Genomic DNA, 113437 nt, shown 5'->3' with positions numbered 1-113437 from the left:
TCCGCCTCGATGACCACGAGGGTGTCCTCGGGCGGCTCGGAGAGGGGCCGCCCCCGCTCGGCGTGCTCGTTCTCCCACCGGAACGCCGACCAGTAGTGCGCGCGATCCGGATGCTGCGGGTCGAGCACCCTGGCGGTCCCGAAGAGTTGAGCCCCACGGCTGCTGGCCAGCCCGACCAGCGGCGCGAAGATGCCGACGGAGACGCGCGGATCGGCGGCGATGTTGCGCATCTTCGGCGACCGCGGCGCGGCGGTGAAGAGCACCGCGAAGCCCAGCGGGTAGTACCGCACCGGGGTCGCCAGCGGCCCGTCCTGACCGGTGGTCGCCAGCACGCACATGTTCTGCGACGACAGCAGCTGGAGAATGCGCTCCTCGAGCCGTTCACGATCGAGCCGCTTCTCCGGCGTGGGCCCGGTCAGCCACGGGTTCGTCAACGGCATGCAGCGTCCTCGATCATCGCGGCATCCTATCGGCCGGGCACGAGCGACAGCGGCCTCAGGCCGCCCGGTCGGAACGCGACCCGGCGGAGGTCACCTCCAGCACCTCCACGTCGAGGCCGGCGCGGGCGAAGACCTCGATCGCCCGCTGCTCGGCGACGCCGAGCGCGCCGGCGGGGGTGCCGGCGTCGAGCAGCACGGTCACCGGGCAGCCGGGGCAGCCCGCGCCCCGGATACCGCACCTGTCACAGTCGATCAGCATCGTTCCTCCTGAGCCGCTGCGTCGGCGGTCGGGCGGGGCGCGGCGCGGCGGCGGCGACCGGCACGGCCACGGACCACCCGTCGCCGGACCACCCGTCGCCGGACCACCCGTCGCCGGACCACCCGTCGCCGAGCCGCCGTCGGCGACGCCCGGCCACCGTCGGTCATCCCGAAGCTACGGCAGGGGTACGACAGAATCGGACAAGCGGGCGCGCTCCGCCCCAGAAGCGATCAAGCGCCCCGGATCAGGAGCGGGCCAGCCGGCGCAGCAGCGAGTCGGCACCCAGCGGGTACGCCCCGTGCCGGCGCACCCCGTCGGCGACCTCCCGGTCGGAGGAGACCACGACCACCGGGCGGCCGGACGGCTCGGCCCGGACCAGCCGCCGGATCAGCTCGTCGGCGGTCTCGCCCTTGCGGGAGAAGAGCACCCGTACGCCGCGCGGGGCGGGCGGCAGCCCGTGCATCCGCTCCGCACCGTCGAAGACCACGGTGACCTCGTCCCCGGTCTGGGCCGCGATCCCGCCCAGTCCGGTGATCAATCGCTTGCGCTGCTGCTCCAGCGACATCTCGCCGAAGCCGCGCTTGGTGACGTTGTAGCCGTCCACCACCAGGTGCGCCTTGGGCAGCGCCAGGAGCTGGTCGAGGCGGGCCGGGTCGTCGGTGTCCCGGGCCCGGGTGGCCGCGCCGGCCGGGGTGACCGTCGGCTGGTCGGCGAAGGCGTCGGCGACGAAGTCGGCGGGCAACCGGTCGGTCGGGTCGAGCGCCAGCTCACGGCGCAGCCCGACGGCGGCCTGCCCGATGGTCTCCAACAGCAGCCAGAGCTTCGCGTCGTCGACCGAGCGGGCCTCCTTGGCGCTGGCCTTGGCCACCCCGGCCGCCGCCTCGGCCTCGGCCAGCCGGGCCCGGACGCGGCGCAGCTCGGCGTCGGCGTCGGCCGTCGCGCGGGTGGCCCGGCCGCGCTCGGTGGCCAGCAGCTCGCCGGCCTTGCGCTCCCGCGTCTGGGACTCCCGCAGCGCCCGGGCGAGCTGGCGGCTCTCCTCGCGGAGCTGGCCGAGCTCCTCGCGGACCCGAGCCAGCTCGTCGCGGAGCTTGTCGGCCTCCACCCGGGCCACGGTCCGGTCGTGCTCGGCCCGGCTGACCCGCTGCTCGGCCTCGCGGACCAACTCCTCGACGACGGCCTTGTCCGCCTCGGCGCGCACCGCCGCGCCGCTGGCCGCGACCAGCCCGCGCCAGCCACGGGGGCGGGCGAGGTACGCCAGGGCGGCCACCTCCACCGGGTCGGCCACGGCCGGAGCGGTGCCGGCGAGCACGGCGGAGCCGAGGTCACCGGCGTCGGCCAGCACCCGGGCGGTGATCCGCTGGCGGAACAACGGGTCGACGGCGAGCTGGGCGGCGATCGCCGGGGCGCCGAGCCGGGCCCGCCGGTTCGGGGCGAACTTCGCCACCCGGCGCAGCGGCACCGGCACCTCCTCGCCGGGCAGCACGGGCAGGACGGCGGCGGTGAGCGCGACGATCCGCTGGCGCACCGGCTCGGGCAGCGGCGGCTCCGCCTCGGACTCCGTGGCCTCCGGCTCTGCAACCTCCGGCCCCGTGATCTCCGGCCCCGTGACCTCCGGCTCCGTGGCCTCGGGCTGGTCGACGTCCGCCGCCGGGTCCACGTTCGCCGGGTCGACGTTCGTTGGATTCACGTTGGCCGGGTCGACGTCCGCCGCCGCATCGGCCTCGGGGCCCGCCTCACCGGTCTGGCGCGCGGCGCCGGTCGACACCTCCCCGTGGAGGTTGTCGTCGTGCGACTCGGTGAGGGGCATGTGGCAAGTCTCCCACCGCGAACGGGCCCACCGCCCGGTGAGTGAGCCGATCTCTCATCCTAGACCCATGGCGTCGCCGGGGACCGCAGCTGCGGGAGTGTCGCACCAACGGACTAGCGTCCCCCGGGTGGCCCGAACGGAGTACGTCCAGCAGTCCCTGGCCGGCCTGGCCCAGGCCGCCGGTGACGGGGTGGACCCGGCCCTGCCCCTGCACGCGGCCACCTTCGTGGTGGTCGACCTGGAGACCACCGGCGGCACGCCGGACGGCGGCGGGATCACCGAGATCGGCGCGGTCAAGGTGCGCGGCGGCGAGGAGCTGGGGGTGCTGGCCACCCTGGTCAACCCCGGCGTGCCGATCCCACCGTTCATCACCGTGCTGACCGGGATCACCCAGGCCATGCTGCTCCCCGCCCCGCCGATCGAGCAGGTGCTGCCGAGCTTCCTGGAGTTCGTCGGCGACGCGGTGCTGGTCGCCCACAACGCCCCCTACGACGTGGGTTTCCTGAAGGCGGCCTGCGCGCGGCACGGCTACCGCTGGCCCAATCCCCGGGTGCTGGACACCGCGGCCCTGGCCCGGCGGGTGCTGACCCGCGACGAGGTGCCCAACCGCAAGCTCGGCACCCTGGCGGCCTACTTCCGCACCGCCGTCCGACCCACCCACCGGGCGCTCGACGACGCCAAGGCCACCGTCGACGTGCTGCACGGGCTGATCGCGAGGCTGGGCGGGCACCGGGTCGACACCGTCGGCGAGGCGATCGACTTCGTCCGGGCGGTCACCCCGACGCAGCGGCGCAAGCGGCACCTGGCCGACGGGCTGCCCAAGGTCCCCGGGGTCTACCTCTTCCGGGCCGCCGACGACCGGCCGCTCTACGTCGGCACCTCCGGCGACATCGCCACCCGGGTGCGCAGCTACTTCACCGCCGCCGAGAAGCGGGCCCGGATGTCGGAGATGCTCGCCGCCGCCGAGCGGGTGGAGGCGATCGAGTGTGCCCACTCGCTGGAGGCGGAGGTGCGCGAGCTGCGGCTGATCGCCGCGCACGCGCCGCCGTACAACCGGCGGTCGAAGTTTCCCGAGCGGATGGTCTGGCTCAAGCTCACCGACGGGCCGTACCCTCGGCTCTCGGTGGTGCGCTCCCTGGCCCCCGACGACGCGGCCTACCTGGGGCCGTTCGGGTCCCGGCGGGCCGCCGAGCTGGCCGCCGCCGGCTTCCACGACGCCGTCCCGCTGCGCCAGTGCACCCACCGGCTGTCGCTGCGCACGATCACCCCGGCGTGCGCGCTGGCCGAGCTGGGTCGCTGCCCGGCGCCCTGCGAGCACCGCATCACCCCCGAGGAGTACGACGACCGCGCGGTCGCCCCGTTCCGCACCGCGACCGGCGGTGACCCCGGGCCGGTGGTGGAGGCGCTGCTGGCCCGCATCGAGGCGCTGTCGGCCGGCCAACGGTACGAGGAGGCGGCCGTGGTGCGGTCCCGGCTCGTCGCGCTGCTGCGGGCGACCGTACGGATGCAGCGGCTGGCCGCCCTGGCCGGGATCGCCGAGCTGGCCGCCGCCCGCCCGGCGGCCCGGGGCGGCTGGGAGCTGGCCCTGGTCCGACACGGCCGGCTGGCCGGTGCGGGGGTCTCCCCGCCGGGGGTCCACCCGCGACCGACGCTGGCGATGATCCGGGCGACCGCCGAGACGGTCCCGCCGGGACACGGCCCGGTGCCCCGGGCGTCGGCCGAGGAGTCGGAGCGGATCCTGTCGTGGTTGGAACGACCCGAGACCCGGCTGGTGGAGATGTCGTCCGGCTGGTCCTCCCCGGCGGCCGGCGCGGGTCGCTTCCGTGACCTGCTCAGCAAGGCCGAGGGCGCTTCGTCCCATCAACTCTCGACCGAACGCTCATGACCAAGTAGCCGATCGGCCGACCAAGACTCGCTTAGGCTGTTAAGGAAGTGCAGTACTGCCCGTTTCGTGGGCCTGCTCCCGGTTGCCGTGCCCCGGCGACCGCGGGGCGGGGTGAGGAGGTGTCCCTCGTGGACGTCGACGCCGGACACGGCGCCGCCCTGGGGGGCGCGCTACCGACCCAGCCGGGCGATCTGCCCCTGGCCCGCCGGTTACGGTCGTTGCTGAGCTGGCCGAGCACCGAGTCCGACCCGGTCACCGAGCTGGTGCGCACCCACCGGGCGATTCATCCCGGCACCGAGCCGTCGGTGCTGCGCCGGGCGTACGCGATCGCGGAGAACATGCACCGCGGCCAGTACCGCAAGAGCGGCGAGCCCTACATCACCCACCCGCTGGCCGTCGCCCAGATCTGCGCCGAGCTGGGGATGGACGCCACCACCCTGGTCGCCGCGCTGCTGCACGACACGGTGGAGGACACCAGCTACACCCTGCAGGCCCTGGCCGGGGACTTCGGCCGGGAGGTCGCCCACCTGGTCGACGGGGTGACGAAGTTCGACAAGGCGTTCTACGGCAAGGCCGCCGAGGCCGAGACCACCCGAAAGATGATCATTGCGGCCGGCAAGGACGTCCGGGTCCTGATCATCAAGCTGGCCGACCGGCTGCACAACATGCGTACCCTCGGGGTCCGCTCGGCGGCGTCGCGGGAACGCATCGCGCGCAAGACGCTGGAGGTGCTGGTCCCGCTCTGCGACCGGCTGGGCATCCAGACCCTCAAGCGGGACCTCGACGACGCGGTGCTGCTGCACCTGCAGCCCGAGGAGCACGCCCGGCTCGCCCGGCACGTGCACGACCGCCCCGGCTGGGACGCGTACCTCGAGGAGGTGGTGGCCAAGTCGAAGGTGGCGCTGCGGCGCAGCCGGGTCGACGCCGAGGTCTCCCCCCGCCCCCGGCACCTCTACTCGATCTGGAAGGACACCGTCGCGGGCGGCCACACCGCGCCGTTCGACCTGCCCCGGATCGTCATCGTGGTGGACGGCCCGGCCACCGACTGTTACGCGGCGCTCGGCGCGGTGCACGGCCTTTGGCGGCCGGTCCCCGGCCGGTTCAAGGACTTCATCGCCTCCCCCAAGAACAACCTGTACCGCTCCCTGCACACGACCGTCTGCGGCCCGAAGGACCGCACGGTCGAGGTGCTGATCCGCACCGAGGAGATGCACCGCTCCGCCGAGTACGGCATCGCCGCCGACTTCCGCTTCCCCCGCGCCGCCGGGGCCGCCGCCGCCCGCGCCCAGCAGCTCGACTGGCTGCGCCGGGTGCTCGACTGGGAGCAGGAGGCCCCCGACCCGGCGCAGTTCCTGCACTCGCTGCGCTGCGACCTGGCCGAGGCCCAGATCCAGGTGCTGGCCGAGGGGCGGCAGATCGTCCTCCCCGCCGGGGCCACCCCCGTCGACGTCGCCTACGAGCTGGGCCCCCACCGGGGCGACCACTGCCTGGCGGCCCGGATCAACGGCCGGCTCGCCCCGCTGGCCTCCGAGCTGGAGGAGGGCGACGTGGTGGAGATCTTCACCGAGTCGGCCGCCGAGACCGGCCTGGAGGCCGACGTCGCCCCGCGCGGCCCCCGCCGGGAGTGGCTCGGGTTCGTGAAGTCCCCGCACGCCCAGATGCAGATCAGCCGCTGGTTCGCCGAGCACACCGAGCCGGGCATCTCCATCACCGACAAGGTCCGCCTCGGCCGGGCCACCATCGGGCTGGCGCTGCGCAAGCACGACCGGGGGCTCGCCAACGACCTGCCGCTGCTGCGACTGTCGGAGGAGCTCGGCTACCCCGACCTGGAGACCCTGCTGGTGGCGGTCTTCGACCGGGTCCACGAGCCGGACACGGTGGTCCGCCAGCTCATCGACCTGGTCGACCAGCGGCAGTGACGGGTTCGCCCCCGGTGGCCGGCCCGGAGCGCGCCGGCAACTAGCCTGAACCCATGATCCCCCGCTCCCGCGCCACCGGACGGGCCTTCGCCTATCAGGCCTTCTACCGGCTGCCCGTGTCGATGCGACGACGGCTGGTCCGCCTCGCCACCCCGAAGTACATCGTCGGGGCGGTCACCCTGGTCCGCGACGCCGACGACCCCGGCCGCCTGCTGCTGCTGCGCCAGCCCCCGGGGCACAGCTGGACGCTCCCGGCCGGGCTGCTCAAACGCGGCGAGGACCCGCGCGTCGGCGCGGCGCGCGAACTCTTCGAGGAGTCCGGGGTGCGCCTCCCCCCGGACCAGCTCCGCCCGGCGACGCCGAACGCGGTCGTACACGCCAAGGGCTGGGTGGACGTGGTCTTCGAGGCGGAGGTGCCGGCGTCGACCACCGAGCTGAAGGTCGACGGCGCGGAGGTCTTCGAGGCCGCCTGGCACCCGCTGGACGACCTGCCCCGGCTGAGCCGGGCGACGGCGAACCTGCTCGGCTACTACGGCATCGGGCCCCGGGTCGGCGAGGTGCCGCCCCGTCCGACGGCATGACCACCCCCGTGGGCGGCTCGCCCACCGGCGCGGGGTCGCCCACCGGCGTCGGCTCGGCCGGCGGCGCGGAACTGCCGGCCGGCGGCGGCGCGGAACTGCCGGCCGGCGGCGGCGCGGGATCGTCCGGGGCCCGGCGGGGGCCGGAGGTCTGCGCGGTGGTCCTCGCCGCCGGCGAGGGGACCCGGCTGCGCCCGCTCACCGCGCAGGTGCCCAAGGCGCTCTGCCCGGTCGGCAACGTCCCGCTGCTCGACCGGGCGCTGGCCCGGCTCGCCGGCCTCGGCTTCGCCGGCCCGGAGCGGGTCGCGGTGAACGCCTGCTACCTCGGCGAGCAGGTCGTCGCGCACGTCGGCGGCCGGGCCCACCTGTCGGTCGAGCCCGGCGACCCGCTCGGCACCGCCGGCGGCGTGGCCAACCTGCGGGACTGGATCGCCGGCCGGGGCGTGCTCGTCGGCAACGCCGACGCCTACCTGGCGGACCCCGCCGCCGCGCCCGGCCCGGACATCGCCGCGCTGCTGGCCGGCTGGGACGGGCAGACCGTACGCCTGCTCGGCCAGCCCGCCGGCGACCCCGCCGCCGTCGGCACCTTCGACGGGCACCACTTCACCGGCTTCTCGCTGCTGCCCTGGCGGCTGGTGCGGGACCTGCCGGTCGAACCGAGTGACCTGGTCCGGGCGGTGTGGCGACCCGCGGAGGCGGCCGGGGCGCTGACCGTGGTGCCGTATCGGGGCACCTTCTACGACACCGGCACCCCCGCCGACTACCTCGCCGCCAACCTGCACGCCGCGGGCGGCGGCAACCTGGTCGACCCGAGCGCGACGGTCACCGGGCGGTGCCGGGAGGCGGTGGTGGGCGCGGGCGCGACCGTTCGGGGCGAGGTGACCCGGTCGGTGGTCTGGCCCGGTGCCGAGGTGGCCGCCGGGGAGCACCTGGTCGACACGGTCCGGGCCGGCGCCCGGCTGACGGTGCCGGCGGGAGCCTGAGCTGACGGCAGGGTGGCCCGGCGGCAGGGTGGCCCGGCCGCAGGGTGGCCCGCGCGGGCTCGCCGGATCGCCGGCCGGTACCGGCTACCGCGCCGCCCCCGCCGGGGCGGGCCTCTAGCATGGTCAACGACGCCAACCGGGCGTCGCGAGGAAGAGCACGGACGAAGGGCGGGACCAGTGATCACCGCGATCGTACTGATCGACTGCGCCACCGACTCGATCCCGGAGGTGGCCGAGAACCTGGCCAACCTGCCCGGGGTCAGCGAGGTCTACTCAGTGGCGGGGCACGTCGACCTGATCGCCGTCGTCCGGGTCCGGGTCTTCGACGAGATCGCCCAGGTCATCGCCGGCAGCATCTCCAAGGTGCCGGGCGTGCTGAACACGGAGTCGCACATCGCCTTCCGCGCGTACTCCCGGCACGATCTCGAAGAGGCCTTCGCGATCGGCCTCTCCAGCGCCGACTGAATCGGCCCCTTGATCGACTTCGTGTGCGGTAGGCACGCAGGCAGCCAGCCCGTCGGGTGACGGACTGGCTGCCTGCTGCGGTGCTGCCGGTCAGCTCAGGCTGGGGACCGGCGTCTCGGTGTTCTCCGGGGTCGGTGCCTCGGTGCCGGTGCCACCCGGGGCCGGCGACTCGGTGGTGCCACCCGGAGCCGGCGTCGTGGCGGTGCCGCCCGGGGCGGGCGTGCCGCTGGCGCTGGTCTGCGGGACCGGGACGCCCAGGGTCTGCGCCAGGGCCACCAGCGCGTCGTAGTGCGCCTGGAGCACCGGCAGGGCGTTCTGGGCCAGCTGGACCACCGACTGCTCGGTGCCCTGCGAGATCTCGGTCTGGGTGGCCTGGATGGCCTGGACGTGGCCGGCCAGCTCGGCGGTCACCCACGCCTTGTCGAACTCGGCGCCGCTGAGGTTGGTCAGCCTGTCGATCACCGCCTGCTGGTCGGTGCTCGGCGCGTCCGGCAACGTCACGTTGAGCTGTTGCGCGGTGCTCTGCACCGTCTGGTCCAGCTGCTCATGGTCCGTGGCCAGCTGCGCGCCCAAGTCCTTGACCTGCTGGTTCTGGCCCTTGTCCTGCGCCAGGTTCCCCAGCTCGACCTCCGTGAGGTTCACCTGGTGCACCGCCTGCAGGTACTGGCTGTCCTGCGTCGACGGCTGTGCCGCGGCCTGCGCCGCCGCAGCGGGCATCAGCCCTGCCACCACCAGGGCGGCGAGCAGCCCGAGGCGTTTGAGACCCAACATCGTTCCCCCCCTTTGTCGTTGGACCGCTCGGATACCCGGCTGAGCCGGATTAACCCTGCGAACCGGCGGCCCGGCCGCGTCGGAGGCCATGCCTGCCGGGGCAAGACGGCGGGGTCGCCCGGAACGGCGGGGCCTTCCGGAGGCGTCCGGGACGACGGGCCGTCCGGAGGGGGAAACGGACGTGGCGCCCACCGGAGCGAATCCGGCGGGCGCCACGTACGGGTGTTCCAGGTGTTTCCGGTGGGTCAGCGGCGGGAGTCCCCGCTGCCGATCTCCTCCCGCTCCGGTCGGGCCTCGACCGGCGGGTGCCCCGGCGAGACCGGCGCCTCGGCCGGCTTCTCAATCGGGTAGAAGAAGCCCCGGATGGCCGGGCCGAGGGCACCGAGCCGGTTCATCTTCTTGGGCACCACCCAGCCGACGTACTCCAGCTCGCCGTGGCCGTCGTGGTCGCCCTGGGTGAGCGGCTGGTGGATCTCCTCGAAGCGACCGTCCGGCAGCCGCCGGATGATGCCGGTCTCCACGCCGTGCGCCAGCACCTCCCGGTCGTGCTGCTGCAGGCCCAGGCAGAGGCGGTACGTCACGTAGTACGCGATCGGCGGGACGACGAGCAGACCGATCCGGCCCGCCCAGGTCATCGCGTTCAGGCTGATCTGGAACTTGTCCGCGATCACGTCGTTGGCACCCGACAGGGTCAGCACGATGAAGAACGCCACCGCCATCGCGCCGATCGCGGTCCGCTCCGGCGCGTCGCGGGGACGCTGGAGCAGGTTGTGGGTGCGGGTGTCCTTGAGCCGGCGGGCCTCCACGAACGGGTAGAGCGTGGAGAGGCCGACCAGGATGCCCGGCAGCACGACCGTGGGCCAGAACAGCGGCGGGATGACGTACCCGTCGCCGAGCGGAATGTTGATCTCCCACGCGGGCATCAGTCGGGTGGAGCCGTCGAGGAACATGACGTACCAGTCGGGCTGGCTGGCCGCCGAGACGACCCACGCCTCGTACGGGCCGAAGTACCAGATCGGGTTGATCTGGAACAGGCCACCCATCAGGGCGATCACGCCGAAGACGACCATGAAGAAGCCGCCCTGCTTCAGCGCGTACCGCGGGAACATCCGCTCGCCGACCACGTTGCTGTTGGTCCGGCCGGGGCCCGGCCACTGGGTGTGCTTCTGCTTGAAGACCAGGCCCAGGTGGGCGCTGATCAGCGCCACCAGCAGGCCCGGCACGAGCAGCACGTGGGCGATGAAGAACCGGCTGATGATGATATCGCCCGGGAACTCCCCGCCGAAGATCGACGAGGTGACCCAGGAGCCGATCACCGGGATCGACAACATGATGGCGGAGGCGATCCGCAGACCGGTGCCGGAGAGGCCGTCGTCCGGCAGCGAGTAGCCGGTGAAGCCGGCCAGGAAGCCGACCCAGAACAGCAGCGAGCCGATGACCCAGTTGGTCTCGCGCGGCTTGCGGAACGCGCCGGTGAAGAAGACCCGCAGCATGTGCACGACGATCGCGGCCATGAAGAGCAGCGCCGACCAGTGGTGCATCTGCCGCATGATCAGGCCGCCGCGGACGTCGAACGAGATGTCCAGGCTGGAGGCGTAGGCGGCCGACATCGGCGTGCCCCGCAGCGGGGCGTAGCTGCCGTTGTAGATGACCTCGGTCATCGCCGGCTCGTAGAAGAAGGTCAGGAAGACACCGGTCAGCAGCAGCACGACGAACGAGAAGAGCGCGATCTCGCCGAGCAGGAACGACCAGTGGTCGGGGAAGACCTTGTTCAGCAGCTTGCGCAGCGGGGTGGAGACCTGAAGCCGCTCGTCCACCCCCACCGCGGCCTTGCCCGGCGCGGAGGCCATGTCCAACTTACGACGCTTCACGGCCGCTCCCAGAAGTCAGGCCCAACGGTCTCGGTGTAGTCCGACCGCGCCACGAAGAAGCCCTCGTCGTCGACCTCGATCGGCAACTGCGGCAGCCGGCGGCTCGCCGGGCCGAAGATCGGCCGCGCGTTGTCGGTGATCAGGAACTGCGACTGGTGGCACGGGCAGAGCAGACGGTTGGTCTGCTGTTCGTACAGGCTCGCCGGGCAGCCCGCGTGCGTGCAGATCTTGGAGAACGCCGCGAAGTTGCCCCACATGTAGTTCGCGTGGCCGACCCGCTGGTTGGCCTCGCGGGACTCCTTGGCGTCGGACTCCCGCAGGTGGATCAGCAGCGTCGGCGAGTCGGCGTGCCGGTTGCTCACCCCGTGCTCGATGCCGGGGAAGACGGTCAGCTGACCGCCGGAGCTGATGTCCGCCGGGCGGATCGGCCGGCCGTCCTCGCGGACCAGCCGGATGCGCTGCCCGCCGTCGGCCTGGGCGAAGCCCGTGGTGAACATCTGGTTGTTCTTGTGCGGCTGGGAGATCAGCCCGCCGACCAGCGGCGCGGCGGCGACCGCGCCGACCGGCGCGAGGCCGGCCAGCAGCGAGATGCCCAGCAGCGGCCGGCGCTTCACGCCCAGCTCGTCGGCCATGTGCAGCATGGTCGCGCCGGTGATCTTGCGGCTCTCCGGCGCGTTCGGGTCGTTCTCGTGCCGGTCCTGGATCGAGACCTCCTTGGGCAGCAACTTCTTGCCCCAGGTCAGGATGCCGAAGCCGACCGCCAGCAGCGCCACGCCGAGGGTGAGGCCGAGCAGCGGGGTGTAGAGCTTGTCCCCGCCGGAGCCCATCTCGTACTTCCACGGCCACCAGATGTAGATGACCAGGAAGGCGGTCGCGGCCAGCCCGGTCAGCAGGAAGAACCCGGCGATCGTACGGGTCAGCCGGCGCTCGGCCCGGCTGCCCGGGGCGACCTGCTCCTCGTAGTGGACGATCTCGATGTCGTCCCGGCGCGCACCCTCCTGGACGATCTCGAACCGGCTGAGCCGGGGGTCGTTGACGTCGAGCGGCTCCCGATCGTGCGGGGGCTGGTGCCCGGTCTGCGTGCTCATGCCGTCACCTCGCTACGGGCGGTGCCGGACTGCGGCACCACAGCGCTGAATCGAAGGATCCGCTCGGTCACGACTTACCCGCAATCCACAGGCTGGCGAAGACGAGCGCGACGATGCCGACCAGGAAGATCGCCAGGCCCTCGGTGGACGGCCCGTACCGACCGAGGTTGAAGCCGCCCTGGTCCTGGTCGCCCTTCAGACCCTCCTGGATGTAGGCGATGATGTCCGCCTTCTGCTCCGGGGTGATCTGGTTGTCGCCGAAGACGGGCATGTTCTGCGGGCCGCTGAGCATGGCCGCGTAGATCTGCCGGTCGGTGGCGGGGCGCAGGCTCGGCGCGTACTTGCCGGAGGAGAGGGCCCCGCCGCCGCCGCCGAAGGCGTGGCACTGCGAGCAGTTGATCCGGAACAGCTCCCCGCCGGTCGCCAGGTTGGCGCCCTCGCGGAGGTCGCCCTCGGGGACCTCCGGGCCACCGCCGAGCTCCTGGACGTACTGGCCGAGCTGCCGGACCTGCTCGTCGCTGAAGACCGGCGGCTTGCGCATGGCCTGGGCCTCCTGCCGGGCCATCGGCATGCGGCCGGTGTCGACCTGGAACTCGACCGAGGCCGCGCCCACCCCGACCAGGCTCGGGCCACGGCCCTCGATGCCCTGGGCGTTGCGACCGTGGCAGGTCACGCAACTCACGTCGAACAGCGCCTTGCCCTCGGCGGCGGCGCCGGTGAGCGGCGGGTTTTCCTGCGCCTGCACTCCGGGGGCGAAGACGGTGTAGGCGCCGCCGGCCAGCGTCAGCGCGGCGATCAGCCGGACCGCGGCGCCCAGCCGGCGGCGGCCCCTGCTGCGCGCTGCGGACCGCTCGCCGCGCAGCCGCGCGAGCAGACCGCGTCGGCGGTCGTTGTCAGAAGTCATGACCTGTGTCCTTAACCGGTGGGACCTTGTCTCAGGGGACGGGGCAGCGGCGCGGCTCGTGACGCGCCAAGATCACTGGAGCCAGTAGATCATGGCGTAGAGGCCGATCCACACGACGTCGACGAAGTGCCAGTAGTACGAGACCACGATCGCCGACGTGGCCTGGGCCGGGGTGAACCGGCCCATGGTCGTGCGGACCATGAAGATGATGAAGGCGATCAGACCGCCGGTCACGTGCAGACCGTGGAAGCCGGTGGTCAGGTAGAACATCGACCCGTACCCGTCTGCGTTGATCTTCACGCCCTCGTGCACCAGGGTCACGTACTCGTTCAACTGCCCGAGCACGAAGATCAGACCCATCACGAAGGTGAGCGTGAACCACCGCCGCAGGGCGTGGACGTCCCCCTTCTCCGCCGCGAAGACGCCGAGCTGGCACGTCACCGAGGACGCCACCAGGATCAGCGTGAAGGTCGTCGCGTACGGGATGTTGAGGTGCTCGGTGTGCATCTCCCACTGCTCCGGCGCTGCCGCACGGATCGAGAAATACATCGCGAAGAGCGCCGCGAAGAACATGAGTTCGCTGGAGAGCCACACGATCGTCCCGACGCTGACCATGTTCGGACGCGTCAGAGAGTGGATCCGGCTCTTGTCAATGGCTGGGGCCGCAGTCACGCGGTCATTATTGCCCCTGACCACGGCCGGCGATCAGCGGGGGGTGAAACCCGTGGCGTCCGTGGCCCGAACGTGTCAGTCCGGTTCGCCTGGCCTAGCCTGAAAAGCGTGCTGCACGCCGATTCGATCTTAGCCGCGTCCTCGGCGGCCACCGCGCCGCCGGTCCTCGCGGCCACCGCACCGCCGGTCCTCGCGGCCACCGCACCGTCGGTCCTCGCGGCCGGCTCGGAGCCGGTGCCGCCGCCCTTCACCGTCTCCCGGGTCTTCACCGAGACCCAGCTGGACAGCTGGCTGGCGCTGGGGCTGGTGCTCGCCGCCGGCCTCTACCTCTACGGGGTGTACCGGCTGCGGTTGCGCGGCGACCGGTGGCCGATCTCCCGTACCGTCTTCTTCCTGGGCCCCGGCCTCGGCGGCATCGCCGCGGTCACGGTCAGCGGCCTGCACGCCTACGACACGGCGCTGCTGTCGGTGCACATGATCCAGCACATGGTGCTGTCGATGATCGCGCCGATCTTCCTGGCCCTCGGCGCCCCGGTCACCCTGGCGCTGCGCACCCTGCCGCTGCGGCCGCGCAAGCGCCTGCTGGCGGTCGTGCACAGCCGGATCGTCCGGATCTACAGCTTCCCGCTGGTGGCGTTCGCCATCTTCGTGGCGAACCCGTTCGTGCTCTACTTCACCGACCTGTACCGCTTCACCCTCGAGCACGTCTGGGCGCACGAGCTGGTGCACGCGCACTTCATCATGACCGGCTGCGTGTTCTTCTGGCCGCTGCTCGGGCTCGACCCGCTGCCCGGCCGCTGGCCGTACCCGGCGCGGGCGCTGCTCATGCTGCTCTCGGTGCCGTTCCACACCGTGCTCGGGCTCACCATCATGCAGAGCACCACCCTCTTCGGGGGCGACTGGTACCCGTCGCTCGGCCTGACCTGGTCGGACCCCTGGGACGACCAGGTGGTCGCCGGCGGTGTGCTCTGGGCCGGCGGCGAGTTCGTCAGTGTGACGATGCTCGCGGTCCTGGTCGTGCAGTGGATGCGCCAGTCGGCGCGGGAGGCCCGCCGGCTCGATCGCGAGCTGGACCGCCAGGAGGCCCGCGAACGCGCCGCCGAGGTCGCCGAGACAACCCCCTGACCAACACTTTCGAGTACGCCGACCGGGCCGGGCGGGCGGGCGGCCGACGTCCCGGCGACGGCGGGTACGATGCTCGGGCAGCTACGAGGTGGGAGCCAGCCAGCGATGAGCGATCGTCTTTGCACCGTCCTGCTCTACAGCGACGACCCGCAGGTCCGTGACCGGATGCGGCTGGCCGTCGGCACCCGGCCCGCACCCGGGCTGCGGGTCGAGTTCGTCGACGCCTCCGTCTACGCCGAGTGCATCCGGCTGGTCGACGAGTACGAGATCGACCTGATGCTGCTCGACGGCGAGGCGAGCCCCGGTGGCGGCATCGGCATCGCCCGGCAGATCAAGGACGACCGGGACGACGCGCCCCCCACCTGCGTGGTCATCGCCCGCGCGGCCGACCGCTGGCTGGCCGCGTACGCCGAGGTCGACGCGACCCTGGTGCACCCGCTCGACCCGGTGATCGCCGGGGCCACCGTCGCCGAGCTGCTGCGCGCCCACGCCCCCGCCTGAGCCGCCCGCCCGCCTCGGGGCAGCGGCAACCCCGCCGAGCCGATGCGCTCCGGTGCCGACCTTCGCCACCGGTCACATCCCCCGTCCCCGCACCTCACGCCGCTCGGGAGGCCCGTCATGGGCGAACGGACCTGGCCGCACCTGATCTCCGCGCTGCTGCGCGGCGAGGAACTCTCCGCCGCGGAGACCGGCTGGGCGATGGGCGAGATCATGGCCGGCTCGGCCGCCCCGGCGCAGATCGCCGGCTTCGCCGTCGCGCTGCGGGCCAAGGGCGAGACCCCGGCCGAGGTGGCCGGGCTGGTGGAGGCGATGCTCGGCGAGGCGGTCGCCGTGGAGCTGCCCGAGGAGCTGCGGGCGTCCGCGCTCGACGTGGTCGGCACCGGCGGTGACCTCGCCCACACGGTGAACATCTCGACGATGGCGGCCCTCGTGGTGGCCGGCGCCGGGGTGCGGGTGGTCAAGCACGGCAACCGTGCCGCCTCGTCGCTCTGCGGCACCGCCGACCTGCTGGAGTTCCTGGGCATCCCGCTGGACCTGGCCCCCGAGGCGGTGGCCAGGTGCGTCACCGAGGCCGGCATCGGGTTCTGCTTCGCCGGCCGGTTCCACCCGGGGATGCGGCACACCGGCCCCACCCGCCGCGCCCTGGGCGTGCCCACGTTCTTCAACTTCCTCGGCCCACTGACCAACCCGGCCCGCCCCCGGGCCGGCGCCGTCGGCTGCTTCGACCTGCGGATGGCCCCGGTGATGGCGGCCGTGTTCGCCGCCCGGGGCGACTCGGTGCTGGTGCTGCGCGGCGAGGACGGCCTGGACGAGTTCACCACCGCCGCCCCCACCCGGGTCTGGGCGGCGCAGGGCGGCACCGTCCGGGAGGCCCTGCTCGACTCCACCGACCTGGGGGTGCCCCGCTCCACCCTCAGTGACCTGCGCGGCGGTGACGCCCCGTTCAACGCCGACGTGGCCCGGCGGCTGCTGGCCGGCGAGACCGGCCCGGTGCGCGACGCCGTGCTCGTCAACGCCGCCGCCGCGCTGGCCACCCAGGGCCCGCTCGACGGGGACCTCGTCGAGGCCCTGCGCGGCGGGATGACCCGGGCCGCCGAATCGATCGACTCCGGTGCCGCGGCTGCCGCCCTCGACCGCTGGGTCGAGGTCGCCCAGTCCGCCTGACCACCCTCCCCGCTCCCCCGCTCCCGCTTGTGCAATGCCGGGGTGGGCGGCCGGCGTGAGCGGTCCCGTCCTGGCCGGGCCGGTCGTAGCTGCGGGTCTGCCGGCGGAGCGGGGAGCGCGGCCTGCGGCGAACGTGTCGGAGCTCCGTGGGAAACTACACGGGAGTGATTTTCCGACGTCCGCAGCGGCCGAGCCTCTCCCCGTTCCGGGGCTGCTCCGCCCGCTGGCGGGCCGCCGGCCCGCCCGCCGGCAGACGTCCCGTGGGGCGCGGTGCTCCGCTCCGGCGGCACTGCGCGACCACGACGGCGTCCGGCAACGAGAGGAGACGACCGTGTCGGACCGCGAGATCTACTGCGACACCTGCGAGAGCGTGCAACTGTTCGAGGCTCCGCCCTGTGTCGACGGCCACGACGCCGACTGCCCTGAGCTGGTCTGCATCGGCTGCGGCACGGCCATGCTGATCGCCACGTTCAGCTTTCCCGCCACCCGGCTCGCCGGTCGCACCCACCGCGCACCCCGCCGCCAGGCCGCCTGACCGTGAGGATGTAGGGGTGGGATCACCGGGACTGGTCTGACTCACCCCTGACGGTGGGGTGCGCGGCGGTGCAGCTACGACCCGGGGCTGCCGGCGGCACCACGACCGCGCCGGGGCCGACGCGACGCAAGCCCGCGCCCCGGTGAGGGGGCACGGGCTTGCGGGTCGTCCGGTCAACCGGGGCGGGGCCCGGTGAAGCGTCGGTGCGTCAGTGCTCGGCGGTGCGCCGGGTGCCGGTGTAGTACTCGAAGAGCAGGCCGCAGGCGGCGAAGACGACCGAGACCAGTCCCAGACCCACCAGCCAGAACTGCCAGAACACCAGGCCCAGGCCGGCGATCGCGGCTGCCAGCGCCAGCCCGAACGGCCAGTAGCTGCCCGGGCTGAAGAAGCCGATCTCGCCCGCGCCGTCGGCGATCTCGCCGTCCGGCCGGTCCTCCGGGCGCAGGTCGATGCGGCGGGAGACGAACCAGAAGAAGCCGCCGCACATCGAGCAGAGCAGGAACGACAGCAGGAGCGCCACGGTGCCGACCCACTCGACCCGGCCGCCCTCACCGTACGTCCAGCCGCCGTAGAGGGCCGTCGCGCCGAAGAGGAACCCGGCGATGACAAGGAAGATGCGCCACTCGGTCTTCATGCCCGCTCCCTCAGTTGCCCACGACGGGGACGTCGTCGGGGTTGAAGTTCGCCGTGTTGCGCCGCGTCTTGAACGGCATGGTGGTCGTGGCGTACGGGTCCTCGCCGATCGCGGTGAGCGCCTCCTGCGTCGACCTGCCGTCCCGCTTGGCCGCCAGGAACTGGTCGTACTGCTCCGGCGAGACGACCCGCAGCTCGAAGTTCATGAAGGCGTGGTAGCTGCCGCAGAGCTCGGCGCAGCGGCCGACGTACGCGCCTTCGGCGTCGAGGCTGGAGACCTCGAAGACGTTGCGGATGTTGCCCGGCATGACGTCCCGCTTGAACAGCAGCTCCGGCACCCAGAAGGAGTGGATGACATCCCGGCTGGTCTCCTCGAACCGCACGGACCTGCCGGTGGGCAGGACCAGGATCGGGATGACCTCGCTGGTGCCGAGCACCGACGCCACGGTGTTGGCCTCGGTGCCCTGGCCGTCGCGGTAGTTGAACTGCCAGTTCCACTTGAAGGCGACGACCTCGACGGTGATGTCCGGGTTCTTCGTCGTCTTGTCCACGCCGGTCTGCACGATCGCCGTGTAGTAGAAGAGCACCGACACGATCAGGATCGGGGCGATCGTGTAGAGGAACTCCATCGGCATGTTGTAGCGGGTCTGCACCGGCAGCTCGTTGCCGCGCTTCCGGTAGCGCACCACGCACCAGAAGATCAGGCCCCAGACGAAGACGCCGACCGCGAGCGCCGCGATGCACGAGGCGATCCACAGGTCGTACATCCGGTGCGCCTCGGGCGTGATGCCGCCCTGCGGCCACCCGAACCCGCCGAACGTCTTGCCGACGTCGCATCCCGTGAGCGTGACCAGCAGCGCCACGCCGCCGAGGCCGAGCCCGGCCAGCCGACCAGCGCCACGCCGTCGGCTCCGGCCGACTTCCGGAGAAGCGCCGTGCCGTACGGCCGTCGGCCGTACTTCCGAACTCCTTGCGACCACCTGGTCCTGCCTCCCTAGCGCGCCGCGGTGGTTGTTGTCTGCGTACCAGCGGCAAAGGCGTCACCGACGGTCGCAGATTACTTGACCGCGACGGACCTGGCCGGGGTGGGGTCGCTTCCCGCCCCCTTCGGGGGGATCTTGGGCATACCGGCGCGATAGCGTCGGGGCCGTGAGCGCATCCCCGGTCTACCTGGACGCGGCGACGGCCGCGCCGCTGCACCCGGTCGCCCGACAGGCCCTGCTGGCGGCCCTCGACGACGGCTGGGCGGACCCCGCCCGGCTCTACACCCAGGCCCGCCGCGCCCGGCAACTGCTCGACGCCGCCCGCGAGGCCGCCGCGGCCACCCTCGGCGTCCGCGCCGACGAGCTCTCCTTCACCCCCAGCGGTACGACGGCAGCGCACTCGGCCGTCCTCGGCGGCCTGGTCGGGCGGCGGCGGGTGGGCGCGACGCTGGTGCACTCGGCGATCGAGCACTCGGCGGTGCTGCACGCCGCGGAGCGGCACGTCGCGGCGGGCGGGACGGCGACGGCGGTGCCGGTGGACCGGGTCGGCCGGCTCGACCCGGCAGCCTGGGCGGCGGCGGTGCGGGCGCCCGGGGTGGCGCTGGCCGCCCTGATCGGGGCCAGTCACGAGGTGGGCACCGTGCAGCCGGTGGCCGTGGCCGCCGCCGCGTGCGCCGCCGCCGGGGTGCCGCTGTACGTCGACGCGGCGCAGCTCGTCGGCCGGGTCCCGGTGCCGGGCGGCTGGGCGGTGCTCAGCGCCAGCGCACACAAGTGGGGCGGGCCGCCCGGCGTCGGGCTGCTGGTGGTGCGCAAGGGCACCCGGTGGGAGTCGCCGTGGCCGGCCGACGAGCGGGAGTCGGGGCGTACGCCGGGGGTGGTGAACCTGCCGGCGGTGGTGGCGGCGGCGGCGAGCCTGCGCGCGGCGGCGGCCGACGCGGCGGCCGAGGCGGCCCGGCTGACGCCGCTGGTGGCGCGGATCCGGGCCCGGGTGGCGGCCGAGGTGCCGGACGTGGAGGTCGTCGGCGACCCGGTCGACCGGCTCCCCCACCTGGTCACCTTCTCCTGCCTGTACGTGGACGGGGAGGCGCTGCTGCACGCGCTGGACCGCCGGGGGTTCGCGGTCTCCTCGGGCTCGTCGTGCACGTCGTCGACGTTGCGCCCGTCGCACGTGCTGGAGGCGATGGGGGTGCTCTCGCACGGCAACGTGCGGGTGTCGCTGCACCGGGAGAGCACCGAGGCGGACGTGGAGCGGTTCCTCGCCGAGCTGCCCGGGATCGTCGCGGGGCTGCGCGCCGAGGCGGGGGTGGTGGGGCTGTGACCGACCCGACGGAGGCCAGCGGGCCGGACGAGGTGCTGGACTGTCGGGGGCAGCGCTGCCCGCTGCCGGTGATCGGGCTGGCCCGCCGGCTGCCGGCGCTGCCGGTCGGCGCGGTGCTGCGGGTGCTCGCCGACGACCCGGCGGCGGCGGTCGACATCCCGGCCTGGTGCCGGATGCGCGGCCAGGAGTTCGTCGCCGCCCACCCCGAGGGCCCCGCCTACGACGTGCGCCGCACCCACTAACCAACCCCACCCCACCCCACCCCACCGCCACCCCGGTGATCATGAAGTTGTTGTTGATTCATGCCCGAATTGTCGGCAATAACTTCATGATCAACGCAGCGCAGCTGAGGGCTGCTCGTCGACCCAGATTAGGCGCAGGCGCCGGCCCCTGCGGGCGAAGAGGCTCAGCGCGCTCCCGGCGTCGGGGAAGCGACGACCTCACCATGGTCCTGCGCGACTGCGGCGAGACGGCCGAGTTGATCGCCACGTATACGCAGGCACGCTACGACCGAGCCGGAATCGAGCAGTTGACCAGGCACATCGCGGCCGTGCTGGCTCAGCTGCCGCAGGCGGCGGGCACCGTAGGTGAACTCGACATGGTCTCCGCGGCTGAGCGCGAGCAGCTCCTCGCCGCCGGACGTGGCCCGGCGCTGGCCACGGGCCTGCGGCCGGTGCACGAGATCGTCGCCGCGCTGGCCACCGAGGAGCCGGGCCGTCCCGCGCTCACCTACGCGGGCATGACGCTCAGCTACGGCGAGCTGAACCAGCGTGCTGACACGTTCGCCGCGACGCTGGTCGCGGCAGGGGTGGGCCGGGGCACGGTGGCGGCGATCCTGATGGAGCCGTGCGCGGACATGATCGTCGCGGCGCTCGCGGTGCTGAAGACCGGCGCCGGCTACGTGCCGCTCAACCCCCACTATCCGGTAGCCAGGCTGTCATCGATGATCGCCGACGCCCGCCCTCAGGTCGTCATCGGCGACGCCGCCTGGGCCGATCAACTGGAGGTGACGGTGCTGGCCGTCGGGGACGCGCCCGGTGGCCCGCCGGCACCGCCTGCGGAGCCGGCAGACCTGGACGGGACCGCGTACGTCATTTACACCTCAGGGACGTCCGGCGAGCCGAAGGGAGTCGTCGTTCCGCACGCCGCGCTGGCGGCATCCACCGCCGCGCGCCACCAGGTGTACGGCTTCTACGAGACGTTTCTGCTTCTGTCGCCGCTGTCGTTCGACTCCTCGGTCGCCGGGGTGTGGGGCACGCTGACCGGCGGCGGCCGGCTGGTGATCGCCAGTACCGAACAGATCCGCGACCCCGACCGCGCGCTCGATGTGATCGCGTCGGAGAAGGCGACCACGACACTGGCCGTCCCCTCTCTCTATGCCGGGCTGCTGACCTCGGCGCAGCGCCGGGACGCCGACCGGCTGCGCCCGCTGCGCCTGGTGATCCTGGCAGGCGAGGTGTTGCCCGACGCTCTCCTGAGCCGGCATTTCGAGGTCAGCCCAGCCGTCGGCGTCGTCAACGAGTACGGGCCCACCGAGGCGACCGTGTGGAGCACCTTTCGGCGTTTCGAGCGGCCGGAGGTGGTCGACATCGGTCGACCGGTCGCCGCCCACCCACAGATCACCGGCGGCTCCGGGCGGCACGGGACGGAGCTGCTCGTCCAGCACGTACGCGCGGGTGCTTGCGACCGAGTACGTCTCCGACCCGGTGCTGACCGCGCACCGCTGGGCAGCAGCATCCGAGGTGCCGGCCCGACGCTGCATCGTGAATTGGGTGCGCTGCTTCACCTGGCGTGATCGCTTGTCGTCAACCGGTGCGCACGAAGTCGGCGACGGCGTCCTGCGCGGCGCGGCGGCTGAAGCCCGCCAGCACCGGGTTGATGTCGTGGTAGTACGCGGCGCCGATCACTCCGATGCACAGCGCCCAGCCCCGCCCCCGCGCCCAGGTGTCGTCATCGACCGGCAGTGACTTGCGGAAGGTCTCACGGCCGGCGGATGACAACACCATCCACGCGCCCGACAGGTCGAGCGCGGGATCGCCGACGCTGAGCATCTCCCAGTCGATGACTGCGCTCAGTGCGCCGTCGTGCACCAGGAGATTCCCCGGGTTCAGGTCACCGTGTATCCATACCGGCGACTCCCGCCACGCGGGCACCCTGATGGCAGCCTCCCAGGCGGCGGTGGCAGCTGTGGTGTCGAACCCCGTGATTTTCTTCAGAGCTTGCCGGACCACCGGGTCCTGGCCCGACAGCGGCAGGCCCCGCTCTCCGCTGTGCGACCCGGACCGAGGCCCGTCGGCCGTTGGGATCTGCTGCAACCGGTGGATGAACTCCGCCAGGCCGCGCGCGGTGGCGTGCTCGTCGGACGCCGGGTTGCGGACGGCCTCGGTGCCGTCCAACCAGCCGTAGACCGACCAGTGCCAGGGAAAGTCGTCACCGGGCCGGCCGATGCCGGCCAGAGTCGGGATGCGCAACGGCAGGTGCCCCACGAATTCCGGCAGCCATCGGTGCTCCTTGCGGATGTTGTCGGCAGACCACTTCATCTGGGGCAACCTGACGCTGAACTGCTCGCCTAGCCGGTAGATGGTGTTGTTGACGCCTGCCGACCTTACCCGGGTGAGCGGCAGTTCCGCCCACTGAGGCAGCTGCGCGTGCAGCAGGCGGCGTACCAGATCGACGTTCGCGTCGATTACCAAATCATCGAACATGTGTGGGATGTCCCTTTCTTGGGAATTCCTGAGGCGGCACGAGGTGTGACAGTGTGCGGGAGGCCGTCAAGAGGCGTCGCCCCGAGAGCTGGGCCGCAGGCAGCGTGGTCGGTCGTGCTTCGGTACCCGGCGAGAGGACGTTGCAGATTCCAGGCATCCTCGTGGCACGGCCATGGGTGGTAGAGAGAACCTTCGCCTGGATCAGCAAGCATCGCCGCTGCGTACGCGACTACGAGACCAACCCGACCACCACGAAGCCATGATCCACATCGCCATGATCATGGCCATGTCACGCCGACTCGCCCGCACCGGCAACTGGTAACCGAAGTTCCCGGACGCTCACTCGGGCCGGGTCGGGCTCGCCCCGCCGGGCGGAGCCGGCGGCGGGGCGAGCGTCGGCGCGGATCAGGGCAGCAGGTGCGGGCGGACGTCGGCGGCGGCGGCGTCGCCGTACGACTCGGCGAGGCGCTTGACGAAGAGGTCCGGACGCACGTCGTACTCCTGGGTGCCGACGGTCTCCAGGACCAGGGTGGCCAGCAGGGAGCCGATTTGGGCGGCCCGCTCCAGGCCCAGCCCCCAGGAGAGCGCGGCGAAGAAGCCGGCCCGGAAGCCGTCCCCGACGCCGGTCGGGTCGACCGCCTGGGTCTCCCGGGCGATCGGCACGTGCAGGGTGTCGAAGTCCCGGCCGGCGATCTCCACCCCGTTGCTGCCCAGCGTGGTCACCCGCACCTTGACCCGGTCCAGCAACTGGGCGTCGGTGAGGCCGGCCTTGCTCTGCAGCAGCGACTTCTCGTACTCGTTGGTCATCAGGTAGTCGGCGCCGTCGATCAGCCCCACCACGTCCCCGCCGTCCATCCGGGCGAGCTGCTGGGAGGGGTCGGCGACGAAGGCGTACCCCCGGTCGCGGCACTCGGCGGAGTGGCGCAGCATCGCCGCCGGGTCGTTGGCGCCGACCAGGACCAGGTCCAGGCCGCCGAGCCGCTGCGCGACGGGGGCCAGCTCGATGTTGCGGGCCTCGCTCATCGCCCCGGCGTAGAAGGAGGCGATCTGGCACATGTCGGTGTCGGTGGTGCAGACGAAGCGGGCGGTGTGCGCCACCTCGCTGACGTGCACCGACTCGCAGTCGACGCCGTGGCGCTCCAGCCAGGAGCGGTAGTCGGCGAAGTCCGCGCCGACCGCGCCGAGCAGGATCGGGCGCAGGCCGAGCTGCCCCATCCCGAAGGCGATGTTGGCGGCCACCCCGCCCCGGCGCAGCACCAGGTCGTCGACGAGGAAGGACAACGACACCTTGTCGAGCTGGTCGGCGATGAGCTGGTCGGCGAACCGGCCGGGGAAGCTCATCAGGTGGTCGGTCGCGATCGAGCCGGTAACGGCGATCTTCATGTCAACCCTCGCGGTCGGAAGCACGGCGCGGGTCAGCCTACCGGGCCGCCCGAGACGCGATCACGGTCGGACGAAGATCGAGGGGTCCCCCCAGTCCTCACGACGACGGCGGGGCCGCCCCCGGGTTGGGGGCGGCCCCGCCGCATCGGCCGAACGGGCGTCGCTTCCGCGCGCAGCGGGCGTCGACTCAGCTGAACGAGTCGCCGCAGGCGCAGGAGCTGCCCGCGTTCGGGTTGTCGATGGTGAAGCCCTGGGCGTCGATCCGGTCGGCGAAGTCGATCGTGGCGCCGGTGAGGTAGGGGGCGCTCATCCGGTCGACGACGACCTCGACGCCGTCGTAGTCGGTGACGACGTCACCGTCGAGGGAACGCTCGTCGAAGAAGAGCTGGTATCGCAGGCCGGAGCAGCCGCCGGGCTGCACCGCCACCCTGAGCCGCAGGTCGTCGCGGCCCTCCTGCTCGATCAGGGCCTTGACCTTCTGCGCCGCGACGTCGGTGAGGACGACGGAAGTAGGGGCCTGAGCCTCGGCGGGGGCCTGAGCCTCGGTCGACTCGGTCTGCGCTGGCGTGGTCACGTGGAAATCTCCCTGCGCGGTTGGGTCTGGACGCACTGGCCAACGTTGTCCGTCGTCCAGTGATTCCCGATGTGGTCGCGGTTCCGATGCTACGCCGTCCCGGCGCAACCCACCCGTCCGACGTGATCCGCGCCCCAGCTCCCGCGCTCAGCGACCGCTCAGCGGCTCCACTGCCGGGCCAGCCGGGCGCCGAGTTGCCGCAGGCCCTCCGCCGGCCGGGTCAGCGCCGCGTCGAGCCCGCCGCGCTCCTCGCCGCCGAAGTGCTCCACCAGGCTGTACGCGTCGGTCACCCCGGCCGAGGCGGCCTCGCGCCGGCCGGTGCTCACCTGCCCCGCCAGCACCACGCAGGGCACCCCCCGGTCCCGGGCGGCCCCGGCCACCCCGGCGACCACCTTGCCGCGCAGCGACTGGTGGTCGAAGGAGCCCTCGCCGGTGATCACCAGGTCGGCGGCGTCCAGCGCGGCGGGCAGCCCGATGGCCTCGGTGACCAGGCCGATGCCGGAGGCGCAGCGCCCGCCGAGGGCGAGGATCGCCGCGCCGAGGCCGCCGGCCGCGCCGCCGCCGGGCAGCGCGCCCAGGCCGGCCGGGCAGCCGGGCAGGTCCCGTTCGAGTACGCCCGCGAAGCGCTCCAGCGCGGCGTCGAGCAGCAGCACGTCGGCCCGGTCGGCGCCCTTCTGCGGGCCGTAGACGTTGCTGGCCCCGCGCAGCCCCAGCAGCGGGCTGTCCACGTCGGTGGCGGCGACGAGGGTGACGTCGCGCAGCCGGGGCGCCCCGTCCAGCCCGGCGATCCCGGCCAGCGCCGCCCCGCCGTACGGCAGGGCCCGGCCGGCCTCGTCGAGCGCGGTGACGCCGAGCGCGGCGAGCAGCCCCGCGCCGCCGTCGTTGGTGGCGGAGCCGCCGAGCCCGATCACCACCGTCCGGGCGCCGTGCTCCACGGCGGCGGTGACCAGCGCGCCGAGCCCGTACGAGGTGGTCGCCCTGGGGTCACGCTCGGCGGCGGTGAGCAGGTGCAGGCCGCAGGCCTGGGCGCTCTCCAGGTAGGCCGTGCCGTCGTCGGTGAGCAGGATCTCACCGGTGGTCGGCCGGCCGAGCGGGTCGACGGTGGGCACCGGCACCCGCCGCCCGCCCAGCGCCCCGGCGAGGACGGCGACGAAGCCGGGACCGCCGTCGGCGAGCGGGCGGATCAGCAGGTCGTCGCCCTCGGCCACCTCCCGCCACCCCTGGGCCACCGCGGCGGCGACCTCCTGGGCCGGCAGGGTGCCGGCGAACTTGTCGGGACAGAGCAGCACGCGCATCCGAGCAGTGTGGCAGGCGCATCGACGCGAGGGAGTGTGGCAGGCCACACCGGCTCCGGCCGGTCCTTGCGGAGGCTGTGCGACCATCAGGGGCGTGACTTCGACCTGGGCTGAACCCTCCAGCACCGCGACGGCCCTGCTGCTGCTGGGCCGGGGCAGTGATCCCGCCACCGAGCCGGGGGTGGAGTGTCCCGGCGACCTGCCGGCCCCCAGCGATCCCGACCTGGTGGCGCGGGCCGCAGCGGCGAAGGCCGCGCTGGGCGACCGGGTCTTCGTGCTGGGTCACCACTACCAGCGCGACGAGGTGATCCAGTTCGCCGACGTGACCGGCGACTCGTTCAAGCTGGCCCGCGAGGCGGCGGCCCGGCCCGACGCGGAGTACATCGTCTTCTGCGGCGTGCACTTCATGGCCGAGAGCGCCGACATCCTCACCACCGCCGACCAGAAGGTGGTCCTGCCCGACCTGGCCGCCGGCTGCTCAATGGCCGACATGGCGGTGCTGTCGCAGGTCGAGACCGCCTGGGACGTGCTGACCGAGCTGGGCGTCGCCGCGCAGACCGTCCCGGTGACATACATGAACTCCTCGGCGGACATCAAGGGTTTCGTCGGCCGCAACGGCGGGGTGGTCTGCACCTCGTCCAACGCCAAGCAGGCGCTGGACTGGGCGTTCCAGCAGGGGTCGAAGGTGTTCTTCCTGCCCGACCAGCACCTGGGGCGCAACACCGCCGTGCTGGAGATGGGCTTCTCGCTCGACGACTGCGTGCTCTACGACCCGCACAAGCCGGGCGGCGGGCTCACCGCCGAGCAGCTCCGCGACGCGAAGATGATCCTGTGGCGCGGGCACTGCTCCGTACACGGCCGGTTCACCCTCGACAGCGTCGACGACGTGCGGGCGCGGGTGCCGGGGGTCAACGTGCTGGTGCACCCGGAGTGCCGGCACGAGGTCGTCACCGCGGCCGACTTCGTGGGCTCCACCGAATACATCATCAAGGCGATCGAGGCGGCCCCGGCCGGCTCGGCGTGGGCGGTCGGCACCGAGCTGAACCTGGTGCGCCGGCTGGCGCTGGCCCACCCGGACAAGCAGGTCATGTTCCTGGACCGGGCGGTCTGCTACTGCTCGACGATGAACCGCATCGACCTGCCGCACCTGGTCTGGGCGCTGGAGGAGCTGGTGGCCGGTCGGGTGGTCAACCAGATCACCGTGGACCCGGACACCGCGCACCACGCCCGGGTGGCCCTGGACCAGATGCTGGCCCTGCCCGGCGTCGGCGCCACGGCACCCACGACCTGATCACCCTGGGTCACCGACTCGGTGCAATTGCGTACGTCCCGCACCGATTCATGCCCTCCGGGGTGATGTGACCGCATCCATTGTCGTCACCGAGGGCTATGCTGCCGAGGCGACGACGCCCGTGGGGCCGTTTGTTACCGGTCGCACCGCGGGTATCACCCATACCGCTTTCCTGAAGCATCAACATTGCAGCACCGACGCGCTGGAGGTTGCGTTGACCGACGACGTCCTGGTCGTACACGGAGGCACTCCGCTGGAAGGGCGGATCCGCGTGCGCGGCGCGAAGAACCTGGTGTCCAAGGCGATGGTCGCCGCCCTGCTGGGCGACAGCCCCAGCCGGCTGTTCGACGTGCCGCGGATCCGCGACGTCGAGGTCGTCCGGGGCCTGCTCGACCTGCACGGGGTCAAGGTCACCGACGGCGCGGAGGCCGGTGAGCTGGTCTTCGACCCGGCGAACGTCGAGAGCGCCAGCACCGACCAGATCAACGTGCACGCCGGCTCCAGCCGCATCCCGATCCTGTTCTGTGGGCCGCTGCTGCACCGGTTGGGGCACGCCTTCATCCCCGACCTGGGCGGCTGCCACATCGGGCCGCGCCCGATCGACTTCCACCTGCAGGCGCTGCGCGAGTTCGGCGCGACGGTCGACAAGACCCCGGAGGGGCTGCACCTGTCCGCCCCGAACGGGCTGCACGGCACGAAGTTCGCCCTGCCGTATCCGAGCGTCGGGGCCACCGAGCAGGTGCTGCTGACCGCGGTGATGGCCGAGGGCGTCACCGAGCTGCGCAACGCGGCGGTGGAGCCGGAGATCATCGACCTGATCTGCATCCTGCAGAAGATGGGCGCGATCATCAAGGTGCACACCGACCGGGTGATCGAGATCCAGGGCGTGCCGAAGCTGCACGGCTACACCCACCGGCCGATCCCGGACCGCATCGAGGCGGCGAGCTGGGCGGCGGCGGCGCTGGCCACCCGGGGGCACGTCGAGGTGCTCGGCGCGCAGCAGGCCGACATGATGACCTTCCTGAACATCTTCCGCTCGGTCGGCGGCGAGTACGAGGTGACCGACGCCCGGCCGCCGAAGCTGGGCGACGCGGGCCAGGAGGGCGGCATCCGGTTCTGGCACCCGGGCGGCGAGCTGAACGCGGTGGCGTTGGAGACCGACGTGCACCCCGGCTTCATGACCGACTGGCAGCAGCCGCTGGTCGTGGCGCTGACCCAGGCCCGGGGCCTGTCGATCGTCCACGAGACGGTCTACGAGCAGCGGCTGGGCTACACCCAGGCCCTCAACACGATGGGCGCCAACATCCAGGTCTACCGGGACTGCCTCGGCGGGACCCCGTGCCGCTTCGGCCGGCGCAACTTCAAGCACTCCGCGGTGATCGCCGGCCCGAGCAAGCTGCATGCGGCCGACCTGGTCATCCCGGACCTGCGGGCCGGGTTCAGCCACCTGATCGCCGCGCTCGCCGCCGAGGGCACCTCCCGGGTGTACGGCGTCGACCTGATCAACCGGGGCTACGAGGACTTCGAGGCCAAGCTGGCCGACCTCGGCGCCCACGCCGAGCGGCCGTAACGCGCCCACGCCGAGCGGCCGTGACCGGCCCACGGCCGGGCCCGTCCGTCGGGTTCGTCACTGTCGTTGCGCGCCCGGTGCACCGCGATGTGCACCGGGCGCTCGCCTTTGGCTACCCTTTCCGCGTGCCGTCGCTGTTTCGCCGCAAGTCCACCGACCTCGTCGACAAGGCCGTCACCTCGGTGACGCCCGACGAGGCGTCCGCCGCCGCTGCCCGCCGGGGTTACACCCCGAGCAAGAAGGAGCTGGGGGTCCAGACGCCGAAACGGCCCGTCGCCGCTCGCCGGCCGGCCGGCCCGACCAAGCCGCTGAGCAAGGAAGAGGCGCGCGAGCGGCGGCGGCAGCTGCGCGCCGAGTCGTCGGCCGAGTTCCGCCGCGAGGGCGGCCCCCGCGACCGTGGCCCGGAGCGGCTGCTGGCCCGCAACGTGGTCGACTCCCGCCGCACCGTGGGCACCTGGTTCTTCGGCGGGGCGTTGATCGTGCTGCTCGGCTCCAACCAGGCGATGCCGCCGATCGTCCGGTTGATCTCCAACATCCTCTGGGGCGCGCTCGCCCTCGGCGTGGTGATCGACTCCATCCTGATCAGCCGCAAGATCAAGAAGCTGATCCGGGAGCGCTTCCCGAAGACCGACCAGAAGCTCGGCTCGCTCTACCTCTACGCGATCATGCGGGCCATCACCTTCCGCCGAATGCGCGCCCCGGCCCCCCGCGTCAACCTCGGCGACCCAATCTGACCCACCCCACCCCACCTGACACCCCACCCCACCCCACCTCCCTCCCCCCCTCCCGCCCGCCCCGCTTCGTCGATCTTGGACTTGTGGTGCCCCGCAAAAGCCCCGTAACGAACAAAGCCGGCACCACGACTCCATGATCGACGAAGTGGGGTGGGGCGGGGCAGGGTGGGGGGCAGGGCGGGGTGGGGTGGGGTGGGGTGTCAGGTGGGGGTGGCGAGCGGGGGTTCTTCGCGGTCTGCGTAGAGGCGGGCGACGACCTCCTCGATGTCCGGTTCGACGATCGAGACGTCCCGCAGCACGGCCAGCCCCGCCAGGGCCGTCACCACCTCGCCGACGCCGGCCGACTCCAACGCGAAGACCAGCCGGTGCCCGTCGGCCTCCACCCGGCGCAGCGGGGCACCCGGCAACCGCGGCGGGTGCGGCAGGGCGGTGTCCAGGTCGGCGACGACGAGGCGGCGGGATGCGTACCGGTCGTGCAGGGCGGCGATCGACCCGTCGTGCACCACCCGGCCGTGGTCGATCACCACGAGGCGCTGACAGAGCCGCTCGATGTCGGCCAGGTCGTGCGTCGTCAGCACCAGGGTGGTGTCGCCGGACCGGCCCAGCTCCCCCAGGAAGCCCCGGACCGCCTGCTTGCTCACCAGGTCCAGGCCGATGGTCGGCTCGTCCAGGAAGAGCACCTGCGGGCCGTGCAGCAGGGCGGCGGTCAACTCGCCGCGCATCCGCTGGCCCAGCGAGAGCTGCCGGACCGGGGTGTCCAGGAAGCCGTCCAGGTCCAGCAGGCTGCGGCAGCGGCGCAGCCGGGCGGCGTGCTCGGCGGCCGGCACCCGGTAGACGTGGCGCAGCAGGTCGAACGAGTCCCGCAGCGGCAGGTCCCACCAGAGCTGGGAGCGTTGGCCGAAGACCACCCCGAGGCGCAGCGCCAGCCGGGTGCGCTCGGGCACCGGCCGCAGGCCGCAGACGGTCACCTCGCCGGAGGTGGGGGTGAGCACGCCGGTGAGCATCTTCAGGGTGGTGGACTTGCCGGCCCCGTTCGGGCCGATGTAGCCGAGCATCTCCCCCCGCTCGACCCGCAGGTCGACCCCGTCGACGGCGGCGACGGTGCGTTTGACGCGGCGCAGCCGCCCCGCCCGCACCCGGACGGTGAACTCCTTGCGCAGGTGCCGTGCCTCGATGACGCTCATGACCCCGTACTCCGGTAGTGGCGGATGCCGACGCGCCAGGCGGCGGCGGCGAGCGCGGCGGCGACCAGCGCGACCGCCGGCGAGGCCCAGCCGGCCCAGGCCGGCAGGCCCAGCGGGTCGGCGCGGCCCAGCAGCGCCAGCGCCGGCTGGTAGCTGACGAAGGCGAACCCCAGCCCGTACGCGAAGACCGCGCGGAACCAGCCGCCGAAGACCGTGACCGGGTACGAGGTGAAGTCTCGCCCGCCGTAGGTGACCGAGTTCGCCAGCTCCCCCGACTCGGTCCACCAGAACGCGACGGTGGCGGTGGCCACGAAGAGCGAGCCGAAGAAGACCACCCCGGCGGCCGGGGCGAGGACCACCAGCGCCACCCGGCCCGGGGTCCAGTCGATGCCCGCCCGCGCGGCCGCCACCACCAGCACGGCCAGCCCGAAGACCGCCCGGGACACCTTGCGCAGCGGCAGGTCCATGAGCAGCAACTGCGGCAGCGCCCCGAGCGGGCGGACCAGCACCGCGTCGAGCAGGCCGGTGCGCACGTACCGGGACAGCCGCTCGATGTTGCCCACCAGCAGGTCGGCGGTGGCGAACGCGCAGGCCGACAGGCCCACCATCAGCAGCGTCTCGGCGAAGGCGAACCCGCCCAACTCCCGGGTGACCTGGAAGATCACCAGCACGGTCACCACGTCCAGGACGGTGGCCCCCACGTTGCCGGCCAGGTCCACCAGGAACGACGTCCGGTACGCGGCCTGGGACCGGGCCTGCGCCCCCAGCAGCGCCCGGTACGCGGCCACCCGGCCAGGCGCCCGCCGGGGCACGCCCGGCGGCCGCTGCCGGGGCAGCACGACCGGCTGAGCGCCGCCACCCTGCGCCACCCGCCGGCGCTCAGCCACCCTGCACCACCAGCCGGCGCTCGGCCCGGCGCTGCACCAGCCGGCACAGCGCGACCATCGTCACCGTCCACGCCGCCTGCACCGCGACCAGTCCGGCTGCGGTGGCCGTCGACTCCCGCTCCACCAGCACGTCGAGCGGGATCTGCAGCAGGCCGGGGAACGGGGTGGCCAGCCGCAGCGCCAGGTGCAGCCCGTCGGGCAGGAAGGGCAGCGGGAAGTAGAGCCCGGCGAGCGCGCCCGAGACCAGCGCCCAGAGGACCTGCGGCCCCCGCACGTCCTCCAGCCAGTAGGCGGTGGCGTTGATCAGGAAACGGCAGCCGAAGGAGAGCACCACGGCCAGCAGCACGGAGAGCGCGAACAGCGGCACGGTCGGCCAGCGGGCGGGCAGGTGGACGGGGAAGAAGAGCGGGCCCACCAGGACCGGCGGCAGCAGCCGGGACACCCCGGCCCAGCCCGCCCGGCCCAGGTCGGTGGCGAGGTAACTGGTCACCGGGTGCACCGGGCGCAGCAGGTCGCTGGCGATCTCGCCGGTGCGGATCCGGTCGGCCAGGTCGTTCCAGCCCCAGAAGAGGATCACCGCCAGCAGGCCCTGCCCCGCCCAGACGAAGGTGGCAAGCTGTTCCCGGTCGTACCCGGCGACGTCGCCGGCCGCGCCGGCCACCGCCAGCAGCAGGTAGCAGCGCAGGAAGCCGAAGACCGTGTTGGTGAACGCACCGGCCAACGCGGCCTGCCGGTACGTGGCGTATCGTCGGAATCCCGATCCCGCTATGGCCGCGAATGTCCGAAACCATGGGCTAACGTATGACCGGGTGGGCGGTGGCACACTGGCGGTGACAGAGCCCACGCCGTTACCCTCCTTCCGCAGCCACGCCGTGCCGGACCGGGCGACTCTACCGGCGGGCGAGACGCCCAGCGCACCAATTTCCGACGAGGTGACATCGCCGTGAGCCAGCGAAGCGACCCGGGCACCCGGGTTCGCCACGCGGGCGGCGCCGGGGCCTGGCGATGAGTGGCGGCTACCGCGATCCGTGGCGCGACCCGGCCGAAGACCGGTGGCGCGACCCGGCCGAACCGTCCTGGATCGTCCAGCCCACCGACGAGTGGCACCCGCAGTTCCCCGGGCAGCGCTACGCCGGCGACATCGGCCTGCGCCAGCATCCCGTCCCCCGGCACCGTGGGCGGGCCACCGTCGTCAACCCGGCCGGCGCGCAGCCGGTCAGCCCGGCACCCATCGCCGCCGAGCCGGTCAGCCCCGCGCCGGGCGGGCGCGGCGGGGCGTACCCCTGGGACGGCCGCGCCCCGGACGGCCCGCCGCCGGGCGACCGGGACGACCGCCACGCGGGCCCGGCCGAGCCGCGCCGACCCACCCCGCGCCCGGCCTGGGCCGGCCCGCCGCGCGAGCGCGCCACCCCCGGCGGTGACCGCTTCCCCCGGTACGACGCGCGGCCCCCGGCCCCGCAGGAGCGCCCCCCGACGCACGACGACCGCCGCCCCGCCGCCACCGACCAGCGGTGGCGCGGCGAGCGCCGCCCCGACCCCACCGGCCACGACGGGCCCGCCCGCCGAGGGCCGGAGGAGCGCAACCCCGGTCGGTACGGCTGGGACGAGCGCGAGTCGGCGTGGCGTCCCCCCGACGCCGGCCGCACCCCCCACGACGAGCGCGGTCACGGCCGCTGGCGCGACCCGGCGGAACCCGACGGGTACGCCGCGCGGGGCCGCCCTACCCAGCCCGACGGGTACGCCCGCCGGGGCGGGCCCGCCGAGCCCGACGGGTACCCCGGCCGGGGCCCCGACGAGGGCGGGTGGCGCCGCGACCGGCACCCGGCCGACCGGGGGCCGATCGACGCGTACCCGCCACACGTCGACCCGGACCTGCCCGTCCACCGGGACCGGCGCGACCCGGAGTGGACGGTGCAGCGCGATCCGGCCGCCGGCCTGCACGGCGATCGACGCCCCGCCGACCCCGGCCGACGCAGGCCCCCGGTCGACGCGGTCGCGCCGACGTCACCGGCGTCCCGTGGCGAGCCGGAGTGGCTGCCGGAGCCGGGGGAACGCCCTTACCGGCCGTACGACCGCACGCCCGGTGACCGCAGAGAGCCCGACCGCAGGGAACCGGACCGCAGGGAACCGGACCGCACCGGGTGGACGGAGCGCCGCCGGCCCACCCTGGACCGCGACGGCCGGCCCGGCGTCGATCGCGTCCCGCCCGTTGCCGACCGCGTCCCGCCCGTCCCCGACCGTGCCCGGCCTGGACCGGAGCGCGACGGGTGGCACGCACCGCCCGGTGTCGGACCCACCCGGCCCGCCGACCGGCCGGCCGCCGAGCACGAGCAGCGGAGCGTCGGCCGTCCCGGCGTCGGCCAGCCGGAGGTCGGCCGTCCCAACGTCGCGACGCCCCATCGCCCGGCCGACCGAGGCGCGCAGCCGCACCGGGAGCCGACCAGGGAGGCAGCCGCCCGGACGGAGGCACGCCGCGACCCCGTTGCCCGCCCCGACCAGCACCGTGATCCCGCTCCCAGGCCCGCAGCGCAACGCGACCCCGCTCCCCGGCCGGTCCCGGGCCGGGAGGGCGGCCTGCCCTGGCCGGAGCCCGGTCCGTTGCGGCCGGACCAGGGCCGGGGACCGACCCCGGGCCGACAGACGGCCCACCCCGCCGACGCTCCCCGCCCGGTCGTCCGCCCGGTCCCCCAGGGTCGCCCCCTGGCCCGGCCCACCGACACCACCCGACCGATCGACGCCGACCGGCCCACCGACGCCGCACGGCCGATCCACGCCGATCGGCCCACCGACGCCGCACGGCCAGATCCCTGGTTCACCGATCCCGCCCCGGCGGAGCTGCGCCGTCCGGCCGGGCCGGGCGACACCCGACCCGTACCCGCAGCGGACGCCGACCGCCCGGCCGGATACCGCCCCCAGCCGGGCCCGGCCGAAGCGGATCGTCCGTCGGCGCAGCCGGGTCCCGAGCGCCGCCCCGGCGTCGAGCCCCGAGTCGCGGCACCGCCGCCGCAACCGGCCCCGCCGCGCCCGCCGGTAGCGGAGCCGGCGGCCGGCCGGGCACGCGACGAGCGCCCCGGCGCCGCCTCCACCGCGATCCCCCTCTCCGGCGGCCCCGCTATGGACCGACCGGTATCGGGGCAGCCAGCCGCCGGACGGCCGGCTCCGGGCGAGCCGGCCCTCGCCCCGCAGACCCGGGCGGTCTCGACCCCGCCGGTGCCCCCGGTCTCCGCGCCTGCGGCGCCCCCCGTGCCCGACTCTCCGCCGTCCCCCGCGCCCGAGCCTCCCCCCGCGCCTCCGACGCCGCGCGCCTCCGCGCCCGCGCCGGTCGCCGGGTCGCCCGCCCCCGCGCCGGTCGAGCCCGCCTCTCCGCCCGCACGGCCCGTCGCACCGCCACCGGGCGGCCCGACCGTGCCCGTCCCCCCGCCGCAGGCCGCCCGGCTACGACTGGAGTTCCTGCCGGCACCTCAACCGGCCGGACCAGGGCCGACCAACGCCGGACCAGTCGAGGCCGAGCCGTTCGCACCGGATTCGGCCGAGGTCGAGGCCGGACCGAGCGACGCCAAGCCGAGCGCACGAAACCCGGCCGCAAACGCACTGACCGCAAACGCACCGGGCGAAGCCAACCCAGGCGAAGCCGAGCCGGTCGAAACCGAGCCGGGCGAAGCCAAGCCGGGCGAAGTCGAGTCGGGCGAAGCCGAGCCGGGCGAAGCCAAGCCGGGCGAAGCCAAGCCGGGCGAAGCCAAGCCGGGCGAAGCCAAGCCGGGCGAAGCCAAGCCGGGCGAAGCCGAGCCGGGCGAAGCCGAGCCGGGCGAAGCCGAGCCGGGCGAAGCCGAGCCGGGCGAAGTCGAGCCGGGCGAAGTCGAGTCGGGCGAAGTCGGGTCGGGTGAGTTCGGGTCGGGTGAGTTCGGGTCCGGCTCCGAGCGGTCCGGCGAAGCGGTGGCCGCCGTGGGCCGGTCCGATCCCGCTCCGGCCGTGGGCAGGCCGCCGTTCGCCGGCGATGCGGGTGGCCGACCCGACGAGGTGGAGCAGGCCCCCACGGGCACCCCGGTCACGCGGCCGGCGTTCCCCGACCGCCGAGACGACGACGAACCGGGTACCGGCCAGCCCACCAGCGCCTCGGCGGCGGAGCGGGAGCTTCCGTCGACGGAGGCGCCCGAAGGGACGGAGTCCGCTGCCCCCGCGCTCACCCCGGCGTCGGAACCGGCGGAGCCGGCCGCCGAGGAGGCCGCGCCCACCGGCCCCGCGCTCGCCCCGGAGTTAGCTGCCGAGGACGCCGCGCCCACCGGCCCCGGCGCGCGTACGGTCGAGGTGCCCGCCGGCCCCCAGCCGCCCTCCCCCACCGAGCCGGAGCCGCTGCTCGGCCCGGAGCCGCCGATCGAAGCCACGCCGCAGGTCGACGGCGCTGCGACCGACGACCTGCACCCCGGCCAACGGGAGGCGCGGCGAGCCGAAGCCGACCGGCCGGACGACACCGAGGCCGACGTCGAGCGGTCGGGCACCGAGCCGGACACCGAAGGCTCGGGCGGTGACGACGTGGACCCGCTGGAGGGTCCGCCGGACGTCCACCAGGCCGATTCGGGCGTGGACGCCGACCGCCTCGTCGACACCGCCGACCTCGCGGAGAGCCGGGAAACGGCTGTCGTCGACCCCGACGGATCGGGCGCGGTGGTCGACGCACGGGACGCGGTGCTCGACGAACCGAGCCCCGTGGCCGACGAACCGAGCCCCGTGGCCGCACCGGAGCGGGACGACCCGGAAGCCTGGTTCCGGCCGAGTAGGCCGCAACCCCCGACCGTCGAGCCGTCGGCCTCGGCGTCGGTGCCCGGCGACGCCGGCGCGGCCAAGGAGGGTACGCAGCCCCCACCGCAGGTCGCGGCTCCGGCAACACCCCTGCCGGCACCCCCACAGCCGGAGCGGCCGGTCTCGGCCCCACCCGCGCGCCCCGTCCCCGCGCCGCCCATCTCCGCGCCGCCGCTATCCGCTCCACCCGTCCCCGCGCCGCCCGTCCCCGCGCCGCCCGTCCCCGCGCCGCCCATCTCCGCGCCGCCGCTATCCGCTCCACCCGTCCCCGCGCCGCCCGTGTCTGCGCCGCCGGTCTCCGTATCGCCCGCCCGCCCTGTCTCCGTACCGCCGGCGCGGTCCGGCTCGGGGGTTGCCGCGCAGCCCGTCTCCGCTGGTCCGGCTCGGCCGGGATCGGGCGGGCCGACCGGCGATCCGGAGCGGGCGCTCGGGGCGCTGCGCTGGCGTCTACACCCGCAGACCCTGCGGGAGGAGACCGACGACCCGCAGCGGCTGCGCGCGGTACGGGACGGGCTGACCGCCAAGCTGGCCGTCGCCCTGGACAACCGCTCCCGGGCCCGGCTGCTGAGCCTGCGGGCGGTCGCCTCGCGCATCCTCGGCGACCTGGCCGACGCGCTCGACGACGCCCGGCTCGCCCTGACGTACGCCGAGAGCACCGGCGGGTTGCGGCGGACCGCGCTGGCGCGGGCGCGGCTGGCCCAGGTGCTGCGCTGGCGAGGCGAGTTCGCCGAGGCCGACCGGCTCTTCGCCGAGGCCAACTCCACGGAGCTGCCCGACCGGCTGCGGGCGGCCCTGCACGAGCACGCCGGGCGGTGCAGCTACGACCAGGGCCGGCTGATCGAGGCGTGTCTGCACTTCGAGCAGGCCCTGGACCTGCACTCGACGACCGACGCCGCGCTGACCGCCCGGATCCGGGTCGGCCTCGACGCGGTCGCCGAGCGCGCCGGCCGGGACGGGTTCGGCCCGTACCCGCGCAGCCGCGACGAGATCCTGCACGGTGCCCGCCCGCCCGTGCCGACGTACGACGAGGAGCTGGACCGCTGGGGGTACGCCGACGTCGACGGCAACCTGGTCGTGCCCAGCGAGTACGCCGAGGCGCAGCCGTTCCGGGAGTCGATGGCCTGGGTGCGCCGGCCCGACGGCACCCGGTGGGCGCTGATCGACCAGGCCGGACGCACCCTGATCCAGGCCAACAACGGCTACCGCGCGGTCGGCTCGTTCTCCGACGGCCTGGCCTGGGTGTCGATGGACGGCATGGGCAACTGGATGGCGATCGACCCGTCCAACATCGTGGTGATCCCGCCCGGCTTCGACGACGTCCGTCCGTTCCGGGGCGGGGTGGCGGCGGTGCGCGTCGACGGCGGCTGGGGCGCGGTCGACCGGACCGGCGCGGTGGTCGTGCCGACTCGTTATCACGGCCTGACCACGGCGTTGGCCGACGGCCGGTACGTCGACGGCTTCACCGACGAGGGCCTGGCGGTGGTGGTGTGGAACGGCCGGCGCGGGGTGGTGGACCGCACCGGCCGGTTGATCGTGCCGCCGACGCACCCGGTGCTGGTCGTGCACCCGGTGGCGTTCCTCGTCGGCGACGGGGCCGGCCGCTGGGGCGCGCTCGACCGGCTGGGCGAGCCGTTGATCGACCCGGTGCACCCGAACCAGGACCGGGTGCTGGAGGAGATCGACCGGCTGTTGGCCGACGCCACACCGCTGCTGTGACGTGCGCCGGGGGCCGTCCGGCCAGCGGGTGACCTTGACCGGTCGGGGCTAGGGTCGGAGGATGGAATTCCGACACCTGGGCCGCTCAGGCCTGCTGGTCAGCGAGATCTCGTACGGCAACTGGATCACCCACGGTTCGCAGGTCGAGGAGGACGCGGCGGCGGCCTGCGTCCGGGCCGCACTGGACGACGGCATCACCACCTTCGACACCGCCGACACGTACGCGGGGACGAAGGCCGAGGAGGTGCTCGGGCGGGCCCTGGCCGGCGAGCGCCGCGAGGGGCTGGAGATCTTCACCAAGGTCTACTGGCCGACCGGTCCGGGCCGCAACGACCGCGGCCTGTCCCGCAAGCACATCATGGAGTCGATCAACGGCTCGCTGCGTCGGCTGCAGACCGACTACGTGGACCTCTACCAGGCCCACCGGTACGACCACAGCACGCCGCTGGAGGAGACGATGGAGGCCTTCGCCGACGTCGTGCACTCCGGCAAGGCGCACTACATCGGCGTCTCCGAGTGGCGGGCGTCGGAGATCCGCGAGGCGCACCGGCTCGCCCGCGAGCTGCGCGTGCCGCTGGTCTCCAACCAGCCGCAGTACTCGATCCTGTGGCGGGTCATCGAGGCCGAGGTGGTCCCGGCCAGCGAGGAGCTGGGCATCGGGCAGATCGTCTGGTCGCCGATGGCCCAGGGCGTGCTCTCCGGCAAGTACCTGCCGGGTCAGGCGCCGCCGGCCGGCTCCCGCGCCACGGACGAGAAGTCCGGGGCGAACTTCATCGCCAAGTTCCTCAACGACGACGTGCTGACCCGGGTGCAGCAGCTCAAGCCGCTGGCCGAGCAGGCCGGGCTGACCATGCCGCAGCTCGCCGTGGCGTGGGTGCTGCAGAACCCGAACGTCTCCTCGGCGATCATCGGCGCATCCCGCCCGGAGCAGGTGCACGACAACGTCAAGGCGGCCGGCGTGAAGCTCGACGCCGACCTGCTCAAGGCGATCGACGACGTCTTCGACCCGATCGTCGAGCGCGACCCGGCGAAGACCCAGTCCCCGCCCCAGCGGCCGTGAGGCGTCCCGGTCCGGCCGGCGCCCCCCGCCCGCCCGACCCGGGGGGCAGGGGGACCCCGCGCGGATCAGGTCCCCCACCGGAACCGCACCCCGCCCGCCCCCCGGGGGGCCGGGGGGCCGGCCCGCCCGGCCCGCCCCGCGGCCCCCCCCGGACCGGGGAGTCAGGGCTACCCGGAGCGGATCAGTTCCAGAAGCGGATCAGCTCCAGGCCGGCCGCGTAGAGCCACGGCGGCAGCCCGAGCACGTTCGCCACGGCGAAGACCGCGTCGAAGAACCAGCCGCCGATGCGCGGGTTCCACAGCAGCGCGAAGAGCAGGAGGAACCCGAACGGCGCGAACATGTCGTACGCCCGCCGCCACTGCGGGTTCAGCCACGGCTGGAGCATGTTGCCGCCGTCGAGGCCGGGCACCGGCAGCAGGTTGAGCACGCTGGCGGTGAGCTGGAGGAACGCCAGCAGCGCCAGCCCGGCCCAGAACTCCACCGACCCGTCGCCGCCGAAGCCGATCCGCAGCACCGCCACCAGCAGCAGGGTGAAGAACACGTTGGTGGCGGGGCCGGCGAGGCTGACCAGGCTGTGCCGCAGCCGCCCCGGGATGGCGTGCCGGTCGACCCACACCGCGCCGCCGGGCAGGCCGATGCCGCCGAGCAGCACCACCAGCACCGGCAACGCGATCGACAGCAGCGGGTGCGTGTACTTGAACGGGTTGAGCGTCAGGTAGCCCCGGTGGGCGATGTCGGTGTCCCCGGCCCGGAAGGCGACCACCGCGTGGGCGTACTCGTGCAGGCAGAGTGAGACCAGCCAGCCCGAGACGACGAAGAGGAAGACGTCGAACCGGACGTTGCCGAAGCGGTGCCAGGCCATCACCCCGCTGGCCACGAAGAGCGCGACCAGGGCCAGGAAGACCGGGCTGGGCCGGAAAGCCGCCCGGGGAACGCCGAGCACCAGCGGCTCGCCGCCACCCGGGCGGCCCCCCGTCATCACTCGGCCGGGGGTTGCAGGCTCATCCGGTAGTCCACCCGGTCGTCCTCGACGAGCACGACCGTGGTGACGCCGGACGCCGCGAGTTCGCGCCAGGTCTGGCCGATCCAGGACTCGGCGTCCGCCTGGCTTCCGAACGTCTCCGTCGGCCCCTCGACCGCCTCACCGTTCGCGTCCTCGTACCGCCAGCTCCACGCCATGCCGCGTCTCCCCTCGCCGCTGAAGTCCCCTGGGACGAACCTCCGCAAGCGTAGTCGCCCCCGCGCCGCACGGCCCGACCCTCCACCGGCCGCCGCTCGCGTCCCCGGCCGCCGGGCGCGCATCCCGGAAGGCGGGCGCAGGCGGCGGCGTACGACGGCGGTGTCCGCCGGGCGACCGCGTAGCACGACCGGGGGCTTGGGCCGTCGACCCGCCGCTCTGGCTCTAAGGTACGGAGCATGTCCATTGACGGGTGGAACACGGTCCTGGTGCTCGGCGGTATCCGGTCGGGCAAGTCCGAGTTCGCGGAATCGCTGGTGGCCGACGCGCCCACCGTGCGGTACGTGGCGACGTCGGCGGCCGGCGACCCGGAGGACGCCGAGTGGGCGGACCGCCTGGCGGCGCACCGCAGCCGCCGGCCGGAGAGCTGGACCGTCGAGGAGACCGCCGACGAGCCGCGCCGGTTGGCCGACGTGGTCGCCTCGGCCGGGCCGAACGACACCCTGCTCGTCGACGACCTCGGCGGCTGGGTGACGGTGCTGCTCGACCCGGCCCACCAGCCGGCGGACGACACGGCGACCATCGCCGAGCTGGCGACCGCGATCCGCGACTGCCCGGCCCGGCTGGTGCTGGTCAGCCCCGAGGTGGGCCTGTCGCTGGTGCCGACCACCCCGCTGGGCCGGGCGTTCACCGACGCCCTCGGGGCGGCCAACCGGGCGGTCGCCGACGCCTGCGACGCGGTGGTCCTGGTCGTCGCCGGCCAGGCGTGCTGGTTGAAGCCTCCCGTCACCGTCACGGCCGCCCTCCCGTCGCTGGCCGGAGCACCGGCCGGTCCCGCCGCGAACGGGCCGATGGGCGCGGCGGTGGGCGCGGCGGTGGGCGCGGCGGTGGTGCGCCCGGACACGCCGACCCCGACCGCCACCCCCAGCGCCTCCCCGGCCCCGAGCGTCACGCCGGGGCAGGTCGCCGTCCCGGAGCAGGCCGCAGCGCCGTGGGCCGCGCCGACGATGGCGCTGCCGGTGGTCGCCACCGGACTGGTCATCCAGGCCGGCATGGAGTTGCCGATGCCGGACGAGTACGCCGGCCCGCAGGCCGTGGAGCGGCTCGCCACCCTGGACGTGCCGGGGGCGGGGCTGGGCGTGTTGGAACAGGTGGTCGGCTTCGCCGCCGCCACCCAGGGCACCGCGACCCCGAGGCCCTGGGGCAACGTCCGGGTCCTGCTGCTGCACGGCGACCACGCCGGGGGCGCCGCCGCCGGGTCGGGGGCCGGCGAGTCCGCCCGGCGGGCCGCGCAGGCCCGCGCCGGGCAGGGCGTGCTGGCCCGGCTGGCCGCCGAGAACGGGGCCAGCCTGCGGGTGGTGCACGCGCCGGAGGCCCGGCCCATGGAGGACGTGCCGGCGTTGGACCACGAGACGGTGGAGGACGCCCTGCGGTACGGCTGGCGGCTGGCCGAGGAGGCCGCCGACGAAGGCGTACACCTGCTGGTGTTGGGGGCGTGCGGCGCCGGGGCGGAGGCCGCGGCGGCGGCGGTGCTCGTGGCGACCGCCGGTGCCGAACCGCCGGCGGTGCTCGGCCGGGTGACGACCGAGCACGGCGAGATCGACGACGCGGCCTGGATGCGGCGCTGCGCGGCGGTGCGGGACGCGCTGCACCGGACCCGCCGCGCGCCCCGCGACGCCAAGGACGTGCTGGCCGAGTTGGGCGGCGGGGACATCGCGGTGGCCACCGGCGTGCTGCTCGGCGCGACCGCCCGCCGGATGCCGGTGCTGCTGGACGGCCCCGTCGGCCTGGCCGCCGGCCTGGTCAGCCGGGACCTGGCCGGGCAGGCCCGGCACTGGTGCCTGCTGGCCGACTCCGGCGGCCACCCGGCGGTCCGGCTCGCCGCCGACGTGCTGGGCCTGACCCCGCTGCTGGACCTGCGCCTCGACCTCGGCGAGGGCGCCAACGCGCTGGCCGCGCTGCCGCTGCTGCGTTCGGTGCTGTCGCTGGCCGCCGCGCTGCCCGCCCGGCCCGACGGCGGCACCGACGGCGCTGGCGACAGCGACGGCGACGGCGCTGGCGATGGCGGCGCGCACCGCAACGGCGACGGGGCCGACCGGGACCACGACGAGGGGGAGCCCGACTTCCGCGAGCCGGAGCCGGACGGCCCGGGGCCGGCGAGCACTCGACCGGCCGAACCGGCGGTGCCGGGCCCGACCGGCCGACATGCCGGCTGAGCCCGACCCGGACGGCCGGCACGGCCCGGAGAAGCAAGACGGCCAGCACGACCCGCACGACCCGGACGGACCGGGCGGACCGGACGGGTGGGGCCGGCGGCGGCGGCTCGTCGACGGGCTGCGGCTGGCGTTCACCACGTTCACCGTGCTGCCGGTGCGCGCCGGACGGGTGGACCGGGCGGCGGCGGGCACCGCGATGGCGCTCGCCCCGGTGGTCGGCGCGCTGCTCGGCGTCGTACTCGCCGGGCTGCTGCTGCTCCTGGCCAACCTCACCGCCCCGCTGGTCGCGGCGGCGGTGACCGTCGCCGCCGGGGTGCTGCTGACCCGGGGGCTGCACCTCGACGGGCTGGCCGACACCGTGGACGCCCTCGGGTCGTACCGGCGCGGGGCGGCGGCGCTGGAGATCATGAAGAAGCCGGACGTGGGCCCGTTCGGGGTGGCCGCGCTGGTGGTCGTACTCCTGGTGCAGGCCGCGGCGCTCGCGGAGCTGGCGGGCCGGTCCGGGCCGGCGGCGCTGGCGGCCGTGGTGACCGCGACGGCGGCCGGCCGGCTCGGCGTCACCCTGGCCTGCCGGCGCGGGGTGCCGGCCGCCCGGCCGGAGGGGCTGGGCGCGCTGGTCGCCGGCAGCGTCGGTGGGGTCGCGGCGGGCCTCGGGGCGGCCGCCGTGCTGGCCGTCGCGGTCGCCGCCGTGCCGGGCCGCCCGTGGCAGGGGCCGCTCGCCGTGCTCGCCGCCGGGGCCGTCGCGGGCGCGCTGCTGCGCCACGTGGTACGCCGCCTCGGCGGGATCACCGGCGACGTGCTCGGCGCCGTCGTGGAGGTCGTCACCACACTGGTCTACCTAGGTCTGGTGCTGACCCGCTGATCCGGGCCCGTCCGGGCGGGTAGCGTTTCGGGCGACAGCCTGCACGGGAAGATCGGGAGACCACATGCTCATCACCGACGACTTCCTGCCCGTCCCGGTCCCCGAGTCGCTGACCGCCACCTACCTGGTGCCGATGACGGGGCTGCCGAGGGTCAGCGCGGCCACGGCCGTGCGGGCGCTGGCGGGTCGGATCGCCGCGCCGGTGCACGGGCTGGCCACGCAGATGCTCGACAGTCCGCTGATGAGCGTGGACACCCGGTCGATCGCCGAGTTCCCCGCCCTGCCGCCGGACCTGCTCACCGCGTTCGGGGCGACCCCCGAGCAGCTCGACCGGCTCGCCCGCGCCACCCACCTGGTCGTGGTGCGGGCGGAGTACCGGCCGGGCTGGCCGCCCGCGCACGAGTGGGCGGCCCGGACGGTCGCCGCCGCAGTCGCCGAGGACGCCGGCGGCGACGTGGTGGACGTCTTCGCCCTGCAGTTCCTCGACCCGGCGGCGGCGCTGCGCTCGCTGCCCGACGAGCGGGGCCGGATCCGACTGGTCGACTGGGTGCTGGTGCCGTACTCCTCCGACGCCGAGGGGCTGTGGTTCACCACCAAGGGGCTGCGCCGGTTCGGGCTGCTGGAGTTGCAGACCCAGGGGGTCCCCGACCACCTCACCCGGGCCTGGGGCGCGGTGCTGACCGGCGCGGCCCGGCGGCTGCTGCGGGACTGGACCGACGGGTTGACCGGCGAGGAGGTGCCGGCGTTCGTGCAGCTGCCGGTCCTCGCCACGATCACCGGTCACGACATCGCGGTGGCGTACGGCAACCCGGAGCAGCACGGGGCGACCGCGCCGGTGCTGCTCGAGCTGGAGCTGGACCCGGCCACCGACCCGGAGGCCGACTCGTTCCTGAGCCTGCGCCCGCCGTCGGGGCACACCGGTCCGGCCGGCAGGTACTTCGCCGCCGCCTGCGCCACCCTCTTCGACGGCATCGCGCCGGACGTGCGCTACGCCCGCCGGGGCGACGCGATGAGCGCGGCGATCGCCACCGCGCGGGCCGGCCTGGACGACGTGCGGGCCCGGTTCCTCGCCGGCCAGCTACCGGAGCAGGCGCAGCTCGTGGTCAAGTACGGCCTGCCGGGCGACGAGGGCCCCGAGTACGTCTGGGCGGGGGTCACCTCGTGGGAGTCCCCGGAGCGGATCGTCGCCGCCAGCGTCGGCGACGCCGACAGCGATCCCACCGTCCGCATCGGCTCCCCGGTGGTCCTGGAGGCCGCGGACGTCGTCGACTGGGCCGTCCTGGACGGCACCGGCGTCATCGAGGGCGGCTGGACCCAGGCCGTCCTGGACGCCGGCGACCACCCCACCGCCTGATCGGCCGCCCGACGGTCGGGGTCAGCGGACCGAGGGGGTGACGAACGGGGGGCGGGTCAGGCGCATCGGGGCGCGGCGGCCGCGGACGTCGACCTCGACGGTGTCGCCGTCGGCGAGGGCGGCGGCGGTGTCCAGCAGCGCCAACGCGATGCCCTGCTTGCGGGTGGGCGAGAAGGTGCCGCTGGTGACGGTGCCGACGGCGGTGTCGCCGACGTACACCCGCATGCCGGGGCGGGGGATGGCCCGGTCGACCGCCTCCAGCCCGCGCAGGGTGCGCCGGGGGCCGGCGGCCTTCTCCGCGCGCAGCGCGTCGCGGCCCCAGAAGGCCGGCTTGTCCCAGCCGACCGCCCAGCCCGAGCGGGCCTGCACGGGGGTGATCTCCGGGGAGAGGTCCTGCCCGTGCAGCGGGTACCCCATCTCGGTACGCAGGGTGTCGCGCGCCGCCAGCCCGCAGGCCCGCAGCTCGTACGCCGGGCCGGCGGCGGTCAGCGCGTCCCAGACCGCGACGGCGTGCGCGGCCGGCGTCACCAGTTCGTAGCCCAGCTCGCCGGTGTAGCCGGTGCGGCAGACGGTCAGCTCGGCGCCGGCCAGGGTGGCCGGGCGGAAGCTCATGTAGTCGTGGTCGGTGGGCAGACCCAGCGCGCCGAGCAGCTCCGCCGAGCGCGGCCCCTGCACGGCCAGCACCGCGTACGCCTCGTGCTCGTCGGTGACGGTCAGCGCGGCGGGCGCGGCGGCGCGCAGCCGGCGCACCACCTCGGCGGTGTTCGCGGCGTTCGGGATCAGGAAGACGTGGTCGTCGGCGTGCAGGTACGCGATGATGTCGTCGACCACCCCGCCGGTGGCGTCGTCGCAGCAGAGCGTGTACTGCGCCTGGCCGGGGGCGATCCGGCCGAGGTCGTTGCTCAGGCAGGCGTTGACGAACTCCGCCGCGCCCGGCCCGGCCACCCGCACCTTGCCCAGGTGCGACACGTCGAACACCCCGACCCCGGTGCGGACGGCGGTGTGCTCCTTGAGCACCCCTCCCCCGGCGTACTCCAGGGGCATCTCCCAGCCGCCGAAGGGGGCGAACTTGGCGCCGAGGGCGGTGTGCCGCTCGTGCAGCGGGGAGCGGCGCAGCCGGGTCGCGGCAGAGTCGGAGGTCACGTCGGTCATGGGTGGCAACTTACCGGGGCCTGAACGGCTGGTTAGCATCGGCGGGACCCGCTGGTGACGTTCGGCGGGACAGCCAATTGTCCGGCGGGTAGGTTGCCGCCGAGACCTTCATCGCCGGTTGCGACGACGCGACCGGCCCGGCCCGCCCGGAGTAGCCCTAGTGACATCGCCCAGCACCACCATCAGCCTGGTCGACACAGACCCCGCCGAGCTTGCCGTCGACGCGGTCGTGATCGGCCTGCACAGTCAGACCGGAGAGCCCGACTCCGCCGACGGTCCGGCCGGGCGGCTGCTGCTGGCCACCGGCGCCGAGAGCATCGCCGCGGCCTTCGACGGCAAGCTGACCGAGACGCTGGCCCTGCTCGGCGCGACCGGCGCCCCCGGCGAGGTGATCAAGCTGGCCACCCTCGGCACCGTCACCGCCCCGGTCGTCGCCGCGGTCGGGCTCGGCGCGGAGCCCACGGGCGCCGCCCCGGCGCCGGAGACGCTGCGTCGGGCCGCCGGCGCGGTGATCCGGGCGTTGGCCGGGGCCCGCCGGGTGGCGCTGACCCTGCCGCTGCCCGACGACACGGACGCCGCCGCCGCCCTGCGCGCGGTCGCGGAGGGCGCGCTGCTGGGCGGGTACCGCTTCGCCGGGTACAAGACCCGGCCGCAGCCGGCCCGGCGGGAGCCGGTGGCCGAGGTGCTCGTCGCCGTGCCGGAGGCCGGCGACGCGACGGCCCTGGCGGAGGTGGAGCGGGCGCGGGCGGTGGCCGGCGCGGTCCGGCTCACCCGCGACTGGGTGAACGCCGCCCCGAACCTGCTGCGTCCGCCGGCGTTCGCCGACGCGGTGGCCGAGGCGGCGCGGGCGGCCGGGCTGGGCGTCGAGGTGCTCGACGAGCAGGCCCTGGCGGCCGGCGGGTACGGCGGCATCATCGCCGTCGGGCAGGGCTCGGAGGCCCCGCCGCGCCTGGTCAAGCTGACCTACACCCCGGCCGACGGGGGCAACGGCAAGCGGGTGGCGCTGGTCGGCAAGGGCATCACCTTCGACACCGGCGGCGTCTCGATCAAGCCGGCCCAGGGCATGTGGGAGATGAAGTCCGACATGGGCGGCGCGGCGGCGGTCGGCGCGGCCATGCTCGCCATCGCGCAGCTCAAGCTGCCGGTGACGGTGACCGCGTACCTGCCGATGGCCGAGAACATGCCTTCGGGCACCAGCTACCGGCCGGGCGACGTGATCACCATGTACAACGGCAAGAAGGTGGAGGTGCTCAACACCGACGCCGAGGGGCGGATGGTCCTGGGCGACGCGCTCGCGCGGGCCTGCGAGGACGGCGTCGACTACCTCTTCGAGACCTCCACCCTCACCGGCGGCCAGGTCGTGGCGCTGGGCAAGCGGGTCTCCGGGCTGATGGGCACCCCGGAGCTCTGCGAGCGGGTCCGGGTGGCCGGTGACGCGGTCGGCGAGCCGGCGTGGCCGATGCCGATGCCGGAGGACGTGCGCAAGGGCATGGACTCCGACGTCGCCGACATCTCCCAGGTCAACGCCGGGATGGACCGGGCCGGGCACATGCTTCAGGGCGGGGTGTTCCTGCGCGAGTTCGTCACCGAGGGGGTGGCCTGGGCGCACCTGGACATCGCCGGCCCCAGCTACCACTCGGGCGAGGCCACCGGGTACCTGTCCAAGGGCGGCACCGGCGTTCCGGTGCGTACCCTCGTGCACCTGGTCGAGGACGTCGCCGCCAACGGCTGATCCGACGCGACTTCGAGGGGGGCCGTTCGCCGCGCGCGACGGCCCCCCTCGCGTGGGTACGGGGTCCGGCGGCGGGCGGGTCAGTACAGCTCGGGGCGGCGCTTGCGGCGTTCGTTGTAGTCGCGCATCCGCTGCGGGTAGCCCATGAGACGCACGTCGTAGATGGGGATGCCGAGCTTGTGGGCGAAGCGGCGGGCCCCGTCCGGGCCCTCGACGCGGCGGCGGGTCCACTCCCCGTCGTCGGCGATGAGGATCACCGTGGTCTCCGTCACGGTGGTCCTCGGTTCGATGTACGCCTCGACGCCCCGCCTGGTCCGGACGAAGTTCTCCAGGTGCTCGAGATCGCCTCGCTCGGCGGGGCGGTCACGACCCGCCGCGCCCGCTTGCTTACGTCGCCGGAACAGCGCCACCGCCCGTCTCCCCCCACGTCCGCCGTCGAAACCGGTGCCAAGCGTACGTGCCTCTGACGTGTCGTTGGGCACCTCGGTAAGCGCCGGCTGCGCGGTGGTGACAAGATGACCGAGGTGGGGTCTGTCCGTGCCATCCCTGCCGTGACCCCCTCCAGGCAGTGACGCGAACTGGGAGTTGGACGTGAGCGAGCCGAACGACGCAACCTTCGACATCGTCATCCTCGGAGGTGGCAGCGGCGGCTACGCGGCGGCGCTGCGCGCCGCCCAACTGGACCTGTCGGTCGCGCTGATCGAGAAGGGCAAGGTGGGCGGGACCTGCCTGCACAACGGCTGCATCCCGACCAAGGCGCTGTTGCACGCCGCCGAGGTCGCCGACTCCACCCGTGAGTCGGAGCAGTTCGGCGTCAAGGCCGAGCTGGTCGGCATCGACATGGCGGGCGTCAACTCGTACAAGGACGGGGTGATCTCCCGGCTGTACAAGGGCCTGCAGGGTCTGATCAAGGGCGCGAAGAAGATCACCTTCGTCGCGGGCCACGGCAAGCTGGTCGCCCCGAACGCCGTCGAGGTCGACGGCAAGCGCTACACCGGCCGCAACATCGTGCTGGCCTCCGGGTCGTACGCGAAGAGCCTGCCCGGCCTGGAGATCGACGGCGAGAAGGTCATCACCAGCGACCACGCGCTGATGCTGGACCGGGTGCCGGCCTCGGCGATCGTGCTGGGCGGCGGCGTGATCGGCGTCGAGTTCGCCAGCGTGTGGAAGTCCTTCGGCGTGGACGTGACGATCATCGAGGCGCTGCCCCGGCTGGTCGCCGCCGAGGACGAGGAGTCGTCGAAGGCGCTGGAGCGGGCCTTCCGCAAGCGGAAGATCAACTTCAAGGTCGGCAAGCCGTTCGAGAAGGTCGAGAAGACCGACAAGGGCGTCAAGGTCACCATCGCCGGCGGCGACGTCGTCGAGGCCGAGCTGCTGCTGGTCGCCGTCGGCCGCGGCCCGAACACCGCCGACCTCGGGTACGAGGAGCAGGGCGTGAAGCTGGACCGCGGCTACGTGCTGACCGACGAGCGGCTGCGCACCGGCGTGCCGAACGTCTACGCCGTCGGCGACATCGTGCCCGGCCTCCAGCTCGCCCACCGCGGTTTCCAGCAGGGCATCTTCGTCGCCGAGGAGATCGCCGGCCAGAACCCGGCCGTGATCGACGAGGTCGGCATCCCCCGGGTCACCTACAGCGACCCGGAGCTGGCGTCGGTCGGCCTCACCGAGGCCAAGGCCAAGGAGCAGTACGGCGCGGACAAGATCCAGACGTACACCAACCCCCTGGGCGGCAACGGCAAGAGCCTGATCCTCAAGACCACCGGCTTCGTCAAGCTGGTACGGGTCGCCGACGGCCCGGTCGTCGGCGTGCACATGGTGGGCGCCCGGGTCGGTGAGCTCGTCGGCGAGGCGCAGCTCATCTACAACTGGGAGGCGTACCCGGCGGAGGTGGCGCAGCTCGTGCACGCCCACCCGACCCAGAACGAGGCCCTGGGCGAGGCGCACCTCGCCCTCGCCGGCAAGCCGTTGCACGCGCACGCCTGATCGAGAACTGATTCCGCGGCGTCCGGCGGCAGACGGGCGAGATCGCTTCAGGGGACTAAAGGAGTTTTGGAACATGCCGGTATCGGTCACCATGCCTCGGCTCGGCGAGAGCGTCACCGAGGGCACCGTCACCCGCTGGCTCAAGCAGGAGGGCGAGACCGTCGAGGTCGACGAGCCGCTGCTGGAGGTCTCGACCGACAAGGTCGACACCGAGATCCCGTCCCCGGCGGCGGGCGTGCTGAGCCGGATCGTGGTGGGCGAAGACGAGACCGCCGAGGTGGGCAGCGAGCTGGCCGTCATCGCCGGTGAGGGCGAGTCGGCCGGCGGCGGCGAGGCCGCCCCGCAGCAGGAGCAGGAGCAGGAGCAGCCGGCCGAGGAGGCCGCCGAGGCCGCCGCCGAGCCGCAGGCCGAGGCGGAGCAGCCGGCCGTCGAGGAGCCGGCCGCCGAGGCCGCCCCGGCGTCGTCGGGCGAGGGCACCCCGGTCAAGATGCCGGCCCTGGGCGAGAGCGTCACCGAGGGCACGGTCACCCGCTGGCTCAAGCAGGTCGGCGAGACCGTCGAGGTCGACGAGCCGCTGCTGGAGGTCTCCACCGACAAGGTCGACACGGAGATCCCCTCGCCGGTCGCCGGCACCCTGCTGGAGATCAAGGTCGCCGAGGACGAGACCGCCGCCGTCGGCGCCGACCTGGCGATCGTCGGGGCGGCCGGCGCCGCCCCGGCCGAGACCAAGCCGGAGCCGAAGCCCGAGCCGAAGGCCGAGGCCAAGCCCGAGCCCAAGCCCGAGCCCAAGCCCGAGCCGAAGGCCAAGGCCCCGGCGGCGGAAGAGGTCGAGGAGCCGACCCCGGGCCTGTCGTACAACGAGCCGTCGGCGCAGGCCGAGACCGCCGCCAAGCCGGCGCAGGCCGAGCAGACGGCGCAGCCGGCGGCCCCGACCGGCGGCGCGCAGCGCCCCGCCGCGCCCGCCCAGGGCGGCGAGGAGGCGGCCGGGTACGTGACCCCGCTGGTGCGCAAGCTCGCCAACGAGCACGGCGTCGACCTGGCCTCGCTCAGCGGCACCGGCGTGGGTGGCCGGATCCGCAAGCAGGACGTGCTGGAGGCGGCGGAGAAGGCCAAGGCCGCCAAGGCCGCCCCGGCCCCGGCGGCGCAGCCGACCGCTGCGGCGGAGAAGGCCAAGCCGGCCGAGAAGCCGCAGCCGAGCTCCAAGCGTGGCACCACCGAGAAGCTGCCCCGGATCCGGGCCACGATCGCCAAGCGCATGCAGCAGTCGCTGCACGAGACGGCGCAGCTCACCACCGTGGTCGAGGTGGACGTCACCCGGGTCGCCAAGCTGCGGGCCCGCGCCAAGGACTCGTTCCAGCAGCGGCACGGCGTGAAGCTGTCGTTCCTGCCGTTCTTCGCCCTCGCGGCGGTCGAGGCGCTGCAGACGTACCCGATCGTCCAGGCCAGCATGGACCTCGACGCCGGCACGATCACCTACCCGGACGCCGAGCACCTGGGCATCGCGGTGGACACCGAGCGCGGCCTGATGGTGCCGGTGATCCACGGTGCCGGCGACCTGAACCTGGGTGGGCTGGCCAAGCGGATCGCCGACCTGGCGGAGCGCACCCGGACCAACAAGATCAGCCCGGACGAGATCACCGGGGCGACGTTCACGGTGACCAACACCGGCAGCCGGGGCGCGCTCTTCGACACCCCGATCGTGCCGTCGCCGCAGTCGGCGATGCTCGGCACCGGTGCCGTGGTGAAGCGCCCGGTCGTGGTGAACGACCCGGAGCTGGGCGAGGTCGTCGCGATCCGCTCGATGGTCTACCTGGCGATGTCGTACGACCACCGGCTGATCGACGGCGCCGACGCGGCCCGCTTCCTGACCACGGTCAAGGCGCGGCTGGAGGCCGGCAACTTCGAGGCCGAGCTGGGCCTGTAACCCCCGCCGTCCCACCCGACGGGCGCTCCGGTCACACCGACCGGGGCGCCCGTCGCCGTCCGGCCCCGCCCACGGCCGTCGTCGTCCACCGCCGGCGTGCCGACCACCGCCGGCCCCGCCCACGGGCGGTGCCGGGGCACTGACAGCGGCTAACCCGCGTCGGTCAGCCCGTCGTAGTAGTGGATCTTGCTGCGGAGGTGGTCGTACTGGCGTTGGAGCAGGCGCAGCTGCTCCTCGGTGCGCTCCGCGTGCCGCTGCAGCAGCGCCTTGCGCTCACCGACGGTGTGCTCCCCGGCGCGGAACAGCTCGGCGTAGCGGGCGATGTCGGCGATCGGCATGCCGGTGTCGCGCAGGCAGCGGATCAGCACCAGCCAGCCCAGGTCGTCGTCGGTGAAGACCCGCCGCCCGCCCGAGGTGCGCCCGACCCCGTTGAGCAACCCGACCTTCTCGTAGTACCGCAGCGTGTCGAGGCTGAAGCCGCTGCGCCGGGCCGCCTCGGAGGGTGCGTAGCCGTTCATCGCGACAGCGTACTTGACCTGGAGCGCACTCCAGGTCACACGCTGTAAGGCATGACGATGACACGGACTCTGGGGCGCAGCGGGATCGACGTCGGCGCGCTCGGCATGGGCTGCTGGGCGATCGGCGGTGAGCTCTGGGGCGACGGCGGGCAGCCGTTCGGCTGGGGCAAGGTCGACGACGACGAGTCGATCCGCACCGTCCACGCCGCGCTCGACCTCGGGGTGACCCTCTTCGACACGGCCAGCAACTACGGCGCCGGGCACAGCGAACGGGTCCTCGGCCGGGCCCTCGCCGGGTGCCGCGACCGGGTGGTGATCGCCACCAAGTTCGGCAACCGGGCCGACGAGGCGACCCGGCGGGCGATCGGCACCGACCCCAGCCCCGACTACGCGGTGACCAGCCTGGAGGAGTCGCTGCGCCGGCTCGGCACCGACCATGTCGACCTCTACCAACTGCACCTCAACAACCTGCCGGTCTCCGCCGCGCTCGACCTGGTCGGCACGCTGGAGGACCTGGTCGCCCAGGGCAAGATCCGGGCGTACGGCTGGAGCACCGATCACCCGGCGTCGGCCGAGGCGTTCGCGGCGGCCGGGCCGCACTGCGCCGCGATCCAGCACGACCAGTCGGTGCTGCTGGACAACGCCCGGATGTTGGCGGTCTGCGAGGCCGCTGACCTGGCCGCCCTCAACCGGGGGCCGCTGGCGATGGGGCTGCTCACCGGCGTCAACCGGGCCGTGGGCCGCGACGACGTGCGCGGGATGGCGCCGGAGTGGCTGATCTGGTTCACCGACGGCAGGCCGACTCCCCAGTGGGCGGCACGGGTGGCGCAGATCCGCGCGGCGCTCACCGCCGACGGCCGTACGCCCGCCCAGGGCGCGCTCGGCTGGCTGCTCGCCCGCAGCCCTCGGACGGTGCCGATCCCGGGCTGCCGGACGGTGGCCCAGGCGGAGGAGAACTTCGCCACCCTCGCCCTCGGCCCGCTGCCCGACGACGCCTTCGCAGAAGTCGAACGCCTCCTGGCCGACCTCCGCGCGGCCCCGGCGACGGCCTGACCGCGCACCCCCGCCCCGCCGACCGCACCCGACGGCCGGCGGGGCGGCGCAGGGGTCGGTCGCCCGGCCCCGGGACGGCCGAGTCGGCCCTTGGCCCGACCGTCGGCGGGGCGGCGTAGGCATCGCTCCCCCGGCCCCGGGACGGGCCGAATCGGCCCCCCGGGCGGCGGGGCGCTGCGAGAGTGGACGGGTGGGCGGCTACCGACGGCGCGGCCGGCTCGGCCCGGCCGTGGCGGTCGCCCCGGGCACCCGGGTCGACAGGTTCGAGATCTTCTTCGACCTGGTCTTCGTCTTCTCGTTCTTCATCATCACCCGGGCCACCGCCGCGGAGATCACCGGCGCGTCACTGCTGCACGCCATGCTGGTGCTCGCCGTGCTCTGGTGGACGTGGGTGGTGCACAGCGTGGTGGCCACCCGGATCCGGCTCGGTCAGGGCTTCGTACCGGTGCTGATGGTCGTCGGGATGGCCGCGCTGTTCTGCTTCGCGCTGGCGCTGCCCCAGGCCTTCAGCGACCCCCGCGCGGGCTCCGGCGGGCCGGTGGTCGTGGCGGTCAGCTACGTGGTGATCCGCGCCGTGCACCTGCTGCTCTTCCTGCACGCCGTGCGGGACCGCCCGGCGGAGCGCCGCCAGCTCCTGCGGTTCGCCCCGGAACTGATCCTGAGCACCCTGCTGCTGCTGGCGGCGGCGCTGCTGCCCACCACCATCGACGACCCGGGGCGGGCGACGCTGGCCCGCGACTGGCTCTGGGTGGCCGTGGTGCTGCTGCAGTACACCACCGGGCTGCTCGGGGCCTGGAACGGCTGGCAGGTGGAGTCGGCGGAGCACTGGACGGAACGGTACGACCTCATCCTGATCATCGCGCTGGGCGAGTCGGTCATCTCGGTCGGCATCGGCGGCGACATCCTCGGCCAGCCGCCCACCTGGCCGCTGCTCACCGGGGCGGTGTTCGGGATCTTCTTCACGGCGGCGCTCTGGTGGGCCCACTACGACATCGTCGGCCCGGCCGCCCGGATCGCGCTGCACGTGGCCACGGGCCGCCCCCGGGCCCGGCTGGCGCGCGACGCGTACGCGTACCTCTACCTGCCGATGGTCGCCGGGATCATCCTGTTCGCCCTGGGCGCCGAGGAAATCGTGCACGACATCGCCGACCCCGACACCCCCGTCGGCGAGCCGGGCCCCGGCCTGTCGGTGCCGCTGCTCTACGGCGGGGTGATCTGCTACCTCGGCGGCAACATGCTGTTCCAGGCGCGCGCGCTGCGGACGCTCTCCTGGACCCGGGTCGCCGCCGTCGTGCTGCTCGCCGCCGGCATCCCGGTCGCCGCCCGCCTGCCCGGACTGGCCGCCCTGGGATTGCTCACCGCGATCTGCGTGGGCCTGGTCATGGTGGAGGTGGTCGTCTGGACGCAGGCGCGGCGCAGCCTGCACGAGGAGGTCATCCGCGAGCGCACCAGCCACGAGATCAGCGAGGCCGCCTGGCGGGGCCGCTGGCGCGAGGAGGAACCCGACGAGCAACCGCGCGAGCCGGAACCCGACGAGCAGCCGCCAACTCAGTCGTGACGGCCCGCGCCACCGGCGGGGTGGCAGCGCCCACCCCGGCGGCAAGCCCTCGGACCGGCGGCAACTGCCCGGCCCGGCGGCGCGGGGCGGTCGGCCCGGCGGCGCGGGGCGGCGCGCGGGGCGGTCGGCCGGTAGGGTCGTGGCCAGCGTCGCGGTGCACCCGGCAAGGAGACCCGCCGAGGGCATGGAGGCGCGGGACGTACGGGACGACACGTGCACCCTTCCCCCGGGCCGGGCGACCGCCTCACGGCGCTCGGCACCCAGTTGATCGAGATCCACCAGTGGCTCCGCGAGGAGCTGGCCCAGCTCCGCGCGGGCCTCGCACCGGACGCGACCCCGCCGGATACGGCCCCGCCAGACACCGCCCCGCCGGACACCGCCCCGCCCGGCTCCGCGCCGCCCGGTGCGGCCCCGCCCGGCGACGGGGGTCGGCTACGCAGCCTGCGGGCCCACTGCCTGAGCTTCTGCGCGGCGCTGACGGCGCACCACACCGGCGAGGACGCCGGCGCGTTCCGGGCGCTCGCCGCCGAGGAGCCACGGCTGCGCCCGGTGCTGGAGAAGCTCGCCCAGGACCACCGGCTCATCGACGGCATCGTCCGCCGGGTCGAGGAGCTGGTCGCCGGCCCGCGCCCGGCGCACCCGGCCGCCGCCGCCCGGGTGCTGGCGGAGCTGGACGGCCTCACCGCGATCATCGAGTCGCACTTCGGCTTCGAGGAGCGCACGATCGTCGCCGCGCTCGACGCGCTGGGTGCCGAGGCGGGCAGCGCGCGGGAGCTCTTCGGCCTCGCCCCGCCGGCGTGGTGAGCCCGCCCCCGCGACGGCAATGCGGTCGGTGGATTCGCCGGTCGGCAGAATGCGGCCCGGCGGACTGGCCGCGCGGGCCGTGACACCGCACGCTGATCCGGGTGACGACCTTCTCCCTCCAGAGCACCCCGAAGGACGCGGCGAGCTGGCTCGACCTGGCCCGGCGGGCCGAGGCCGCCGGCTACGACACGCTGCTGGCCGCCGACCATCCCGGCTCCTGCGGCGACCCGTTCGTGGCGCTGGCCGCCGCCGCGTCGGTGACCTCGACGATCGGCCTCGGGTCGTACGTGTCGAATCTCGGCGTCCGCGAGCCGATGCTGCTGGCCACCTCCGTGGCCACCCTCGACGTGCTCTCCGGCGGGCGGGCCCGGCTCGGCATCGGCGCCGGCCACACCCCGGCCGAGTGGCGGGCGGTCGGCCGGGAACGCCCCGACGTGGCCGGCCGGGTGCGTCGCTGCGTCGCGGTCACCGAGGCCGTCCGCGCCCTGCTCGACGGGGAGGAGGTCAGCGTCGATTCCGCCGAGCTGGCCGTGCGGGCCGCCCGGCTGGACGCGCCCCGGCCGGTGCAGGAGCGCATCCCGCTGACCGTCGGCACGTCCAACTCCACGCTGCTGCGCTGGGCCGGCGCGCACGCCGACGTGGTCGGGCTGGCCGGCTTCGGTCGTACCCTGGAAGACGGCCACCAGCACGAGGCCCGGTGGCGGGCCGACCAGATCGAGGCGCAGCTAGCCCGCGTCGCCGAGGGGGCGGCGGGCCGGGCGACGCCGCCCGCGCTGGAGGCCCTGGTGCAGACGGTGGTGGTGACCGACGACGCGGAGGCCGCCGCCGCCGAGCAGTCCGCCGACACCGGCCTCACCGTCGCCGAGCTGCTGGCCACCCCATTCGCGCTCATCGGCACCGAGGACGAGATCGTCGCGGCGGTCGCCGAGCACGAGCGCCGCTGGGGGGTCACCCGCTTCGTGGTACGCGCCAATGCCCTCGACCCGCTGACCCCGGTGCTGCGGCGGCTCGCGTCCTGACCGGCTCCGGTTCGCGGATGTCGCGGATCTCCTCCGACGATCTCAGAGATGCCTGCGGACCTCGGACGCGAACTGCGGCACGCCGGTGCGACCGAGCAGCACCAGAAGGCCCGGCACGGTGGTCGGCTCTCGCCGGTAGGCCGCAGCCTGGCGGTGGAGCACGTCCAACGTCTGGGCCGGATAGAGGTCCAGTTGATCAAGTAGGAAGTCGTCCGGCTGCACCGCCACGACGTCGTACGGCTTGAGCGCTGGTTCCGGGAAGTCAGCGATGTTGAACGTGACGACGACCTCCGCGTTTGCTCGAACCGCAGCTGCCAACACATACCGGTCCTTGGGGTCGTTGGTCATTCCCTCGACGAGCGAGTCGTAACCACTCACCATGGCATCCGGGAAGGCCGCACGCATCTGAGCCACCCGCCGGTCGACCCGTTCCTCTGAGATCCCCCGGGCGACAAGGTTGCGCCGAAGCTCGGTCAGGACGTCCTCCGACCAGAGCGGCCGGTACGCGGCCATCTCGGCGAGCCGCAGCAGGGTGTCGCACAGATGCGCGGGGTAGAGCACGCAGGTGTCGAGGAATGCCGAAAACGCCACTCAGGCCGCCCTCAACTCGTGCTTCGCGGAGTAGACGTGAGGTGGTACAGCCCGTCCTCCTCGGCTTCCGCCGTCATCCGGTCGAGCGTCTGCCGCCGCTCCTGGCGGGTCCGCTCCTGATAGTCGAGGATGTCCCGCAACATGACTCGGCGGTGGCGTCCCCGCATGGTGTGGGGTATTTCGCCGTCCGAGAGCAGCCGGACCACGGTCGGCCGCGAGATGTTCAGCAGGTCTGCCGCCTCCTGTGTCGTCAGCATGGTGTTGTGCGGGGCGATGGAAATCGCCAGCCCTTCGGACAGCGCTGTCACCACGTCCCGCAGCACTCCGTACAACTCGTCCGGAATCTCGATCTCGGAGCCGTCGGGACCCACCAGCCGGGCCCGAGCCCGATTGCCGGCGCTTCGCAACTCCTGCACGAATCGAGCCAGGTCGGCGGGGTCTTCGGGAGGTAGGACCGTGCGTTCACGGAGGGCGCTGCTCATAGCCCGAGCGTAGCGCTATTCGAAAAATTCGCAACGAGATTGCGGCGATCCGATGGCACGGCGTGATCGGCTGGCGCAGGCCGCCGGTTGCCCAGGAGGTCGAGGCGGGCCCCCGGCGCCCCGACCAGATCCTGCTGGCCATGCGCGAGCGGAACCGCAGCGACGCGATCCTGGCCCCGCACTGGACCAAGGCCCGGCCGGCCGCCTGCCCACCCTGCTGCTGGCGGTGGGGGCCGACCGGGTCCGGGCGCTCCTGGGCGACTGACGCGACGCCCGTCCGGCGACCCGCGAAGGTGGGCGGGCCTTGGTACCGTGCCGGCGGTGACCATGATGGACATTCGGCAGGCGCGGCGCAGCCCGAGGGCCGGCTGGCTCGTGCTCGCCGTCGGCGGCCTGCTGATCGTCGGCTCGGCGCTCTGGCTGGTCGCCACGGGCGGCACGGACATCCGGTACAGCGCCGACCACGACGGCACGGTCCCGATGTGGCATCGCTGGATCCCCGCGCTGGTCGGCATCGCGCTCGTCCGGCTGGTGCCGCCGGCCCCCGCCCCGGCGTGGCCGGATGAGCCCGCGCCGTACCGGGAGGCGGTGCCCCTGCTGCTGGCCGCCGTCGTCTTCGCGGTCACGCTGCCGCTGTTCGGCGGCGAACCGGCGTACTCGCTGGTGAAGCTGGCGCTGCTGCTGGGCGTGCCGGCCGGGGTCTTCTGGCTGGCGCGGCGGCGGACCCCGAGGTGGCGGTACGCGCCCGCGCCCACGGACGCCGCCCACCGGTACGGCCCGGCGCTGCCGGTGGTGGCCTGGCTCGCGCTCAGCTACACCACTCCGCTGGCCGTGCCGGTCAGCGACTTCGGGCGGACCGTCGACGCGGTCACGCTGATCGGCACGCTGGTCGTGGTCCACCACCCGGCAGCAGGACGAACACGGCCTCGTCGTGGACGTCCTCGACGAGGGTCGCGCCGCCAGGCGGTCCCGCGTCGGCGAGCGGGCCAGCCGCACGGTGCTGAGCACCATGAACACGGCCGACTACCCGACCGCCCTCGCCGCACGGCAGGAGATGCGGAGCTGGCGGCGGCTCGCCCTGGAGCCGTCCGCGCTCCGGGCACCGGACGACACGCCGGCCCCGGACTCCCTCGCCCCGAACGGCCGGCACCTGGCCAGCACGTTGTACCGGGTGGCGCACGCCCCCGACTGGTCGGCCGATCCGCAACGGACGTACGCCGCCGTGGCGGGCCGGCTCGGCGACCTCACCGGCGTCGGCGTGGACCACCTGGACGTCGAGTACGACGACGCCCGCGAGCTGTTCACCCTCTTCCTCCAGGAACGGGGCGGGCTCAGGCTGCCGGCGCGCGCCCTTTCCGAGGGCACCCTGCGCTTCCTGGCGCTCTGCATCCTGCTGGAAGACGCGCAGTTCACCGGGCTGATCTGCATGGAGGAACCGGAGAACGGCATCCATCCCGCGAACCTCCCTGCGATGGTCCAGCTCGTACGCGACCTCGCCGTGGACCCGGCCGACCCACCGGATTACACGAACCCGTTCCGGCAGGTCATCGTCAATACCCACGCGCCCGGGGTCGTGCAGCTCTGCGACCCGGCTGATCTGCTGCTGGCGCAGCTCAGGCCGAGGTCGACGCCGGAGCGGGGGGTGGTCCGCTCGCTGGCGCTGGTGCCGTACCGGCAGTCGTGGCGCGCCCAGCCGGGACGGCCCACCTTCTCGGAGGCCGACATGGTGGCCTACCTCGCCAACCCGCCGTCAGCGCAGCTCCGTCTCCCGCCGGGCCTGATCGCGTGAGCCGTCCCGCCCGCTCGGGTCTCTTCGTTGCTGAGGGCACCTCCGACCAGCCCTTGGCCGAACTCATCGAGTCGTTGTTCTGCGAACGCGGCATCGAACTCCGCCTCAGCCGGCCCGCCTTCGAGCGGCTGACCGGCGTGGGCAAGGACTCGGGTCCCGCGTACGGGCCGGCTTGGAGCTGACACACGCCCCGGTCGACCTGATCGTGGTCCATCGGGACGCGGACAGCGCGGGCTACGCCGCTCGGCTGCGCGAGATACGAGCGGCCGTCGCCCAGGTGTCACCGGACTCCGCCTTGGTCCCGATCATTCCCATCCGGATGACCGAGGCGTGGCTGTTGCTCGACGAGGCGGCGATCAGGAAAGGTCGCGGAGAACCCGAGAGGGCGTACGAGGCTCGGCCTGCCGAAGCCGCACGAGGTGGAATCCGTCGCTGATCTCAAGGCGCTGCTCGGCGACTGCATCCTGACCGCCGCCGACGTCACCGGACGCCGCCGCGAGAGGATCAAGACCCGGTTCAACGAGCATCGGCGTCACCTTCTCGCCACGCTCGACCCAGCCGGTCCCGTCCGGCGGTTGAGTGGCTGGCAGCGCCTGCTGGACGAGGTGGACCTGGTGGTCAAGGGCTGGCGGTGACACGCGGCGTGTTCGCCCGGGTGGGGCGGCTGCTGGTTGGCGGGGTGCGCTGAGCGGGCGTTTGGTCCGCTCGCCGCGCCCCTACGGGGGCTCGTACCCGAAGATGGGGGTATGCGGATCCTCATGGCCGGCGCGTCCGGTTTCCTCGGCACCCGACTGGCCGACCACCTCACCGCCGACGGGCACCGGGTGACCCGGCTGGTGCGGCGGGCGGCGCGCACCCCCGACGAGCGGCGGTGGGACCCCGCCGGGGCGCAGCTCGACCCGGCGGTGGTCGCCGAGACCGACGCGGTGGTGAACCTGGCCGGCGCGGGCGTCGGCGACAAGCGGTGGAACGACGGGTACAAGCGGCTGATCCGGACCAGCCGGGTCGACACCACCGGCACGTTGGCCGCCACGATCGCCGGGCTGCCGGCCGCCGATCGGCCGGCGGTGCTGCTGAACTCCTCGGCCGTCGGCTGGTACGGCAACACCGGCGACCGGGTGGTCGAGGAGGACGCCCCGGCGGGCGACGGGTTCCTCGCCGACGTCTGCCGGGTCTGGGAGGCGGCCACCCGCCCGGCGGAGGACGCCGGGGTGCGGGTGGTCCGGCTGCGCACCGGGCTGCCGCTGCACCGCGACGGCGGGCTGCTCAAGCCGCAACTGCTGCCGTTCAAGCTGGGGGTGGCGGGGCGGCTGGGCAGCGGGCGGCAGTGGCTGCCGTGGATCTCGCTGGTCGACTGGCTGCGGGTGGCATCGTTCGCGCTGGACCGCGACGACCTGGCCGGCCCGGTCAACGGGGTCGGCCCCGCCCCGGTCACCAACGCCGAGTTCACCCGGGAACTGGCCCGACAGTTGCACCGCCCGGCGGTCGTGCCGATCCCGGCGCTGGCGCTGAAGGTGGCCCTCGGCGGCTTCTCCCAGGAGGCGCTGACCAGCACCCGGGTCCTGCCGGGGGTGCTGACCCGGGCGGGCTTCGACTACCGCCACCCCGACCTGCCGAGCGCACTGCACGCCGCCCTCAACGACTGAACGCGAGGCTCCGGCCCGCCGACGCCCGCCGCCAGGCTGCGGGTTCCGGCGGCGGGCCGGGCCCGGTTGGTAACGTCCCTGCGTGCCGTCGTCCCCGCCCCCGCCCCCGTCCCCGGCCGCCGGGCCGACGCCCGCCCCCGGCACCGACGCCCGCCCCGCCCGCCGCCGCGACCTGCGCGTCGACCTCGTCGTCGTCGTGGTCGCGCTGGCGCTGGCCGGCTGGGTGACCAGCGGGCTGTGGCAGGCCCCGAACCAGCGGGCGATCACCGCGAACTCCAGCGACCAGGCGTTCTTCGAGTGGCTGCTGGCCTTCGGCGGGCACGCGCTCACCCACGGGGAGAACCCGCTCTTCACGTACCTGATCAACGTTCCGGACGGGGTGAACCTCGCGGTCAACACCTCGATCACCGTGTACGCGGCGGTCTTCGCCCCGCTGACGTACCTGATCGGGCCGCCGGCGACGTTCCTGGTGATCCTCACCCTCAACCTGGCCGCCACGGCGGTGGCCTGGTACCTGTTGCTCTCCCGCTGCCTCGTCGACAGCCGGCTCGCGGCGGCGGTCGGGGCGTTCTTCGTCGCGTACTCCCCCGGCATGGTGTCGCATGCCAACGCCCACCTGAACTGGACGGCCGGCTGGCTGGTGCCGCTGCTGGCCTGGCGGCTGTTCGCGCTGCGCCGCCCCGAGCACCGGGTACGCAACGGCATCGTGCTCGGGGTCGCCGTCGCGGTGGCCTTCTCCATCGCCGCCGAGGGGCTGTTCTTCACGGCCCTGGCGCTCGGCGTCTTCCTGGCCGCCTGGGCGCTGCACCCGAGCCGGCGGGCCGCCGCCCGGGGCGCGCTGCCCGGCTTCCTGCGCGGGCTGGGCGTCACCGCGCTGACCGCCGGGGCGCTGCTGGCGTACCCGCTGTGGTTGCACTTCGCGGGGGCGCAGCGGTTCCACGGCACCGGCTTCGACCCGGTCATCCACGCCGAGGACGTCGCCGCGTACGGGGCGTACCCGAGCCGGTCGCTGGCCGGCGCGGCCGGGTTCGGCACCTCGCTGGCGCCCAACCCGACCGAGGAGAACTCCTTCTTCGGGGTGCCGCTGCTGCTGCTGGCCGTGGCGTGCTTCGCCTTCCTCTGGCGGCGGGACCGGGCCCGCCGGGCCACCGTGGCGGCGCTGGGCGTCACCGCCGTCGTCTTCACGGTGCTCTCCTGGGGGCCCCGGCTGAAGTGGACCGGCGCGCGCACCGACTGGCCGCTGCCGTTCGTGCTGCTGGACGGCCTGCCGGTGGTCAACGCCGCCCTGCCGGCCCGGTTGGCCCTGGTGGTGGCCCCGATGGTGGGGCTGCTGCTGGCGTACACCGTCGACCGGCTGCGGGCCGCGCCACCGACGCGGCGCGGCGCGGCCGTCGCCTGGGTCGCCGGCTTCGCGGCGGCGCTGCTGCCGCTGCTGCCCATGCCGCTGCTGACCAGCGTCCGCGAGCCGGTGCCGGCGTTCATCACCGCCGGCACCTGGACCGAGTACGTCTCCCCGGGCGGGGTGCTCACCCCGCTGCCGCTGCCGCTGGACGTGACCCCGGACGGGCAGCGCTGGCAGGCGCACGCGCTGGCCCACCGGCAGGGCGAGTTCCGCCTTCCGGCCGGGTTCTTCCTCGGCCCCGGCGGGCCGGACGGCCGGGGCCGGATCGGGCCGCCGCCGCGCACCTTCGACACCCTGATGGACCAGGCCGGCCGGACCGGCCTGGTGCCGATCATCACCGAGGGCAGCATCCGGCTCTGTATGGCCGACCTGCGGTACTGGGGCGTCGAGGTGGTCGTCCTCCCCGACCGGGTGCACGGCGCCAAGTACGCCATCGACACCGAGGCCCTGCGCCGCACCGCCACCGCCCTGCTCGGCCCCCCGCAGCGGGTCGACGACGTGTGGCTGTGGCGGGTCCCGCCGGCCTGACCCGTCCCGCCTGCCGGTGGTGAGCACGACTCTGGTGGTGAGCCGGCTCACCGCAGGTGACCGGCGGGTACGGGACTACGCTGTGGGCGTGACCGCGACGATTCCAGGGCTGACCGCCGTACATGTTGGGGTGCTCGACTACCAGGCCGCCTGGGACGAGCAGCGGCGACTGCACGAGGCAGTGGTGGCCGGCGAGCGCGGGGACACGGTGCTGCTGCTCGAGCACCCGAGCGTCTACACCGCGGGCAAGCGCACCGAGCCGTGGGACCGGCCGATGGACGGCACCCCCGTGGTCGACGTCGACCGGGGCGGCAAGATCACCTGGCACGGTCCGGGGCAGCTCGTCGGGTACCCGATCGTGCGGCTGCCCGACCCGGTGGACGTGGTCGCCTACGTGCGCCGCACCGAGCAGCTGCTGATCGACGTCTGCGCCGAGTTCGGCCTGGCCGCCGGCCGGGTCGAGGGGCGCAGCGGGGTCTGGGTGCCCGAGGACGACCGGGGCCCGGCCCGCAAGGTGGCCGCCATCGGCATCCGGGTCGCCCGAGGCGTCACCCAGCACGGCTTCTCGATCAACTGCGACTGCGACCTGACGGCCTTCGACCGGATCGTGCCGTGCGGCATCCGCGACGCCGGGGTCACCTCGCTCACCGCCGAGCTGGGCCGCCCGATCACCGTCGCCGACGTGCTGCCGGTGGTCGAGCGGCACCTGGTCACCCTGGTCGCCCCGACCGCCTGACCGCCCCCGCCCCGCAGCTCAGCTCGGCCGAGGGGCGGGTTGGGTCAGGGGGTCAGGCGGTGCAGGTCGCGGGGGAAGGCGGTGACCTCGCGGACGTTGGCCGCCCCGACCAGGCGGGCGACGAAGCGTTCCAGGCCGATCGCGAAGCCGCCGTGCGGCGGCAGGCCGTGGCGGAACCCGTCGAGGTAGCCCGCGTACGGGCCGACCGGCTCGCCGCGCGCCGCGAGGGCGGCCAGGTAGTCGTCGTACCGGTGCAGGCGTTGCCCGCCGGTGACCAGCTCCATCCCCCGGAACAGCAGGTCGAAACCGTTCGAGTACGCCGGCCGCGCCGGGTCCGGGTGGGTGTAGAACGGCCGCTTCGCCATCGGGTACCCGGTGACGAAGAGGAACTCCGAGTCGTGCTCCGCGCGGGCCCACTGGCCCAGCGCCCGCTCGTGGGCGGGGGCGAGGTCCGGCTCGTCGGCCGGGGCGCCGGCGATGGCCAGCGCCTCGGTGAAGTGCACGGCCGGAATCCGCGCCGGCACCGGCGGCGGGATCACGCCCAGCGTGGCCAGGGCGCCGCCGGCCCGCTGCGCCACCGTCGCCAGCATCGCCGCGAGGGTGTCCCGCAGCACCGCCATGACGTCGGTGTGGTCGGCGACGAAGCCGAGCTCGACGTCGAGGGAGGTGTACTGGGCCAGGTGCCGCACGGTGTCGTGCGGCTCGGCGCGGAACACCGGCCCGACCTCGTACACCCGCTCGAAGACGCCCACCATGAGCTGCTTGTAGAACTGCGGCGACTGGGCCAGGTACGCGGGGCGGCCGAACCAGTCCAGCGCGAAGACGTTCGCCCCGGACTCGGTGGACGAGCCGACCACCTTCGGCGTGTGGATCTCCACGAAACCGTCGGCGTCCAGGGCGGCCCGGAAGCCGGCCACCGCCGCCGCCGAGACGCGCAGCGCCGCCGAGCGGGTCGGGTGGCGCAGGGCCGCGTCGGCGTGGTCGAGCTGGGTCGGCAGGGCGGCGGTCAGCGTCGGCCGGTACAGGTCGAACGGGGGCGGCACGGCGGGCGGGCCGAGCGGTCGTACCGTCGGGTGGGTCAGCTCGACCCCGGCGGGGGCCGCCGGATTCGCGACCACCGTGGCGGTGACCTCGACGACGGTCTCCTCGGTGAGTTCGGCGACGGCGGCGCGCCCGGCCGGGTCGGTGATCACCACCTGGGCCAGGCCGGCGGCGTCCCGCACGATCAGGAACGCCACCGACTTGAGCAGCCGGCGGCGGTGCACCCAGCCGGCGATCCGCACGGTCGCGCCGGGATGGGCGGGGAGCTGGTGGGACAGGATGCGTTGCACGGCGTACCTCCTCGATCGATCGCAACGCGACCCCGGGAGGTGTGGGCGAGCGGGTCCTCGCGGTGCCACCACACCTTCGCCCCCGCAGCTTCGCGGGGGCCTCTTTCGTCGCCCGTGACGTGGGCCGGTCGGCGGGCTCTACTGGGCGGGCGCGGGAGGCGCGCACACCGTTCTTCCCGCAGCTCGGGAGGGTCTTCGCGCGCCGTCGCCAGACCGCCTCGCACCCAACGGCGGCTCTCTGGACTGGCGGGGCGGCGCGCTACTTGGCTCCGTCGCAGCTCTGCGGGGAACGTAGCACCGGGATCCGGCGGGGGTAACCGGGTTTCGACGCCACTGGTGGGGGGCGTCACAGCGTTTAGGGGGTGACGGCCATCGCGTCACGTTCATCGACGCCGACCGCCGGGCGTACGCTCGTTTTTGTGACGATCGAGCACGTCGCGCCGACGACGCCGACGACCGAGCAGCCCACCACCAGCCCCGCCGCGCGTGCCGCGACGGTCGCCCCGGAAGGGCGGCGAATGCTGCGCATCGAGGCGCGCAACGCAGAGACGCCGATCGAACGCAAGCCGCCGTGGATCAAGGTCAAGGCCAAGATGGGCCCGGAGTACACCCAACTGCGCGGGCTGGTCTCGCGCGAAGGGCTGCACACCGTCTGCCAGGAGGCCGGCTGCCCCAACATCTACGAGTGCTGGGAGGACCGGGAGGCCACCTTCCTCATCGGCGGCGACCAGTGCACGCGGCGCTGCGACTTCTGCCAGATCGACACCGGCAAGCCGGCCGAGTTCGACGCCGACGAGCCGCGCCGGGTCGCCGAGTCGGTGGTGTCGATGGGGCTGCGCTACGCCACGATCACCGGCGTCGCCCGCGACGACCTGCCCGACGGCGGGGCCTGGCTCTACGCCGAGACGGTCCGCCAGATCCACGCGCTCCAGCCGGGCTGCGGCGTCGAGCTGCTGATCCCCGACTTCAACGCGGTCCCCGAGCAGCTCGCCGAGGTCTTCGGCTCCCGGCCGGAGGTGCTGGCGCACAACGTCGAGACGGTGCCCCGGATCTTCAAGCGGATCCGGCCGGCGTTCCGCTACGACCGGTCGCTGGACGTGATCCGCCAGGCCCGCGCCGACGGCCTGGTCACCAAGAGCAACCTGATCCTCGGCATGGGCGAGGAGCGGGCCGAGGTGTCCCAGGCGCTGCGCGACCTGCACGACGCCGGCTGCGAGCTGATCACCATCACGCAGTACCTGCGCCCGACGCCCCGGCACCACCCGGTGACCCGCTGGGTCAAGCCGGAGGAGTTCGTGGAGCTGAGCGAGGAGGCCGAGGAGATCGGCTTCGCCGGGGTGATGAGCGGGCCGCTGGTGCGCTCGTCGTACCGGGCCGGCCGGCTCTACCGGCAGGCGTTGGAGGCCCGCGGGGCCCGCGAGGCCGTCCGCGCCTGAGCGGTCCGCGCGCCGGTCGACGTGGGCGGCGACACCCGCCGACCGGCGGTGGCGACACCCGCGCCGACCCGTCGCTGAGCGGGGGCTGACCGGCCACTGAGCGGGACCGGCGTCCCATCCTGCGGAGTGGGACTTGCCGCAAAGCGTCGAAGATGATGAATTTAATCATGCCCCTGCCACATACGGTGATCATCGGTGCCGGCCCCGCCGGCCTCACCGCCGCCCACGAGCTGACCCGACGCGCCGCCCCGGTCGAGGTGATCGAGTCCGACGACGTGGTGGGCGGGATCAGCCGCACCGTCGAACGCGACGGCTGGCGGTTCGACATCGGGGGGCACCGGTTCTTCACCAAGGTGGCCCGGGTCGAGGCGTTCTGGCACGAGGTGCTGCCCGACGGGGACTTCCTGCTGCGCCCCCGGATGAGCCGCATCCACTACCGGGGCCGCCTCTTCGACTACCCGCTGCGGGCCGGCAACGCGCTGGCCAACCTCGGTGTCGTCGAGGCGGTGCGCTGCGTCGGGTCGTACCTCTGGGCGCGGGTGCGCCCCCCGGCGGACCAGAGCCACTTCGAAGGCTGGGTCTCCGCCCGCTTCGGCACCCGGCTGTACCGGATGTTCTTCAAGACGTACACCGAGAAGGTCTGGGGCATCGCGGCGACCGAGCTGCAGGCGGACTGGGCGGCCCAGCGGATCCGCAACCTGTCGCTGGCCGGCGCGGTGCTCAACGCGCTGCTGCCGCGCCGCGGCGGCGCGGAGATCACCAGCCTGATCGAGGAGTTCCAGTACCCCAAGCTCGGCCCGGGGATGATGTGGGAACGCTGCGCCGAGCTGGTCGTCGCGGCCGGCGGCGCGGTGACCCTGGGCGAGCGGGCGGCGACCGTGCACCGGGCCGGCGGGCGGGCGGTCGCGGTGACCGTGACCGGCCCGGACGGCGCGCGGCGGCTCGACGCCGACCATGTGATCAGCAGCATGCCGCTGCCCGCGCTGGTGCGGGCCATGGACCCGCCCGCGCCGCCGCACGTGCTGGCCGCCGCCGACGCGCTGCGCCACCGCGACTTCCTCACCGTGGCCCTGGTGGTGCCCGCCGCCGCCGGCTTCCCCGACAACTGGATCTACGTGCACACCCCGGGGGTACGGGTCGGCCGGGTGCAGAACTTCGGCTCCTGGTCGCCGTACCTGGTGCGGGAGGGGTTCACCTGCCTGGGGCTGGAGTACTTCGTCAACGTCGGCGACGAGCTGTGGGAGGCCCCCGACGACGAGCTGATCGCCCTGGGCACCGCCGAGCTGGAGGCGCTCGGGCTGGTCCGCCCCGGCGCGGTCTCCGCCGGGTACGTGGTCCGGATGCCGAAGGCGTACCCCGTCTACGACGCCGGGTACGAGCAGGCCGTGCAGACCATCCGGGACTGGCTCGCCGAGGCGGTGCCGAACGTGCACCCGATCGGCCGCAACGGCATGCACCGCTACAACAACCAGGACCACTCGATGCTCACCGCGATGCTGACCGTGGAGAACATCCTCGACGACGCGGGGCACGACGTGTGGGCGGTCAACGTCGAGGAGGACTACCACGAGCACACCGACGGCGGGTCGGCGAACGGCTCCACCGGCCGGCACGGCACCGGCCGCGCCGCCCCGGTGCTGCCGCGGCGGCCCTGAGCGGGCGTAAGCGCCGGCCGCGGGTCAACCGCTCGCGGGGCGACCACTAGACTCTGCGCCATGGCAAAGCCCCAGGAGAAGGTCTCGTTCGGCCAGCGGCTGAAGCAGATCGGGATGGTGTTCAAGTTCACCGCCAAGCAGGACAGGTGGTTCGCGCCACTCACCGCCGGCGCGGTGCTGATCCCGCTCGCGCTGACCGTGGTCGCGGTGATCCTCTGGGGCTGGTTCTGGCTGCCCGTGGGCATCCTGTTCACGCTGCTCGCGGTGCTGATCGTGCTCAACCTACGGTCCAACAAGGCGATGATGAACGCCGCCGAGGGCCAGCCCGGCGCGGCGGCGCAGATCATGGAGAACATGCGCGGCGACTGGCGGGTCACCCCGGCGGTCAGCTCCACCACCCAGATGGACATGGTGCACCTGGTGATCGGCCGGCCCGGCGTGATCCTGCTCGCCGAGGGGAACGCGCAGCGGGTGCGCGGCCTGCTCGGGCAGGAGAAGCGGCGGCTGTCCAAGGTCATCGGTTCCGCCCCGCTCTACGACTACGTGATCGGGCAGGACGAGGGCGAGCTGCCGATCCGCAAGCTGCGGATGACGCTGATGCGGCTGCCGCGCAACCTCTCCGGCAAGGACGTCAACTCCCTCGACCGGCGGCTCAAGGCGCTCACCGCCCGCCCGCAGATGCCCAAGGGTGCGATCCCGAAGAACATGCGCCCGCAGCGCGGGGCGTTCCGGCAGACCCGGGGCCGCTGACCCCGGCCCTGCTCGACGGCGGGGCGCTACCGGCCCGGCGGCGGGCGCTACCGGCCCAGCTCGGGGCGGGCGCTACCGGCCCTGGTCGGCGGTCGGGGCGGGGACCGGGGCGATCACCGAGCCGGTGAGGCGGTCGTGCAGGCCCCGGCGGTGCCCGTCCATGATCAGGGCCGGCACCACCAGGGCCAGCAGCGCGCCGCGCAGCAGCGCCCGGACCAGGCCGATGCGGCCCCCGTCGGCCCAGGACAGGCAGCGGATCCGGGTGATGTACATGCCGGGGGTCTGGGCGAAGAGCCCGAGGAAGAAGCCGTACTCGGCGATCAGCACCACGACCGGGGCCCAGCCGTCGCGGACCGGGTCGGCGAAGAAGTACGACACCAGCAGGCAGAGCACCCAGTCGATCACCAGGGCACCGAAGCGGCGGCCCACGCTGGGCGGGACGAAGCCGGCGTCGGTGGCGGGTGGGGCGGGAAGCTGCGGCGTGGTCACGGATGCAAAGCGTAGTCAGTGGTGGTGCGCCGGCCGGATCGGCACCCTCCGGCGAATCAGGCCAAAGGCGGTAATCTGCGATGAGTCGCGTCGGGGGGGTATCGTCCGAACGGACATCGGATGGCGACTGACCGGCGAAGATGACGCAGCGCGAGCGACGTAACACGACGGAAACAGTCAAGATACGGCCGGGCAACCGCGCGGTCATAGCGTCGCCAGGAGCCAGCCACCCGTGGACGTGCCAGGAGGACGTGTGTTCGCCAATCCCGAGGAACTCCTGCGATACCTCAAGAACGAGGACGTGAAGTTCGTCGACGTTCGGTTCTGTGACCTGCCCGGCGTAATGCAGCACTTCAACCTGCCGGTGGAGTCCTTCGACGACAGCGTCTTCAACGACGGCCTCGCCTTCGACGGTTCGTCGATCCGTGGCTTCCAGTCGATCCACGAGTCGGACATGCTCCTGCTCCCGGACGTCGCAAGCGCCTTCGTCGACCCGTTCCGCGCACAGAAGACCCTCGCGCTGAACTTCTTCGTGCACGACCCGTTCACCCGCGAGGCGTACTCCCGGGACCCGCGCAACGTGGCGAAGAAGGCCGAGGCGTACCTCGCCGCGAGCGGCATCGCCGACACCGCGTACTTCGGCGCCGAGGCCGAGTTCTACATCTTCGACTCGATCCGCCACGAGACCTCGGCGCACCAGTCGTTCTACTACATCGACTCGGTCGAGGGCGCCTGGAACACGGGCCGCGAGGAGGTCGGCGGCAACCGCGGCTACAAGACCGCGTACAAGGGCGGCTACTTCCCGGTCCCGCCGGTGGACCACTACGCCGACCTGCGCGACGGCATGGTCCGTCGCCTGCTCGACGCCGGCTTCACCGTGGAGCGCTCGCACCACGAGGTCGGCACCGCCGGCCAGTCGGAGATCAACTACAAGTTCTCCACGCTGCTGCAGTCGGCCGACCAGCTCCAGCTCTTCAAGTACCTGATCAAGAACGAGGCGTGGGCCAACGGCAAGACCGCCACGTTCATGCCGAAGCCGCTCTTCGGCGACAACGGCTCGGGCATGCACACCCACCAGAGCCTCTGGCTCAACGGTGAGCCGCTGTTCTACGACGAGACCGGCTACGCCGGCCTGTCGGACACGGCCCGCTGGTACATCGGCGGTCTGCTGCACCACGCCCCGTCGCTGCTGGCGTTCACCAACCCGACGGTCAACTCGTACCGTCGTCTGGTCGCGGGCTTCGAGGCGCCGGTCAACCTGGTCTACTCGCAGCGCAACCGCTCCGCCTGCACCCGCATCCCGGTGACCGGCAGCAACCCCAAGGCCAAGCGCGTCGAGTTCCGGGTGCCCGACCCGTCGAGCAACCCGTACCTCGCCTTCTCGGCGATGATGATGGCCGGCCTGGACGGCATCAAGAGCAAGATCGAGCCGCCGACGCCGATCGACAAGGACCTGTACGACCTGCCCCCGGAGGAGTGGGGCGACGTCAAGCAGGTGCCGGGCTCGCTGCCCGAGGTGCTCGACGCGCTCGAGGCCGACCACGACTACCTGCTCGACGGCGGCGTCTTCACGCCGGACCTGATCTCCACCTGGGTGGGCTGGAAGCGGGCCAACGAGGTCGACCCGGTGCGCCTGCGCCCGACCCCGCACGAGTTCGCGATGTACTACGACTGCTGACCCTCGCCGTCGGCACGCACCTGCACGCACCGGCCGGGCCGGCTCCGCACCACGCGGGGCCGGCCCGGCCGCTTGCTGCCGGCGTCCCGCCCGCCTCGGCCCGGCTGGCCTGGGCGGGTGGGACGGCCGCCCCCGTTCACCCCGCGAGCAGGGCGTCCAGCTTGCCGAAGGAACTGCCCCAGCCCTGCCGCGCGTCCGTCTCGATCTCCACCGGGTACGGGCCCTGCCGCAGCACGAGGCGGGTCTTGCCGTCGCCCTCGTCGTGCAGCTCGATGCGCATCTCCATCACCGTGCCGTCGGGGATGCCGGGGAAGTCGTGCACCTCCTCGTGGGCGACGAGCAATTCGTTCTCCACCACCTCCACGAACGTGCCGTCGGCCGGGGAGGTGAGGCTGGGGTCGGCGTCGTTGACCATCGTGAAGCTCTGTCGGCCGCCGGCGCGGGCGTCGATGCTGACGGTCTCCCGGGGCACCGACCAGCCCACCGGGCCGAACCACGCGGCGAACTGGTCGGGGTCGGTGAAGGCCCGGTAGACCAGCTCGCGCGGCGCGTCGAAGATCCGGGTGATGACCAGCATCTCGGTGGCTGCGGTCTCGGTCATGGTGTCGTCCTCTCTCACTGCTTGCTCTCGTCGTCGGTGGGTGTCGTCGCCTGTGCCTGCCGCATCCGCCGCAGGTGCGCGTCGAGCCGGTCGAAGTTCGCGTCCCAGAACTGCCGGTACCGATCCATCCACGCCGTGGCCTCCCGCAGCGGCTCCGGATTGAGGCTGCTGGAGCGCCACTGGGCGGACCGGCTCCGGGTGATCAGGCCCGCCTGCTCGAGCACCTTCAGGTGCCGGGAGATCGCCGGGAGGCTGATCGAGAACGGCTCGGCCAGTTCGTTCACCGTGGCATCCCCCTCGGCCAGCCGGGCAAGGATCGCTCGGCGGGTCGGGTCCGCCAGCGCCGCGAAGATGACGCTGAGTCGATCGGTAGCCACGTTCTTAACCACCTCGTTAATTAACCTACTGGCTAAACATAGAGCTCGGGGTGCGACCCGTCAAGCGCTTCCGCTTCATGCGGCCCCTCATCTCGCCACGGACCGCGACGCCGGTTCCCTCTCCCCACCGCCGCCTAGCCAACGCCTCGTCGATCATGGAGTTGTGGCGGGGCAGAAACGCGACGAATACCCATACTCGGGGCACCACAACTCCATGATCGACCGGGGGGTGCCGTGCCGGTCACGCTTCAGGGTTGCGGTCATCGCCGCCCGACGGGTCACCCGGGAACTCCGGCCGGCCCCTCATCACTTGGCTGCCCCTGGCCCGGCCGCTCGGCCCGGCCGGCGCGCTCGGACGGCCGACACCGCCAGCACGAGGATCAGTGCCGTCATCGCGACCGCGCCGGGGGCCTTGGCGAACCGGGCCAGGTTGGTGCCGTCCGGCAGGGTCAGGACCGCCGCGACGGCGCTGGGCAGCACGAACCAGGTGGTTCGGGCCAGGCCGGTGACCGAGACGGCCAGCAGGGTCAGCGGCCAGATCGCGTACCAGGGGTGGAAGACCGGGGCGAGGACGACGGTGGCGGCCAGCGCCAGACCCGCCCCCACCAGGGCCACCCGGCGCCGCGCCATCGACCGGATAGATGGGGGCGCAGCCGGGGAGAGTGCCGAAGGGGCACGCTCGTCCAGGCGGCGCAGCGACCGCCAGGCCCACCACCACAGGGCCACCAGCGTCGCCGCGAGCAGCAGCAGGCCGACCAAGCGGGCCACCGGCACGGCATCCGGCCGCCGGCCGGCCAGCTCCCCCGCGTAGTCGGCGACGAGGCCGACAGCGGTCGGCGGCGAGGTCCACTGCCTGGTGTCGCCGCTGCGGGCCAGCCCGGCTACCCAACCCAGGCCCAGCCCGGAGGCCAGCGAGGCCGCCAGCAGCGCCACCGCCGCACCGCCGGCCAGCCAGCCGCCGGCCCACAGCAGCGCCCGCCAGGTGTACCGGCCGCGCACGGCGAGCAGCGCCGCGAACGGCAGCACCACCACGGCGGTCGCCTTCACCGCCACGGCCAGCCCGAGCAGCACCCCGGCCAGCCCGAGCAGCGCCCCGGCCGGACCCAGCGGCGGCACCCCCGCCGACCCGAGCGGCGGGCGTGGCCCGTCGGGGCGGCGAACCAGCACCAGCAGCGCCAGCAGCAGCGCGCCGAGCGCCACCGCGTCGTTGTGCGCGCCGGCCACCAGGTGTACGCCGACCAGCGGCGCGCCCAGCGCCAGCCAGGCGGCCCGCCGGGGCGGTACGCCGGCGGCGCGGGCCAGCCCCGGCAGGCAGAGCGCGGTCAGCGCCACTCCGGCCAAGGCGTACAGGCGTAGCAGCGTGATCGCGCCGACCAGCCCGCCGCCGACGGTCACCGCGAGGGCGGCCAGCAGCACGAACAGCGGCCCGTACGGCGCGGGGGTGTCCCGCCAGATCGGGGCGACCGAGTCCAGCCACGGGCAGCCGGCCGCCGCCACGGAGACCTGGTACGGGTCGCGCCCGTGCGCGTACGACCAGCCCTGGCAGGCGTACGAGTAGACGTCGCGGCTGCCCAGCGGCGGCGCGGCCAGCAGCGGCGCCAGCCAGAGCCCGACGGTGCGGTACGCCCACCCGGTCGACGGGGCGCCCCGGCGCAGCGCCCACCACGCCCCGACCATCAGCCCGGTGCCGGCCGACCAGCAGCCCAGCACCGCAGGCCCGTGCGGGCCCCGCCAGATGGCCACCGGGCCGCCGTCGGTGATCTCGGGCAGCGCCCCGCCGAGCCAGCCGGCGACGGTGAGCAGCACCGCGCCGAGCAGCCCGGCCCAGCGGGCGAGCGCGGCCCGGCGGCGAGCAGGAAGGGGCCGGTCCCGCCGCGCGCCAGCAGCGAGCAGGGCCCGCCAGCGGGTGGGCGTCGACGGGTCGCCGGAAACGGGCGTCGACGGGTCGCCGGGAACTGGCACCGGCGTACCCCTGTTCTAGTCGGTTGTCGCCGCGGCGGCGGGGGCCGGCGCGCGGTCGGCCCTCGCCGACCGTACCAACCACACGACCACCCAGATCACCAACAGCGTCATCAGCGGCGCACCGGGCAGCTTGGTGAACCGGGCCAGGCCGGTGCCGTCCGGCAGCACCAGGAACGACCCCACCAGCGCCACCGCGGCGAACCACGTCGTGTTGCGGGCGGTGGCGGCGAGCACCGTGAGCGGCCAGATCCAGTACCAGGGGTGCACGATCGGGGAGAGCGCGACGGTGGCGGCCAGCGCCAGCCCGGCGTAGAAGAACGGGTCCCGGGTCCGGGCCCGCCACCACAGCCAGACCAGCAGCACGGCCAACGCGACCACGCCGATGGCCCGGGTCACCGGCAGCGCGTCGACGTGCAGGCCGAAGACGAGGGCCAGGTAGCCGACGGTCTGCCCGACGGCGGTCGACGGCGAGGTCCAGGCGACCACGTCGCCCCCGCTCTCCAGGCCGCCGATCCAGCCGAAGTCCAGCCCGCCGGCGACGGTGACCCCCACCACGGCGGCGACGGCGCCGACGACCACCGGGCCGCCGTCGCGCAGCAGCGACCGGAACCGGTAGGGCCCGCCCATCGCGGCCAGCGCGGCGAACGGGATCACCACCATTCCGGTGATCTTGATGGATACGCCGAGGCCGAGCAGCACTCCCCCGGCCAGCAGCGGGCCGGGCCGGCCGGGGCGGGCGGCCACCACGGCCAGGCCGGCGACCAGCAGGCCGACCATCAGCGCGTCGTTGTGCATGCCGGCGATCAGGTGCACCCCGATGAGCGGGCTGGCCAGCGCCAGCCAGAGCGCCCGGCCGACGGGGACCCCGCAGCGGCGGGCCAGCGCCGGCAGGCAGGCGGCGGTCAGCGCCACCCCGGCGACCGCGAGCAGCCGGAACGCGACAACGGCGGCGGTCAGCGAACCGGTGGCCTTCACCACCGCCCCGGCGAGCACCACGAACAGCGGCCCGTACGGGGCCGGGGTGTCCCGCCAGATGTAGGAGATGGAGTCCAGCCACGGGCAGGGCAGCGCGGAGACCCCCTGCTCGTACGGGCTGATCCCGTTGGCGAAGCTCGCCCCCTGGCACGAGTACGCGTACACGTCGCGGCTGGCCATCGGCGGGACGAAGAGCAGCGGCAGCAGCCAGAGCCCGACGGTGAGCAGCGCCCAGCGCGCGGACGGCACCCCGTCCCGCAGCGACCACCAGGCCCACGCCATCAGGGCGGTGCCGAGCAGCCAGGTCGCGATGATCAGCGACCCGTTGGGCCCCTGCCAGATGCTGACCGGGGTGGGGCGTAGATCTCCGGTCCGGAACGCGCCGCCGAGGAACGCGGACACGGCGAGCAGCAGGGAACCGGCCAGTCCGGTCCAGCGGGCAAGGTGGTGAGGCACGCCCGTCATGCTGCCAGTACGGTGGCAGCGGTACGGAGGTGGGCATGCGACGCGGTGCGGTGGTGGCGGTGTCCACCGGCTTTGCTGCCGTCCTGGGCGTGGGGTACCTGCTCCTGCCGAGGATGGGCTCCGACCTCTCGGCGCAGGTGGCCCGCGCCGACTTCTTCGCCGCGCACGGTCCCGCCCTGGTCGACCTGGGGTGGTACGCCGGCGTCCAGCCCTTCGGCTACAGCCTGGTCTCCCCGCCGGTGATGGCCGTCCTCGGCGTCCGGGTGACCGGTGTCCTCGCGCTGCTGGGGGCGACGGCGGCCCTCGCCGCGCTGCTGGTGCGCACCGATGCACCCCGCCCGCTGCTCGGCGGCCTGGTCGGGGTGGTCACCATCGCCGGCAACCTGGTCTCCGGCCGGGTCACCTACGGCCTGGGCGTGGCGTTCGGGCTCGCCGCGCTGCTCGCGCTGACCCTGCCCGCGCACGGCCCGCCGGGGCGCCGCCGGCTGCGGGTCGGGCTGGCCGTCGCGGCGGCGCTGCTGGCCTCGGCGACCAGCCCGGTCGCCGGCCTCTTCGTCGGGCTCGCCGGGGCCGCGCTGCTGCTGACCCGCCGGTACGCCGACGGGCTGCTGCTGGGCGTCGGCGCGGCGGTCCCGCTGGCCGTGACCGGGCTGGCGTTCGGCGACGGCGGCTGGATGAACATCAGCCGCACCGACACGGTGCGGGCGGTGCTCGCCAGCCTGCTGGTGGCCGCGCTGGTGGCGTACCGGCCGGTCCGGGTCGGCGCGCTGCTCTCGGCGGCCGGGGTGCTGCTGGCCGCGCTGGTGCACACGCCGGTCGGGCTGAACGCCACCCGGTTGGTGGTGATGTTCGCGCTGCCGGTGCTGGCCGCCGCCGCCCGGCCGCCCCGGTGGGCCACCGGGCGGCTGCCGGCCGCGCTGCGCCGGGGCGGGGTCGCCGGCACCGCCCTGGCGGCGTTGCTGGCGGCCGTCTGCTGGTGGCTGCCCCCGGCGGTCCCCGCCGACCTGCGCAGCGTGGGCGACCCGACCAGCGCGCCGGGCTACTTCGCGCCGTTGCGCGCCGAGCTGGCCCGGGGCGGGCTGACCGGTCGGGTGGAGGTGCCGCCGACCACGAACTACTGGGAGTCGGCCCTGCTCGACGTGCCGCTGGCCCGGGGTTGGCTGCGGCAGGCCGACATCGCCCGCAACCCGCTCTTCTTCACCGCCGTGCCGGGGGCCGCCGGCACGGGTGTGCCGCTGACCGCCGCCAGCTACCGGGCCTGGCTGGCCGAGTACGCCGTGCAGTACGTCGCGGTGCCCGACGCCGACCTGTCCTGGGTGGGGCGCGCGGAGGCGGCGCTGGTCGGCTCCGGCCTGCCGTACCTCACCGAGGTCTGGTCGGATGCGCACTGGCGGCTCTACGCGGTGGCCGAGCCGACCCCGCTGGTGTTCCCCCCGGGCGAGCTGGTCGGGCAGGACGACGCCGCGCTGACGGTGCGCGCGGCGGGTCCCGGCGCGATCCGGCTGCGGGTGCGGCACAGCCGCTGGCTGCGGGTCGACGGCGGGGCGCGGCTCGGCCGCGACGGCGCGTGGGCGGTGGTGACGGTGCCGGGGCCGGGCACCTACCGCGTCACCGGCTGACCGCCCCGCCGGGCCCCGGCGTCGCCGCCCAGGGCCCGGCGTCGCCGCTCAGGGCCCGGCGTCGCCGCTCAGGGCCCGGCGTCGAGGACGTGCTGCATCGCGGTGCGGGAGCGGCGGCAGGTGCGCAGGTACTCGTCGAGGAACTCGCCGGGGTCGTCGCCGCCGAGCAGCCGGACCACCCCGGCCAGCTCCACGCCGTGCCGGGGCAGCTGGTCGCCGTCCCGGCCCCGGACCAGCATCAGCGCGTTGCGGACCTGCGCGGCCAGGGTCCAGCCGGCGGTCATCGCGGCGGCGTCCGCCGGGTCGACCAGGCCGGCGTCGGCCGCCGCCGCAAGGGCGTCGAGGGTACGCGTGCCGCGCAGCGCCGGGACCCGCCCGGCGTGCCGGAGCTGGAGCAGCTGCACCGCCCACTCGACGTCGGCGAGCCCGCCCCGGCCCAGCTTGGTGTGGGTGGCCGGGTCCGCGCCCCGGGGCAGCCGCTCGGTCTCCACCCGCGCCTTGATCCGACGGATCTCGACGATCTGTTCCCGGTTCAGCCCGTCGGCCGGGTAGCGGATCGGGTCGACCAACGCCTCGAACTCCGCGCCCAGGTCGGCGTCGCCGCAGACGAACCGGGCGCGCAGCAGCGCCTGCGCCTCCCACACCTTCGACCAGCGGGCGTAGTACTGCGCGTAGGCGGCGAGGCTGCGCACCAGGGGACCTTGGCGGCCCTCCGGGCGCAGGTCGGCGTCGACGCCCAGCGGCGGGTCGGGCGCCGGGGCGGAGAGCTGTCGGCGCAGTTCCTCGGCGATGGCGTGGGCGGCGGCGCTGGCCGCGCCGTCGTCCACCCCGGCGGGCGCGTCGTAGACGAAGAGCACGTCGGCGTCGGAGAGGTAGTTCGACTCGTACCCGCCGAGCCGGCCCATGCCGATCACCGCGAACCGCAGGCCGGGCCGGCCCGGTTTGGCGGCCCGGACGGCGCGCAGCGCGGCGGCGAGGGTGGCGTCGGTGACTCCGGCCAGGGCCTCGCCGACGGCGGCGATGTCGGCCAGGCTCGGCAGGGGGCCGCCCGGGGCGGGGCGGGTCGGGCTGGGCGCGAGGGACCCGGCGCGGCTGAGCACGTCGGCGCAGGCGATCCGGACCAGCTCGCGGCGGCGCAGCGCGCGGACCGCGCGGGTCGCCTCGACCGGGTCCGGGTGCCGGGTCGCCGCCGCGGCGAAGCCCTCGCAGAGCACCTCGCGGCGGCGCGGGGTCAGCTCGTTCTCCTCGGCCAGCAGCCGCAGCGCCTCCGGCTCGCGGGCCAGCAGGTCGGCGGCGTACCGGGAGGAGGAGAGCACCCGGGCCAGCCGGCGGGCCACCGGGCCGGAGTCGCGCAGCAGCCGCAGGTACCAGGGGGTGCTGCCCAGCGTGTCGGAGACCTTGCGGTAGTTGAGCAGCCCCCGGTCCGGTTCGGGGGCGTCGGCGAACTCGCTGAGCAGCACCGGCAGCAGGGTGCGTTGGATGGCCGCGGTGCGGCTCACCCCGCCGGTGAGGGCCTGGAGGTGACGCAGCGCCCCGGCGGGGTCGGCGAAGCCGAGGATCTCCAGCCGGTGCCGGGCCGCCTCGGGGGTGAGCCGCAACCCGTCGGCGGGAACCCGGGCCACCGACTCCAGCAGTGGCCGGTACAGCAGCTTGGCGTGCAGTCGGCGTACCTCGGCGGAGTGGGTGACCCACTCGGCGCGGAACTCCTCGACGGCGCTGCGGCCGGGGGTGGCCGTGTAGCCGAGGGCGGCGGCGAGCCAGCGCAGCCCGGCCGGCTCGGTGGGCACGGTGTGGGTGCGGCGCAGGCCCTGGAGCTGGAGCCGGTGCTCGATGCCGCGCAGGAAGCGGTACCCGCGCAGCAGCGCCTCGCCGTCGGCCCGGCCGACGTAGCCGCCGGCGACCAGCGCCCGCAGGGCGGGAATGGTGCCGGGGGTACGCAGCGCCTCGTCGCCCCGGCCGTGCACCAGTTGCAGCAGCTGGACGGCGAACTCGATGTCGCGCAGCCCGCCGGGGCCGCGCTTGATCTCGCGTTCCAGCTCCTTCGGCGGGATGTTGTCGATGATCCGGCGGCGCATCGCGCGCACGTCGGAGACCGCCTCGGGGCGTTCGGCGGCCCGCCAGACCAGCGGGGCGAGCTGGTCGATCCACTCCTGGCCCAGCGCCAGGTCGCCGGCCGCCGGGCGGGCCTTGAGCAGCGCCTGGAACTCCCAGGTGCGCGCCCAGCGCCGGTAGTACGCCAGGTGGCTGGCCAGGGTGCGCACCAGCGGGCCCCGGCTGCCCTCGGGCCGCAGCGCGGCGTCGACCGGCCAGGCCACCAGCCCGCAGATGTGGATCAGCCGGGTGGCGATCGTGGTGGCCGCCGGCAGCTCGTCGTCGTCGGCGCAGACGAAGATCACGTCGACGTCGGAGACGTAGTTCAGCTCGTTGCCGCCGCACTTGCCCATCGCCACCACGGCCAGGCGGGGCCGGGCGACGCCGTCGGGCAGCTCCCCCACCGCGATGTCGTACGCCGCGCCGAGGGTGGCGTCGGCGAGCGCGGAGAGCGCGGCCATCGTCTGCTCCAGGGCCCGCCCGGCGGTCAGGTCGGCCGCCGCGATCCGCAGCAGGGCCAGCCGGTACGCCTGGCGCAGCACCGCGATCGGCTGGGTCGACGCGCTGTGGCGGGCGGCGGAGGCCAGGTCGAGCCGGCCCTCGGCGGCGGGGGCGAGCCCGTCGGGGGCGGTGGCGAGCACCGGCCACTGGCCGGGGTTGGCCACCAGGTGGTCGCCGAGCGCCGACGACGCGCCGAGCACCGCCACCAGCCGCCGCCGCAGCCCCGGGTCGGCGTGCAGCGCGCCCAACAACGCCGACTTGGCGAAACCGGCGGGCGCGGCGGGGGCGTTCCCGGCCGGCCCGGCGTCCACGGCCCGCCCCGGCGTCCCGGCGGGGTTGCCGGTGCGGGCGGCGGTGCGTTGCTCGGCCTCCACCAGGCGGTGCAGCTGGCGCAGGGCCAGGTCCGGGTCGGCGGCCCGGGAGAGCGCGCCCAGCAGCTCGGCGGCCGGCTCGTCGACCGGCTCCTGCTCCTGCGACCGCCACAGGCCCAGCCCGGCCGGGCCGAGCAGGTCGGCGGCGCGGGAGCCGTTGTCGTCGTCGGCGACGCCGAAGCCGTAGCGGGCCAGCCGGCCCCGCGCCGCTCTGCTGATCATGCTCACTGCCCCAGCAGCGGAAGGTCGCGCCGGAAGCTCTCCTCGCCGCCCAGGTTGCCGAGGGCGAGGTCGGCGAAGCGGATCGCGAAGGGCTGCCACACCTCCTCGACGTCGGGCATCACCCGGGCGCAGGCGGCGACGACCAGCTCCGGGTCGTACCCCAGCTCGGCGACGAGGCGCGAGTCGGCGGCCCAGTCGGCGATCATCGCGGTGTCGCACTCGATGTGGAACTGCAACCCCCAGGCCCGGTCGCCGAGGCGGAACGCCTGGTGCGGGTAGCGGGTGGAGGCGGCCAGCAGGGTCGCCCCGTGCGGCAGCTCGGTGATCTCGTCGGTGTGCCACTGGAACACGTCGGGCATCAGCGGCACGTACCGGAACAGCGGGTCGTTGTCGGCGGCGTCCCGCTTGCCGACCACCGTCGGGCCGACCTCGGGCCCGGAGGCGCTCCGCTCGACCAGGCCGGCGTGCGCGGTGGCCAGCAGCTGCGCGCCCAGGCAGATGCCGAGGGTGGGCACCCGGTGCCGGACCGCCTTGCGCAGCAGCCCCTCCAGCTGCGGGAACCAGGGCTCCGCGGGGCTGCCGTCGGGCAGCGGGTACGGCTGCTGCTCGCCGCCGAGCACCACCAGGGCCACGTACCCGTCGAGGTCGGCGGGCAGCTCCTCCCCGGCGTACGGGCGCAGCACCCGCAGCTCAAGGCCCCCCTCCACCAGCCACTCCCCCAGCCGGCGGGGGTCGTCGGACGGGTCGTTCTCGATCACCAGTGCGGTCGCCACGCCGTCGAGGCTATCCGGTACGTCGACCCCGGTCGGGAACCCCTCGCCGCCGCGTCGGGCACCGGCGGCATGCGGTGGGGCCGGCCGCGTGGACCGGGGTGCGCGACCGTCGCCGCGGCAGCGGGGCGGCGGCGCTAGGCTCTGCGGCTGTGCTCATCGACGACGCCGTGCTGCGCCCCCCGGTCCTGCGCCCCGGCGACACGGTGATGCTCGTCTCCCCCTCCGGGCCGATCCGCCCGGAGCGGTTGGCCCGGGGCATCGAGCTGCTCACCGGCTGGGGGCTGCGGCCGGTGCTGGCACCGCACGCGTACGCCCGCCACGGCTACCTGGCCGGGGCCGACGAGCTGCGCGCCGCCGACCTGAACACCGCGTTCGCCGACCCCCGCGTGCGCGGGGTGATCTGCACCCGGGGCGGCTACGGCGCGCAGCGGATGGTCGACGCGATCGACATGGCGGCGGTGCGCCGGGACCCGAAGGTGGTGGCGGGCTTCTCCGACATCACCGCGTTGCAGCTCGCCCTCTGGCGGGGCGCCCGGCTGGCCGGCGTGCACGGCCCCGCCGCGGCCTGGCACGACGAGCGCACCCCGCTGCGCTCGGCCGAGTCGCTGCACGCCGCGCTGATGACCACCGAGCCGGTCACCGTCGCCGCCGACGCGCAGGAGCAGACGTACGCGGTGCGGGTGCCCGGCCGCGCCACCGGGACGCTGCTCGGCGGCAACCTCTGCCTGCTGACCGCCACGCTGGGCACCCCGGACATGCCGGACCTGACCGGGGCGGTGCTGCTGATCGAGGACGTCCAGGAGCCGCCGTACAAGGTCGACCGGATGCTCACCCAGCTGCGCCGCAGCGGCCGGCTCGCCGGCCTGGCCGGGGTGGCCGTCGGGCAGTTCACCGACTGCGCGGACGGCTGGGACACGACCGTCGCCGACGTGCTGACCGACCGCCTCGGCGACCTCGGCGTGCCGGTCCTCGGCGGCCTGCCGATCGGCCACGGCACCGGCCAGCTCACCGTCGGCGTGGGCGTCCCGGCCACCCTGGACGCCGACGCGGGCACCCTGACGGTCACCCCCGCCGTCCGCTGACCCTCGGCGCGGAAGCTGCGCTCCTCGGCGCGGCAGGCGTGCGGCGATCCTCAGCGGGTGAGGTGGGCGACCGTGCCGCGCTCCAGGGCGGCGTGCACCGTGCCGTCGGGCAGGACCGCCAGGCCGTGCGGCTCCGACTCCGGGATGGGTAGGTCGTAGCCGTCGATGCGACCGTCGGGGGTGACGTGGCCGATGCGGTTGGCCGCCCACTCGGTGAACCAGCAGCCGCCGGCCGGGTCGGCGACGATCGCGTGCGGCCGGGCGGCGCGGTCCGGCAGCGGAAACTCCTCGATCCGGCCGTCGACGGTGATCCGGCCGAGCTGACCGGCGGCGATCTCGACGAACCAGAGCGCGCCGTCGACGCCCGAGGTGATGCCGACCGGCCCGGCGGCCTCCGTGGGCAGCGGGTGCAGGGTCACCGCGCCGTCCGGCGCGATCCGGCCGATGGCGTTGGCCTGGTTGAGGGTGAACCACAGGGCCTCGTCGGGCCCCGCCGTGACCATCGACGGGAGACCGCCCGCGACCGGCAGCGGGTACGCGGTGACGGTCCCGTCGGTGCCGACCCGGCCGACGGTGTCGCTGCTCATCCCCGCGTACCAGAGGGCCCCGTCGGGGCCGGTGGCGATGCCGCACGGGGCGGTGCCGGCCGGCAGCGCGACGGACGTCGCCTCCCCGGCGGTGGTGATCCGGCCGAGCCGGTCGTCGCCGGAGCGGGTGAACCAGAGCGCGCCGTCCGGGCCCGCCGTGATGATCAGCGGGCGGCTCGCGGGGTCGCCGGGGTGGACCCGCACCGCGCCGTCGGCGGTCACCCGGGCGATCCCGCCGGTGCGGACCAGCGTCAGCCACAGCGCGCCGTCCGGCCCGGCGGTGATCCCGTACGGCCCGCAGTGCGGGTCCGGCAGGGCCGTCTCGTGGATGGTGGGTGTGGTCAAGGGGAACCGCCTCTCCGATCGGACGTCTCACCTTCTGGGGTCGATCGTGTCCACGCAAGCGATTTGTCCCCGATCGCAGCCAGACTTTCAGCCCGCTGACAGGTTCGCCACGGCTCCCACCCAGCCCGTCCGGTCACGCTCGGTGACGTCAACGCAATCGAGCGATCAGTTGGAGGACGAATGTCCCGCACGATCACGAAGAAGCAACTGCTGGCCGGCCTCGCGGCGGCGGGCGTGCTCACCGTGGGCATCGCGGCACCCGCCGTCGCGTTCGCCGAGGGAGACGCCACGCCGAAGCCGAGCGCGAGCAGCAGCGCGGGCGCCGACCGGCAGCAGCAGCGCGACGACCGGCAGGCCGAGTTCGCCGAGGCGCTCGCCAAGGAGCTGGGGGTCGACACCGCCAAGGTGACCGACGCCCTGGAGAAGGTGCGCGAGCAGCAGAAGAACGCCCGGCCGGAGCGCGGCGAGCGGGGTGAGCGGGGTGAGCGGCCCGACGCCGCCGAGCGGCAGGCCGCGCTGAAGGAGCGACTGGCCCAGGCCGTCGAGGACGGCAAGCTCACCCAGGAGCAGGCCGACGCGATCACCAAGGCCGTCGAGGCGGGCGTCTTCCCCGCCGGTGGCGAGCGGGGCCACGGCCCCGGCGGTCCGGGCAAGGGTGGTCCGGGCAAGGGTGGTCCGGGCCACGGTGGCCCGGCTCAGGGCGGCCCGGCTCAGGGCGGCGACCAGGCCGACGGCGGCTCGGCCGAGGGCGAGTCCGAGGGCAAGTGACGCCACGCGTGGCCCCGCCCGATCGGGGTGGGGCCACGCGTCGCGCGGCGCAGGGGCGGGTGCCGGGATCATCGGCTCCCGCCCGCTGCGGCGCGCGTTCAGGGCGACGGGCGGGAACGCCCGTGGTCGACGGTCGGGGTCAGGCGTCGACCCGCAGGTGTCGGTGCGCCCACTCGGCGAAGCTCGTGAGCGGGATGCCGAGCGCCCGCGCGTACTCCGGGCGGGCGGGTTGCTCGGCCGCGTTCACGAACTCGTGCGACAGGGCCGCGAACGGCGGCATTCCGGCCGCGAGCGCCTCCTGCTCGGTCATGTCGGGCGCGGTCAGCTCGGTGCCCAGCGCACGGGAGAGGACGTCGGCGATCTCCGTCAGGGTCAGGTGGTCGCTCGCCAGCTCCAGTTCGACGGCGTGGAACCGCTCGGGCGCGGCGACGGCTGCGGCGGCGGCCCGGCCGATGTCGTCGACCGCGACCAGGGAGAGCCGGGTCCCGGGCCGCAGCACGGTCGCCAGGCCGCCGGCGACGCCGCGCGGGAGCAGGTACGCCGCGGCGGGCAGGAAGTTCTCCATGAAGAAGCCCGGCTTGATCAGCGTCCAGTGCGGGAAGCCCGCCTCGCGTACCCGATCCTGGATTCCCGCCTTGGCGGCGTAGTACGGCTCCAGGGGCGCCCAGCGGCCCTCGGCCCAGCCGGGGGTCTCGGTGTGCTGGCCGGCGCCGGAGACGGACGTGTGCACGAACTGCGGCACGTCGGCCGCGAGCGCCGCCTCGATCAGGTTGACGGCCTGGGCCAGCTCGCGGTCGAAGTCCAGGGCGTCGCCCTTCGACTGCGGCATCTGGACGGAGAAGACGGCTCGGGCGCCCCGGGCGGCCTCGACCAGCGAGTCACGGTCGTCGAGGTCGCCGGTGCGCAGCTCGACGCCGAGCGCCCGCACCGCCTTCGCCCGGTCCGTCGCGGGGTCGCGGACCAGCGCCCGGACGGGCACGCCCGCCGCGAGCAGGGCGCGGGCGGTGGCACCGCCCTGCTGTCCGGTGGCACCGACGACCAGGACGGGTGCGGGTTCGGTGGGCATGGGGGTCCTCCTGAAGTGCGGGCCTCGAAACGGCGGGGGCCGCCGTTTGCTGCTTGGTACGATACGGCGGACCCCGCCACTTAGCCAACCCGATACGGCGGCCCCCGCCGTTTAATCCGCCCGAGGTGGTGACGCCCATGCCAGCCCAGCGCGCGGACGCCCGGCGCAACCGCGCCCGCCTGCTCGCCGTGGCCGAGGCGGAGGTCGCCGCGCACGGCGCAGACGCGTCCCTGGAACAGATCGCCCGCGTCGCGGGAGTCGGCTCGGCCACCGTGCGGCGGCACTTCCCCAGCCGCCACGCGCTGCTGGAGGCCGTCTTCCACGAACGGGTCGAGATCCTGAGCAGGCACGCCCGCGAGCTGGTCGACGCCGCCGACGCGCGGGCCGCGCTGCTGGAGTGGCTGCGCGCCGTCACCGCGTACGCCGCCACCATCCGAGGGCTGGCCCTCGCGCTGTGCCGCGACCAGGCGACCGGCCCCGACGAGCCCCACGAGCACTGCGCCACGGCGCAGCTCACCGAGGCCGGCGACCCGCTGGTGCGCCGCGCCGCGCAGCAGGGCGCAGTCGCGTCGGGCGTGACCATCACCGACCTGCTCACCCTGATCACCGGCATCGCCCTGGCCACGGAGCTCCACCCGGACCCCGCCGCCGAGGCGAACCGGCTGCTCGACCTGGCCATCGCCGGCGTCAGCCCCCGGCAGGGGTGAGTCGGGAAGAGGAAGATCGCCGCCGCCGGCCTGGTGGCGGGCCGGCGGCGACAGGCGGGCCGGCGATCGGCACCGGCTCGACGCCTATGCCGTCGGCTCCGTGTACATCCCGATGCGGTTGCCCGACGGGTCGAGCAGGTGGGCGTAGGTCAGGCCGGTCGGCGTGGTGACCGGCGGCAGCAGCACCTTCCCGCCGGCCGCCTCGGCCCGCCGGCAGGCGTCGGCCACGTCGGTGACGTGGGCGTAGAAGATGGCGTAGTTCGGGGCGCTGCCGTCGGAGGCGCGGATCCCCCCGCCGATCCCGGACTCCGCACCGCCGGCCCCGCCCTCGGTCACCCGGTACGACCGGCCCGGCGCACCCTCCTCCTCGAACGTCCAGCCGAAGAGCTCCGCGTAGAAGCGTTCCGCCTCGTCGGGACGGTCGGTGCCGATCTCGAACCAGGTGATGGGCGTGCTCGACATGTTTCCTCCTCGTGCCGGCCGCGCGGCCGGCGTCAGGGAAGAGCCTCGCCCGGTGCCGCGACACCGTCCTGTCGGTGTTTCTCAGGCGATTCGGAATCGATCGTCAGCGCGCGCAGCCGCCGCCACACAAGGTCGGGGCGGCGGTCGCGGTACCGGGCCGCGAACCCCGCACGTTCGTCTCGACCGCCCTGGTTGCGCCGGGGCGGTTCGTCGTCGGACCGTCAACCCCGCCCGCAGTACGAAGATCTCCCGTCGGGCCACCGCCTCGCCTGTGGCAGCCAACCGTGTCAACCCCGGCACGAGTTCACTGGTCTAGGTTTCTGGCATGACCGATGAGGTGCCGGGGCCACTTGTCGCCGCAGGCGAGATCTTGAAGATGCTGAACGTCAGCCGGTCACGGTTCCGCGCCATCGCGCTCCACCCGAACTTCCCGCGCCCGTTCCAGACGTTGTCGGTCGGGTCGGTGTGGTTGCGGTCGGACGTCGAGGCATACATCCGGGACTACCGCCGTCCCAAGCCGCCAGCGGATGAGGACGAGCAGGGCTGACCACACCCCGCCTCGACAGGGGCGGCGCTAGCATCCAGCGCAGGTCGGAATCGGCTCGATGAGACGCAGGAACGGGCCGCCAGACAGGCGGGCGGGCCGGTTCAGGCCAGGGTCAGCGGGCTGAGCCGCCCCGCCGGGATGTCCAGCTCGTCGAGGCGCAGCTCGCGGGTGACCGGCTCCGGCAGCACCGTGACCGCGCCGATCCGGTCGACCCGGAACGCGCGCGGCCCGTCGCGCAGCCGGCACCAGGCCACCAGGTACCAGTGCCAGGGGTTGCCGAGGAAACCCAGCGGCTCGACGGTGCGCTCGGTGGCGGCGCCCGCGCGGTCGGCGTACCCGATGCGCAGGGCCCGGCGGGCGGTGACCGCGCCGGCGACGGCGGCCGGGACGGGCGCGGCCGGCCCGCCGCCGACCAGGTGCACCCGCCCCGCCAGCCGGCGTGCCTCGGCTGCGTCGGCGGCGGGGAGCACCGCCAGCAGCTTGCGCAGCGCCGTCGCGCCGGCGGCGGCGAACGGGCTGCCGCCGAGGCGGTGCAGCGCCACGGCCATCGCCACCGCCTCGGCGGCGGTGAGGTTGACCGGCGGCAGGGTGTGCGCCCGGTCGACGGCGTAGCCGCCGGTGCGCCCCGGCTCGGCCCAGATCGGCACCCCGGCCTGCTGCAACGCCCCGATGTCCCGCTCGATGGTGCGGGCGCTGACCTCGAAGCGACCAGCCAGCCAGCGGGCGCTGCGCGGCCGGGGCGAGACCGCCCGCAGCTCCTCCACCAGGGCGTAGAGGCGGTCGGTACGGTTCACGCCCCGGACGCTACCGCTGCGGTACGACAGCCGCGCCTCAGGCGATGCAGGCGCAGACGATCAGCGCGGCCCCGAAGTGGGTGGCGGCGCTGACCCGGGCCGCCGGGTGCGGCTGGTCGGAGCAGATGACCTCGCCGAGCTTGCCGGGGGTGAGCAGGTCCAGCACGAAGAACGCCAGCGCCATGATCAGCAGGCCGATCAGCCCGAAGATGATGGTGGAGGCCAGCCCCTTGCCGAAGTCGTCGTAGCTGGTGATGATCGCGGTGAACACGATCCCCGCGATGCCGAGCTGGTTGGCCGCGAGCAGCAACCCGGCGTTGGCGTTGCGCTGGACCCAGATCAGCTCCCGGAGCTTGCCGGGGGTGAGCAGGTCGACCAGGCCGAAGCCGGCCGCCATCAGCCCCACCCCGACGATCCCGAAAACGACGCTCTGCCAGGCCCCGCTGAACAGATCCTCCAGCACCGACTGCCTCCCGACCACCTGCCGCCCGGCGGGGGTGCCGGCGCGGTGATCGAGACGATAGCGGCTTGCCGCAAGGCCCGGCGGGGCGCGTCGTCGATGCCGCTACAGCGACAGGTAGCGCTGCCGCTCGTAGGGGGTGACCTCGCGGCGGTACTGCTCCCACTCGGCCCGCTTGTTGCGCAGGAAGAAGTCGAAGACGTGCTCGCCGAGCACCTCGGCGACCAGCTCGGAGCCTGCCATCACGTCGATCGCCTCGGCGAGGTTCTCCGGCAGCGCCTGGTACCCCATGGCGCGGCGCTCGGCGCTGCTGAGCGACCAGACGTCGTCCTCGGCGCCCGGGGGCAGCTCGTAGCCCTCCTCGATGCCCTTGAGGCCGGCGCCGAGCAGCACCGCGAAGGCCAGGTAGGGGTTCGTCGCCGAGTCCAGCGAGCGGACCTCCACCCGGGCGGAGTTCGGCTTGCCGTACGCGGGGACGCGGACCAGCGCGGAGCGGTTCAGGTGCCCCCAGCAGACGTACGCGGGGCTCTCGGTGATCCGGTCCGGCAGCGCCTGCGGGAAGAGCCGCTTGTACGAGTTGACCCACTGGTTGGTGACCGCCGTGTACTCCCGGGCGTGCACCAGCAGCCCGGCGATGAACGACTTCGCCACCTTCGACAGCTTCATCGGGTCGCCGGCGTCGTGGAACGCGTTGCGCTCGCCCTCGAAGAGCGACAGGTGGGTGTGCATGCCGCTGCCGGGCTGGTCGGTGAAGGGCTTCGGCATGAAGCTGGCCTGCACCCCGGTGGAGAGCGCCACTTCCTTGACCACGTGCCGGAACGTCATGATGTTGTCGGCGGTGGTCAGCGCGTCGGCGTAGCGCAGGTCGATCTCCTGCTGGCCGGGGGCCACCTCGTGGTGGCTGAACTCCACCGAGATGCCGATGCGCTCCAGCGACAGCACGGCCTGGCGGCGGAAGTCCCGCGCCACGGCGTGCGTGGTGTGCTCGAAGTAGCCGCCGGTGTCGACCGGGACGGGCACCGAGCCGTCCTGCGGGCCGTTCTCGAGCAGGAAGAACTCGATCTCGGGGTGGGTGTAGAAGGTGAAGCCCTTCTCGGCCGCCCGGGAGAGCATCCGGCGCAGCACGTGCCGGGGGTCGGCCCAGGACGGGCCGCCGTCGGGCAGCAGGATGTCGCAGAACATCCGGGCGCTCTCGCCGCTGACCCCGCCCTCGAAGGGGAAGACCTGGAAGGTGGTCGGGTCGGGCATGGCGACCATGTCGGACTCGAAGACCCGGGCGAAGCCCTCGATCGCGGAGCCGTCGAAGCCGATGCCCTCCTCGAAGGCCGACTCCAGCTCGGCGGGCGCGACGCTGACGCTCTTGAGTGTGCCGAGCACATCGGTGAACCAGAGCCGGACGAACCGAATGTCGCGCTCTTCCAGCGTACGGAGAACGAACTCCTGCTGACGGTCCACTTCCACCCCTCGCGACACTCTCGTCCGTCCATCGGCCGGGCCTGGCCGACCAGTCTCCCCCGGCTCCTTTACGCAGACGTTACGCGAAGTGCCGTACGACGTCCCGTCGTGTCCCGCCACCTGGCCCGCGCGGCCCGGCCGGGGCCGGGTCGAGGCCCACGCCGCACTGCGCCGCCCGCCGTGTCGACCGCGCCGGGCTGGGGCAAGATGTGGACATGCCCACCCTGCGTCTCGCCCTGTCCCAGGTGAACCCGAGCGTCGGCGACCTCGCCGGCAACGCCGACCTGGTCCGCCGGTGGACCCGGCGGGCCGCCGACGACGGCGCCCAGCTCGTCCTCTTCCCGGAGATGGTGCTGACCGGCTACCCGGTCGAGGACCTGGTCTTCCGCCGCTCCTTCGTCGCCGCGTCCCAGGCCGCGCTGCGCGACCTCGCCGCCGACCTGGCCGCCGACGGCCTCGGCGAGCTGCCGGTGGTCGTCGGCTACCTGGACGCCGACGGCCCACCGCAGGTCAGCTCCGACGCCGAGCCGGGGCGCGGGGCCCGCAACGCCGCCGCCGTGCTGCACCGGGGCGAGGTGGTGGCCCGCTACTTCAAGCACCACCTGCCCAACTACGGGGTCTTCGACGAGGACCGCTACTTCGTCCCCGGCGACGCCCTGACCGTGGTGCGCGTCGGCGGGGTGGACGTGGCGCTGACCATCTGCGAGGACCTGTGGCAGTCGGGCGGCCCGTTCGCGGTGGCCCGCCGCGCCGGGGTGGGCCTGGTGGTGACGATCAACGGTTCGCCGTACGAGCTGAACAAGGACGACGTGCGGCTGCCGCTGGTGCGCCGCCGGGCCGCCGAGGCGGGCGCCACCGTGGCGTACGTCAACATGGTCGGCGCCCAGGACGAGCTGGTCTTCGAGGGCGACTCGATGATCGTCGAGGCGGACGGCACGCTGCTGGCCCGCGCCCCGCAGTTCGTCGAGCACCTGCTCCTGCACGACGTGGAGCTGCCCGCGTCGGGCGGGCCGGCCGACGGCGACGGCGAACTGGCCGACGGGATGCGGGTCGTGCGCGCCGAGGTCGACGCGGTGCCGCCGCCCGCCGGGGGCGGGCCGGCCGTCGGCGAAATTGTCGAGCCGGCGGCCGACGAGGCGGAGGTGTGGGCGGCGCTGGTGTCGGGCCTGCGCGACTACGTCGACAAGAACCGCTTCCCGTCGGTGGTGCTCGGGCTCTCCGGCGGCATCGACTCGGCGGTGGTGGCGGCCCTCGCGGTCGACGCGCTCGGCCCGGACCGGGTGGTCGGGGTGTCGCTGCCCAGCCAGCACTCCTCGGAGCACTCCCGCGCCGACGCGGAGGACCTGGCCAAGCGCACCGGGCTGGACTACCGGGTCGAGCCGATCCAGCCGATGGTGGACGCCTTCCTGGCGAACCTGTCGCTGGCCGGGGTGGCGGTGGAGAACCTCCAGGCCCGGGTGCGCGGGGTGATCCTGATGGCCCTGTCGAACCAGGAGGGCCACCTCGTCCTCACCACCGGCAACAAGAGCGAGCTGGCGGTGGGCTACTCCACCCTCTACGGCGACTCGGTCGGCGGGTTCAACCCGATCAAGGACGTGTGGAAGACGCTGGTCTGGCGGTTGGCGAAGTGGCGCAACGCCGACGCCGCCCGCCGGGGCGAGACCCCGCCGATCCCGGAGAACTCGATCGGCAAGCCGCCGAGCGCCGAGCTGAGCCCCGGCCAGCTCGACAGCGACACGCTGCCCGACTACAACGTGCTCGACCCGATCCTGATCGGCTACGTCGACGGCGACCTCGGCCGCGGCGGGTTGGTCGAGGCGGGCCACGACCCGGCCGTCGTCGACCGGGTGCTGCGGATGGTCGACACCGCGGAGTACAAGCGCCGCCAGTCCGCGCCGGGCACCAAGATCTCGATCAAGGCGTTCGGGCGGGACCGCCGGCTGCCCATCACCAACCGCTGGCGCGAGGACGGCTGAGCCCGCCCCCGGCCCGGGGCCGCTGACGGCGGTCCCGGTCGCCGGGGAGTGAAATCCTGCACTGTCGCCTATCGCCGTCGCTCGCCCGGTGCGACGCTTCCGGGACGACCCGGGGACCGCGACGGCGGCCTCGAGGAGAGGAGACAGGCATGATGGAGTCCACCCCGACCGAGGTGAGCGCCCTCTACGGCGGCCCGGCCACCCGGCGGGTCCGCACCCGCGACCTGCTGGCCGCCAAGGAGCGCGGCGAGAAGTGGTCGATGCTCACCTCGTACGACCAGTACACGGCGTCGATCTTCGACGGGATCGGCATCCCGGCGCTGCTGGTCGGCGACTCGGCGGCGAACAACGTCTTCGGCCATGAAACGACGCTGCCGGTGACCACCGACGAGCTGCTGCCGCTGGTCCGCGCCGTGGTCCGGGCCACCCGGCAGGCGCTCGTCGTCGCCGACCTGCCCTTCGGCTCGTACGAGGAGGGGCCGACGCAGGCGCTGCGCACCGCCGTGCGGTTCATGAAGGAGGCCGGCTGCCATGCGGTGAAGCTGGAGGGCGGCCGGCGCTGCGCCGGGCAGATCGCGGCGATCGTCGGGGCCGGTATCCCGGTGATGGCGCACATCGGCTTCACCCCGCAGAGCGAGCACGCCCTCGGCGGGTACCGGGTGCAGGGGCGCGGCGAGGCCGCCGACGACGTGCTGGCCGACGCGCGGGCGGTGACCGAGGCGGGCGCATTCGCGGTGGTGCTGGAGATGGTGCCCGGCGAGGTGGCCAAGCGGGTCACCGCCGAGCTGCCGATCCCCACCGTCGGCATCGGCGCCGGCCCCGACACCGACGCGCAGGTGCTGGTCTGGCAGGACATGGCGGGCCTGCGCACCGGCAAGGCCCCCCGGTTCGTCAAGCGCTACGCCGACCTGGCCGGCACGCTCACCGACGCGGCCCGCCGCTACGCCGACGAGGTTCGCGGCGGCGAGTTCCCCGCCGCCGAACACACCTTCTGAGTACGCCTCGCCTTCCGCGCGGCGAGCGGTGCGGCCGCCACCGGCCGCACCGCTCGCCCACGGAGTCGGGCGGCCGACGGGCGCAGTTTTGTCGTACAGGCGTTCTAATCTGTTCGGGTGATCGACGAGCTGACGCGGGCGGACCTGGCGGTACGGCCGTGCGTCGACGCGCCGGCATGGGCGATGCCCGACCCGGCGCTCATCGAGGCGCTCGACGCGGTGCACGTGCTGGAGCAGCGCCTCGCGGCGGTCAAGCTGGCGCTGGTCCGCGAGATCGACGGCCGGGGCGTGGCGGCGGCCCACGGCGCCTCGTCCACCGCCGCCTGGCTCCGGGAACGGCTACGGCTGTCGATCGGCGGAGCACGGCGGCTGGTGGCCGACGCCCTGACGCTGGATGCGACGACGCCCGCGCTGCGCGCCGCGCTCGCCGCCGGCACCATCACCCTCGAGCAGGGTCGGGTGATCGCCGAGGCCGTCGCCGCCATCCCCGAAGCGGCCGGCGCGGCGGCCCCCGACCGGGCGACCCGCCTGCTCATCGAATCGGCGGCCCAGTTCGAGCCGGCCATCCTGCGCCGGCTCGGCGCGCGGATCCTGACCCATGTCGCGCCCGAGCTGGCCGAGACGGCCGAGGCAGCCGCGTTGGCGGCGGAGGATGCGCGCGGTGAGCGGCACCGGCAGCTGACCCTCACCCACCTTCCGGACGGTCGGATCCGGCTCACCGGCAGCCTGGACGCGGAGGCCGGCGCGCTGCTAAATGCTGCCATCGAGCCGCTGAGCAGGCCGCAAGGGCTGGACGACGTCCGCAGCGCGGGGCAGCGTCGCGCCGACGCGCTCGCCGACGTCTGCCGCCTCGCACTGCGCAGCGATCAGTTGCCCGAGCACGGCGCCGACACCGCCCAGATCGTCGTCACGACGGACTACGACGTGCTCCGGGGTCAGCTGGGCCTCGGCACCCTCGACACCGGGCTGCGGCTGCCCCCCGCCACGGTGCGCCGGCTGGCCTGCGATGCGGCGATCCTGCCAGCCGTTCTCGACGGTGCCGGCCAGGTCCTCGACCTCGGCCGACGACGCCGCCTCGTCAACGGTCCACTCCGGCGGGCTCTCGTCCTGCGCGACCGTGGCTGTGCCTTCCCCGGCTGCGACCGCCCGCCCCGCTGGTGCGACGCCCACCACATCCGCCATTGGGCGGACGGCGGCAGGACCAACCTCGACAACGCGGTCCTGCTCTGCCGGCACCACCACCGGCAGGTCCACCACCACGGATGGCAGGTCCGCCTCGCCGCCGACGGGCTGCCCGAGTTCCTGCCACCCGCCTGGCTCGATCCTGGCCGCAACCCGCGCCGCAACCAGTACCACCGACGCACGTGACGACCACGGAGCGGCGGCACCCACGACGCACCGCCCGGACCGCCTCAGCCGACGGGGCCGAGCCGGCTCAGCCGACGGGGCCGAGGCGGCTCAGAGGTCGGTGACCCGGATGCCGGCGTGCGCCTTGTAGCGCTTGTTGATGGCGATCAGGTTGGCGGTGAACGCCTCGATCTGGTGGGCGTTGCGCAGCCGCCCCGCGTAGATGCCCCGCATGCCGGGGATGCGGGCGGCGAGCGCGGCGACGATGTCGACCAGCTCGCGGTGCTCGGTGCAGATGAGCACGTCCAGGTCGATCCGGTCGATCTCCGGGTCGGCCAGCAGCGGCGCGCTGACGTGGTTGAACGCGGCGCAGACCCGGGACTCGGGCAGCAGCGCGGCGGCCTGCTGCACGGCGCTGCCCTCGGCGACGGGCAGCGCGTACGGGCCCTGCTTGTCGAAGCCGAGCGGGTTGACGCAGTCCACGACGATCTTCCCGGCGAGGGGCTGCGCCAGGGCGGCGACGGTGGCGGCGTGGCCGTCCCACGGCACCGCGATGACCACCACGTCGCTGCGGCGGGCCACCTCGGCGTTCTCCGCCCCGCCGACGGTCGCGCCGGGGGCCACCCCGGGCAGCGCGGCGATCTCCTCGGCGGCCTGCCCGGCCCGCTGTGCGGTGCGGGAGCCGATCAGCACGCTCTGCCCCGCTCGGGCGAACCGGTAGGCCAGCCCCCGGCCCTGGTCGCCGGTGCCGCCGATGATGCCGACGGTCAGCCCGGACACGTCGGGCAGCGCGCTCGCCTCGTATGCCATGGGCCCATCCTGTCAAACGGCCGGCCCGGCGGCGGCCTCGGCGGATGTGAGATATCACCAGGCGCCGGGGTCGCGGCTGCGGACCGGCGGGCCTCGGCATCCGAGTCCCCGCCGCGGCGGGCCGGGCTCAGGCCAGCTCGAAGAGGACCTTCCGGGCGGTCGGGTCGGCGGTGACCAGCCGGACCCGCACCCGCTCCCCCAGCGGCAGCTCGCCGGTGCAGCGGGCCCGCACCGCCGGGGCGTCCAGCGCCACCGTGCCGCCGGGCGGCCGGCCCGGCTTCGACTGGCCGTTCGGCGGGGCGTCCACGTCGAGCACCGCCGCGTCGAACGTCTCGCCGACCCGATGCTCCAGCAGCACCGCCTCGGCCAGCTCGATCGCGCCCCGGGTGGCCGCGCCGGCAGCCCGGTCGGTCGCGGCCATCACCTCCGGCAGCTTCGGCAGCGCCGCCCGCGCCCAGTCGGGCACCGCCCGCCCGTCGTGCAGGGCCAGGCAGACCTCCGTGGCGTACCGGTCGGCGAGCCGGCGCAGCGGCGCCGTGACGTGCGCGTACGCGGCCGCGACCCCGCCGTGCTCCGGCTGCTCGGGCGGCGTGCCGTCGAACGCCGTGTACGCGGCCCCGCGCATCAGCTCGGCCGCCTGGTCGACGAACGCCGCCGCCCGGGGCTGCGCGGTGTCCAGCCCGGCGAGCACCTCGCCGACGCTGACCCCCGCCGGCCACTGCACGCCCAGCGGGGCGGCGGCGGTGCGCAGCCGGGCCACCGCCTCCGGCTTCGGCGCGGGCATGGTACGCAGCAGCCCGACCCGGCCGGCCAGCATGATGTCGGCGGCGGCCATCCCGGTGAGCAGGGAGATCTGCGCGTTGTGGTCCTCCATCGGGGCCGGCCCGCGCAGCACCAGCCGCCAGCCGTCGCCGTCGGCCTCGACGTCCTGCTCGGGCAGCGGCAGGTTCACCGCGCCCCGGCGCAGCCCGCGCGCGGTGAGCAGGGTGCCGATCTCGGGCAGCAGGGCGATCGGCTCGGGCAGCCGCCCGGCGTCGGCGTCGGCCTGGACGCCCACGTAGTCCAGCTTCGCGCGGCTGCGGACCAGGGCGCGTTCCAGCGCGACGGCGACCGTGCCGCCGTCGGAGTCGAGGTCGATGGTCCACACCACGGCCGCCCGGTCCTGCTCCGGCAGCAGGCTGGCCGCGCCCTCGCTGAGGGCGTGCGGGTGCAGCGGCACGTTGCCGTCGGGCAGGTACACGGTCTGCCCCCGCCGCCAGGTCTCCTCCTCCAGGGCCCCGCCGGGGCGCACGTGGGCGGCGACGTCGGCGATGGCGTACCGGACCCGGTAGCCGCCACCGGAACGGCGGGCGAGGTGCATCGCCTGGTCGAGGTCCCGCGAGGCGGCGGGGTCGACGGTGACGAACGGGACGTCGGTCCGGTCGACGGCGGGCCGGGGCGGCGCACCGGCCGCCGCCTCCGCCTCGCGCTGCGCGGCGGGCGGGAACTGCTCGGGCAGCCCCAGCTCGCGGCGCAGCGCGCCGAAGTCGATGCGGGGCGCCAGTACGCGTCGGATGACCACGGGGTCAATCCTGACAGCGCGGCAGGCGATCCGCTCACCGGCGCGACCGCGCCGGCACGGTCAGCCGGTGGCCTTGCGCGACGCCGAGGCCCGGGGCGAGGAGGTACGGGTGCCCGTGCGGTCGGCGCTCGTCCGGGCGGCGCTCGTCCGGGCGGTGGTCGACTTCCGGGCGGTGGTCGACTTCCGCGCCGGCGCCTTCTTCGCCGCCGAGGCCGTCTTCTTCGCCGCCGGGGCCGTCTTCTTCGCCGCCGGGGCCGTCTTCTTCGCCGTGGACTTCTTGGCCGTGGACTTCTTGGCCGTGGACTTCTTGGCCACCGAGGTCGTCTTCCGCGTCGCCGCAGCGCCGGTCCGCTTCGCGGCGGGAGCCTTCTTCGCCGCGCTCTTCTTCGCCGGAGCTCGCTTCCCAGCGGCCTTCGCCGCCGGAGCCCGCTTCGTCGCGGTGGTCTTCTTCGTCGCGGTGGTCTTCTTCGCCGCCGTGGACCTCTTCGCCGGCGTGGACTTCGCCGCCGCCGTGGACTTCGCCGCCGCCGTGGACTTCTGCGCCGCCGTGGACTTCGCCGCCGTGGACTTCTTCGCCGCCGTGCTCTTCGCCCCCGCCGTGGACTTCTGCGCCGCCGTGGACTTCGCCCCCGCCGTGGACTTCGCTGTCGGAGCCTGCTTCGCCGCGGCCTTCGCCGCCGCGGCCTTCTTCGCCGTCGCCGCCTTGGCGGTGGCCGTCTTCTTCGCCGCCGCCTTGGCGGTGGCCGTCTTCTTCGCGGCGGTCCTGACCACCGGGGCCTGCTTCGCCGTGATCTTCGTGGCGGGAGCCGTCTTCCCCGAGGCCCGCGCGGCCGGGGCCCGCTTCGCCGGGGGCCGGGTGGCCGCGATCTTCGTCGCGGCGGCCTTCTTCGCCACCGCCCGCTTCGCCGGCACCCGCCCCGCCCCGGCGCCGGAGGCGTTCGGGGACGCCTGGGTCACGGTCGTCCCCCGGCTCGCCGTGGCCGCCGTCGCGGTGCCGCGCGTGGCCGTGGCCCGGGTCCGGCCCGTGGTCCGCTCGGCCGCGACGGTCTTCTTCGCGGACGCACGTTGGGCGGCCGGGCGGGTGGTGGCCTTCGGTGCTTCGGCCATCTCGGTTCCCTCCTTGGGGACATGCTTTCGCGTGCCTCCTCAGGGGGCACCGCGTTCCTCGACGCGGGCCGTCCCGCGCCGCCTATCTGCCCTCCCCGGCCCAGCGGGCGTCCTCGGCGTCCCAGGTGTCGTTGCGCTCCTGCACCTTCTGCAGGGCGTTCTCGGCGTCGCCCGCCGAGGCGTACGGCCCGAGCACGTGCCGCGCCGCGCAGACGTCGGCGTCGGTCTCGACCCGGTGGTGTCGGATGCACCAGTAGTAACGCCCACCACTTCCGCTGTCGCTCATGGGATCACTGTGCACCGCGAACCACCCGGCCGCCACCGGAAGACGCATATATCCGCCGATGTCTTCCACAGTAGACGCGCTTTTCGCGCCGCGGGCCGGAACGGCGAAATCCCCCGACGGTGCCCACCGAAGCAGGCACGGGGGCGGGTGGGCCGAGGCGACCACCCGCCACCACCTGGTCTCTTCCCGTATGCGAGCCTCGTCAGGCCTTTCCCGGCACCGCGCCACCGGCCCACCCACAGGATGATCCGCCGCGCGGCGATCCACCGACACCGACCCGTCCTAATCAAGGAAACAACTGTGGCGAATCTTGACATAGCACTGAAGAACGCGATGAGCATCGACGGCGCGATCGGCGTGGCGCTCGTGGACTACAACAGCGGCATGACACTCGGCGTGGCCGGCGGCACAGGCGAGATCGACCTGACCGTCGCCGCCGCCGGCAACACCGACGTGGTCCGCGCCAAGATGCGCACGATCGAGATGCTCAACCTCAACGACGAGATCGAGGACATCCTCATCACGCTCGGCACCCAGTACCACCTGATCCGGCCGGTGAGCAGCCGCACCGGCAAGGGGCTGTTCCTCTACCTGATGGTGAGCAAGAGCCGGGCCAACCTGGCGATGGCTCGCCACCGGTTGCGCACCATCGAGGAGAGCCTGGAGCTGTGAGCGGCCCCGACGACAACCAAACCGGCCTCCCCCGCCGCGTCGCCCGACGCCCGGACCAGCTGACGCCATTCCGGTCGCTGCCGGCCTCGCTGGCGGGGAACCCGTCGCTGCCGTACCCGGCGATCGGCCGGGAGATGGCCGAGCTGCGCGTGCAGATCCCCGGGGTGCACGGGTGCGTCCTCGGCGGCGTCGACGGCCTGATGATCACCCACAACCTGCAGACCGAGGTGGACCCGCACGACCTGGCGGCGCTCGCGGCCACCACCTTCGGCCTGGGCCGCCAGGTCGGGATGCGGCTGGGGCAGGGCGACTTCCAGCAGTCCACGGTCCGCAACGCGGGCGGCTACCTCAGCGTCTACGCGGTCAGCGCCCAGGCCCTGCTCGCCGTGGTCGGCGAGGACAGCATCAACGTGGCCCGGCTGCACCTGCACGCCCCACCGGCGGCGGAGCGGCTCGCCGCGCTGCTGAAGGGCGTGACACCCGTCGCCGAGCACTGACCCCGGGGCGCCAAGCCGGACCCTCGCCCGGAGCGCCAAGCCGGACCCGGACCCGGAGCACCAAGCCGGGTGCCGCACCGGGGCACCGCCTTCGGGCGCAGGCCCGGAGTGCCGCGTCGACCCGGGGGCAGTTCGCCCCGGGTCGGCGCGGCACAATGCGGCGTGGAGACGGACCTGCGGCGGTACCTGGCGGAGCTGGTCGCGACGGCCGGCGAGGTGCTCGGCGGCGACCTGGTGGGGGCGTACGCGGCCGGCTCGGTCGCCCTCGGCGCGTACCAGGTGGGGCGCAGCGACGTCGACGTGGCGCTGGCCTGCGCGGACGCCCTCACCGACGGGCGCAAGCGGGAGCTGGTGGCCCGGCTGCGGCACGAGGCCCTGCCCTGCCCCGCGCGCGGGCTGGAGCTGGTCGTCTACCGGCGGGAGGTGGCCCGCAGCGGCACCCCGGAGCCGGGCTTCGAGCTGGAGCTGAACACCGGTGCCCGGATGCCCTTGCGGGTGACCTGGTCCGGCGACGAACGACCGGCCGTGGACGGCCGCTTCTGGTACGGGCTGGACCGCAGCATCCTGCACTGCGGCGGGCTGACCCTGGCCGGTCCCCCGGCGGCGCAGGCATTCGCCGACCTGGCCCCGGCCGACCTGCGCCGCCTGTTGGTCGACGCGCTGACCTGGTGGCTCGCGTTGCCGACGCCGCCCGGCGACGCGCCGGCCGACGGCGTCGAGGACGCCGTGCTCGGCGCCTGCCGCTCGCTGGTGCGCTGCCGTGACGGCGAGTGGCTGCCGAAGGTCGCCGCCGGGCGGCGGCTGATCGAGCGGGGGCACCCGGACGCGGCGCTGATCGAGGTGTCGATCGCCGCCCGGCTGGGCGGGCCGGCACCGGGCGGGCCGGCACCGGGCGGGGCGGCGGCCCGCGCGTTCCAGCGGGGAGTCATCGATCAGCTCCGCTCGATGTTATGACCCTACTGATATATAGCTCAGCGTGGATCTATGGATAGCCTGTCATCACGATCTCGTACCGCGTTCAACCAGCTCGGACGCGGTGGACGACAGAGGAGACCGACAGATGACGCTTTCCCGCAAGGTCGCCATGCTCGGCGTTCTCAGCGCCTCGGCGCTGGCCACGACGATGATCGGCGGCCCGGTGTCCGCAGCGCCGGCAACCGGTGAGATCCGCGCCGCCGGCGGCGCCACCGCCGTCCCCTCCAGCTACATCGTCGTCCTGAAGGACACCGCCGTCGGCGGGAAGGCCGGCACCCGCTCCGCCGCCGTCACCAGCTCCGCCGACAAGCTCGCCGCCCGCTACGGCGGCAACGTCGCCCAGGTGTACGGCGCGGCGCTCAACGGCTTCGAGGCGCGGCTCTCCGAGGACGCCGCGAAGCGGCTCGCCGCCGACCCCTCGGTCGCCTGGGTCGAGCAGAACCACGAGGTCAGCATCAACGCCACCCAGAGCAACCCGCCGTGGGGCCTGGACCGCATCGACCAGAAGGCCCTGCCGCTCAACCAGGCCTACAGCTACACCAGCACCGGCTCCGGCGTCACCGCGTACATCATCGACACCGGCATCCGGACCTCGCACAACCAGTTCGGCGGCCGGGCCGTCGACGGGTACGACGCGGTCGACAACGCCCTGCCCGCCGCCGACTGCAACGGCCACGGCACCCACGTCGCCGGCACCGTCGGCGGCTCGACGTACGGGGTCGCCAAGGGCGTCCGGCTGGTGGCCGTTCGGGTGCTCGACTGCAACGGCAGCGGCACCAACGCCGGCGTCATCGCCGGGGTCAACTGGGTGACCTCCAACCACCAGGCCGGCGTGAAGGCCGTGGCGAACATGAGCCTCGGTGGCGGCCTGAACACCTCCCTGAACACCGCCGTGGCCAACTCCGTCGCCGACGGCGTCACCTACGCGGTGGCCGCCGGCAACTCCAACGCCAACGCCTGCAACTACTCGCCGGCCGCCGTCGCCAGCGCCATCACCGTCGGCGCGACCCAGAGCAACGGCGCCCGCGCGTCGTACTCGAACTACGGCACCTGCGTGGACATCTTCGCGCCGGGCACCAGCGTCCTCTCGGCCTGGTACACCAGCAACACCGCCACCAACACCATCAGCGGCACCTCGATGGCCGCCCCGCACGTGGCCGGCGCCGCCGCCCGCGTGCTGCAGAACAACGCCTGGACCCCGGCCCAGGTCGCCTCGCACCTGATCTCCACCGCCAGCACCGGCACGGTGACCAGCCCGGGCAGCGGCTCCCCGAACCGCCTGCTCTACCTCGCCCCCAGCAGCTGAACCTCACCCCCCGGTACGGCCCCGGAGCGCCCCCTCGCTCCGGGGCCGTACCGCGTGCGGGGGGCGTACCGGCTGCGGGTCGTCGTCGGATGCCGGCCGCAACCGGGGGCGGGCCCGGCATTCGCCTCTCGCACCCCGCTTGAGCTGCCCAGACGCGTAACCGACGTGCCCGGCGGCGGGTTGATCCCGGTGACGTGGGCGAATGCCCGCGGGCTCGCGTCACGGCCTGGGGGTGAGCGGTGCAGCGCAGAATCGTCGCCGTCGTCCCGCTGCTGGCCTGCGTGCTCCTGCTGCATCTCGGCCTCACCTGCCGCCCCCCGCTGGCCACGGCGCTGCCCGGCCCGGCCGCCACGTCGACGCGCGCCGACCCGCCGGCACCCGCCGCGCGGACGGCCGTCGCCCCGCCCGCCGGCGTCGAGTCCCGTCCCGCACGGACTCATCCGGTACGACTCGAGGCGCACCGGCGCGTCGACGCCCTCGCCCCGTCGACCGGCCAGCCACCGCAGCGCTCCGTGGTGGCGGGTTTAGCCGGGAAGGCGTACGCGTCGGTCACCCGCTGCGGGCGGAGCAACCCGACGACCGACCGCCGTAACCCGGTGGCCCAGGAGGCGGCCGCGCCGCCCGACGCGCCGCTGCGCCGGGAGAACGCCGCAGACGGGCGTCCGCTCACCGCCCCGGCGTCCCCCGATCCACTCCGGTCGAGCATCCTGCGCTGCTGAGCGACGCGCGTCGACCACGCGGTCGCCCGCCGATCCCGCGCGCCGCGCCGCCGCCGTACCGCCGATCGGAAGCCGGCGGCACCTCCCGGCGCGCGCCACCTGTTGCTCGCCCCGCCGCCTCCCGGAGTGGACCATGCCTGCTGTCGCCCTGCCCTGGCGCACCCTGCGCGCCGACCTGCCCGCCTCCCTCGTCGTCTTCCTCGTCGCACTGCCGCTCTGCGTCGGCATCGCCGTCGCCTCCGGCGTACCCGCCGAACTGGGCCTGGTCACCGGCGTGGTCGGCGGCCTGGTCGTGGGGCTGATGCCCGGCAGCAGCCTCCAGGTCAGCGGCCCGGCGGCCGGCCTGACCGTGCTGGTCGCCGAGGCGGTGGACCGCTACGGCCTGACCGGCCTCGGCACCGTCGTCCTGGTCGCCGGGCTGCTCCAGATCGGGCTGGGGCTGCTGCGGCTGGGCCGCTGGTTCCGGGCCATCTCCATGGCCGTCATCCAGGGCATGCTCGCCGGCATCGGCCTGCTGCTCATCGTCGGGCAGCTCTACGTGCTGGCCGGCGGCAGCACGCCGCACTCCGGGCCGGGGAAGTTCACCGGCCTGCCCGCGCTGGCGGGCAGCCTCGTCACCTCCGGCACGGCGCGGGTCTCGCTCGCCGTCGGCGTGGGCACCATCGTGGTGATGCTGCTCTGGGACGCCCTGCCCGGCCGGCTCGGGGCGGTCCCCGGCGCGCTGGTCGCCGTGCTGGCGGCGGCCGGGGTGACCGCCGCGTTCGGGCTGCCCGTGCGGACCCTCAGCATCGACGGGCTGCTCGCGGCCGTGCGGCCCACGCTCGGGCACTGGGGGGTCCTCGCCGACGTCGGCGTGCTGGCCACCATCGCGACGTTCACCCTGGTCGCCTCGGCGGAGAGCCTGTTCAGCGCGGCGGCCGTCGACCGGCTGCACCAGGGCCCGCGCACCGACTTCGACCGGGAACTCGTCGCCCAGGGCACCGGCAACACCCTCTGCGGCCTGCTCGGCGCGCTGCCGATGACGGCGGTCATCGTGCGCAGCTCCGCCAACGTCCGGGCCGGGGCGCGGAGCAAGGCGTCCCGGGTGCTGCACGGGGTGTGGCTGCTGATCTTCGCCGCCGCCGCACCGGGCCTGCTCGGGCTGATTCCGCTGCCCGCGCTGGCCGCCGTGCTCAGCTACGCCGGGGCGAAGCTGCTGCCGGTGCCGGCGGTGCCGCAGCTGTGGCGGGGGCACCGGGGCGAGCTGGCGGTGCTGGCGATCACCGCCGCCGCCATCCTCACCACCGACATGTTCACCGGGGTGCTCGTCGGCCTCGGCCTGGCCATCGTGAAGACCGCCTGGGAGACGTCCCACGTGCGGGTCACCGTCCGTGACGCCGGGGCCGGGCCCATCGACGTCGGGCTCGCCGGCAACGCCACCTTCCTCCGGCTGCCCACCCTCATCGCCAGCCTCAACGACCTGCCGGCCGACCGGACCGTACGGCTGGACCTGCGCGGCCTGCGGCACGTGGACCTGGCCTGCCGGGCGGCGCTGGACTCCTGGATCGAGACGCACAACGGCACCGCCGGGGTCTGCGTGCACGTGGTGGCCCCCCGCCCGGCGCGGGACGACCGCCCCCGGACGGTCGACGCGGCCGACTGACCCGCCGCCGCCCGCCACCCCGCCACCGGCCGGCGCTCAGGCGGGGCTGATGTGGGCGGCGAGGATCTGCCAGCCGTGCTCGCCGTAGACCCAGGTCCGGGTGTAGCGCAGCCGCGTCGTGACGGGTCGGCCGGCGAAGACCCCCGACACCCGGCCGACGAAGAGCGTCACCCCGGTCGTGCCCTCGACGACCAGGCGCAGCTCCTGCTCCACCAGCTCGTCGATCACCGACGTGCGGTCGCGGTGGGCGCGCAGGTCGTCCTGCTTGGTGAACGTGGTCCCGTCCGGGCCGACCGCGATCAGTTCCTCGTGGAGCAGCTCGTCGAAGACCGCCACGTCACCGGAGCGCTGCGCCTGCTGCAGCCGACGTTCCGCGTCGAGCAGCTCCGCCTCGCGTTCGCTGTCCGGCATGGTGACTCTCCTGGGAACTCGTGCGCCGCGCGCTGCCCGCCACGGTCGTGTCGGCGTCGACCCTATGCGAGCCGCCCGCCCCTCGGCCCGCTGATTCACCGAACCGCCACCCGCTCCTCCCGCCGCTCCGCAGGAAGGCGCGGCGGGATCAGCGCCCGCACCACGTCCGGGCCGACGCGGTACGGACCAACAGCCCGCCGCCCAGCAGGGCCAGCACCGCCAGCAGGCCGCCCACGACGGCGGCGATGCCGGCCGGGGCGACCGGGGCGCTGATCAGCGACGCCGGGCTCGGCCCGTAGAGCAGCATGCCGCCGATCCCGGCCAGGACCGCGAGGGCGACCGGAGCGGCGAGGGCGCGCACCACCCGCCAGGCGAGCGGGCCGCCGTGCCAGAGCCCGCGGAGCACGGCTACGACCGCCACCGTGCAACCGGCCAGGGCGATCCAGTTCCCGACGCCGCCGACGCCGGCGAGCAGGGTGACGTCCACGGCGAGCAGGTACGCCCACCAGCACGCCAGCAGCAGCACGGTCGCGACGATGCTGGCCGGGCGGCGCAGCGGCCGGCGTACTGCGGTCTGCTGGGGTTTCGTGGTCTGCTCGCCTGCCCGGGCCTGCTGGGGTTTCGTGGCGGCACGCCGCGCTCGAGGGGTCACCCTGCGGTGGCGATCGCCGCGATGGCCGCGTGCGGGCGTTGGGTGGCCTCGCCGGGGCGCTGCTCGCGCTCGACCTCCGTGAAGCCGGCTCGCGTCAGCCGGGCGGAGAACTCGTCGACGGGCCAGCGGTAGGCGGTCGTCACCTTGTGGTCGAAGGCGGCGATCTCGTCGCCGCCGTCGAAGAAGCCGGTCACCAGCACCGCGCCCGGGGCCATCGCGCGCCGCAGCTCGGCGAGCACGCCGTCGAGGTCCTGCGGCGGCAGGTGGATCAGCGAGTACCAGGCCAGGACGCCGGCGAGGCGGTGGTCGGCGACGTCGAGGGCCGCCAGCGACCCGAGCCGGTAGCTGCCGCCCGGGTGGGCCGCCCGCGCGTGGGCGATGAACTCGGGGACCAGGTCGATTCCCGTCGCGTCGACGCCCGACGAGCGCAGGTATTCGGTGAGGTGGCCCGGCCCGCAGCCGGCGTCCAGCACCGGGCCGGGGCGGCCGACCAGGTGCCGCCCGATGAAGGCGAGGTCGTCGGCGTGCACCTGCTCACAGGTGCCGAGCCGGCTGATGTAGAGCTCAGCGACGGATGCGTAGGCCCGCCGGACCCGCTCGGTGTGCATCCGCGAGATCGTAGCCGCCCGGGTGCGAGCGGCGCGCCCGTGGTTCGATCATGGCCTGGATCCGAGGGGGCACGGTGGGACGCAACGCGATCATCTTCCACGGCACGGGCGGCAACCCCGACGTCTGCTGGTATCCCTGGTTGGCGGGGCGGCTCGCGGGCCGGGGTTACGCCGTCGAGGTGCCGCACCATCCCGGCATCAACGTCGAGCCGATCGGCACCTTCCTGCCGAAGGTGCTCGACGGGCACCGCTTCGACGAGGACACGGTCCTGGTGGGCCACTCCGGCGGCGCGGCCCTGCTGCTGGCGATCCTGGAGCGGGTGGACGTCACCGTGACCCAGGCGATCCTGGTCGCCGGGTACTGCACCCCGCCCAACACCGAGGAGGAGCCGGTCCTGCGGCAGTCCTACGACTGGGCGGCGATCCGCTCGCACGTACGGGACGTCTACTTCATCAACTCCCGCGAGGACCCGTACGGCTGCGACGACCGGCAGGGACGCGCCATGTTCGAACGGCTCGGCGGCACCCAGATCGTGCGCGACGACGGGCACTTCGGCGACCACGACCAGCCGTACGAGCGGTTCGAACTGCTGGACCGGCTCATTGCCTGACGCCACGCCGGGCCCGCCGGGGGCCTCGACGGGGGAAGTGCGCCTCTATGGTGGACCGATGGCATCGGTCAAGCAGATCCAGGTCACCTTCGACTGCGCCGAGCCCGAGCGCGTCGCTCGCTTCTGGTGCGAGGTGCTGGGGTACGTCGTACCGCCGCCACCGGAGGGCTTCGGCACCTGGGACGACTTCAATCGCGTGCTGCCGCCCGAGCAGCAGGGCTCCGCGTTCGCGTGCGTCGACCCCTCGGGTGCGGGCCCGCGACTGTTCTTCCAGCGCGTGCCCGAGGGCAAGGTCGTCAAGAACCGGCTGCACCTCGACGTGCGGGCCGGTGCCGGGCTCGTGGGCGCAGAGCGCCTGGCCGTGCTCGAGGCCGAATCCGCTCGGCTGGTCGCGCTCGGCGGGACCCGCGTACGGCTGCTGCCCGCCGACGAGGTCAACGAGTCGTGCATGGTGATGCAGGACGTCGAGGGCAACGAGTTCTGCCTGGACTGACCCGCGTGACCGAGCACGCTGTCGGGGCGGTTCGGCTATGCGAAGCGGTCGGCGAGCTTCGTCAGCTTGGCGACGTACGCGGGCCAGTCGTAGTCGGCGGGGATGCCGGTGCCCTCCCGCCGCAGGCCGACCGCCGCGTCGTGCTGCTCGCGCATGATGTCGGCGTGACCGGCGTGCCGGGCCAGGTCGCTGATCACGTGGACGATGATCTGGTGCAGCGTCACGTCCTGCGCACCCGGCCGCCACCACGGCACCCGCCCCGGCGCGTCGAGCGGCAACTGTTCGATCGTCTGGTCCGCGAAGATCCCGACCCGGCGGTACAGCTCGACCAGCCCGTCCTTCGTCTCGTCCTCGCGGGCGTAGAAATCCGCCTGCGGGTCCTCCTCGGTCGCCTGAAAGGGGACGAGTTCCTCGGGCGTCGGGAACTCGCGCCCGAAGGTGGGGCCGAAGTAGCCGGCCTCGACGTTGAGGCAGTGCTTGACGAGGCCCAGAAGATTGTTGCCGGTCGCGGTGCGGGGCAGTCTGGCTTCGCGTTCGCTGAGCCCGTCGAGCTTCCAGAGCAGGCCTTTGCGAGTCGCCTGGAGGTAGTAGAGCAGCGCGGCCTTCGTATCGCCCGGGTCGGTCATGCCCGGCAGTCTTCCGCATCCGCCGGGCCGGCAGGGGGCGATGTCGCGTACAGGATCAACGCGGTGGGCGCTGTGCCCAGAAGAGGGTGTGGCCGCTGCTGCCCTCCGGTACGAAATCCTCGGCGGTGATGGTGAGTCCCGGCTGTTGCAACCAGGAGCGGTAGGTGGCGGCGTCGGCTTGGCTCCACCACATGGCGGCGGGACCGGCGAGCCAGTTCTCCTCGGTGCCGGTCCACGCCCGGTGGCCGACGGTGGTCAGCAGCCAGCCGCCGGGGCGTAGCCAACCGGCGATGCTTTCGATGAGCCGCGGTTGGTCGACCAGCGGCAGGTGGATCAGGGCGTAGAGGCAGATCACCGCGTCGAACGAGGCCGGCGGCAGATCGAGCCGGGTGGCGTCGGCCCGGAGGAAGGTGCCGGTGGGCACCAGGCGGCGGGCCCGCTCGATCTGCACGTCGCTGACGTCGACCCCGGTGACGTGGTGTCCAGCGGCGGCGAGGAAGCGGGCGACCGGCACGCCACAACCGCATCCGAGGTCGAGGAGCGCTGCGGCGGCAGGTAGGCGTTGGTGCAGGTCGGCGAGCCAGGGAGCGTACTGGCCGTCGTCGGCGTCGTCGGGGCGGTAGTGGTAGGAAAGCGCGTCGTACCCGCGTCGGACCAGATCCCGCTCGTCGTCGCTGCCCATCCCGAGAACGCTACGAGTCGGATTGCCGGGTGACCAGGAAGCGTGGAGCATCCACCAGGTGGACATTGTCGCTCAGTGCGCGACGGATTCGCGCCACTCGCCACCCTGCGCGACGGGGAGCCCTCCGGCGACGCCGTCCACCGGTCGCGGCACGAACGGAAGCCCGTCACAGGGGCGGGACAGCTGCCGTAGTCGGGATGTCGAGCGTGACGAGGTGGCCTTTGCCGATACCGTGCACCAGACCGTCGACTCCGGGGACCAGTCGTTCGATCGGCATCGGCAGCCGCAGGCGGGCACCGACGGTGCCGGCGCGGTCGACGGTGACCAGCGCCCTGTCCATCATCGCGAACAGCCCGCCGCCGGGCACCGGGGCCGCGGCGCGAACGGTGCGGCGCCGTAGGGACCGCACCTCGGTGACGACACCTGGACTCAGGTCGATGGCGGCGGTGCCGGTGTCGTCGACGAGCCACAGCGTCTCACCATCAAGGATCGGCGTCACCGGGTGAAGATCACGCTCGTGGTGCCACAGCACGTGCACACCACTCACGGGATCGAAAACCATAACCGTGCGTCGACCGCTGAGGAAGGTGACACGGCCATCGCTGCCGACTCCAAAGCTGCTGCCGTCGGAGGCGACCACTGGCGCTGGCAGCGACCACTCCCGCAGAACGGCCCCGGAGGCGGCCATCACCAGTAGTTTCGGCACATCGGCACCCGCGATGAGCACCGCATCGGCGGCAGAGTCACCTTCGGGCCTCCAACGAACCGGCTGCGGCCAGGCAAGTGCAGCGGCTCGGGCACAGTCAGCGCCGTCCGACGGCAGGGGCCTGCCATCGGCAAGGGCTACCCGCGTCAAGGGGCGGTAACCGCGCCACCCACCCAGGAGAACGACGGAGCCGATGACGCTGACGAAATGCCGCAGGCTCAGGCCCGGGGTCGACCACAACCGTTGGCCGTCGTCCAGGGCGAAGCAGTGCAGGACTCCCGCCTGGCTCAGGTAGAGGCAGCGCTCACCTGCGACGACGGCCGTTCCCCAGCAATCCTCGACACGTTGTTCCCACCGCTGCACCCCGCTGCGTGGGTCCAGACAGACCAGGCGGGAGCGCCGCTCCGCCACGACGAGGTGGTTGGCCGCCGCTGCCAGCGCCTGCGAAGCCGATCTCATATGCAAGGACCGCGACCACAACACGCTGACTGACCCGTCCATCACGCCGCCATGATCGCAGGTATCGGCACGAGGGCGACGTGCACCGATTTGCTACCCGGTGACCGGGGTCGGTTCGACGGGCAGCCACAGCTCGCAGGTCGCGGTGCTGAAGTCGTCCGCGCGGTCGAGGATCGCCACCAGCGAGGGGCCCGGCCGCAGCCGCCACGGGTTGGCGGGGAACCACTCGGTCGCGGTCGCGGCCCAGGTGTCCTGCAGGGCCTGCGGATGGGGTCCGGCGGTACGGAAGATCGCCCACCTGCCGGCCGGCACCTCGATGGCGTCGAGGTCGTCGGGGATCGGCGTCTCCCCGGACAGGGCGACCCCGTGCAGGTAGGTCAGTTCGCTGCCCTCCGTGCCGTCGGGGTCGACGTCGGCGCAGACTTGCAGCAGCCCGGCCGGGTCGGTGTCGCTGAGGGCCTTCAGCCGGCCGTGCTCCTGCGCCGGCAGCGCGGCCATGTGCTGCCGGATGTGCGGGTTGACGCCCCGGTGGATGAGCGGAACCCGGGCCGCGTGGCCGGCGAGCCGGAACGCGGGGCGGTCGGCGATGCGAGTCTCCATGGGGATGCTCCCTTCCACGGTCAGGCGGAACCTGAGCTGCGGTTGCGTGCGAAGGGGGCCGCCGTTGCGGCGTACGTCACCGGGGTTGGCACCGTGCACCGCCCGGAACGCCCGCCCGAACGCCTCGGTCGAGCCGTAGCCGTGCCGGACGGCGATGCTCAGCAGATCGGCCTCCCCCCGGACGATGTCGGCCGCGGCGACGGTCATCCGGCGTCGGCGCACGTACTCCGACAGCGGGATGCCGGCCAACGACGAGAACATCCGGCGCAGGTGGTACTCGGTCGTGCCGAGCGCGGTGGCCAGTCCGTCGACGTCGACCTCTGCGGTGAGGTGCTTCTCGACCAGGTCGACAAGCCGGTTGAGGGCCGCGATCACGGGGGCCTCCCTTCGACGTCGAGCCTGGCCGAGGGCACGGAGCACGAATCAGCCCAGGGCCAGTTCATCCGGAAAGCGCTCACGAAGCGCGGCGACCGCATGCCGCAGGCAGTAGTCGAGGCTGTTGCCGTCGAACCTGATGAACGACTCGCCGAGCCGCTGGCCCGTGATCACCACCGTCCAGGGCTTGTGCTCACGCTCACCGTCGATCTTGACGAGCCCGACCAGACCCATCTCCCCCAGGTGCGCCAGCAGCTCGGGCACGCACTCATCCCACCCCATCCCGGTATGGGACCACGAGGCCGCTACCGAAGCCAGTGAGTTGCCCGTCGTGCGGTCGGAGCCTCCGGCTGGCAGACGCAACGCGGCGGTGCCTCAACGGCGCAGGTCGACCGTGGTGATGATGCCTGTGGTGGGCGAGTCACTGCGGATCGCGGGGCCGGGGCGCAGTCGGGCGTCGGCCGCGTACCGGTCGGCGAGCACCTTCTCCGCGGCCTCGTCGCCGTCGTCGGCGGCGAGCAGCAGTGCGGCGACCTCGTCGGCGAGCGCGAGATCGGCGTCCGCGATGTCGCCGGTCATCGCGCCGAAGTCGTCCCAGAGCAGCAGCTCGTCCTTCTGTCGATGGGCCAGCTCGTGCAGGACGTAGTCGTAGATGAACCACGGACCCCGGATCGGCAGCCCTGGGTCCACGCCGTAGACGTCGGGGTCGATCGTCCCGGCCCGGTACGCCGACCACACCCGCGCCGCCGAGTCGAAGAGCCCCACCCTCGGGTCGATGTCGTAGCCGTCGAACCGCCGCTCGTCGGCCGGGTCGAGCTCCGGATCGGCCCAGACCCAGCGCTCGCCGTTCCAGTACTCCACCAGCACGTGATCGTGGTGCCAGCCGGGCACGAAGTAGGAGGCGAAGCCGACCCGGCTGCGGGCGGGGATGCCGTGCTGACGCAGCACCGCGACGGAGAGCAGCGTGTGGTCCCGGCAGCAGCCCGCGACCCGGTCGGCGACCGGACGCGCGGCGGTGAGCGGCAGCGAAAATCGGGACTGGTCGGCGTCGAGGATGCGGTCCACCCAGCGGCAGTTCACCTCGTCCAACCGGTCCGCGGGCAGCTCCACGCCGCCGGCGCGATAGTGGACGATCACGTTGCGGGCGGTGGCCGCGACGGTGGCGATGTCGGCGGGCACGGCGTCGAGGAGCCCGGCGTGCCGGCGCGGGTCGCTGTAGGGCGAGTGCGCCCGATATTCGTCGACGTCCACGCGGTGAGTCTTCCTCCTGTCGGCATGTCTTCGCCAAGAGCGTGCTGCGGGCGTGCTGGCCGCTCGGCTGTGACCCCAGGCCGACAGGCGTCGCAGGTGCGAAGATCGCATGTCCTCGGTCGTCACACGGACGGGTCCCAGGCGGCGAGCTGATCGAAGATACGACGGTCGCCTTCGAACTGCAGCGACTCCAACGGTATGCGGCCGTAGAAGAACAGGACCAGGTCGCTTGCCGTGCCCCGGGCGGAGGCGTCGGCCGTTTCGGGATCCTCGCCGGCAGCGGGCGTGCAGCGGGCGACCTGTGCCCCGCCGTGGGAAAGCCGAAGGCGCCAGGAGCGGCCCTCGGTGGCGTGGTAGTCGACGATGGCGGGGTCGTGCGGCCAGGCGACCGTGGTTGCGCAGACGGTGAACTGGCAGTCGTCGAACCCGTCGAGGGCGACCTCCTCTGGCAGCGGCTGCGGGGCACCCAGGGTGAGCTGGGCGTCGTAGGCGTACACCGCGATCTCGGGGACCTGTCGCCGCGCCCAGGCACCAGAGGTTTGCGGTGACGGCGAGTCATCCCACCACGTCCAACAACTGCGCTCCGGGCCGGCCTCACGCAGCGCACTCGTCAGTTGCTCGACGGACTCGGTCCACCATGCCAGCAGCGCCTCGCGTTCCCGAGGCGCACCCGTGCCGCCGTCCCAAGCCGACTTCTCCGGGGGCGCGTCTGCCGGCCCTGCGGCGACGATGGCGGCTGACTTGCGGCGGGCCAGGCCCACGTGTTGAACGAGATCGAACAGCGTCCACTCGGGATGGGTCGGCACCCGCATATCGAGGCGGGGCGCTGCGGCGACCGCGGCGCGGAAGGCGGTCGACCGTTCGTTGATCAGCCGCAGATGATCGGAGAACGTGAGGGCTTCATGCACCCCGCTTTCTACCACTGTGCTCCGACGACCGGGCAGCGAATTTCGCAACCGATCGCGCCGGCGGCGACGGGATAGCACGGTGGACTCGGTGCGGCGTTCGCTTCCAGCCGATGAGCGAGCGGCGATCGAATTTCTCCTGGCGGCCGTCGAAGTTGGGGCACCGCAACTCAGTTGACTCGTGTGCTCCGCCCGCGCTTGGGTGGCGCCGTGAGCAAATCGTGGACCGCCCCCGAGGACGACCCCAGGACCTTCGGTGAGCCCGTCGGCGAAAAGGCGACCTACCGGGAGTACCTCGACAACTACCGGCTGACCATAGAGATGAAGTGCGACGGACTGGACGCCGAGCAGCTCGGCCGACGCTCGGTACCGCCCAGCACCCTGAGCTTGCTCGGCCTGGTCCGTCATCTGGCTGAGATGGAGAACCACTGGTTCCAGCGCGTACTGCAAGGACGGGCCGACGCACCGCGCCTTTACGAGCACGAAGACGACCCGGGTTGGGACTTCGGGGGCGCGGTTCCCGACCCAGCGATGGTGAAGGACGCCTTTGCCACCTGGAAGGCCACGATCTCCAAGGCGGACGAATGGCTCGACGCCCTCGATGAGGCTGACCTGGGCCGCGAGGTGCCGGTCGACGGTGCCAGCCACGCCACGCGCGACGTGCTTCTCCACGTGATCGAGGAGTATGCGCGGCACGCCGGCCACGCCGACCTCCTGCGCGAGTGCATCGACGGGCGAACCGGCCAGTGACCCACCAACGGGCGCGAAGCTCGCCATCATGGGACCGATTGCCGCGATGTCACTGCGGTGCCCGGGTGTCCAGAACTCCGTGTGGGCAGTCGACGGGCACGGGGGCAATCTCGCGGGGGCCACTGGTCTCCCGACGAACGTCGAAGCGCACGCAGATTTCGTAGTACGCCTCGTCGCCGGCCAGCCAGCCCTCAGACGCGAGGCCTACCATCATTACCTCCACCGTGGCCAGCAGACCCACCCCACGCTCGTCAGGAACGTGGACCGACGAGGTGAGCCGATCGCCTCCGGTTTCGGCGACAAGCCGGTCGAGTACGGATTGGTTGCTCTTCCAGCCCTTCAGGCTGAGTGAGTCGGTCGCCCATGACTCGGTTTCGTGGGCGACCTGTTCAGCCCTCTCCAAGACCCGATCCCGAGCCCTGTCGTGGCCCGAGGGAGCGCATCCAGCGGAAGGCAACACGACGAGGCAGGCCAGCAGCATGCGAACGCCTGTCCACCTCCAGCTAGCCGGATCGAGCACCCGCCGACTATCGATGACGTGTCGCGACATGATGTCAGAACATCCCCGATCGCGTCGTCGCGCATCCGTCCGGGTACTCAGCGTGGGCCCCTAAGTCGCCGTTTGCAGCCGTCCGCGCAGAACGCGTGCAATGGTCTTGACCGTTGGATGACCCCGCGCTCAGAGAGTTTCCAGGGCATCAGGGCGTCCTTAGTACTCCAGCAGGAGATCCGTTTCACGGTTCTGTGAGGGCTTGTCGGGCGTAGTGGCTGATCTTGGCTGCAGCTTGGTGCTGGCGTCGGAAGATGGACCAGGTGATGACGTCGACGATGCGTCGGGTGGGTTCGATGACCAGGGCGTGGAACAGTCGTCGGAGTTCGTTGACGGTGATCGGGATCAGGCCGTCCGGGGTGGTGGTGCTGGCCGCTGTGGCGGCGGCGAGGAACGCGTGTGCGGCGATGACGAGGGTGGTCCAGCGGTGCCAGGCCCGCCAGCGGCGGTGTTGGTGCTGGTCCAGGCCGAGGCCGGTCTTGGTGGCCTGGAACGATTCCTCGATGCTCCAGCGTCGGCCGGCGACGGTGACCAGGTGATGCAGTGGGACGAGGTTGGGTGACCAGCAGCGGTAGAACGCCAGCTCACCGGTGCTACGGTTGCGTCGGATCAGCAGCCAGTGGTGACCGTCGTGCTCGTCAACGGCCAGGGGCAGGGTGACGAACGCCCAGTC

The 113437-nt window shown here is 73.9% G+C and carries 107 protein-coding genes and 1 pseudogene (1 of these 108 cut by a window edge); 54 read left to right on the top strand and 54 right to left on the bottom strand.

Features of this window, described 5'->3' with window-relative positions:
* The 3 genes from ACLQ2V_RS11695 to ACLQ2V_RS11685 form a co-directional block, all read right to left on the bottom strand.
* Window positions 1-440, bottom strand: partial view of a pyridoxamine 5'-phosphate oxidase family protein gene (locus ACLQ2V_RS11695; protein ID WP_425718450.1) — the 5' portion only. It extends 70 nt beyond the left edge of the window; 440 of the gene's 510 nt are visible here — the first part of the coding sequence; its start codon is at window positions 438-440; the stop codon falls past the left edge of the window.
* 55 nt (window positions 441-495) lie between these two features.
* Complete coding sequence (locus ACLQ2V_RS11690) at window positions 496-699, bottom strand: hypothetical protein (RefSeq protein ID WP_425718449.1); 204 nt, start codon at window positions 697-699, stop codon at window positions 496-498.
* A 244-nt stretch (window positions 700-943) separates the two neighbouring features.
* Entirely contained in the window at window positions 944-2506 is a 1563-nt protein-coding gene (locus ACLQ2V_RS11685) for an NYN domain-containing protein (RefSeq protein ID WP_425718448.1), read from the bottom strand.
* 127 nt (window positions 2507-2633) lie between these two features.
* Between ACLQ2V_RS11685 and ACLQ2V_RS11680 the strand changes: the two genes are divergently transcribed.
* The 5 genes from ACLQ2V_RS11680 (at window position 2634) to ACLQ2V_RS11660 (ending at window position 8336) form a co-directional block, all read left to right on the top strand.
* Entirely contained in the window at window positions 2634-4391 is a 1758-nt protein-coding gene (locus ACLQ2V_RS11680) for a DEDD exonuclease domain-containing protein (protein ID WP_425718447.1), read from the top strand.
* Window positions 4392-4519: 128 nt separating this feature from the next.
* Window positions 4520-6310, top strand: a complete 1791-nt coding sequence (locus ACLQ2V_RS11675; RefSeq protein ID WP_425718822.1) for a RelA/SpoT family protein — start codon at window positions 4520-4522, stop codon at window positions 6308-6310.
* 53 nt (window positions 6311-6363) lie between these two features.
* Window positions 6364-6891: an NUDIX hydrolase gene (locus ACLQ2V_RS11670; protein WP_425718446.1), complete on the top strand. Its 528-nt coding sequence runs from the start codon at window positions 6364-6366 to the stop codon at window positions 6889-6891.
* Window positions 6888-7871: a nucleotidyltransferase family protein gene (locus tag ACLQ2V_RS11665; RefSeq protein ID WP_425718445.1), complete on the top strand. Its 984-nt coding sequence runs from the start codon at window positions 6888-6890 to the stop codon at window positions 7869-7871. The genes ACLQ2V_RS11670 and ACLQ2V_RS11665 overlap by 4 nt, the downstream gene beginning before the upstream one ends.
* 177 nt (window positions 7872-8048) lie before the next feature.
* Window positions 8049-8336 (top strand): Lrp/AsnC family transcriptional regulator, encoded by a 288-nt coding sequence (locus ACLQ2V_RS11660; RefSeq protein ID WP_425718444.1) that lies wholly within the window; start codon window positions 8049-8051, stop codon window positions 8334-8336.
* A 90-nt stretch (window positions 8337-8426) separates the two neighbouring features.
* Here ACLQ2V_RS11660 and ACLQ2V_RS11655 read toward each other — a convergent pair whose 3' ends face one another.
* From ACLQ2V_RS11655 to ACLQ2V_RS11635, 5 genes are all read right to left on the bottom strand, one after another.
* A complete protein-coding gene (locus ACLQ2V_RS11655; RefSeq protein WP_425718443.1) occupies window positions 8427-9107 on the bottom strand; it encodes a DUF4142 domain-containing protein in 681 nt (226 codons plus the stop codon).
* A gap of 245 nt (window positions 9108-9352) precedes the next feature.
* Window positions 9353-10978 carry a cytochrome b gene (locus tag ACLQ2V_RS11650; protein WP_425718442.1) on the bottom strand — a complete coding sequence of 542 codons (1626 nt, stop codon included), beginning with the start codon at window positions 10976-10978 and terminating at the stop codon, window positions 9353-9355.
* A complete protein-coding gene (locus tag ACLQ2V_RS11645; RefSeq protein ID WP_425718441.1) occupies window positions 10975-12066 on the bottom strand; it encodes a ubiquinol-cytochrome c reductase iron-sulfur subunit in 1092 nt (363 codons plus the stop codon). The genes ACLQ2V_RS11650 and ACLQ2V_RS11645 overlap by 4 nt, the downstream gene beginning before the upstream one ends.
* 67 nt (window positions 12067-12133) lie before the next feature.
* Window positions 12134-12970, bottom strand: a complete 837-nt coding sequence (locus ACLQ2V_RS11640; RefSeq protein WP_425718440.1) for a cytochrome c — start codon at window positions 12968-12970, stop codon at window positions 12134-12136.
* Between the two features lie 72 nt (window positions 12971-13042).
* A complete protein-coding gene (locus tag ACLQ2V_RS11635; protein ID WP_425718439.1) occupies window positions 13043-13642 on the bottom strand; it encodes a cytochrome c oxidase subunit 3 in 600 nt (199 codons plus the stop codon).
* Between the two features lie 108 nt (window positions 13643-13750).
* Here ACLQ2V_RS11635 and ACLQ2V_RS11630 point away from each other — a divergent pair, with 108 nt between their 5' ends.
* From ACLQ2V_RS11630 to ACLQ2V_RS11615, 4 genes are all read left to right on the top strand, one after another.
* On the top strand, window positions 13751-14767 hold the full coding sequence (locus ACLQ2V_RS11630) for a cytochrome c oxidase assembly protein (protein ID WP_425718438.1): 1017 nt from the start codon (window positions 13751-13753) through the stop codon (window positions 14765-14767).
* 105 nt (window positions 14768-14872) lie between these two features.
* Window positions 14873-15268 (top strand): hypothetical protein, encoded by a 396-nt coding sequence (locus ACLQ2V_RS11625; RefSeq protein WP_425718437.1) that lies wholly within the window; start codon window positions 14873-14875, stop codon window positions 15266-15268.
* 117 nt (window positions 15269-15385) lie between these two features.
* Window positions 15386-16432 (top strand): anthranilate phosphoribosyltransferase, encoded by a 1047-nt coding sequence (trpD, locus tag ACLQ2V_RS11620; protein ID WP_425718436.1) that lies wholly within the window; start codon window positions 15386-15388, stop codon window positions 16430-16432.
* A gap of 331 nt (window positions 16433-16763) precedes the next feature.
* Window positions 16764-16967: a hypothetical protein gene (locus ACLQ2V_RS11615; protein WP_425718435.1), complete on the top strand. Its 204-nt coding sequence runs from the start codon at window positions 16764-16766 to the stop codon at window positions 16965-16967.
* Between the two features lie 208 nt (window positions 16968-17175).
* On the opposite strand, the gene ACLQ2V_RS11610 is transcribed toward ACLQ2V_RS11615, so the two are convergent.
* A complete protein-coding gene (locus tag ACLQ2V_RS11610) occupies window positions 17176-17601 on the bottom strand; it encodes a cytochrome c oxidase subunit 4 (RefSeq protein WP_425718434.1) in 426 nt (141 codons plus the stop codon).
* A gap of 10 nt (window positions 17602-17611) precedes the next feature.
* Window positions 17612-18580 carry a cytochrome c oxidase subunit II gene (gene coxB, locus ACLQ2V_RS11605; protein WP_425718433.1) on the bottom strand — a complete coding sequence of 323 codons (969 nt, stop codon included), beginning with the start codon at window positions 18578-18580 and terminating at the stop codon, window positions 17612-17614.
* A 169-nt stretch (window positions 18581-18749) separates the two neighbouring features.
* Here coxB and ACLQ2V_RS11600 point away from each other — a divergent pair, with 169 nt between their 5' ends.
* The 3 genes from ACLQ2V_RS11600 (at window position 18750) to ACLQ2V_RS11590 (ending at window position 21696) form a co-directional block, all read left to right on the top strand.
* On the top strand, window positions 18750-19901 hold the full coding sequence (locus tag ACLQ2V_RS11600) for a cysteine desulfurase family protein (RefSeq protein ID WP_425718432.1): 1152 nt from the start codon (window positions 18750-18752) through the stop codon (window positions 19899-19901).
* Complete coding sequence (locus ACLQ2V_RS11595) at window positions 19898-20143, top strand: sulfurtransferase TusA family protein (protein WP_425718431.1); 246 nt, start codon at window positions 19898-19900, stop codon at window positions 20141-20143. The genes ACLQ2V_RS11600 and ACLQ2V_RS11595 overlap by 4 nt, the downstream gene beginning before the upstream one ends.
* Before the next feature lie 203 nt (window positions 20144-20346).
* A complete protein-coding gene (locus ACLQ2V_RS11590; RefSeq protein WP_425718430.1) occupies window positions 20347-21696 on the top strand; it encodes an AMP-binding protein in 1350 nt (449 codons plus the stop codon).
* A 10-nt stretch (window positions 21697-21706) separates the two neighbouring features.
* Here ACLQ2V_RS11590 and ACLQ2V_RS11585 read toward each other — a convergent pair whose 3' ends face one another.
* From ACLQ2V_RS11585 to ACLQ2V_RS11570, 4 genes are all read right to left on the bottom strand, one after another.
* The gene (locus tag ACLQ2V_RS11585) at window positions 21707-22606 is read right to left on the bottom strand and encodes an aminoglycoside phosphotransferase family protein (RefSeq protein WP_425718429.1); all 900 of its coding nucleotides are present in this window, start codon (window positions 22604-22606) and stop codon (window positions 21707-21709) included.
* A gap of 405 nt (window positions 22607-23011) precedes the next feature.
* Entirely contained in the window at window positions 23012-23989 is a 978-nt protein-coding gene (locus ACLQ2V_RS11580; protein WP_425718428.1) for a carbohydrate kinase family protein, read from the bottom strand.
* 187 nt (window positions 23990-24176) lie between these two features.
* On the bottom strand, window positions 24177-24563 hold the full coding sequence (gene erpA, locus ACLQ2V_RS11575; protein ID WP_425718427.1) for an iron-sulfur cluster insertion protein ErpA: 387 nt from the start codon (window positions 24561-24563) through the stop codon (window positions 24177-24179).
* Window positions 24564-24721: 158 nt separating this feature from the next.
* Window positions 24722-25858: a glycerate kinase gene (locus tag ACLQ2V_RS11570; RefSeq protein WP_425718426.1), complete on the bottom strand. Its 1137-nt coding sequence runs from the start codon at window positions 25856-25858 to the stop codon at window positions 24722-24724.
* A 94-nt stretch (window positions 25859-25952) separates the two neighbouring features.
* Here ACLQ2V_RS11570 and nadA point away from each other — a divergent pair, with 94 nt between their 5' ends.
* The 3 genes from nadA to ACLQ2V_RS11555 all read left to right on the top strand — a co-directional run bounded on the left by nadA (window position 25953) and on the right by ACLQ2V_RS11555 (window position 29453).
* Window positions 25953-27149, top strand: coding sequence for a quinolinate synthase NadA (gene nadA, locus ACLQ2V_RS11565; protein ID WP_425718425.1), 1197 nt, complete (start codon window positions 25953-25955; stop codon window positions 27147-27149).
* A 214-nt stretch (window positions 27150-27363) separates the two neighbouring features.
* Window positions 27364-28719 (top strand): UDP-N-acetylglucosamine 1-carboxyvinyltransferase, encoded by a 1356-nt coding sequence (gene murA, locus ACLQ2V_RS11560; RefSeq protein WP_425718424.1) that lies wholly within the window; start codon window positions 27364-27366, stop codon window positions 28717-28719.
* A 125-nt stretch (window positions 28720-28844) separates the two neighbouring features.
* Window positions 28845-29453 carry a DUF3043 domain-containing protein gene (locus ACLQ2V_RS11555; RefSeq protein ID WP_425718423.1) on the top strand — a complete coding sequence of 203 codons (609 nt, stop codon included), beginning with the start codon at window positions 28845-28847 and terminating at the stop codon, window positions 29451-29453.
* 200 nt (window positions 29454-29653) lie between these two features.
* On the opposite strand, the gene ACLQ2V_RS11550 is transcribed toward ACLQ2V_RS11555, so the two are convergent.
* From ACLQ2V_RS11550 to ACLQ2V_RS11540, 3 genes are all read right to left on the bottom strand, one after another.
* Window positions 29654-30637 (bottom strand): ABC transporter ATP-binding protein, encoded by a 984-nt coding sequence (locus ACLQ2V_RS11550; RefSeq protein WP_425718422.1) that lies wholly within the window; start codon window positions 30635-30637, stop codon window positions 29654-29656.
* Window positions 30634-31449: an ABC transporter permease gene (locus ACLQ2V_RS11545; RefSeq protein ID WP_425718821.1), complete on the bottom strand. Its 816-nt coding sequence runs from the start codon at window positions 31447-31449 to the stop codon at window positions 30634-30636. Before ACLQ2V_RS11545 ends, ACLQ2V_RS11550 begins: the two co-directional genes overlap by 4 nt.
* A 67-nt stretch (window positions 31450-31516) precedes the next feature.
* Window positions 31517-32368, bottom strand: a complete 852-nt coding sequence (locus ACLQ2V_RS11540; RefSeq protein WP_425718421.1) for an ABC transporter permease — start codon at window positions 32366-32368, stop codon at window positions 31517-31519.
* A 161-nt stretch (window positions 32369-32529) separates the two neighbouring features.
* On the opposite strand from ACLQ2V_RS11540, the gene ACLQ2V_RS11535 reads away from it, so the two are divergent.
* Both ACLQ2V_RS11535 and ACLQ2V_RS11530 read left to right on the top strand, forming a co-directional pair.
* Window positions 32530-38037, top strand: a complete 5508-nt coding sequence (locus tag ACLQ2V_RS11535; protein ID WP_425718420.1) for a WG repeat-containing protein — start codon at window positions 32530-32532, stop codon at window positions 38035-38037.
* 61 nt (window positions 38038-38098) lie between these two features.
* A complete protein-coding gene (locus ACLQ2V_RS11530; protein ID WP_425718419.1) occupies window positions 38099-39097 on the top strand; it encodes an aldo/keto reductase family protein in 999 nt (332 codons plus the stop codon).
* Window positions 39098-39278: 181 nt separating this feature from the next.
* Here the strand turns inward: ACLQ2V_RS11530 and ACLQ2V_RS11525 are convergent, their stop codons facing one another.
* Both ACLQ2V_RS11525 and ACLQ2V_RS11520 read right to left on the bottom strand, forming a co-directional pair.
* Window positions 39279-40076: a site-2 protease family protein gene (locus tag ACLQ2V_RS11525; protein WP_425718418.1), complete on the bottom strand. Its 798-nt coding sequence runs from the start codon at window positions 40074-40076 to the stop codon at window positions 39279-39281.
* On the bottom strand, window positions 40076-40276 hold the full coding sequence (locus tag ACLQ2V_RS11520; protein WP_425718417.1) for a hypothetical protein: 201 nt from the start codon (window positions 40274-40276) through the stop codon (window positions 40076-40078). The genes ACLQ2V_RS11525 and ACLQ2V_RS11520 overlap by 1 nt, the downstream gene beginning before the upstream one ends.
* Before the next feature lie 237 nt (window positions 40277-40513).
* Here ACLQ2V_RS11520 and ACLQ2V_RS11515 point away from each other — a divergent pair, with 237 nt between their 5' ends.
* The 3 genes from ACLQ2V_RS11515 (at window position 40514) to ACLQ2V_RS11505 (ending at window position 44706) form a co-directional block, all read left to right on the top strand.
* Entirely contained in the window at window positions 40514-42490 is a 1977-nt protein-coding gene (locus ACLQ2V_RS11515) for a bifunctional adenosylcobinamide kinase/adenosylcobinamide-phosphate guanylyltransferase (RefSeq protein WP_425718416.1), read from the top strand.
* Window positions 42480-43352 (top strand): adenosylcobinamide-GDP ribazoletransferase, encoded by an 873-nt coding sequence (locus ACLQ2V_RS11510; protein WP_425718415.1) that lies wholly within the window; start codon window positions 42480-42482, stop codon window positions 43350-43352. The genes ACLQ2V_RS11515 and ACLQ2V_RS11510 overlap by 11 nt, the downstream gene beginning before the upstream one ends.
* Before the next feature lie 64 nt (window positions 43353-43416).
* Window positions 43417-44706: a DUF2314 domain-containing protein gene (locus ACLQ2V_RS11505; RefSeq protein WP_425718414.1), complete on the top strand. Its 1290-nt coding sequence runs from the start codon at window positions 43417-43419 to the stop codon at window positions 44704-44706.
* Window positions 44707-44727: 21 nt separating this feature from the next.
* Here ACLQ2V_RS11505 and gcvT read toward each other — a convergent pair whose 3' ends face one another.
* Window positions 44728-45858: a glycine cleavage system aminomethyltransferase GcvT gene (gcvT, locus tag ACLQ2V_RS11500; protein ID WP_425718413.1), complete on the bottom strand. Its 1131-nt coding sequence runs from the start codon at window positions 45856-45858 to the stop codon at window positions 44728-44730.
* Between the two features lie 160 nt (window positions 45859-46018).
* Between gcvT and ACLQ2V_RS11495 the strand changes: the two genes are divergently transcribed.
* Window positions 46019-47590, top strand: coding sequence for a leucyl aminopeptidase (locus ACLQ2V_RS11495; RefSeq protein WP_425718412.1), 1572 nt, complete (start codon window positions 46019-46021; stop codon window positions 47588-47590).
* 80 nt (window positions 47591-47670) lie between these two features.
* Here ACLQ2V_RS11495 and ACLQ2V_RS11490 read toward each other — a convergent pair whose 3' ends face one another.
* Window positions 47671-48000, bottom strand: a complete 330-nt coding sequence (locus ACLQ2V_RS11490; protein WP_425718411.1) for a hypothetical protein — start codon at window positions 47998-48000, stop codon at window positions 47671-47673.
* Window positions 48001-48181: 181 nt separating this feature from the next.
* Between ACLQ2V_RS11490 and lpdA the strand changes: the two genes are divergently transcribed.
* Together lpdA and sucB are read left to right on the top strand one after the other, a co-directional pair.
* On the top strand, window positions 48182-49573 hold the full coding sequence (lpdA, locus tag ACLQ2V_RS11485; protein WP_425718410.1) for a dihydrolipoyl dehydrogenase: 1392 nt from the start codon (window positions 48182-48184) through the stop codon (window positions 49571-49573).
* A gap of 73 nt (window positions 49574-49646) precedes the next feature.
* The gene (sucB, locus tag ACLQ2V_RS11480; RefSeq protein ID WP_425718409.1) at window positions 49647-51497 is read left to right on the top strand and encodes a 2-oxoglutarate dehydrogenase, E2 component, dihydrolipoamide succinyltransferase; all 1851 of its coding nucleotides are present in this window, start codon (window positions 49647-49649) and stop codon (window positions 51495-51497) included.
* A 149-nt stretch (window positions 51498-51646) separates the two neighbouring features.
* On the opposite strand, the gene ACLQ2V_RS11475 is transcribed toward sucB, so the two are convergent.
* Window positions 51647-52015, bottom strand: a complete 369-nt coding sequence (locus tag ACLQ2V_RS11475) for a MerR family transcriptional regulator (protein WP_425718408.1) — start codon at window positions 52013-52015, stop codon at window positions 51647-51649.
* A gap of 51 nt (window positions 52016-52066) precedes the next feature.
* Between ACLQ2V_RS11475 and ACLQ2V_RS11470 the strand changes: the two genes are divergently transcribed.
* The 4 genes from ACLQ2V_RS11470 to ACLQ2V_RS11455 all read left to right on the top strand — a co-directional run bounded on the left by ACLQ2V_RS11470 (window position 52067) and on the right by ACLQ2V_RS11455 (window position 56449).
* Window positions 52067-53068, top strand: coding sequence for an aldo/keto reductase (locus tag ACLQ2V_RS11470; protein WP_425718407.1), 1002 nt, complete (start codon window positions 52067-52069; stop codon window positions 53066-53068).
* Window positions 53069-53258: 190 nt separating this feature from the next.
* Entirely contained in the window at window positions 53259-54626 is a 1368-nt protein-coding gene (locus tag ACLQ2V_RS11465) for a low temperature requirement protein A (RefSeq protein WP_425718406.1), read from the top strand.
* A gap of 213 nt (window positions 54627-54839) precedes the next feature.
* Complete coding sequence (locus ACLQ2V_RS11460) at window positions 54840-55430, top strand: hemerythrin domain-containing protein (RefSeq protein ID WP_425718405.1); 591 nt, start codon at window positions 54840-54842, stop codon at window positions 55428-55430.
* A 101-nt stretch (window positions 55431-55531) separates the two neighbouring features.
* Window positions 55532-56449, top strand: coding sequence for an LLM class flavin-dependent oxidoreductase (locus ACLQ2V_RS11455; protein ID WP_425718404.1), 918 nt, complete (start codon window positions 55532-55534; stop codon window positions 56447-56449).
* A gap of 42 nt (window positions 56450-56491) precedes the next feature.
* Here the strand turns inward: ACLQ2V_RS11455 and ACLQ2V_RS11450 are convergent, their stop codons facing one another.
* Window positions 56492-57040, bottom strand: coding sequence for a PIN domain-containing protein (locus tag ACLQ2V_RS11450; RefSeq protein ID WP_425718403.1), 549 nt, complete (start codon window positions 57038-57040; stop codon window positions 56492-56494).
* 11 nt (window positions 57041-57051) lie between these two features.
* A complete protein-coding gene (locus ACLQ2V_RS11445; RefSeq protein ID WP_425718402.1) occupies window positions 57052-57522 on the bottom strand; it encodes a helix-turn-helix domain-containing protein in 471 nt (156 codons plus the stop codon).
* Between the two features lie 931 nt (window positions 57523-58453).
* Here ACLQ2V_RS11445 and ACLQ2V_RS11440 point away from each other — a divergent pair.
* From ACLQ2V_RS11440 to lipB, 6 genes are all read left to right on the top strand, one after another.
* Window positions 58454-59311 carry an AAA family ATPase gene (locus ACLQ2V_RS11440; protein ID WP_425718401.1) on the top strand — a complete coding sequence of 286 codons (858 nt, stop codon included), beginning with the start codon at window positions 58454-58456 and terminating at the stop codon, window positions 59309-59311.
* A complete protein-coding gene (locus ACLQ2V_RS11435) occupies window positions 59308-59493 on the top strand; it encodes a hypothetical protein (RefSeq protein WP_425718400.1) in 186 nt (61 codons plus the stop codon). The genes ACLQ2V_RS11440 and ACLQ2V_RS11435 overlap by 4 nt, the downstream gene beginning before the upstream one ends.
* Window positions 59494-59730: 237 nt before the next feature.
* Complete coding sequence (locus ACLQ2V_RS11430) at window positions 59731-59946, top strand: hypothetical protein (RefSeq protein WP_425718399.1); 216 nt, start codon at window positions 59731-59733, stop codon at window positions 59944-59946.
* Between the two features lie 111 nt (window positions 59947-60057).
* Window positions 60058-60957 (top strand): TIGR01777 family oxidoreductase, encoded by a 900-nt coding sequence (locus tag ACLQ2V_RS11425; protein ID WP_425718398.1) that lies wholly within the window; start codon window positions 60058-60060, stop codon window positions 60955-60957.
* 172 nt (window positions 60958-61129) lie between these two features.
* Window positions 61130-62887, top strand: a complete 1758-nt coding sequence (locus tag ACLQ2V_RS11420) for a DUF2079 domain-containing protein (RefSeq protein ID WP_425718820.1) — start codon at window positions 61130-61132, stop codon at window positions 62885-62887.
* 88 nt (window positions 62888-62975) lie between these two features.
* Entirely contained in the window at window positions 62976-63623 is a 648-nt protein-coding gene (lipB, locus tag ACLQ2V_RS11415) for a lipoyl(octanoyl) transferase LipB (RefSeq protein ID WP_425718397.1), read from the top strand.
* A 44-nt stretch (window positions 63624-63667) separates the two neighbouring features.
* On the opposite strand, the gene aspS is transcribed toward lipB, so the two are convergent.
* A complete protein-coding gene (gene aspS / locus ACLQ2V_RS11410) occupies window positions 63668-64954 on the bottom strand; it encodes an aspartate--tRNA(Asn) ligase (RefSeq protein WP_425718396.1) in 1287 nt (428 codons plus the stop codon).
* A 362-nt stretch (window positions 64955-65316) separates the two neighbouring features.
* On the opposite strand from aspS, the gene lipA reads away from it, so the two are divergent.
* The 3 genes from lipA to ACLQ2V_RS11395 all read left to right on the top strand — a co-directional run bounded on the left by lipA (window position 65317) and on the right by ACLQ2V_RS11395 (window position 68795).
* A complete protein-coding gene (lipA, locus tag ACLQ2V_RS11405) occupies window positions 65317-66390 on the top strand; it encodes a lipoyl synthase (protein WP_425718395.1) in 1074 nt (357 codons plus the stop codon).
* 167 nt (window positions 66391-66557) lie between these two features.
* The gene (locus ACLQ2V_RS11400; protein ID WP_425718394.1) at window positions 66558-68045 is read left to right on the top strand and encodes an NAD(P)/FAD-dependent oxidoreductase; all 1488 of its coding nucleotides are present in this window, start codon (window positions 66558-66560) and stop codon (window positions 68043-68045) included.
* 60 nt (window positions 68046-68105) lie between these two features.
* Window positions 68106-68795: a DUF4191 domain-containing protein gene (locus ACLQ2V_RS11395; protein WP_425718393.1), complete on the top strand. Its 690-nt coding sequence runs from the start codon at window positions 68106-68108 to the stop codon at window positions 68793-68795.
* A 72-nt stretch (window positions 68796-68867) separates the two neighbouring features.
* Here the strand turns inward: ACLQ2V_RS11395 and ACLQ2V_RS11390 are convergent, their stop codons facing one another.
* Window positions 68868-69284 carry an RDD family protein gene (locus ACLQ2V_RS11390; protein WP_425718392.1) on the bottom strand — a complete coding sequence of 139 codons (417 nt, stop codon included), beginning with the start codon at window positions 69282-69284 and terminating at the stop codon, window positions 68868-68870.
* A 253-nt stretch (window positions 69285-69537) separates the two neighbouring features.
* On the opposite strand from ACLQ2V_RS11390, the gene glnA (ACLQ2V_RS11385) reads away from it, so the two are divergent.
* Window positions 69538-70962: a type I glutamate--ammonia ligase gene (gene glnA / locus ACLQ2V_RS11385; protein WP_425718391.1), complete on the top strand. Its 1425-nt coding sequence runs from the start codon at window positions 69538-69540 to the stop codon at window positions 70960-70962.
* A gap of 136 nt (window positions 70963-71098) precedes the next feature.
* Here glnA (ACLQ2V_RS11385) and ACLQ2V_RS11380 read toward each other — a convergent pair whose 3' ends face one another.
* The 4 genes from ACLQ2V_RS11380 to mptB (ACLQ2V_RS11365) all read right to left on the bottom strand — a co-directional run bounded on the left by ACLQ2V_RS11380 (window position 71099) and on the right by mptB (ACLQ2V_RS11365) (window position 75333).
* Window positions 71099-71563 (bottom strand): SRPBCC family protein, encoded by a 465-nt coding sequence (locus ACLQ2V_RS11380; protein ID WP_425718390.1) that lies wholly within the window; start codon window positions 71561-71563, stop codon window positions 71099-71101.
* Between the two features lie 14 nt (window positions 71564-71577).
* Entirely contained in the window at window positions 71578-71940 is a 363-nt protein-coding gene (locus ACLQ2V_RS11375) for an ArsR/SmtB family transcription factor (protein WP_425718389.1), read from the bottom strand.
* A 306-nt stretch (window positions 71941-72246) separates the two neighbouring features.
* Window positions 72247-73833 carry a polyprenol phosphomannose-dependent alpha 1,6 mannosyltransferase MptB gene (gene mptB / locus ACLQ2V_RS11370; protein WP_425718819.1) on the bottom strand — a complete coding sequence of 529 codons (1587 nt, stop codon included), beginning with the start codon at window positions 73831-73833 and terminating at the stop codon, window positions 72247-72249.
* An 84-nt stretch (window positions 73834-73917) separates the two neighbouring features.
* A complete protein-coding gene (gene mptB / locus ACLQ2V_RS11365) occupies window positions 73918-75333 on the bottom strand; it encodes a polyprenol phosphomannose-dependent alpha 1,6 mannosyltransferase MptB (protein WP_425718388.1) in 1416 nt (471 codons plus the stop codon).
* A gap of 44 nt (window positions 75334-75377) precedes the next feature.
* Here mptB (ACLQ2V_RS11365) and ACLQ2V_RS11360 point away from each other — a divergent pair, with 44 nt between their 5' ends.
* Window positions 75378-76961 carry a hypothetical protein gene (locus ACLQ2V_RS11360; RefSeq protein WP_425718387.1) on the top strand — a complete coding sequence of 528 codons (1584 nt, stop codon included), beginning with the start codon at window positions 75378-75380 and terminating at the stop codon, window positions 76959-76961.
* Between the two features lie 68 nt (window positions 76962-77029).
* Here ACLQ2V_RS11360 and ACLQ2V_RS11355 read toward each other — a convergent pair whose 3' ends face one another.
* Window positions 77030-80146, bottom strand: coding sequence for a bifunctional [glutamine synthetase] adenylyltransferase/[glutamine synthetase]-adenylyl-L-tyrosine phosphorylase (locus ACLQ2V_RS11355; RefSeq protein ID WP_425718386.1), 3117 nt, complete (start codon window positions 80144-80146; stop codon window positions 77030-77032).
* 2 nt (window positions 80147-80148) lie between these two features.
* The gene (locus ACLQ2V_RS11350) at window positions 80149-80919 is read right to left on the bottom strand and encodes a type 1 glutamine amidotransferase (RefSeq protein WP_425718385.1); all 771 of its coding nucleotides are present in this window, start codon (window positions 80917-80919) and stop codon (window positions 80149-80151) included.
* 206 nt (window positions 80920-81125) lie between these two features.
* Here ACLQ2V_RS11350 and ACLQ2V_RS11345 point away from each other — a divergent pair, with 206 nt between their 5' ends.
* A complete protein-coding gene (locus ACLQ2V_RS11345) occupies window positions 81126-82001 on the top strand; it encodes a S66 peptidase family protein (RefSeq protein WP_425718818.1) in 876 nt (291 codons plus the stop codon).
* A 50-nt stretch (window positions 82002-82051) separates the two neighbouring features.
* Here the strand turns inward: ACLQ2V_RS11345 and ACLQ2V_RS11340 are convergent, their stop codons facing one another.
* Complete coding sequence (locus ACLQ2V_RS11340; RefSeq protein WP_425718384.1) at window positions 82052-82933, bottom strand: virginiamycin B lyase family protein; 882 nt, start codon at window positions 82931-82933, stop codon at window positions 82052-82054.
* 180 nt (window positions 82934-83113) lie between these two features.
* Here ACLQ2V_RS11340 and ACLQ2V_RS11335 point away from each other — a divergent pair, with 180 nt between their 5' ends.
* Window positions 83114-83701: a hypothetical protein gene (locus ACLQ2V_RS11335; protein WP_425718383.1), complete on the top strand. Its 588-nt coding sequence runs from the start codon at window positions 83114-83116 to the stop codon at window positions 83699-83701.
* Between the two features lie 139 nt (window positions 83702-83840).
* Here the strand turns inward: ACLQ2V_RS11335 and ACLQ2V_RS11330 are convergent, their stop codons facing one another.
* Entirely contained in the window at window positions 83841-84767 is a 927-nt protein-coding gene (locus ACLQ2V_RS11330) for an NmrA/HSCARG family protein (RefSeq protein WP_425718382.1), read from the bottom strand.
* Between the two features lie 137 nt (window positions 84768-84904).
* Here ACLQ2V_RS11330 and ACLQ2V_RS11325 point away from each other — a divergent pair, with 137 nt between their 5' ends.
* Window positions 84905-85474 (top strand): TetR/AcrR family transcriptional regulator, encoded by a 570-nt coding sequence (locus tag ACLQ2V_RS11325; protein WP_425718381.1) that lies wholly within the window; start codon window positions 84905-84907, stop codon window positions 85472-85474.
* Between the two features lie 84 nt (window positions 85475-85558).
* Here ACLQ2V_RS11325 and ACLQ2V_RS11320 read toward each other — a convergent pair whose 3' ends face one another.
* A complete protein-coding gene (locus ACLQ2V_RS11320) occupies window positions 85559-85936 on the bottom strand; it encodes a VOC family protein (protein ID WP_425718380.1) in 378 nt (125 codons plus the stop codon).
* 325 nt (window positions 85937-86261) lie between these two features.
* On the opposite strand from ACLQ2V_RS11320, the gene ACLQ2V_RS11315 reads away from it, so the two are divergent.
* Window positions 86262-86483 carry a helix-turn-helix transcriptional regulator gene (locus ACLQ2V_RS11315; RefSeq protein ID WP_425718379.1) on the top strand — a complete coding sequence of 74 codons (222 nt, stop codon included), beginning with the start codon at window positions 86262-86264 and terminating at the stop codon, window positions 86481-86483.
* Between the two features lie 101 nt (window positions 86484-86584).
* Here ACLQ2V_RS11315 and ACLQ2V_RS11310 read toward each other — a convergent pair whose 3' ends face one another.
* From ACLQ2V_RS11310 to glnA (ACLQ2V_RS11300), 3 genes are all read right to left on the bottom strand, one after another.
* Window positions 86585-87277, bottom strand: a complete 693-nt coding sequence (locus tag ACLQ2V_RS11310; RefSeq protein WP_425718378.1) for a helix-turn-helix transcriptional regulator — start codon at window positions 87275-87277, stop codon at window positions 86585-86587.
* Window positions 87278-87314: 37 nt separating this feature from the next.
* A complete protein-coding gene (locus ACLQ2V_RS11305; RefSeq protein WP_425718377.1) occupies window positions 87315-87740 on the bottom strand; it encodes a DUF350 domain-containing protein in 426 nt (141 codons plus the stop codon).
* A 102-nt stretch (window positions 87741-87842) separates the two neighbouring features.
* Complete coding sequence (gene glnA, locus ACLQ2V_RS11300; RefSeq protein ID WP_425718376.1) at window positions 87843-89192, bottom strand: type I glutamate--ammonia ligase; 1350 nt, start codon at window positions 89190-89192, stop codon at window positions 87843-87845.
* A gap of 215 nt (window positions 89193-89407) precedes the next feature.
* Here glnA (ACLQ2V_RS11300) and ACLQ2V_RS11295 point away from each other — a divergent pair, with 215 nt between their 5' ends.
* The 3 genes from ACLQ2V_RS11295 to ACLQ2V_RS11285 all read left to right on the top strand — a co-directional run bounded on the left by ACLQ2V_RS11295 (window position 89408) and on the right by ACLQ2V_RS11285 (window position 93531).
* Window positions 89408-91168 carry an NAD+ synthase gene (locus tag ACLQ2V_RS11295; RefSeq protein ID WP_425718375.1) on the top strand — a complete coding sequence of 587 codons (1761 nt, stop codon included), beginning with the start codon at window positions 89408-89410 and terminating at the stop codon, window positions 91166-91168.
* Window positions 91169-91317: 149 nt separating this feature from the next.
* Window positions 91318-92163 carry a 3-methyl-2-oxobutanoate hydroxymethyltransferase gene (panB, locus tag ACLQ2V_RS11290; RefSeq protein ID WP_425718374.1) on the top strand — a complete coding sequence of 282 codons (846 nt, stop codon included), beginning with the start codon at window positions 91318-91320 and terminating at the stop codon, window positions 92161-92163.
* 117 nt (window positions 92164-92280) lie between these two features.
* A complete protein-coding gene (locus tag ACLQ2V_RS11285) occupies window positions 92281-93531 on the top strand; it encodes a DUF222 domain-containing protein (protein ID WP_425718373.1) in 1251 nt (416 codons plus the stop codon).
* 90 nt (window positions 93532-93621) lie between these two features.
* Here the strand turns inward: ACLQ2V_RS11285 and npdG are convergent, their stop codons facing one another.
* The 4 genes from npdG to ACLQ2V_RS11265 form a co-directional block, all read right to left on the bottom strand.
* Window positions 93622-94320, bottom strand: coding sequence for an NADPH-dependent F420 reductase (npdG, locus tag ACLQ2V_RS11280; protein WP_425718372.1), 699 nt, complete (start codon window positions 94318-94320; stop codon window positions 93622-93624).
* 127 nt (window positions 94321-94447) lie between these two features.
* Window positions 94448-95881, bottom strand: coding sequence for an RNB domain-containing ribonuclease (locus ACLQ2V_RS11275; protein WP_425718371.1), 1434 nt, complete (start codon window positions 95879-95881; stop codon window positions 94448-94450).
* A 60-nt stretch (window positions 95882-95941) separates the two neighbouring features.
* A complete protein-coding gene (locus ACLQ2V_RS11270) occupies window positions 95942-96988 on the bottom strand; it encodes a histone (protein ID WP_425718370.1) in 1047 nt (348 codons plus the stop codon).
* Between the two features lie 82 nt (window positions 96989-97070).
* Window positions 97071-97274, bottom strand: coding sequence for a hypothetical protein (locus ACLQ2V_RS11265; protein ID WP_425718369.1), 204 nt, complete (start codon window positions 97272-97274; stop codon window positions 97071-97073).
* Window positions 97275-97574: 300 nt separating this feature from the next.
* On the opposite strand from ACLQ2V_RS11265, the gene ACLQ2V_RS11260 reads away from it, so the two are divergent.
* The 6 genes from ACLQ2V_RS11260 to ACLQ2V_RS11235 all read left to right on the top strand — a co-directional run bounded on the left by ACLQ2V_RS11260 (window position 97575) and on the right by ACLQ2V_RS11235 (window position 103085).
* Window positions 97575-97946 (top strand): hypothetical protein, encoded by a 372-nt coding sequence (locus ACLQ2V_RS11260; protein WP_425718368.1) that lies wholly within the window; start codon window positions 97575-97577, stop codon window positions 97944-97946.
* Window positions 97943-98443 carry a roadblock/LC7 domain-containing protein gene (locus ACLQ2V_RS11255; RefSeq protein ID WP_425718367.1) on the top strand — a complete coding sequence of 167 codons (501 nt, stop codon included), beginning with the start codon at window positions 97943-97945 and terminating at the stop codon, window positions 98441-98443. The genes ACLQ2V_RS11260 and ACLQ2V_RS11255 overlap by 4 nt, the downstream gene beginning before the upstream one ends.
* Before the next feature lie 162 nt (window positions 98444-98605).
* Window positions 98606-99397, top strand: a complete 792-nt coding sequence (locus tag ACLQ2V_RS11250) for a nucleotidyltransferase domain-containing protein (RefSeq protein WP_425718366.1) — start codon at window positions 98606-98608, stop codon at window positions 99395-99397.
* Between the two features lie 106 nt (window positions 99398-99503).
* Complete coding sequence (locus ACLQ2V_RS11245; RefSeq protein WP_425718365.1) at window positions 99504-100724, top strand: S8 family peptidase; 1221 nt, start codon at window positions 99504-99506, stop codon at window positions 100722-100724.
* Between the two features lie 239 nt (window positions 100725-100963).
* A complete protein-coding gene (locus ACLQ2V_RS11240) occupies window positions 100964-101443 on the top strand; it encodes a hypothetical protein (RefSeq protein ID WP_425718364.1) in 480 nt (159 codons plus the stop codon).
* 133 nt (window positions 101444-101576) lie between these two features.
* Complete coding sequence (locus tag ACLQ2V_RS11235) at window positions 101577-103085, top strand: SulP family inorganic anion transporter (protein ID WP_425718363.1); 1509 nt, start codon at window positions 101577-101579, stop codon at window positions 103083-103085.
* Between the two features lie 36 nt (window positions 103086-103121).
* Here ACLQ2V_RS11235 and ACLQ2V_RS11230 read toward each other — a convergent pair whose 3' ends face one another.
* From ACLQ2V_RS11230 to ACLQ2V_RS11220, 3 genes are all read right to left on the bottom strand, one after another.
* On the bottom strand, window positions 103122-103496 hold the full coding sequence (locus ACLQ2V_RS11230) for a nuclear transport factor 2 family protein (RefSeq protein WP_425718362.1): 375 nt from the start codon (window positions 103494-103496) through the stop codon (window positions 103122-103124).
* A 148-nt stretch (window positions 103497-103644) separates the two neighbouring features.
* Window positions 103645-104148 (bottom strand): hypothetical protein, encoded by a 504-nt coding sequence (locus ACLQ2V_RS11225; protein ID WP_425718361.1) that lies wholly within the window; start codon window positions 104146-104148, stop codon window positions 103645-103647.
* Window positions 104145-104756: a class I SAM-dependent methyltransferase gene (locus ACLQ2V_RS11220; RefSeq protein WP_425718360.1), complete on the bottom strand. Its 612-nt coding sequence runs from the start codon at window positions 104754-104756 to the stop codon at window positions 104145-104147. The genes ACLQ2V_RS11225 and ACLQ2V_RS11220 overlap by 4 nt, the downstream gene beginning before the upstream one ends.
* Before the next feature lie 74 nt (window positions 104757-104830).
* On the opposite strand from ACLQ2V_RS11220, the gene ACLQ2V_RS11215 reads away from it, so the two are divergent.
* Window positions 104831-105367 carry an RBBP9/YdeN family alpha/beta hydrolase gene (locus ACLQ2V_RS11215; RefSeq protein ID WP_425718359.1) on the top strand — a complete coding sequence of 179 codons (537 nt, stop codon included), beginning with the start codon at window positions 104831-104833 and terminating at the stop codon, window positions 105365-105367.
* Between the two features lie 58 nt (window positions 105368-105425).
* Window positions 105426-105860, top strand: coding sequence for a VOC family protein (locus ACLQ2V_RS11210; RefSeq protein WP_425718358.1), 435 nt, complete (start codon window positions 105426-105428; stop codon window positions 105858-105860).
* A 35-nt stretch (window positions 105861-105895) separates the two neighbouring features.
* Here ACLQ2V_RS11210 and ACLQ2V_RS11205 read toward each other — a convergent pair whose 3' ends face one another.
* From ACLQ2V_RS11205 to ACLQ2V_RS11175, 7 genes are all read right to left on the bottom strand, one after another.
* The gene (locus ACLQ2V_RS11205) at window positions 105896-106486 is read right to left on the bottom strand and encodes a DinB family protein (RefSeq protein WP_425718357.1); all 591 of its coding nucleotides are present in this window, start codon (window positions 106484-106486) and stop codon (window positions 105896-105898) included.
* Window positions 106487-106541: 55 nt separating this feature from the next.
* Complete coding sequence (locus ACLQ2V_RS11200) at window positions 106542-107168, bottom strand: class I SAM-dependent methyltransferase (RefSeq protein ID WP_425718356.1); 627 nt, start codon at window positions 107166-107168, stop codon at window positions 106542-106544.
* Between the two features lie 166 nt (window positions 107169-107334).
* Window positions 107335-108375 carry a PQQ-binding-like beta-propeller repeat protein gene (locus tag ACLQ2V_RS11195; protein WP_425718817.1) on the bottom strand — a complete coding sequence of 347 codons (1041 nt, stop codon included), beginning with the start codon at window positions 108373-108375 and terminating at the stop codon, window positions 107335-107337.
* Between the two features lie 51 nt (window positions 108376-108426).
* Window positions 108427-109308 (bottom strand): AraC family transcriptional regulator, encoded by an 882-nt coding sequence (locus ACLQ2V_RS11190; RefSeq protein ID WP_425718355.1) that lies wholly within the window; start codon window positions 109306-109308, stop codon window positions 108427-108429.
* A 48-nt stretch (window positions 109309-109356) separates the two neighbouring features.
* Complete coding sequence (locus tag ACLQ2V_RS11185; RefSeq protein WP_425718354.1) at window positions 109357-109572, bottom strand: hypothetical protein; 216 nt, start codon at window positions 109570-109572, stop codon at window positions 109357-109359.
* A 111-nt stretch (window positions 109573-109683) separates the two neighbouring features.
* Window positions 109684-110559 carry a transglutaminase domain-containing protein gene (locus ACLQ2V_RS11180; RefSeq protein ID WP_425718353.1) on the bottom strand — a complete coding sequence of 292 codons (876 nt, stop codon included), beginning with the start codon at window positions 110557-110559 and terminating at the stop codon, window positions 109684-109686.
* A gap of 122 nt (window positions 110560-110681) precedes the next feature.
* Window positions 110682-111467 carry a maleylpyruvate isomerase family mycothiol-dependent enzyme gene (locus ACLQ2V_RS11175; RefSeq protein WP_425718352.1) on the bottom strand — a complete coding sequence of 262 codons (786 nt, stop codon included), beginning with the start codon at window positions 111465-111467 and terminating at the stop codon, window positions 110682-110684.
* A 207-nt stretch (window positions 111468-111674) separates the two neighbouring features.
* Between ACLQ2V_RS11175 and ACLQ2V_RS11170 the strand changes: the two genes are divergently transcribed.
* Window positions 111675-112214, top strand: coding sequence for a DinB family protein (locus tag ACLQ2V_RS11170; protein WP_425718351.1), 540 nt, complete (start codon window positions 111675-111677; stop codon window positions 112212-112214).
* Between the two features lie 49 nt (window positions 112215-112263).
* Here the strand turns inward: ACLQ2V_RS11170 and ACLQ2V_RS11165 are convergent, their stop codons facing one another.
* Window positions 112264-112617, bottom strand: coding sequence for a hypothetical protein (locus ACLQ2V_RS11165; protein ID WP_425718350.1), 354 nt, complete (start codon window positions 112615-112617; stop codon window positions 112264-112266).
* Between the two features lie 331 nt (window positions 112618-112948).
* Window positions 112949-113437: pseudogene (locus ACLQ2V_RS11160) on the bottom strand (IS701 family transposase); the annotation flags it as partial.

Source organism: Micromonospora sp. DT233, from assembly GCF_049841815.1.
GTDB lineage: Bacteria > Actinomycetota > Actinomycetes > Mycobacteriales > Micromonosporaceae > Micromonospora.
Note: the sequence above shows the minus strand (reverse complement) of the source record. Positions and strands in the feature narration are given on the sequence as shown.

Bases quoted from the DNA above. Each gene is read 5' to 3' on its own strand.
- ACLQ2V_RS11685 (WP_425718448.1), bottom strand. From the start codon at position 2,506: ATGCCCCTCACCGAGTCGCACGACGACAACCTCCACGGGGAGGTGTCG.
- ACLQ2V_RS11315 (WP_425718379.1), top strand. From the start codon at position 86,262: ATGACCGATGAGGTGCCGGGGCCACTTGTCGCCGCAGGCGAGATCTTG.
- ACLQ2V_RS11345 (WP_425718818.1), top strand. From the start codon at position 81,126: ATGCTCGTCTCCCCCTCCGGGCCGATCCGCCCGGAGCGGTTGGCCCGG.
- ACLQ2V_RS11210 (WP_425718358.1), top strand. From the start codon at position 105,426: ATGGCATCGGTCAAGCAGATCCAGGTCACCTTCGACTGCGCCGAGCCC.
- ACLQ2V_RS11400 (WP_425718394.1), top strand. From the start codon at position 66,558: ATGCCCCTGCCACATACGGTGATCATCGGTGCCGGCCCCGCCGGCCTC.
- ACLQ2V_RS11245 (WP_425718365.1), top strand. From the start codon at position 99,504: ATGACGCTTTCCCGCAAGGTCGCCATGCTCGGCGTTCTCAGCGCCTCG.
- ACLQ2V_RS11200 (WP_425718356.1), bottom strand. From the start codon at position 107,168: ATGGGCAGCGACGACGAGCGGGATCTGGTCCGACGCGGGTACGACGCG.
- ACLQ2V_RS11505 (WP_425718414.1), top strand. From the start codon at position 43,417: ATGCTCATCACCGACGACTTCCTGCCCGTCCCGGTCCCCGAGTCGCTG.
- ACLQ2V_RS11380 (WP_425718390.1), bottom strand. From the start codon at position 71,563: ATGACCGAGACCGCAGCCACCGAGATGCTGGTCATCACCCGGATCTTC.
- ACLQ2V_RS11665 (WP_425718445.1), top strand. From the start codon at position 6,888: ATGACCACCCCCGTGGGCGGCTCGCCCACCGGCGCGGGGTCGCCCACC.
- ACLQ2V_RS11320 (WP_425718380.1), bottom strand. From the start codon at position 85,936: ATGTCGAGCACGCCCATCACCTGGTTCGAGATCGGCACCGACCGTCCC.
- ACLQ2V_RS11580 (WP_425718428.1), bottom strand. From the start codon at position 23,989: ATGAAGATCGCCGTTACCGGCTCGATCGCGACCGACCACCTGATGAGC.
- trpD (WP_425718436.1), top strand. From the start codon at position 15,386: ATGGGCGAACGGACCTGGCCGCACCTGATCTCCGCGCTGCTGCGCGGC.
- ACLQ2V_RS11530 (WP_425718419.1), top strand. From the start codon at position 38,099: ATGGAATTCCGACACCTGGGCCGCTCAGGCCTGCTGGTCAGCGAGATC.
- ACLQ2V_RS11590 (WP_425718430.1), top strand. From the start codon at position 20,347: ATGGTCCTGCGCGACTGCGGCGAGACGGCCGAGTTGATCGCCACGTAT.
- gcvT (WP_425718413.1), bottom strand. From the start codon at position 45,858: ATGACCGACGTGACCTCCGACTCTGCCGCGACCCGGCTGCGCCGCTCC.
- ACLQ2V_RS11655 (WP_425718443.1), bottom strand. From the start codon at position 9,107: ATGTTGGGTCTCAAACGCCTCGGGCTGCTCGCCGCCCTGGTGGTGGCA.
- ACLQ2V_RS11270 (WP_425718370.1), bottom strand. From the start codon at position 96,988: ATGGCCGAAGCACCGAAGGCCACCACCCGCCCGGCCGCCCAACGTGCG.
- ACLQ2V_RS11550 (WP_425718422.1), bottom strand. From the start codon at position 30,637: ATGAGCGTCATCGAGGCACGGCACCTGCGCAAGGAGTTCACCGTCCGG.
- ACLQ2V_RS11520 (WP_425718417.1), bottom strand. From the start codon at position 40,276: ATGGCGTGGAGCTGGCGGTACGAGGACGCGAACGGTGAGGCGGTCGAG.
- ACLQ2V_RS11295 (WP_425718375.1), top strand. From the start codon at position 89,408: ATGCCCACCCTGCGTCTCGCCCTGTCCCAGGTGAACCCGAGCGTCGGC.
- ACLQ2V_RS11515 (WP_425718416.1), top strand. From the start codon at position 40,514: ATGTCCATTGACGGGTGGAACACGGTCCTGGTGCTCGGCGGTATCCGG.
- ACLQ2V_RS11690 (WP_425718449.1), bottom strand. From the start codon at position 699: ATGCTGATCGACTGTGACAGGTGCGGTATCCGGGGCGCGGGCTGCCCC.
- ACLQ2V_RS11235 (WP_425718363.1), top strand. From the start codon at position 101,577: ATGCCTGCTGTCGCCCTGCCCTGGCGCACCCTGCGCGCCGACCTGCCC.
- ACLQ2V_RS11645 (WP_425718441.1), bottom strand. From the start codon at position 12,066: ATGAGCACGCAGACCGGGCACCAGCCCCCGCACGATCGGGAGCCGCTC.
- ACLQ2V_RS11585 (WP_425718429.1), bottom strand. From the start codon at position 22,606: ATGTTCGATGATTTGGTAATCGACGCGAACGTCGATCTGGTACGCCGC.
- ACLQ2V_RS11360 (WP_425718387.1), top strand. From the start codon at position 75,378: ATGCGACGCGGTGCGGTGGTGGCGGTGTCCACCGGCTTTGCTGCCGTC.
- ACLQ2V_RS11625 (WP_425718437.1), top strand. From the start codon at position 14,873: ATGAGCGATCGTCTTTGCACCGTCCTGCTCTACAGCGACGACCCGCAG.
- ACLQ2V_RS11265 (WP_425718369.1), bottom strand. From the start codon at position 97,274: ATGAGCGACAGCGGAAGTGGTGGGCGTTACTACTGGTGCATCCGACAC.
- ACLQ2V_RS11525 (WP_425718418.1), bottom strand. From the start codon at position 40,076: ATGACGGGGGGCCGCCCGGGTGGCGGCGAGCCGCTGGTGCTCGGCGTT.
- ACLQ2V_RS11325 (WP_425718381.1), top strand. From the start codon at position 84,905: ATGCCAGCCCAGCGCGCGGACGCCCGGCGCAACCGCGCCCGCCTGCTC.
- ACLQ2V_RS11535 (WP_425718420.1), top strand. From the start codon at position 32,530: ATGAGTGGCGGCTACCGCGATCCGTGGCGCGACCCGGCCGAAGACCGG.
- ACLQ2V_RS11195 (WP_425718817.1), bottom strand. From the start codon at position 108,375: ATGGACGGGTCAGTCAGCGTGTTGTGGTCGCGGTCCTTGCATATGAGA.
- ACLQ2V_RS11220 (WP_425718360.1), bottom strand. From the start codon at position 104,756: ATGCACACCGAGCGGGTCCGGCGGGCCTACGCATCCGTCGCTGAGCTC.
- ACLQ2V_RS11640 (WP_425718440.1), bottom strand. From the start codon at position 12,970: ATGACTTCTGACAACGACCGCCGACGCGGTCTGCTCGCGCGGCTGCGC.
- ACLQ2V_RS11445 (WP_425718402.1), bottom strand. From the start codon at position 57,522: ATGAGCAGCGCCCTCCGTGAACGCACGGTCCTACCTCCCGAAGACCCC.
- ACLQ2V_RS11425 (WP_425718398.1), top strand. From the start codon at position 60,058: ATGCGGATCCTCATGGCCGGCGCGTCCGGTTTCCTCGGCACCCGACTG.
- ACLQ2V_RS11475 (WP_425718408.1), bottom strand. From the start codon at position 52,015: ATGAACGGCTACGCACCCTCCGAGGCGGCCCGGCGCAGCGGCTTCAGC.
- ACLQ2V_RS11355 (WP_425718386.1), bottom strand. From the start codon at position 80,146: ATGATCAGCAGAGCGGCGCGGGGCCGGCTGGCCCGCTACGGCTTCGGC.
- ACLQ2V_RS11230 (WP_425718362.1), bottom strand. From the start codon at position 103,496: ATGCCGGACAGCGAACGCGAGGCGGAGCTGCTCGACGCGGAACGTCGG.
- ACLQ2V_RS11610 (WP_425718434.1), bottom strand. From the start codon at position 17,601: ATGAAGACCGAGTGGCGCATCTTCCTTGTCATCGCCGGGTTCCTCTTC.
- ACLQ2V_RS11470 (WP_425718407.1), top strand. From the start codon at position 52,067: ATGACGATGACACGGACTCTGGGGCGCAGCGGGATCGACGTCGGCGCG.
- panB (WP_425718374.1), top strand. From the start codon at position 91,318: ATGATGGAGTCCACCCCGACCGAGGTGAGCGCCCTCTACGGCGGCCCG.
- ACLQ2V_RS11330 (WP_425718382.1), bottom strand. From the start codon at position 84,767: ATGCCCACCGAACCCGCACCCGTCCTGGTCGTCGGTGCCACCGGACAG.
- ACLQ2V_RS11395 (WP_425718393.1), top strand. From the start codon at position 68,106: ATGGCAAAGCCCCAGGAGAAGGTCTCGTTCGGCCAGCGGCTGAAGCAG.
- ACLQ2V_RS11510 (WP_425718415.1), top strand. From the start codon at position 42,480: ATGCCGGCTGAGCCCGACCCGGACGGCCGGCACGGCCCGGAGAAGCAA.
- ACLQ2V_RS11670 (WP_425718446.1), top strand. From the start codon at position 6,364: ATGATCCCCCGCTCCCGCGCCACCGGACGGGCCTTCGCCTATCAGGCC.
- ACLQ2V_RS11205 (WP_425718357.1), bottom strand. From the start codon at position 106,486: ATGACCGACCCGGGCGATACGAAGGCCGCGCTGCTCTACTACCTCCAG.
- ACLQ2V_RS11335 (WP_425718383.1), top strand. From the start codon at position 83,114: ATGTCCCGCACGATCACGAAGAAGCAACTGCTGGCCGGCCTCGCGGCG.
- npdG (WP_425718372.1), bottom strand. From the start codon at position 94,320: ATGGCATACGAGGCGAGCGCGCTGCCCGACGTGTCCGGGCTGACCGTC.
- sucB (WP_425718409.1), top strand. From the start codon at position 49,647: ATGCCGGTATCGGTCACCATGCCTCGGCTCGGCGAGAGCGTCACCGAG.
- ACLQ2V_RS11570 (WP_425718426.1), bottom strand. From the start codon at position 25,858: ATGCGCGTGCTGCTCTGTCCCGACAAGTTCGCCGGCACCCTGCCGGCC.